Raw genomic sequence first — 115,343 nt, 5'->3', positions numbered from 1 at the left:
GCAACAGCACGGCGTGCCACCCCGTCTGGCCTCGTGCCACACGGCAATCATCAATGGCAAGTTCGTCGAAGGCCACGTCCCGGCCGAACAGGTACTGGCCTTGAGCAAGCGCGACGACCTGCTTGGCGTGGCCGCACCGGGCATGCCGATGGGCTCGCCGGGCATGGAAATGGACGGCATGAGCGACGCCTGGCAAGTGATCGGCCTGAAAAAGAACGGCGCTGATGTCGTCGTGGCGGATTACCCGGCGCATTGATCGGGGCTGCTTACGCCGGACTGTTCCTGGCGGCGTTCGGTGCCGCGACCTTGCTGCCACTGCAGTCGGAAGCGCTGCTGGTCGGTCTTATCGTCAGCGAGCGTTACTGGTTGTGGGGGTTGTTGGCCGTGGCGACGCTGGGCAACGTCCTTGGTTCGCTGGTCAACTGGTGGCTGGGCCGCGGGCTTGAACGTTTTCAGGACCGGCGCTGGTTTCCGGTCAGTCCGCAGCACATGGCCAAAGCTCAACAGCACTACCAGCGCTTCGGTCACTGGTCTCTGCTGTTCAGTTGGCTACCGGTCATTGGGGATCCGTTGACGCTTATCGCCGGGGTCATGCGAGAACCGCTCGGGCGCTTTCTGCTGATCGTAACCCTGGCCAAAGGCGCCCGTTACGGCGTGCTGGCCATGCTGACTCTGGGCTGGCTTGGTTGAACCATCGGCCACGATCATTGCCTGTTTTTAACGTCGCCATAATCCGGCCGTTCGAGCATCGGCCCATTTCAAACGGAGTTTGACCCTATGCCTGTCTCGTTTCCTCGCTGGCTTCCCGGCCTGCTTCTGTGCACTGCTCTGCCCATGTCCGTGCAGGCTGCCACGCCAGCCGCCGCCGAAGGCCCGGCTTACGGCCCCGAGCTGCAAGGCTTCGATTACCCTTACACACTTAAACACTTCGCCTTTGAATCCCAGGGCAAATCGCTGCAGATGGGCTACATGGACGTCGCCGCCAACGGCAAGGCCAATGGCCGCACCGTGGTGCTGATGCATGGCAAGAATTTCTGTGCGGCGACCTGGGACAGTTCGATCAAGGCGTTGAGCGAAGCCGGTTACCGAGTGATTGCGCCGGATCAGATCGGCTTCTGCACCTCCAGCAAACCCGATAACTACCAATACACCTTCCAGCAACTGGCGACCAACACGCAGCAGTTGCTCAAAGCGCTGGGTATCCAGAAAGCCACGCTGCTGGGCCACTCCACCGGCGGCATGCTCGCCACCCGTTATGCCTTGCAGTATCCCGAGCAGGTTGAACAACTGGCCATGGTCAACCCGATCGGCCTGGAAGACTGGAAAGCCCTCGGTGTGCCGTATCGCACTGTCGATCAGTGGTATCAGCGCGAACTGAAAGTCAGCGCCCAGGGCATTCGCGAATATGAACGCACCACCTATTACGACGGCCGCTGGAAGCCGGAATTCGACCGTTGGGTCGACATGCTCGCCGGGTTGAGCAAAGGCCCGGGCAAGACTCAGGTCGCGTGGAACTCGGCGCTGATCTACGACATGATCTTCACCCAGCCGGTGTATTACGAGTTCAAGGACCTGAAGATGCCGACGCTGTTGCTGATCGGCACCTCCGACACCACCGCGATCGGCAAGGACATCGCCCCGCCGGAAGTCAAAGCGAAGATCGGCCACTACGACGTGCTCGGCAAGCAAGTCGCCAAACTGATCCCGCAATCGACGCTGGTCGAATTTCCCGGCATGGGCCATGCCCCGCAAATGGAAGAACCGGCGCAGTTCCACAAGGCCCTGCTCAGCTGGCTGAATACATCCAATCCCGTTCGTTGATGAGGTAAGGCTGATGGCGGTGCAGATTGCAGTGATTGATGACTGGCAGGACGTGGCCCGCGACGTGGTCGACTGGTCAGTCCTCGAGAACATCGGTGAATTGACCTTCGTGCATGACTACCCGGCAGACAACGCCACCCTGGCCGAACGTCTGGGCCGCTATCAGGTGATCTGCGTGATGCGCGAGCGCACGCGTTTCGACGAGGACCTGCTCAAGCGCTTGCCGGCGCTCAAGCTGCTGGTCACCGGCGGCATGCGCAATGCGGCGCTGGACATGCAGGCGGCGGCGAAACTCGGAATCAAGGTGTGCGGCACCGACAGTTACAAGCACGCCGCGCCCGAGTTGACCTGGGCGCTGATCATGGCTGCCACGCGCAATCTGCTCAACGAAGCCAACGCCTTGCGCAACGGCCAGTGGCAGCAAGGGCTGGGCGGCGATCTGCATGGCAAGACTTTGGCCATTCTCGGTCTGGGCAGCATCGGCCAGCGCGTGGCGCAGTTCGGCCAGGTGTTCGGCATGCGCGTGATTGCCTGGAGCGAAAACCTCACTGCCGAACGCGCCCAACAGGTCGGCGTGACCTACGTCAGCAAGCAGGAGCTGTTCGAGCAGGCCGATGTGCTGTCGGTGCACCTGGTGCTCAGCGAACGCAGCCGCGGGCTGGTCGACGCGCAGGCGTTGGGCTGGATGAAGCCGACTGCGTTGCTGGTCAACACCGCGCGCGGACCGATCGTCGACGAAGGCGCTTTGATCAAGGCTCTGCAGAAACAGCACATTGCCGGGGCAGCGCTGGATGTCTTCGACGCGGAACCACTACCGGCCCTGCACCCGTTTCGCACACTCGACAATGTGCTGGCGACGCCGCATGTGGGGTATGTCAGTCGGCAGAACTATGCGCAGTTCTTTGCGCAGATGATCGAGGATATTCAGGCATGGGCTGCGGGGGAGCCGATTCGCCTGCTCAATTGAAGGCATCGCAAATCAAGCGGTGTAGCGCAAATCGCTATCGCGAGCAGGCTCACTCCTACATTTTGGAATGCGTCCCCCTGTAGGAATGAGCCTGCTCGCGATAGCGCCCGGATAGCCACCACCACCCCTTGCACCACAACAGTGCAACCGCCCTCCCCGCTAGCACAAAATCGTGACCGCCCAGTCACCGTTTTGGCCCTCCGTCGCAAAAAAAACCTGCCCTTCGTCGGTGCGTTTGCTCCGATTCAGCAAAAATTTCTTACGAACAAACCGATTGTCGAACAATTTACCCATTTGCTCTGGCCCGCTCTAGGATCTGGCCTAGACTGATTTTCACCGGGTGAAACCGCCCGGTCACATCGTCGAAAAAAACTCGAAACTTTTGCATCGCGCGTCGGGTCATCAAGAAGACAGAGCCAAAACGACTGGTGCAATCCTTGCAATGGCTTCACCACCCATTCTGCTTGCGCGTGTTGGGTAGCGTTTGCTCACCGATGCGTGGCGCGTTTGCGCCCGGTCACAGGACGTGGCTCTGAACTTCGTTTGTACGAGACAAGAACAGATCAACACAACGGGAGATACATATGATCAGTGCGGCATTGGATATTCAGGGAGAGCGTGCTCACCAGGTGATTGGCGACTCGAGCACTGTCAGCGTTCCCGGCAGCCGATCGATCAACGTTCCCGGCACCCGGACGCTGGCTCCGGTCGCGAGCCAGAATCCCAACAAGAAAAAGGTTTTGTTTGTCACGTCGGAGATCGCCGATCTGGTGAAAACCGGCGGCCTGGGCGACGTATCCGCCGCTCTGCCCCGCGCCATGGCGCATCTGCATGATGTGCGCGTGCTGATTCCTGGTTACCCGCAAGTGATGCACAGCGAAAACCCGATTCACATCATCGGCGAACTCGGTGGCCACGCCGCGCTGCCACCATGCAAGATCGGGCGCATGGACATGCCCGACGGTCTGGTGATCTACGTGTTGATCTGCCCCGAACTCTACGAGCGTGAAGGTGGCCCTTACGGCGCCAACAACGGCCGCGACTGGCCGGACAACCATATTCGTTTCGCCCGCCTCGGCCTGGCCGCTGCCGATATCGCCGCCAACCTTGCGCAGATTCACTGGTGCCCGGACCTCGTCCACGCCCACGACTGGCCAGCGGGTCTCGCCCCGGCCTACATGCACTGGCGCGGTCAGCGCACGCCGACGCTGTTCACCATTCACAACCTCGCGTACCAGGGCGTGACCAGCCTCGGTTCCTGCCCGGAACTGGGTATTCCCGCCCACGCCCTGCAGCAGGAAGGCATGGAATTCTACGGCAAGATGTCGTTCCTCAAGGCCGGCATGGCCTATTCCAGCCACATCACCACGGTCAGCGCCACCTACGCGCAGGAAATCACCACCCCGGATTTCGGCTGCGGCCTCGACGGTTTCCTCGCCGCCAAGACCCAGCAAGGCTTGCTCAGCGGCATCCCCAACGGCATTGACGAGAGCTGGGATTCGGCCACCGATCCGCACCTCTTCGCGCCTTTCGCCATTGGCGACTGGGAAGGCAAAGCGGTCAACGCCGCCCATGTTCGCGAGCTGTTCGGCCTCAACGACTCGACCGGCCCGCTGTTCGCCGTGGTCTCGCGCCTGGTCTATCAGAAAGGTCTGGACCTGACTGAAGCGGTGTCCGAGTTCATCGTGCAGAACGGTGGCCAGATCGCAATCATCGGCCGTGGCGAGCCGGAGGAAGAACAGGCCATGCGTGAGCTGGCACTGCGCTTCCCTGGGCAGATCGGCGTACGCATCGGCTTCAACGAGACTGACGCGCGGCGCATGTTCGCTGGCAGCGATTTCCTCTTGATGCCGTCGCGTTACGAGCCTTGCGGCCTGAGCCAGATGTACGCCCAACGTTTCGGCTCATTGCCGGTGGCACGTAATACCGGCGGCCTGGCCGACACCATTGAAAACGGCGTGACCGGTTTCCTCTTCGATGAATCCACCGTCGACAGCTACAAGGAGGCCCTGAGCCGCGCATTCAAGGTGTTTGCCTTCCCCGAGCTGCTCAACGCCATGCGGTGCCGGGCAATGGCGGCGCCATTCAACTGGAGCAAAGCGGTGGAACCGTACGCTGAACTGTACGAACAACTGGTGGCCAAGGCATTGGGTAAAGCCAGCCACAAATAATCAGGGAGGTTTCAAAGATGCCGTCAAGGACCCAAGAAACCTGGCCCCACGGCGCAATCGTGCTGGACGCCGAACACACGCAATTTGCTCTGTGGGCTCCCGATGCGTTTTACGTCAGTGTTGAACTGGCCGATGGTCAATCGTTGCCCATGCTGCCGCAGGGTGACGGATGGTTTGTGATCAAGGCCCGCTGTCCGGCGGGCAGTCGCTACCGCTACTGTATCGATGGCGAACTGGAGGTGCCGGACCCGGCCTCCAGAGCGCAGGACGGCGACCTCGACCGCCACAGCGTGGTGGTTGACCCGCACGCTTACACCTGGCGACACAGCACCTGGACCGGGCGGCCGTGGAACGAAGCGGTGATCTACGAGCTGCATGTCGGTGCGCTCGGTGGCTTCGCCGAAGTCGAGCAACATCTGGCCCGGCTCACCGCACTGGGCATCACCGCCATTGAACTGATGCCGCTGGCGCAATTCCCCGGCGACCGCAACTGGGGTTACGACGGCGTCCTGCCCTACGCCCCGCAAGCCTCATATGGCACCCCCGAACAACTCAAGCATCTGATCGACACCGCCCATGGTCATGGTCTGGCGGTGATCCTCGACGTGGTCTACAACCACTTCGGCCCGGACGGCAACTACCTGCACCGCTACGCCAAAAGCTTCTTCCGTGAGGACCAGCACACGCCATGGGGCGCGGCGATCGATTTCCGCCGCCCGGAAGTGCGCGAATTTTTCATCGAGAACGCACTGATGTGGGTGCTCGAATATCGCTTCGACGGCCTGCGTCTGGATGCCGTGCACGCCATTGGCGACTCTGACTTCCTGCGCGAAATGGCCCAACGCGTGCGTCAACAGGTCGATCCGGCCCGTCACGTCTGGCTGACCGTTGAAAACGAGCTGAATCAGGCCAGCTTGCTGGAGCACGATTACGACGCGCAATGGAACGATGACGGGCATAACGCGCTGCACGTGCTGCTGACCGGCGAAACCGACGCCTATTACGCTGATTATGCCGAGCAACCGACTGAGCAACTGGTGCGCTGCCTGAGTCAGGGTTTTGTTTTCCAGGGTCACGTTAACCGTCATGGCGAACGGCGCGGCGAACCGAGCGAGCATTTGCCGTCCACGGCATTTGTGCTGTTTCTGCAGAATCATGACCAGATCGGCAACCGCGCGTTTGGCGAGCGCTTGCATCAACTCGCCGACCCGCGCGCATTGCAGGCAGCCACGGTATTGCTGTTGCTCTCGCCGATGGTTCCACTGATGTTCATGGGGGACGAGTTCGCCGCCGAGCAGCCGTTTCTGTTTTTCACCAGTCATCACGGTGAACTGGCCGAACTGGTGCGTGAAGGCAGGCGCAACGAATTCGCCGCATTCAGCGCCTTCGCCGATCCGCACAAACGCGAGACGATCCCCGACCCGAATGCCGAAGCAACCTTCCACGCTTCCCAACCACGGCAAGAAAACGGCAATCAACGCCAGCAGCAAACCCTCGAGCTTTACCGCGAACTGTTGCACCTGCGTCATCAGCACATCACGCCCCACCTGCCCGGCACGCAAACGCTGGGCGCGCAGAAACTCGGTCACGCCGCCGTGAGCGCACGCTGGCGGCTGGGCGATGGCAGTGAGCTGCGAATTGACCTGAACCTCAGCGACACGCCAGTGGTCAACCCTCCACACACCGATGCCGTGTGGCTGTTTCAGCAGCCGGGCGGCGTCCCCCGGATTCGGGCGAACTGCCCGCGTATTGCGCGCTTGTCAGCCTCACGGCCGCAACCCCTTTGCTACCTCTGGATGGAGAGCGCCTATGAGCGATGCGCAACTGGAAATACTCGCCAGCCGAGCCGGCCTCGCCGTCGACTGGATCGACGCCAATGGGCGTCAGCAGAAAGTCGCTCCTGCGGTATTACGCAATGTCTTGATCGGCCTCGGCCACCCCGCCAGCACGGCACAGGAAATCGACGCCAGCCTGCTGGAATTGCAAGCGGCGCAACAGGATCATCACTTACCGCCCCTGCTCACGTGCGATGTCGGCGCACCGTTGGACTTGACGCGCTATTTCGCCCCGGAAACCCCTTGCGAGATTCACCTTGAAGACGGCTCGCGCCTGGACCTGAAGCTTGATTCGCAGGCGATGTTGCCCGGCATTGTTCCCGTCGGTTATCAGCAAGTGCATATCGGCGATCAATATTTCACCCTGGCAGTGGCGCCGGAACGCTGCTTCAGCGTCGCCGACGCCGTGGACAATCCGATCCCGCGCGCCTGGGGCCTGAGCGCGCAGTTGTATGCCTTGCGCCGCCCCGGCGATGGCGGTTTCGGCGACACCCTTGCCTTGGAAGAACTGGTGCGCGTGGCCGGTGAGCGCGGCGCCGACGCCGTGGCGATCAGCCCGATGCACGCGATGTTCAGCGCGGACACCAGCCGCTACAGCCCGTATTCGCCATCGAGTCGTCTGTTTTTGAATTCCCTGTATGCCGCGCCCGGCACGATTCTCGGCGAACGAGCATTACGCGACGCCATCGAGGCGTCCGGCCTGGGCAACCAGTTCGCGCAGCTTGAAGACCTGACGCTGATCGACTGGCCGGCCGCGGCCGAGGCCAAGCAGAAACTGCTGCAAGCCTTGTACGACGGCTTTGTCGCTGGCGATCACCCGTTGCACCCGGACTTCGCCAGTTTCCGCCACAGCGGCGGCGAAGCGCTGGAGAACCATTGCCGTTTCGAAGCGATTCAGGAAATGCGCGCCGCCCGTGGCGAAAGCCTCGACTGGCGCGAATGGCCGGAGCACTGGCGTGATCCGCGTGGCGCCGCGCTGGCGGCCTTCGCCGAGGAATACGCCGAGCGCATTGGCTACTTCGCCTTTTGCCAATGGCTGATCCAGCGCTGCCTGGAACGCGCACAGACTGCCGCGCGCAGTGCCGGCATGAGCATTGGCCTGATCGCCGATCTGGCAGTGGGTGCCGATGGCGCCGGCAGCCAGGCCTGGAGCTTTCAGGATGAGTTACTGGCCTCGCTGACCGTGGGCGCACCGCCGGACATCCTCAATCGTTCCGGTCAGGGCTGGGGCATCTCCGCGTTCTCGCCCGAAGGTCTGGTGCGCAACGGCTTTCGCGCCTTCATCGACATGCTGCGGGCCAATTTCGCCCACGCCGGTGGCCTGCGCATCGACCACGTCATGGGCCTGCAACGGCTGTGGGTGATCCCCAATGGGGCCGATCCCGCTGACGGCGCGTACCTGTATTACCCGTTCGACGACATGCTGCGTTTGCTCACGCTGGAATCCCATCGTCACCAAGCCATCGTGCTTGGCGAGGACTTGGGCACGGTGCCCGAAGGCTTGCGTGAAAAACTCGCCGCGCGCTCGATGCTGGGCATGCGCGTGCTGCTGTTCGAGCAGGACAACACGCATTTCAAGCCTATTCTCGACTGGCCGGATAACGCCCTGGCGACCACCAGCACCCACGACCTGCCGACGCTCAATGGCTGGTGGCACGGTCGTGATATCGACTGGAACGCGCGCCTCGGGCTGGTCGACGCCAACGGCGAGATCGACTGGCGCCATCACCGCCAGCGCGAACGCGAAGGCCTGCGCAATGCGTTGAGCCAGGACCCGCAAAACTTCCGCGAGGAATCCCACGAGGCCGACCAAGTGGTCGATGCCAGCGTGCGGTTCCTCGGCCACACCCGTGCGCCACTGGTCCTTTTGCCGCTGGAGGATGCCCTCGGCATCAACGAGCAGGCGAATCTGCCGGGGACCACCGACACCCACCCGAACTGGTCGCGGCGCTTGCCGGGCACCAGCGAAACGCTGCTCGACACCGACGATGCCGCGCGACGCCTGGAACTGCTCGCCTGCGCCCGACTCCAGGCTGCCGAGCGTGACCAATGAACCAAACGCTTATCCAGCCGCTGCGCGCGACCCTGCGGCTGCAATTTCATAAAGGCTTTACCCTCGAACAAGCGGTGCCACTGGTGCCGTACTTCGCCCGCCTCGGCATCAGCCATGTCTACGCCTCGCCACTGCTGGCGGCGCGCGCCGGCTCCATGCACGGTTACGACGTGGTCGACCCGACCCAGGTCAACCCGGAACTGGGCGGCGAACCGGCGCTGCGGCGTCTGGTCAGTACCCTGCGCGAACACAACATGGGGCTGATTCTCGACATCGTCTCCAACCACATGGCGGTGGGCGGCAGCGACAACCCATGGTGGCTCGACCTGCTCGAATGGGGCCGACTGAGCCCTTACGGCGAATTCTTTGATATTCAGTGGCATTCCCCGGACCCGTTGATGGAAGGCCAGTTGTTGCTGCCGTTCCTTGGCAGCGATTACGGTGTGGCGTTGCAGGAAGGCACGCTGAGGATGCAATTCAACGCGCAGACCGGCGGCTTCTACGTCGAGCATTACGACCATCACTTCCCGATCTGCCCGAACGATTACGGCGAATTGCTCAAGGGCGATGAAGCGCTGAAATCCCTGGCCGATCGTTTCAGTGCGCTGAGTTATCAGACCGATGCGCATTCGCTGTCGATTCCGTTGAAACAGGAACTGCAGCAACTGGCCAGCGACCCGCAGATCCTCGAAGCGATCCAGCGCAATCTGCAGCACTACGATTCGACCACGACGGAAGGCTTCGACAAGCTGCATCAGTTACTAGAACGTCAGAGCTATCGCCTCGCCAGTTGGCGCACCGCCGCAGATGACATCAACTGGCGGCGCTTTTTCGACATCAACGAACTCGGCGGTTTGCGCGTCGAACGTCCGGCAGTGTTCGAAGCCACCCACGGCAAGATTTTCCAGTTGATCGAAGAAGGTCTGGTCGACGGTCTGCGCATCGACCATATCGATGGCCTCGCCGATCCGCGGGGATACTGCCGCAAACTGCGTCGGCGTCTCGACAGCCTCGCGCCGGGGCGGCACTTGCCGATCTACGTCGAGAAAATTCTCGGCGCTGGCGAAACCCTGCGCCGCGACTGGGCGGTGGACGGCACCACCGGTTATGAATTCATGAATCAGCTGTCGCTGTTGCAGCACGATCCGGACGGTGAACATGTCCTCGGTGAACTGTGGCAGCGGCGCACCGAACGCCCCGCCGCGTTTATCGAAGAAGCGCAATTGGCACGTCAGCAGATTCTCAACGGCTCGCTGGCCAGCGACTGCGAAAGTGTCGCCCAGGCTTTGCTGCAAGTGGCCCGCGATGACCTGATGACCCGCGACCTGACGCTCGGCGCGATCCGCCGGGTGTTGCAGGCGTTAATCGTGCATTTCCCGGTGTACCGCACCTATGTCAGCGCCATGGGCCGCTCGGAACAGGACGAAGTGTTCTTCCAGAAAGCCATGGACGGTGCCCGGCAAACCCTCAGCGAAGCCGACTGGCCGGTGCTCGATTGCGTCGCTGGCTGGCTCGGTGGCACGCCGTGGCGACGCAAGCCGCGCGGGCGGTCGCGCAAGATTCTCAAGCACGCCTGCGTACGTTTCCAGCAACTGACCTCACCCGCCGCCGCCAAAGCCGTCGAAGACACCGCGTTGTATCGCTCGGCAGTCCTGCTGTCGCGCAACGATGTCGGCTACGACACCGAGCAGTTCAGCGCACCGCTGAGTGACTTCCATGCCGTCAACCAACAGCGTCTGAGCGAATTTCCGGACAACTTGCTCGCCACTGCAACCCACGACCACAAACGTGGCGAGGACACCCGCGCGCGGCTGGCCGTGCTCAGTGAGCGCAGCCATTGGTATGCCGAACAGGTCGAATTGTGGCGCGCCCTCGCCCGCCCGGTGCGCAGTGACGAGCAGATGCCGTCGAATGGCGATGAACTGATCCTCTATCAGGCCTTGCTCGGCAGTTGGCCGCTGGACCTGCGCGATGACGATCAGGCCGGTTTCGCCGACTACGCCAAGCGCATCTGGCAGTGGCAACAAAAGGCCCTGCGCGAAGCCAAGCTGCAAAGCAGCTGGAGCGCGCCGAACGAAGCCTATGAAAACGCTGCGCAGGCCTTCACCGAAAAACTCCTGACCAGCGCTGAAGGCGAACTGTTGCGTGCGGCGCTGAGCAAGACCGTCAACAGCATCGCCGCCGCCGGCGCCCTCAATGGCCTGGCGCAAACCTTGCTGCGCATGACCGTGCCGGGGGTGCCGGATGTGTATCAGGGCAACGAGTTCTGGGACTTCAGCCTGGTCGATCCGGACAATCGCCGGCCGGTGGATTACACCGCACGCGCGCAGGCCTTGGAAGCGGAATCGGCACCCGCCGAACTGCTGGCGAACTGGCGCGACGGGCGCATCAAGCAAGCGTTGATCGCCGAGGTGCTGAACCGGCGCGCCGAGCATGCGGAACTGTTCCGCCGTGGCAGCTATCAGCCCCTCGAGGTGCTGGGCAGTCAGGCGCACAACGTGCTCGCCTTCGCCCGCGAACACGAAGGCAAACGGGCCGTTGTGATCGTGCCGGTGCGGTGCGCGACCCTGCTGGAAAACAGTGCCCTGCCACAGGTGGATGCGCTGCGCTGGGGCGATACGCGGGTGGTTTTACCGTTCGCCGCCTCCGAGACAAACCTGAAGGGACTTTTTGCCAGCGCCGCAGTCACAAAAAACAGGGAGCTGAATGTCAGCGAAGCGCTGGGGGATGTCCCGGTCAATCTCTTTATCCAACACTTAACGTAAGCATGAGTTCAGTTCAGGAGTATTGCGATGAGCACCGACGATAAACGCATTCGCGAATTCGCTTATCAGATATGGGAATCGGAAGGTAAACCCGAAGGCCATGAGGAGCGCCACTGGGAGATGGCGCGCAAGCTGGCCGAGGCCGAAGCACTGGCGCCGAAGAAGCCGCCAAAGGCCACGGGCAGCAAAACCGCCGGCAAGACCGCGACCAGCAAGGCGACTGAGGGTAAAGCGGTAAACGGCAAGACCACGCCGGCGGCGAAAGCCAAACCGGCAGCGAAGGCCAAGCCGGCCAGCACCCCGAAAGTGGTGCCGCCAGGCGAAAAAGCCGTCGAGAAAAAACCGCGCGCGCCGAGAAAGCCTCCGGCGATCTGACGCTACTCGAGTATTGAACTGAACGAACGTGTGGCGGGCTTGCTCGCCATCGAGGGCCAACTCGCCCTCAAGAAACACACATCCCTTTGTAGGAGTGAGCCTGCTCGCGATAGCGGTGTACCCATTGACACTTTGGTTGGCTGACACACCGCTATCGCGAGCAGGCTCACTCCTACAGGGTTTTGCATCAGCCCAGAATTTGTTTTTTGCAGGAGCAATCATGACCCGTCCAAAAAAGCCGAGCCCGCCGCGCATGCCGAGCCGTCCAGAATCCGTGAAGGCCTGCCCTTCCCGCTCGGTGCGACCTGGGATGGTCTGGGGGTAAACTTTGCTCTGTTTTCCGCCAATGCCACCAAAGTCGAACTGTGCATCTTCGACGATGCCGGTGAAGTCGAACTCGAGCGCATCGAACTGCCCGAGTACACCGACGAGATCTACCACGGCTATTTGCCCGATGCGCATCCCGGCCTGATCTACGGCTACCGCGTTTACGGCCCTTATGATCCGGCCAACGGCCATCGCTTCAACCACAACAAATTGCTCATCGACCCGTATGCCAAGCAACTGGTCGGCGAATTGAAGTGGTCGGAAGCGCTGTTCGGCTACACCATCGGCCATCCGGACGCCGACCTCAGTTTCGATGAACGCGACAGCGCGCCGTTCGTGCCCAAGTGCAAGGTCATCGACCCGGCGCACACCTGGGGCAACGACCACCGCGTCAGCGTGCCATGGGACAAGACGATCATTTATGAAACCCACGTGCGCGGCATCAGCATGCGTCACCCTTCCGTGCCGGAAAACGTACGCGGGACCTTTGCCGGGCTGATGGTCGACGACGTGCTTGAACACGTCCGCAAGCTCGGCGTGTCGACCGTCGAATTGCTGCCGATCCATGCCTTCGTCAATGACCAGCATCTGCTGCAAAAAGGCATGACCAACTACTGGGGCTACAACAGCATCGCCTTCTTCGCCCCGGACCCGCGCTACCTGGCCAGCGGCAAGATCGCCGAGTTCAAGGAGATGGTCGCGCACCTGCACGATGCCAATCTCGAAGTGATCCTCGATGTGGTCTACAACCACACGGCCGAGGGCAACGAGCAAGGCCCGACCCTGTCGATGCGCGGGATCGACAACGCCTCGTACTACCGCTTGATGCCCGACGACAAGCGCTACTACATCAACGATTCCGGGACCGGCAACACCCTCGACCTGAGCCATCCATGCGTGCTGCAAATGGTCACCGACTCGCTGCGCTACTGGGCCAGCGAGATGCACGTTGACGGTTTCCGCTTCGATCTGGCGACCATTCTTGGGCGTTATCACGACGGTTTCGACGAGCGTCACAGCTTCCTCGTCGCCTGCCGTCAGGACCCGGTGCTGCGTCAGGTGAAAATGATCGCCGAGCCGTGGGACTGCGGTCCCGGCGGTTATCAGGTGGGCAATTTCCCGCCGGGCTGGGTCGAGTGGAACGACAAGTTCCGCGACACCGTGCGCGCGTTCTGGAAAGGTGATGACGGCCAGCTCGCCGACTTCGCCAGCCGCATGACCGCTTCGGGCGAGATGTTCAATCAACGCGGGCGCCGGCCGTATGCCTCGGTGAACTTCGTCACCGCGCACGACGGTTTCACCCTCAACGATCTGGTCTCGTACAACGACAAACACAACGAGGCCAACGACGAAAACAATCAGGACGGCAGCAACAACAACCTGTCGTGGAACCACGGCGTCGAAGGCCCGACCGACAATGCGGAAATCAACGCCCTGCGCCACCGGCAGATGCGCAACTTCTTCGCCACGTTGCTGCTGGCCCAAGGCACGCCAATGATCGTCGCCGGCGATGAGTTCGCCCGCACCCAGGACGGCAATAACAATGCCTATTGCCAGGACAGCGAAATCGGCTGGGTCAACTGGGACCTGAGCGAAGACGGCAAGGCCCTGCTGAAGTTCGTCAAGCGCCTGATCAAGCTGCGTCTGGCCTACCCGATCCTGCGTCGTGGGCGTTTCCTGGTCGGCGAGTACAACGAGGACATCGGCGTCAAGGACGTCACCTGGCTGGCGCCGGACGCCACCGAGATGACCACCGAGCACTGGCACGATGCGCACAACCGCTGCCTGGGCATGCTGCTCGACGGTCGCGCGCAGGAAACCGGGATCCGCCGCAAGGGGGCCGACGCGACGCTGTTGCTGGTGGTCAACGCGCACCACGACATTGTCAATTTCGTCCTGCCGGAAGTGCCCGACGGCGGCTTCTGGACGTGCATGGTCGATACCAATCAACCGGCGATTCGCGGCCAGGAACGCTTCGAATTCGGCCACGAATACTCGGTGACCGGGCGCTCGTTGCTGTTGTTCGAACTGCAACGCGACGAAGAAGAGTGATATGGACCTGCAAAGTTATCTGGCCCGACGCGCGCCGGATTACCCCGCCACTGCCGCCCTCGGCCAATGCCTGCGGGCCATGGTCGAGGCCGGACTGGATCGCTTGCCACTGCCCGGCAGCGGTCACACCCTGGAACGTTTTCAGCGTCTGGCGGCGGTCGGCGGGCATGATCTGGGTCTGTGCAAACTCTACGAGGGGCACACCGACGCGCTGGCCATCATCGAACAATTGGGCGGCACCCCGACGCCGGGCAGCACCTGGGGCATGTGGGCGGCAGAACCGCCGCAGGCGCGGGTAAAGGTCAGCCCGGCCGGGCACATGGTCAATCTCAACGGGCGCAAGGCCTGGTGTTCCGGCGCCGCGGTGCTCAGCCATGCCCTGCTCACGGCGTGGGACGCTGACGATCAGCAGCAACTGGTTGCGGTGGCCCTCGACCAACCCGGCGTAACCATCACCGAGCACGGCTGGCAAGCCGTGGGCATGAGCGCCACCGGCAGCGTCGAGGTCGTATTCGAGAATGCCGAAGCTCAAGCCATCGGCGATCCCGGCGACTACCTGCGACGGCCGGGCTTCTGGCAAGGCGGGATCGGCATTGCCGCGTGCTGGTACGGTGCGGCGCGGCAGATCGGCGAACGTTTACGCCAACACTGTGCCGAACGCGATGAGCCGCACGCGCTGGCGCACCTCGGTGCGGTCGACGCTGCCTTGCAGGCGGCCGCCGACGTGCTGCGCTTCAGCGCTTTGCAAATCGACGCCCAGCCCGAAGCCGACGCCGAACTGCTGGCGCGGCGTGCGCGGGCGGTGGTCGAGCAATCCGCAGAACAGGTTTTGCGTGACACCGGCCGCGCACTGGGCGCGGGGCCGTTTTGTCAGGACCGGCGCTTCGCGCATCTGGTGGCGGACCTGCCGGTGTTCCTGCGCCAGAGTCATGCCGAGCGTGATCTCGCCGCCCTCGGGCAAAGGGTCGCGCAGCAACCCGGCGAGGTCTGGGCGCTATGAAAGCCAACCCGATTGTCGGCCAGGGCACCTCGCTGCATCAGTGGCAGAACTCGCGGCGCCTGGCGGAACTACCGGTAATCGATGTACTCAGCCTGGTACCGCCCGGCGCGCGGGCCGTGATCGTCGCGCCGCACCCGGATGACGAAGTGCTCGGTTGCGGCGGGCTGATGCAACTGCTCGCCGCGGCCGGACGGCCGATGCAACTGATCTCGGTCACCGACGGCAGCGCCAGCCATCCCGGCTCGACCCGCTGGCCGGTCGAACGCCTGAGCATCGTGCGCCCGCAGGAATCTGCCGAAGCCTTGCGCCGTCTCGGTTTGCCGATGCACAGCCTGAAATGGCTGCGCGGTGGCTTCACCGACACACAGGTGGCGGTGCAGGAACAGGCGCTGAGCGAGTTCATTCAAAGCTATTTGCATCCGCATGACGTGCTGTTTACCACGTGGCGTGAGGACGGCCACAGCGATCATGAAGCGGTCGGTCGCGCCAGTGTTGAAGCAGCGCGTCGGGCCGGCGCGGTGTGCCACGAATTACCCGTCTGGACCTGGCACTGGGCAACGCCGGAAGACGCGGCGGTGCCGTGGCAGCGCGCGCGCAAGATTTTGTTGTCGCCAACGCACGTCGCACGCAAACGCCACGCCGCCCATGCGTTCGCCAGCCAACTGGAAGGCGATCGCGATGCCGGACTTGCGCCGGTATTGGCACCGTATGTCCTTGAACGCCTGTTGCAGCCGTTCGAAGTGGTGTTCCTGTGAGTGTCGAGGATCGTTACTTCGACGGTTTGTTTGCCGGTAACGACGACCCGTGGGCGTTCCGTCAACGCTGGTACGAACAGCGTAAACGCGCGATCACCCTCGCCACACTGCCGCGTCCGCACTATCGGGCGATCTTCGAACCGGGATGCGCCAACGGTGAATTGAGCGCCGAGCTGGCCAACCGTTGCAGTCGTCTGCTGTGCTGCGACACTGCCGCCGCGGCGGTGAAGCTGGCGCAAACGCGCTTGAGCCTGTTCGACCATGTCGAAGTGCGGCAGAACCGCCTCCCCGGTCACTGGCCCGAGGAAAAATTCGACCTGATTGTATTTAGCGAAATCGGCTACTACCTCGACCGTCAGGATCTGACGGAAGTGATCCGCCACATCAGCAACTCCCTGACCGCCGACGGCCAATTACTGGCCTGCCACTGGCGCCCGCCGATCGAGGGCTGCCCGTTGAATGCACGCCAGGTCCACGATCAGATCCATGAACAGCTGGCATTGCCGCGTCTGGCGCTGCATCAGGAAGCGGATTTTATTCTTGAGGTGTGGAGTCGCGAGCCACGTTCGGTGGCGGCGCTGGAGGGCTTGCGTTGATTGGGATCGTGATTCCGGCACACAACGAAGAGGCCTTGCTCGATGAGTGCCTGCGCGCCGCATTGCGCGCCAGTGAACATGCGCAACTGGGCGGCGAGGAAGTGCAAGTGCTGGTGGTGCTCGACAGCTGCACCGATCGCTCGGCGCAGATCGTCAGTCGCTACCCGGTGCTCAGCTTGCCGATTGACGCGAGCAATGTCGGCGAAGCGCGCGCAGTCGGCGCCTGGTGGCTACTCGAGCGCGGCGCACGCTGGATCGCCTGCACCGACGCCGACAGCCGCGTCGCCGACGATTGGCTGGTCGCCCAGCTCGGCCTGCAGGCGGACGCGGTGTGCGGCACGGTGACCGTCGAGCACTGGCCCGACTCGGTCGATGAAGCCGCGCAAATCCGCTACCACCGCCACTATCAAGCGCGTGAGGGGCATCGACATATCCACGGCGCCAATCTGGGCTTCAGCGCCGCAGCCTACATAAGCGCCGGCGGCTTCAAACCGTTGGCCTGCGATGAGGACGTGCACCTGGTGCGCGCCCTGGAACGCGCGGGTGCGCACATCGCCTGGAGCCATCGTCCACGGGTGCACACCAGCGCCCGCCTCGACAGCCGCGCCCGTGGCGGATTCGGCGACTTTTTGCGCAACCTGGCACAGTCAGGCGAAAAAAATGCGGATCAGATCGATCTGTGACGCGACGAATCCCGCGTCTTGAGCAATACTCTGCATCGCGGTAACCCAAGGGTCGGAGCACCGCAGCATTGCAATCCATTTTGCCATCAGCGTTCGCGGCCAGCGTTTGTGACCGATGACGCCGGGCATGCCACACAAGGACGTCGCACTCATGAAACCGCTCATCCTCAATGACAGCAACCTGCCGGCGCAAATCTGGAACTCGGCCGCGCAGCTCGACAGCATTCCCGTCATCAACACCCTCAGCCTGGTGCCCGCCGGCGCCCGCGCCGTATTGATCGCTCCGCATCCCGGCGATGAGGTGGTGACCTGCGGCGGCCTCCTGCAGTTGCTTTCCAACCTTGGCCACCCGCTGCAATTGCTGTCGATCACCGATGGCAGCGCCAGCCACCCCGGCTCGCGGCAATGGTCGGAAAAACGCCTCAGCGTGTTCCGCCCACAGGAAAGCGTCGAAGCGTTGCGCCGCCTCGGCCTGCCGATGCACAGCCTGAAATGGGTGCGCGGCGGTTTCACCGACAACGCGTTGCGCGAGCAGGAAGCGCAGATCTGCGAGTTCATCGGCCGTTACCTGCGCCCCGGCGACGTGGTATTCAGCACCTGGTGCAACGACGGCAATGATGACCATGAAGCGGTCGGTCGAGCCAGCGCCAAAGCCGCCGAGCAGGCAGGCGCCCGCTACCATGACGTGCCGGTCTGGGCCTGGCACTGGCCGGAGCGCGAGCAGTCATCGATCCCTTGGGAACGGGCGCGCAAACTGCGCCTCGACACCTGGACCGTCGCGCGCAAAAGCCACGCCACCCACGCCTACGCCAGCCAGCTCAACGGTGAGCCGGCCATCGGCATCGCGCCGTTGCTGCCGCCGGCAATTCTGGAGCGGATGCGCCTGCCGTATGAAATTGTCTTCGTCTGACAATGATCGCCCCCCTGTAGGAGTGAGCCCTGTGGGAGCGAGCCTGCTCGCGAATCGGCCGTCACATTCAACATTTCATTCGGCTGACCCAGCGCTTTCGCGAGCAGGCTCGCTCCCACACGGGGTCGGTGGTATTCAATGACCATAAGACGGAACTGCCACCCCTCCCCATCAGTCGCATGAACAAGCGTGCGCAATTTCGAGGAGTGAACGTGTCCAGCGAACCCGAGCGTCAGCGTGTCGACGCACCCGTCATTCATCGCCTGCGCGTGTTGACGGTCAACACCCACAAGGGCTTCACCGCACTCAATCGCCGATTCATCCTGCCCGAGCTGCGCGAAGCGGTGCGCAGTACGGCGGCCGATCTGGTGTTTTTGCAGGAAGTGGTGGGTGAACATGAACGGCATTCGAGCCGCTACAACGAATGGCCGCAAACCTCGCAGTACGAATTTCTCGCCGACAGCATGTGGAGCGATTTTGCCTACGGGCGCAACGCCGTGTATCCCGACGGCCATCACGGCAATGCCCTGCTGTCGAAGTACCCGATCCGCGAATACCGCAACCTCGACGTGTCGATCACCGGCCCGGAACGGCGGGGCTTGTTGCATTGCATACTCGATGTGCCGGGGCACGCCGAGGTGCATGCCATCTGCGTGCACTTGAGCTTGTTGGAAAGTCACCGGCAATTGCAGCTGAAGCTGCTGTGCCAGCTACTGGAATCACTGCCCGACGATGCCCCGGTGATCATTGCCGGCGACTTCAACGACTGGCAGTTGCAAGGCAACGCCGCGCTCGCGCGGCGCGACTATCTGCATGAGGCATTCGAGCGCCATCACGGGCGTCCGGCCAAGACGTATCCGGCGCGCTTCCCATTGCTGCGCCTGGACCGGATCTACCTGCGCAATGCCAGCAGCCATGACCCGCAGATCCTCGGCAACAAACCGTGGACGCATCTTTCCGATCATTTGCCGCTGGCGGTGGAAGTGCATCTGTAGACGCAATTTTGACAGTGCTTCGATTGACGCACCCGTTAAACGCAGCGCTGCCCACCCGCGTCGGCGACCTTCTGTCGGCGATCCGATGCCTCTGCCTCGCGGCTTGCAAGCCGATTCCCTACACAAACAAACGCTTAGCTATGCACGGCAAATCAATTAGTTGACGACGCTGCTTTTCAATTACCACTCATCGTTCAATTTCTTGACGGACGTCCGCTGCTCTTCTTATCTCTACCTTACTACCCCGGAATTACTACCGGGACGAACCTCCGGCCACTCGCAAAAGCGAGCGGTCACGGCTCGCCCCGCTCCATTCGGTCGCCCCTCGTTCGGGGTAGGAGAGGCGCCACATCGAGATGCCGCATGCGCCCGCAAGGTAGACCGCCATGAAAACTTCACTCACCCCCCAAGAGATCAAAATCACTTTCTGCACCCTGTCGAGCTCGATCCTGTTGTGCTCGTCCATGGAGGCCCGGGCAGGGTCCGCCGAGGATGACAGCAGCAACTGGTATCGTGCGGACGTACCGGTGATGACGCTTCCCGCCACGGTGATTACCCCTGACCCGCAGCACCAGGGCCCACGGCAGGATCTGCACGGCTCACGACTGATCAGCGAAAATCTCGCACCATCGGCTTGGGACGAGTTGTACGGGCGCAATGCGCGGCAGGCGCAAACCGATGTCTTGTCGTCCGGCTACGCAATGCCCGGCAGCGGCGAGAGCAAAGGGCCGGCGTTGCTGACCCTGCAAAGCAACAACGGTTTTACCCAAACCGTCGGTGTGATCGGTGGCGACAATCAGATCCACGCCAATCGCAACGGCCCGCTGACCAGCCGCGCCCTCGCCGACCCCGGCACTGACATACTGAATCTGCAGGGCCAAAGCCTCGGCGCCTATTACAGCCTGACCAGCGCTCAGGGCTGGCACGTCGACCTGTCCGCCAGCGCCGGCCGGGTCAGTGGTTTCAGCCGCAATGCGCAAGGCGTTCGCCAGGCCAGTGAAGGCAGCGCGATGACCTTCTCGGTCGAGGGTGGTTTCCCCATCGGGCTGAGCGAAAACTGGGTAGTGGAACCGCAGGCGCAGCTGATCAATCAACGCATCAGCCTCGACACGCCTTACGCCGGTTCCGGCAATGCCTCGTCGAGTGACCTGACAGCGTGGAGCGGTCGCGTCGGTGCGCGCTTGAAAGGCAGCTACGATTTGAACGGCCTGCCGGTCGAACCGTACGTGCGCACCAACCTCTGGCACACGGTCTATACCGGCAGCACGGTAACCCTGGATCAGGTCGACAAGATCAGCAGCAGCCGCAAGTCATCGACCGTGGATTTAGGCCTCGGACTGGTGGCACGCATGAGTCCCACGGTGAGCCTGTATGTCAGCGCCGATTACAGCAGCGACGTCGATGACAATGATTTGAACGGGTTGATTGGTAGCCTGGGAGTGCGGATGCGTTGGTGATTTCAGCTTCACCCATAGCCCCCTGTGGGAGCTGGCTTGCCAGCGATGGCGGCGTGTCAGTCACTGTCAATGCTGAAAGTGCCCGCGTCATCGCGGGCAAGCCCGCTCCCACAGGATCTGGGTGGTTTACTGACGCTCCGGCTTGAGAATCAACACCGCCAGCGGCGGCAGGTTCAATTCCAGCGACAACGCCTGCCCATGGCTTGGCACCTCTTCAGTCTGCGCCCCGCCGCCGTTGCCATAATTGGAACCGGCGTAGGTCTCGGCATCGCTGTTGAGCAGTTCCTTCCAGCGCCCGGCGAACGGCACGCCAACCCGATAGGCTTGACGTGGTACCGGCGTAAAGTTGGCCACCACCAGCACCGGCTCGCCCTCCTTGCTCCAGCGCAACCATGCGTAAACACTGTTGATCGCATCGTCACCGATCAACCACTGGAAGCCCTGCGGCGCGTCGTCCTGATCGTGCAGCGCCGGTTCCTCGCGATACAGTCGATTGAGATCGCCGACCAGCTTCTGCACGCCCTTGTGCTCGGAATATTGCAGCAGATACCAGTCCAGTTGCTGATCGTGGTTCCACTCGCGCCACTGGCCGAATTCGCAGCCCATGAACAGCAGCTTTTTGCCCGGGTGAGTCCACATGAAGCTCAGATAGGCGCGCAGGTTGGCGAATTTCTGCCAGCGATCGCCGGGCATTTTGTCGATCAGCGAGTGCTTGCCGTGCACCACTTCGTCGTGGGAGATCGGCAGGATGAAACGTTCGGACCAGGCGTAAACCAGACCGAAACTCAGCTCGTTGTGATGGTGCGCGCGGTACACCGGGTCCTGCTGGATGTAATGCAGCGAATCGTGCATCCAGCCCATGTTCCATTTGTAGGAAAAGCCGAGGCCGCCCTGCTGGGTGCTCTGGCTGACACCGGGCCATGCAGTGGATTCTTCAGCGATCACCAGCGCGCCCGGCGCTTCCAGTTCGACCACGTCGTTCAAGTGGCGCAGAAAGTCGATCGCCTCAAGGTTCTCGCGGCCACCATGACGGTTCGGCACCCATTCGCCGGCCTTGCGCGAATAGTCGCGATAGAGCATCGAAGCCACCGCGTCGACGCGCAAACCGTCGATATGGAAATGCTTCAACCAGTGCAACGCCGAAGCGAGCATGTAGCCGTGCACTTCGGTGCGGCCAAGGTTGTAGATCAGCGTGTCCCAGTCCTGATGGAAGCCTTCCAGCGGGTTGGCATATTCGTACAGCGCGGTGCCGTCGAATTGCGCCAGGCCGTGGGTATCGGTCGGGAAATGCGCCGGCACCCAGTCGAGGATCACGCCGATGTCGGCCTGATGGCAGGCGTTGACGAAGGCAGCAAACTGGTCTGGCGTGCCATAGCGCGCGCTCGGCGCGAACTGCGAGAGCAACTGATAACCCCATGAACCACCGAACGGGTGTTCCATGATCGGCATCAGTTCGATATGGGTGAAACCCAGCTCTTTCACGTACGGAATCAGTCGATCAGCCAGCTCCGGCCAGGTGTACTGACGCGCCACTTCGCCAAGGTCGTCCAGTTCGCACTGCCACGAACCGGCGTGCAATTCATAGATCGACAGCGGCTTGGCGCGTTGCTGACGCTCGCGGCGGCCGCTCATCCAGTCTTGATCCTGCCAGTCGATCTGCAACGGCGAGGCGACTTTCGAGGCGGTGTCCGGCGGCAGGCTGGTGGCCAGCGCCATCGGGTCGGCCTTGAGCGGCAGAATGCCGTGCGAGCCAAGAATTTCGTATTTGTACAACTCACCCGCTTGCATACGCGGAATGAACAGCTCCCACACCCCTGATGGATGACGCAGGCGCATCGGATGGCGGCGCCCGTCCCAGACGTTGAAATCACCAACCACCGAGACCCGGCGGGCATTCGGCGCCCACACGGCGAAGCGTACGCCATCGACGCCATCGACGGTTTTCAGCTGCGCACCGAGGCAAGCACTGAGGTCACGGTGATTGCCTTCGGCGAACAGGTACAAGTCCATCTCGCCGAGCAACTGGCCGAAGCTGTAAGGATCCTCCGCCACTTGCTCGCCACCCGCCCAGCGGGTGCGCAGCAAGTACGAACGCGCCTGGGCAAAGTGGCCGACGAACAGGCCCGGCGTTTCGGTCATTTCCAGCGGACCGAGTTCTTCGCCGCTGTCCTTGTCCAGCACTGCCACGCTCAGTGCGCCGGGCAGATAGGCGCGAATGAATTGCCCGCCAGCGCCATCGCCGTGCGGACCGAGAATGGAAAAAGGATCGTGATGTTCAGCACGCACCAGGGCATCGATATCTTTTGCCGAGGGCAGCAAGGCCTCTTTGACCTGACCCTGTTCCTTGTTCGAGAAACTCATGACTACTCTCCACCAAGATCGGAAAAGGGTTTAAGCCCCGTCAATAACCCATACAAACCGTGCAATGGCACGGGCAACCACGTGGGGCGATTCAAGGCTTCATAGGCCACTTCATAGGCCGCCTTCTCCAGGCCGAACAGCGCCAGCGCGGCGTCGGCACCTGCAGGATCCTGCCAGGCATGATCAAGGTTAGCCGCTGCCTGGCGATAGGCCTGAACAAAAGCCTCGCGGGCTTCACGCAGATAGCGTTCGGCGACGCGTTTACGCGCAGCTTCGGCTTCGGCGCTGTTATCGACGTTGTGCACGTTGATGGTCATCGCCGCTGCGTAATCAAACGAGCGCAGCACCCCGCTGACGTCCTTGTACGGACTGTGTTTGCCACGGCGCTCACTCAATGGCCGGGCCGGTTCGCCCTCGAAGTCGATCAGGTAAGCATCGCCCTTGATCACCAACACCTGCCCCAGATGCAAGTCGCCGTGGACGCGAATGCGCAGCCCGCCGGTGGCTTTTTTCGCCAGATCCTGCACATGGGCGAGGATGGTTTTCTTGTCGTCGATCAAGCGCTTGACCAGTTTCTGGTCGGCGGCATTGAGTTCGCCCTGATGCTGCTTGAGCAGGGTCAGCGCGCGCTCGACTTGCGCGGCCACGTCCTTGCCGGTCGCCTGCATGTCCTTGGCCGACGCCACTTGCGGTGCAAAATCGGCATTGTCAGTGGGCGCGGCGAGCACCTGATGCATCTCGCCCAGACGCTGGCCGAGCATGCCGGCAAAATCCTTCAGCTCGCCGAGGGCGTTGTAGTGTTGCTCCTGCTCGGAGACGGCATCGGCCAACTCGTCGCGCAGCGCCCGTTCCAGATTGTTCTGTGTCCATTCCCACGCATCGCCCTGATTACTCAGATAGCCCTGGGCGATCATCAGCAGGTTGTCTTCGCCTGCGCCATCGCGGCGAATCACCGAACCCAGCAGTGGAGAGATATTGGCAAATCCGGCCTCGGTCAGGTAAGCGCTCATCTCCAGTTCCGGGTGTACGCCAGAAGCGACTTTACGTATCAGCTTAAGCACCAGGCTGTTGCCGAGCACCACCGAGCTGTTCGACTGTTCGGCCGACAGATAACGCACTTCCGACTCCGCGCCGAGGCCGAGTTTTTCCAGATGCGGTGTAGAGGCAAAGCGAATTTCCCCCTCGGCCGACTCCAGCACCGTGTCGTTCTGCATGCCTTGCAGCACTGCGCGCACAAAGGCTTCGAGGCTGAACGCATCGGTGATCAGGCCAACCTGTCGCACACGTCTTACACGCGACAGCGCCAATTGCTGCGGCAACGCCGGGCCGACCTGATCCTCTGCGATGAAGCCGAACGGCAATTGATAGCGATGGGTCTGGCCGCCAGCAGTGACTTCGATTTCGCTGAGCAGCACCGGATGCTGGGCATCGCCGAAACGCACGCCGTAAGCCATGTGGACCTTCTCGATCGCCGCGTCCTTGCCGGCGAACCAGCGTCGATTCTGTAACCAGTTCGGCAGAATGCTTTGTTCCAGCGTTGTACGCGACGGCGCTTCGAGCAGTTCTTCCATGCGTTTTTTCAGCACCAGCGTGGTGAAATCCGGCAGGCTCTGCGCCGGCTCGACGTGCCAGCTCGGCATCTGGTTTTCTGCGGCCAGACCGAACCAGTAGAAGCCATACGGCGCCAGGGTCAGGAGGAAATTCAACTGGCCGATCGGTGGAAAGGCGTTACCGCCGAGCATTTCCACCGGGACCATGCCGGCATAGGCCGAGAGGTCCAGCTCCACCGCTTGCGCACTGCGCGACACGTTGGCCACGCAGAGAATGATCTCGTGCTTGCCGTCGACATCGGTGTATTCGCGGATATACGCCAGCACCCGCCGGTTGTTCGGCGAGAGCATCTTCAACGTGCCACGACCGAACGCCTTGGACTGCTTGCGCACGGCGAGCAGGCGACGCGTCCAGTTCAGCAACGAATGCGGGTCGCCGGACTGGGTTTCGACGTTGACCGACTGATACCCATAGAGCGGGTCCATGATCGGTGGCAGCACCAGACTCGCCGGGTCGGCGCGGGAGAAACCGCCGTTGCGGTCGATCGACCACTGCATCGGTGTGCGCACGCCGTCGCGGTCGCCCAGATAGATGTTGTCGCCCATGCCGATCTCATCGCCGTAATACAGGGTCGGCGTGCCAGGCATCGACAACAACAGGCTATTGAGCAATTCGATGCGGCGGCGATCGCGCTCCATCAACGGCGCCAGACGGCGGCGGATGCCGAGGTTGATCCGCGCGCGACGGTCAGCGGCGTAGTAATTCCACAGGTAATCGCGCTCCTTGTCGGTGACCATTTCCAGGGTCAGCTCATCGTGGTTGCGCAGGAAAATCGCCCACTGGCAGTTGGCGGGAATTTCCGGGGTCTGACGCAGAATATCGGTGATCGGGAAGCGATCCTCCTGCGCCAACGCCATGTACATGCGTGGCATCAACGGGAAGTGAAAGGCCATGTGGCATTCATCGCCGTTGACGCCGGCGGCATCGGTATCACCGAAGTACAACTGCGTGTCTTCCGGCCATTGATTGGCCTCGGCGAGCAGCATGCGGTCGGGGTAGTTGGCGTCGATCTCAGCGCGGATCTGCTTGAGGACGTCGTGGGTCTCCGGCAGGTTTTCGTTGTTGGTGCCGTCGCGCTCGATCAGGTACGGGATGGCATCCAGACGCAGGCCGTCGATACCCATGTCCAGCCAGTAACGCATCACCGACAGCACGGCTTTCATGACTTGTGGATTGTCGAAGTTCAGGTCCGGCTGGTGCGAGTAGAAGCGGTGCCAGAAGTATTGACCGGCGACCGGGTCCCAGGTCCAGTTGGACTTCTCAGTGTCGAGGAAGATGATCCGCGTGCCGTCGTATTTCTGATCGTCATCCGACCAGACGTAGAAATCCCGCGCCGCCGAGCCGGGCTTGGCCTTGCGCGCGCGTTGAAACCACGGGTGCTGGTCCGAGGTGTGGTTGATGACCAGCTCGGTAATCACTCGCAAGCCGCGCTTGTGCGCCTCGGCAATAAAACGCCGCGCATCGGCCATGGTCCCGTAATCGCTATGCACGCCGCGGTATTCGGCGATGTCGTAGCCATCATCGCGACGTGGCGATGGATAGAACGGCAAAAGCCAGATGGTGTTGACGCCGAGGTCGGCGATGTAATCGAGTTTGGCGATCAAGCCGGGAAAGTCGCCGATTCCGTCATTGTTGGAGTCGTAAAACGATTTGACGTGAACCTGATAGATCACCGCGTCCTTGTACCAGAGCGGGTCTTTGATGAAGGCGGCTGCCTTGGGTTTCTTCGCCATGTGAAACTCCTGTTGAATACTTGAAGACAACCTGCTTTACAAAGCAATGAGGTCATTGTGGGAGCTGGCTTGCCAGCGATTGCGGTGGAACAGCACCGAAAATGCTGGCTGACCCAACGTCATCGCTGGCAAGCCAGCTCCCACAGGAAAATCGCCAGCCTTACGTAGCGCTGATCCGCCAGATCCCGAACGGCTGATACGCCGGGTCGATGCGCATGAACTGGTATTTGCCATGCCAGTCCCAGCGGTGGCCGTTCATCAAGTCCTCGCCGTGGGTGGTCGCATCGTCTGGCAGACCCATTTCCCACAATGGCAGTTCAAAATTCGCTTCCTGGACGTTATGCGGATCAAGGCTGACCGCCACCAGAATGAAATTGCTGCCATCCGCGCTGCGCTTGCCGAAGTACAGAATGTTGTCGTTCCAGGCGTTGTAGATCTTCAGGCCCAGGTGCGTGTGCAGCGCCGGGTTCTGTCGACGGATGCGGTTGAGCTGGGCGATCTCGGCAATGATGTTGCCCGGCGCGGTGAAGTCGCGGACGCGGATCTCGTATTTCTCCGAATCCAGGTATTCCTCCTTGCCCGGCACCGGCGCCGACTCACACAGTTCAAAACCCGAATACATGCCCCACAGACCAGAGCCCATGGTTGCCAGCGCCGCGCGGATGAGGAACCCGGGGCGCCCGGAGTCATGCAGGAACGCCGGGTTGATGTCCGGCGTGTTGACGAAGAAATTCGGCCGGTAGCATTCACGCCACGGCGACTGGTTCAGCTCAGTGAAGTACTCAGCCAGCTCGGCCTTGGTGTTGCGCCAGGTGAAATAGGTGTAGCTCTGCGTGTAACCGACCTTGCCCAGACGCGCCATCATCGCCGGGGTGGTGAAGGCTTCAGCGAGGAAGATCACTTCAGGGTACAGCGCGCGCACGTCGGCGATCAGCCATTGCCAGAACGGCAGCGGTTTGGTGTGCGGGTTGTCGACGCGGAAGATCTTCACACCCTCCTTCACCCAACCGATGACGATGTCACGCAACTCGACCCACAAGCTCGGAATCGCATCCGGCGCATAAAAGTCGACGTTGACGATGTCCTGATATTTCTTCGGCGGGTTCTCGGCGTATTTGATCGTGCCGTCCGGGCGCCAGTTGAACCAGCCCGGATGCTCTTTGAGCCACGGGTGATCCTGCGAGCACTGGATGGCGAAATCGAGGGCGATCTCCAGCCCATGATCGGCGGCCGCTGCGACCAGCCGGCGAAAATCTTCGCGCGTGCCGAGTTGCGAGTGGATCGCTTCGTGGCCACCCTCCTCGCTGCCGATCGCATACGGACTGCCGGGATCATCCGGGCCGGCGGTCAGCGAATTGTTACGACCCTTGCGATGGGCGCGACCAATCGGGTGGATCGGCGTGAAGTACAGCACGTCGAAGCCCATGTCCTGAATCATCGGCAAACGTGAATGCACATCGTTGAACGTGCCGTGGCGCTTGGGATCGTCGGTGATCGAGCGCGGAAACAGTTCATACCAACTGGCGAACTCAGCCAGTTCACGTTCAACGTCTACGGCGAATTCAGGGCTGATGCTCAAATAGGCGCGGTGATCGGCCTGGGCCATCAACTCTGCACTGCGCGAGTGCAGGAACAATGCAACCTGCTCGGTTTCGAGCAGACCGGACAATTCGTGGTGCAGCGCTGCGAGGTCTTCGCTGAGCTGACCTTCGCTGCGTTCGGCGGCCTGCTGCACCATGCTGCGGCCTTCCTGCAGTTCCAGCGACACCGGCACGGCGGCGCTGTGCTTTTTCTCCAGTTCATACTGGAAGCTGGCGAAGTGATCGATCCATGCCTCAATGCAGTAAACGTAGCGGCCCTGCTCCTCTGGGCGGAACTGGCCTCGCCAGCCGTTATTGCCCTGATCGGCCATCACTTCGGTCTGCCATACCTCGGCGCCGGCTTCGCGCCAACGGATGCGCACCGCCAGTTTGTCGTGGCCATCGGCGAAGACTTTGCTGGTCACGACCACATCGCGCCCGGCGATCGATTTGACCGCGAACTGCCCGCCGTCGAGAGTCGGCATGGTGTTTTCGATGACGATACGCGGCAGCAGCAAGGCCTGCGACAGCGGCATGTGCGGGTTGTAGCTGTGCTCGGAAGGTTTATCAGCAGTCATTGAGCATCTCTCCTTCTACGCCCCAAGGACGCTCTTGTGCCTGATCACTGTTCGCGACAAGGCAGCCGCCCCGTGTTGAACTCACTTAGGTTCCGAGCGACCAGCGCGGAAAAAGTTCAGATGAAATTGCTGTGTCACGACCGCGGATCGAAATCACCGCAAGGTGGTCAACCCACTTAAGCACGTCCCACGCCATGTGCCACACGGAGGTTACCAATGACTATCCCGATCCCGGCGGAAACGCCGGACCCGAACATCGACAAACCGACCTTGCCGGAAACCGAACCGCCGCCGGTGCCCGAGCAGGAACCGCCCGGCACCACACCACCGCCGAAAGAAGAACCACCGAGCACGATGCCCCCGGTTATCGTCTGATTTCTGTACCCGATCGTTCCCACGCTCCGCGTGGGAATGCAGCCCACTCTTGCACCTGATCGTTCCCCGCTCTGCGTGGGAATGCAGCCCGGGACGCTCTGCGTCCCTTCTGAAGCTGGAACGCGGAGCGTCCCTTGAGGCATTCCCACGCAGAGCGTGGGAACGATCACCGTGGCAGCGAATCACCGTGGCGGTGCTCGATCAGAGGTGGTCATTCTTGTCGACGTCCTTTTCGAATACTCGTACCACGTAAGGCATCACGCTGAAGATCGCCAGGGCCAGAATCGTACTCAGCAGTGCCGTCGCCTCCTTGCCCAACCCCACCGCCACGCCGATTGCCGCCGTCATCCATAACCCGGCCGCGGTGGTCAGGCCTTTGACGTGAGCCTCGTCACCCTGCTGATTCTTCAGAATGGTCCCGGCGCCAAGAAAGCCGATCCCGGCGATCACGCCTTGCAACACTCGACTCATGGCATCGGATTCCGCGCCCGACGTTTGCGGCACCAGCACGAACAACGCGGCGCCCAGCGCCACCAGCATGTGCGTGCGCACGCCCGCGGCCTTGCCCTTGTGTTCGCGCTCGAAGCCGAGAATGCCGCCGAGCACCGCCGCCATCACCAGGCGTACGGTGATGCGGGTGATTTGCGATGCATCGGCGACGTCGGCAAATTCCGCTTGCAGGGTTTGCCACACTTCTTCCCTCCAGTCTCCCATCGTGCAGTCTCTTGTTATTGGCTTGATAAACGATGGACAACGGCGACCATTAATCGGTTGCGCAGAACCAACCGCAACGCTTGCGCCCTAATCCACAAGACCCTCATGGAAAAAGGACAGCGCTCATGCCCGTTCGAATCGAGAAACAGACGTGCTTCTTCACCACCGAAAACGGCGAGGAAATCCGCCTATGCAGCGACCTTACGGTGATCACCGACACCGATAAAGCCATGTCGGCGGTCGATATCGATGGTCAACGTATCTACCTGACCGAGGCCGAAGTCGACGCACTGACCGTGGCCGGCGCCACGGACGGTCGCGAACACGTAAAAGCAGATACAGGTGATTCGGTGATTTGACTGACCTTGATCAACACCTGGCGCGAACACCTGCGATAGGTGTTTGCGCCTTTATCGGCACGCTGCTTCAAGTTGCCGCAGGCTCTTCACCAAACCTCATCTGATCCGCTTTTTATTCAAATACCTGAGTCTGTTCTGCAAACAGATCGACGCTCATAGTGCTCCGGCCTGATGGAGGCTGATGAGCGAACGACCATGAGCGAACAAATCCCCGTCCGAACCGTTGAAGCTTCGCCGACCCAAGCACCTCATATAAAGAAGGTGCCCGCACGCCCGCTGAAGGCAACGTTCAAGTCCAGCGACAACCAGATTCACACCCGCAGTTTCACCGGTCTGTTCCGTACCCTGCGCCTGAGTGGCGCTGGGGTTCTCTTCGCGTTGTTCTTCGGCACCGTGTGGCTGAACTGGGGCGATCGCCAGGCAGTGCTGTGGGACTTGGCCGAGAGCAAATTCCACATCTTCGGCGCAACCTTCTGGCCACAGGATTTCATTCTGCTGTCGGCGCTGCTGATCATTGCCGCGTTCGGCCTGTTCGCCATCACCGTGTTCGCCGGTCGCGTCTGGTGCGGCTACACCTGTCCGCAAAGTTCGTGGACGTGGATTTTCATGTGGTGCGAGAAAATCACCGAAGGCGAACGCAACCAGCGGATCAAACTGCAAGCCGCGCCGTGGACCTTGAACAAACTGGCACGCCGCGCAGCCAAGCACACCTTGTGGCTGGCGATCAGTGTGCTGACCGGGCTGACCTTCGTTGGTTACTTCACGCCGATCCGCCCACTTGCCGAGGAGCTGCTGACCTTGCAGATCGGCGGGGTCAGCCTGTTCTGGGTGTTGTTCTTCACCGCCGCCACCTACATCAACGCCGGTTGGCTGCGCGAGGCGGTGTGCATGCACATGTGTCCGTATGCGCGGTTCCAGAGCGTGATGTTCGACAAGGACACCCTGACCATCGCCTACGACGCCGCCCGTGGCGAAAACCGTGGCCCGCGCAAACGCGAAATCAAACCTGTAGAAGCCGGACTTGGCGATTGCATCGATTGCCAACTGTGCGTGCAGGTCTGCCCGACCGGTATCGACATCCGCGACGGCTTGCAGATGGAGTGCATCGGTTGCGCCGCGTGCATCGACGCCTGCGACTCGATCATGGACAAGATGAACTACCCGCGCGGCCTGATCCGCTACAGTTCCGAGCGCCAATTGCAGGGTGGCAAGACGCATTTGCTGCGTCCTCGTCTGATCGGATACACGCTGGTGCTGTTGGTGATGATCGGCGCGTTGGCGTGGGCGTTGGTGCAGCGGCCGATGGTCTCGCTGGACGTGACCAAGGACCGCGGACTGTTTCGCGAGAATGCGTCGGGGCAGATCGAGAACATCTACAGCCTCAAAGTCATCAACAAGACCCAACAACGGCAGAGCTACAACCTGAGCCTGGTCGACGCGGATGGCTTCCAGTTGCAAGGCCGGACCGAGCTGAGCCTGGCGCCCGGCGAGATTGTCGATGTGCCGGTGTCCGTAGCGATGACCAGCGAACGCCCGAGCAGCAGCTCGCAGACGTTGAGTTTCAAGATTGCCGACAGCGACGAGCCACAGGTATACAGCGTGGCGACGAGCAGGTTTGTCGCGCCGATGAATCGTTGAGCCGTTAGAATCGGGCCCCTCACCCCAGCCCTCTCCCGAGGGAGAGGGAGCCGACCGAGGTGTATGACTTTCTGCATCAACCTGCAAAACCGAGTCGATTATGGATTCAACACAGCCAGCTCAGGTCGGCATGTTTCTTGAGCATCCCCAATCAGTCCCCCTCTCCCTCTGGGAGAGGGCCAGGGTGAGGGGCCTTTCCCTGACACACCACAACAATCAAGAGCACCAAGGCCCCCAATGAAACGCTACGAAAAATTCGCCGACGACATCGCTGAACTGATCCGCTCCGGCGTCCTCGGCCCCGGCCAGCGCGTGCCGTCGGTGCGTTACGCCAGTCAGACCTACGGCGTCAGCCCGTCGACGGTGTTTCAGGCCTACTACCTGCTAGAGCGTCGCGGCCTGATCCGCGCACGCCCGCGTTCCGGCTATTTCGTCAACACCCATGCGCCGAGCCCGTTTTCCGAGCCGGTGATCAGCCATCAGGTCAGCGAGTCCACCGAAGTCGACGTCAGCGAACTGGTGTTCTCGGTGCTGGATTCGATCAAGGACCCGAACACCGTACCCTTCGGCTCGGCATTTCCCAGCCCGACTTTGTTCCCGCTGCAGCGGCTGTCGCGCTCGCTGGCCAGCGCCGCGCGCGAGATGGACCCGCGCATGGTGGTCACCGACATGTCGCCGGGCAACCCGCAATTGCGCCGGCAAATCGCCCTGCGCTACATGGTCGGCGGGCTGATGCTGCCGATGGAAGAATTGCTGATCACCAACGGCGCCCTCGAAGCGCTGAACCTGTGTCTGCAAGCGGTGACCGAACCCGGCGATCTGGTGGCCATCGAGGCCCCAGCGTTCTATGCCAGCCTGCAAGTGCTCGAACGGCTCAAGCTCAAAGCCGTGGAAATCCCGGTGCATCCGCGCGACGGCATCGACCTCGGCGTCCTCGCGCAGACGCTGGACCGCCATCCGATCAAGGCCTGCTGGTGCATGACCAGTTTTCAGAACCCGATGGGCGCGACCATGCCCGAGGCGAAGAAACAGGAACTGGTCCAATTGCTCCGCGAGCACCAGGTCCCGCTGATCGAAGACGATGTCTACGCCGAACTGTATTACGGCCAGCACGCACCGAAGCCGGCCAAGGCGTTCGATACCGAGGGGCTGGTCATGCATTGCGGCTCGTTCGCCAAAAGCCTCGCCCCCGGCTACCGCATCGGCTGGGTCGCTGCCGGGCGCTATGCGCAGAAAATCGAACGACTGAAACTGATGACCTCGCTGTGCGCCTCGATGCCGGCGCAAGCGGCGATTGCCGATTACCTGCAACACGGCGGCTACGACCGCCACCTGCGCAAATTGCGCTATGCGCTGGAGGAACAGCAAAGCGCCATGCTCGCGGCCATTGCCCGCTACTTCCCGGCACAGACGCGAGTCAGCCAGCCGGCAGGCGGGTACTTCTTGTGGCTGGAATTGCCACCGCAGATGGATTCGCTGAAGTTGTTTCAAATGGCGCTGGCCCAGGGCATCAGCATCGCGCCGGGGCCGATTTTCTCACCGACGCAGCGGTTTCGAAATTGCATACGCCTGAACTATGGCAGCCCGTGGACCGAGGATTCGGAAAAGGCCATGGAGACGTTGGGGCGGATTGTGCGGTCGTTCTGAAGATTGATGGCGCGTTCGATATAGCTATCGCGAACAGGCTCACTCCTACAGGGGAACGCATTTCAAATGTAGGAGTGAGCCTGCTCGCGCCAGGGCCGAACCAGAAGACGCAGAACTAGCGCCCGCCTCCCAGATCCACAAACGTCCCCGTCGCATACGACGCCTTGTCCGACAACAACCAGACAATCGCCTCTGCCACTTCATCCGGCCGGCCACCACGGGCCATCGGGATCGCCGATTCCAGTTTGCTGACCCGGTCGGGGTCGCCGCTCAACGCGTGGAAATCGGTATAGATGTAACCCGGACGCACCGCATTGACCCGGATGCCCTCGCCCGCCACTTCCTTGGAAAGCCCGATAGTGAAGGTATCGAGCGCGCCTTTGGAGGCGGCGTAATCGACGTATTCGTTGGGCGAGCCGAGGCGCGCAGCCACTGACGAGACGTTGACGATGCTGCCACCCTGACCGCCATGCTTGGGCGACATGCGCAGGATCGCGTGCTTGGCGCAGAGGATCGGCGCCAGCACGTTGGTTTTCATGATTTTCAGAATACGGAATTCGGACATCTCATCGACCCGCGACTTTTGCCCGACGGTGCCAGCGTTGTTCACCAGTGCGGTGACCCGGCCCAGCTCGATGTCGACGCGATGGAACAGCGCAATCACTTCGTCTTCGATACTGACGTCGGCGCGCACTGCAATGGCTTGGGCGCCGAGCGCACGGACTTGCTCCAGCACGCTTTGCGCGGCCTGTTCATCCGACTGATAGTTGATGCAGATCCGATAGCCCTGCGCGGCAGCCAACAGCGCCGTAGCGGCGCCGATGCCGCGCCCGCCGCCGGTGATCACGATGACTTTATCCATGCTGGCCTTTCCCCCAAATGCACACGTGACAGTCGGGGCCAAGAATAACCGTCATTGCCGGGTTTTGCATGCGCTCCCCTGTGGCAGCGAGCCTGCTCGCGAAGAACGATGACGCGGTCGATCAGGCCAGCGCCAACGCCAACGCCTCGCCACGCACTATGTCCTGCATGAATCGCTCGGCTGGCATCGGATGCCCGAGCAGATAGCCCTGCAAGGAATCACAGCCCAACTGCGTCAGAAACTTCTGCTGCACCCCGGTTTCGACCCCTTCGGCAACAATCCGCAGACCCAACGCCTGCCCCAGCGCCACGATCGCCGAGACAATCGCCGCGTCATCACTGTCGTGTTCCAGATCGCGGACAAAACCGCGATCGATCTTCAGCTCGTTGGCTGGCAGGCGCTTGAGGTACATCAGGCTGGAATAACCGGTGCCGAAATCGTCGATCGACAGGTCGACGCCCATGTCCGACAGCTCCTGCAATACGGTCATGCTCGCATCGGCATCGCTCATCGCCGTGGTTTCGGTGATTTCCAGCGTCAGGCTGTTCGCTGGCAAATGATGGGTGGCCAAGGCTTTGGCGACGCTGCGCACCAGTCCGGTGTGGCAGAACTGCAAGGCCGAGAGGTTCACGGCGATACGCCAGTCGGTGTAACCGAGCACGAACCATTCGCGCATCTGCCGGCAGGCCTCGTTGAGCACCCATTCGCCAATCGGAATGATCAGGCCGCTTTTCTCCGCCAGTTCGATGAATTTGTCCGGCATCAGCATGCCGTGCACCGGATGCTGCCAGCGCAACAACGCCTCCGCCCCGACCGCGCGGCCATTGCCGGCGTCGAACTTGGGCTGGTAATGCAGGCTGAACTGGCTGTGCTCCAGCGCCGCGCGCAGGTCTTGGAGCAACTGCAACTGCTTGCGCGCGTTGTTGTTCATCGAAGCATCGAAAAAGCTGTAGCCGTTCTTCCCGCCGCCCTTGGCGTGGTACATCGCCGCGTCTGCGTTCATTAGCAGTTCCTGGGCGTTCTGGCCGTTGCCCGGATACAGGGCGATGCCGACGCTGGCGGAGATTTGCAGGTCATGGTCGGCGACGCGGAACGCCTGGGCAATCAAGCCAACCTGACGCGCGGCCAGGCCCAGCGCATCATTGGGTTCGCTCAGACGCACCAGCAGGACGAATTCATCGCCGCCGATCCGCGCCAGCGTGTCCTGGCCGCGCAAGTCTTCACGCAGGCGCACACCGACTTCGCGCAGCAACTGATCACCCATGTGATGGCCGAACGCATCGTTGACCGGTTTGAAGCCGTCCAGATCGATGAACATCAAGGCGAAGCAGCCGCCGTGCTCGTCGACCTTTTTCATCGCCTGATTGATGCGGTCGTCGAGCAGCATGCGATTCGGCAGGCCGGTCAGCGGGTCGTGCAGCGCCAGCTGGGTGAGTTCGCGGTTGGCCACGGTCAACGAGTGTGCGAGGTCGGCGGTACGCGCTTCAAGGCGCGCATCGAGGATTGAGGTGAGCAAGGCAATCGACAGCACCGCCAGCGTGGTGATCAAGACCAGCCCGTCGAGGCCGTTGCCTTTCAGACCGTCAAGGGTGGCGCCGCAGAAACTGCCCGCCGGAAATTGCGCAGCGGCCATGCCGGTGTAATGCATGCCGACGATGGCGACCCCCATGATCACCGCCGCACCCGCGCGAATCAGCCGCACGTACGGCGAATGCTGGCGCAGTCGGAAAGCGATCCACAGCGCTGCGGCCGAAGCGCCGACGGCGATCAGCAACGAGGCGCCGAATAGCGCTGGATCGTAATCGATGCCGGGCATCATGCGCATCGCCGCCATGCCGGTGTAATGCATGGCACTGATGCCGGCCCCCATGATCAGCGCGCCGAAGCCCAGCTGCAGGATCGGCAGCTTCGGCTGGCTGACCAGCCACAGGGCAAAGCCGCAGGACAGCACGGCGATCAGCAGCGACAGCGCGGTGAGGACAATGTCGTAACCCAGATCGATCGGCAGCTTGAAGGCGAGCATGCCGATGAAGTGCATCGACCAGACCCCAATGCCCATGGCGAACGCGCCGCCGGCCGTCCAGAAATGCACAGCGCGGCCCTTGGCGGTGGCGATGCGGCCGGTGAGATCAAGTGCGGTATAGGAAGCGAGGATCGCCACGCACAACGAAATGAAAACCAGAGTGGAGGAATAACTACCGATGAGCATGGGGATTCTCGTGGACACCCAACGCACAATCGCGTCCATTCTCGGTCGGGTAAATGCGGCGATTGTACTGATTGCGCGGAAGAACGCACTGACAAAGTTATCAAATGGCCATCAAGCCGATGAAGCGGTGTCAGATCGTCTTACAATCGGCCGGTTCGCAGATTTCTGAAGCGCTGATCGTTCCCACGCTCCGCGTGGGAATGCAGCCCGGGACGCTCCGCGTCCCATCCAAAGCCGAACGCAGAGCGTCCGTAGAGGCATTCCCACGCAGGAGCGTAGGAACGATCCATCCGGGCAGTGACTGTGCGGACGCTTTCGCGACCAGGCTCGCTTGATCGTTCCCACGCTCCGCGTGGGAATGCATCCCGGACGCTCCGCGTCCCATCCAAAGCCGAACGCAGAGCGTCCGTAGAGGCATTCCCACGCAGGAGCGTAGGAACGATCCATCCGGGCAGTGACTGTGCGGACGCTTTCGCGACCAGGCTCGCTTGATCGTTCCCACGCTCCGCGTGGGAATGCAGCCCGGGACGCTCCGCGTCCCATCCAAAGCCGAACGCAGAGCGTCCGTTGAGGCATTCCCACGCAGGAGCGTGGGAACGATCCATACAGGCGGCGACCGCGCGGACGCTTTCGCGAGCGGGCTCGCTCCCACAAGTGTTCGGCCAGTTATTGCGTGTCGCTGACTTCCAGCTGGCCATCCCAACCACCGCCCAGTGCCGCGATCAACTGCACGCTGGCGATCAAACGGCTTTGCAGGATATTCAGCACGCTGCGCTCGTTGCTCAGCGCCGTGGCTTGCACCACGACCACGTCGATATAAGCGATCAGTCCCGCCTTGTACTGGTTCTCCGTCAGGCGCAAGGAATCGCGCGCCGCGTCGAGCGCTTCCTGACGCACCGCGGCTTCTTCTTCATACACCTTGAGCTGCACCAGATAGTTTTCCACTTCGCGGAAACCGTCGAGCACGGTCTGCCGGTACTGGGCCACGGTCTGGTCGTATACCGCCTCGGTGCGGTCGACTTCCGCCGAGCGCTGGCCGCCGTCGAACAACGGCAGCGCCAGTTTCGGCCCCACCGACCAGAAACGGTTCGGCAGGCTGATCAGGTTCTGCGAGGTACTGCTGCTGTAGCCGCCACTCAAACTCAGGGTCAGATCCGGGTAATACGCGGCTTTCGCCACGCCGATATTGGCGTTGGCAGCAATGACCGAGCGCTCGGCCGAAGCAATGTCCGGACGGCGTTCCAGCAATTGCGACGGCAGACTCACCGGCACCTGCGGCAGTTTCGGGATGGTCTGCACTTCGGCAATGCTGAAGTCGGCCGGCGCTTGCCCGGTGAGCACGGCGATGGCGTTCTCGAATTGCGCGCGTTGCCAGATCAGGTCGACCAGATCGGCTTGGGTACTTTTCAGCTGGGTCTGCGCCTGCGCGACCGCGTCACGCCCGGAAACCCCGGCGCGGTACTGGTTCTGGGTCATCTGCAACGACCGCTGATAAGCCGCAACGGTCGCTTCGAGCAAACGTTTCTGCTGATCGATCACGCGCAATTGCAGGTAGTTCTGCACCAGTTCCGACTGCTGGCTCAGGCGCATCGCCGCCAGATCGGCAAAACTGGCCTGGGCGCTGGCCTCGTCGGCTTCGAGGCCTCGGCGCAGTTTGCCCCAGACGTCGGCTTCCCAACTGACACCCAGCTCGGCGTTGTAGGTATCGCGGATACCACTGGAAGAACTGCTCAGGCTCGAACTGCTGCTGCCGGTGCCCTGGCTGGAGCGAGTCTTGCCCACGCTCAGGTCGACGCTGGGGTAAAACGCCCCGCGCGCGCTGCGCACCAAGGCCTGGGCCTGGCGATACTGGGCTTCCGACTGGGCGACGGTCTGGTTGGAGCTGTTGAGTTTCTCGATCAGCCCGTTGAGCTGTTGATCGCCATACAACTCCCACCAGGCGCCGCGGGCCAGCGCATCGCTCGGGTTAGCCTGGGTCCAGCCTGCGGCTTCCTTGTACTGAGCGATTTCAGCCGTCTGCGGGCGTTGATAATCCGGGCCGACAGCGCAGGCACTGAGCATCGCCACGCACAGCGACAGACTCAGCAAACGCGAGCCCCGTGCAGTGGCCAGATTGAAGAGCGAACGGTCAGTCATAGCGGAGTTTCCAGAGCGGCGTCAGTACGCACGCCACGCCATTTGTTGAAACGATGGCGCAGCTTGTCGAGATAGAGGTAAACCACCGGGGTGGTGTAAAGCGTGAGGATCTGGCTGAAGACCAGCCCGCCAATGATGGTCAGACCCAGCGGCTGGCGCATTTCCGCACCTTCGGCACGGCCAAGCAGCAGCGGCAAGGCACCGAGAATCGCCGCCAGCGTGGTCATCAGAATCGGTCGCAGCCGTTGCAGGCAGGCGCTGCGGATCGATTCCAGCGGCGACAGGCCCTGATGGCGTTCAAGTTGCAACGCAAGGTCGATCATCAGAATGGCGTTTTTCTTCACCACGCCGATCAGCAGGAACAGGCCAAGCAGGGAAATCAGGCTGAACTCGCTACCCAGCAAGTAGATTGACAGCAACGCCCCGACACCCGCCGACGGCAGCGTGGAAAGAATGGTCAGCGGATGAATATAGCTTTCATACAACACGCCGAGGACCAGATACACCGCCAGCAGTGCGCCGAGAATCATGAACGGCTGGCTCTTTTGCGTCGCGGCAAAGGCGTCGGCGGTGCCGGCCATTTTCGCGATCACGTCTTCCGGCAAGCCGACTTTGGCGATCGCCCGCTCGATGGCCGCGCTGCCCTGCTCCACCGTCACGCCTTCAGCCATGTCGAACGCGATGCTCTCGGAGGCGAACTGGCCTTCATGGCTGACGCGGTCGTCCTCCAGGCTGTTTTCGTAATGAGCGAAAGTCGAAAGTGGCACGCGCGCGCCATCGGCAGTGATCACCTGCACTTGCTTGAGGGTCACCGGGTCCTGGGCGTATTTCGGATTGACCTCCATCACCACCTGATACTGGTTGAGGCTGTCGTAGATCGTCGAAATCTGCCGCTGGCTGTAGGCGTTGTTGAGCACGGCGGTGACCATGTCCATGTCGACGCCCAGGCGCTTGGCCTGATCGCGATCAACGATCAGCGTGACTTGCTGAGCCCCCGCGCCTTCTCGGGCATCAATCGCGGTCAGCTCGGGCAAGGCACGCAACGCGGTGACCACTTTCGGGTACCACTTGCGCAGCTCGCCCAGATCACCGCTTTGCAGAATGTAGCTGTACTGCGAAGTGGTCTGCTCGCGGCCGCCGCCAAATTGCAGGTCCTGGTCGGCCATCAGCATCAGTTGTGCACCGGGCACCTTGGGCATTTCCTTGCGCAGGCGTTCGATGACTTTCTGTGCGTTGAGCTGGCGGTCCTTGATCGGCTTCAGGCGCACCAGCATGAACGCATTATTGGTGCCGTTGCCGCCACCGATGAACCCGGCGACACTTTCCACCGCTGCGTCCTTGAGCACGGCACGGCGGAAAATTTCCATTTTCGGCTGCATCACGCTGAACGACAGGCCGTCGTCGCCGCGTACAAAACCGATCAACTGGCCGGTGTCCTGCTGGGGCATGAAGGTTTTCGGCACCACCACGTACAGGGCGACGTTGACCGCGACGGTGATCAACAGGCTGAGCAGCGTCAGACGGCGGTGGCGCAGCACCCAGTCGAGACTGCTGGCGTACTTGTCGACCATCCAGTCGTTGCTTCGCTGGCTCCAGCGTTGCAGGCGATTTTCCTGACCCGGCGTGTGCGGCTTGAGCCAGCGCGCGCAGAGCATCGGCGTCAAAGTCAGCGATACCACCAGCGACACGATGATCGCCGCCGCGAGGGTGATGGAAAACTCGCGGAACAGGCTTTCGACAATCCCGCCCATGAACAGAATCGACAGGAACACCGCCACCAGCGAGACGTTCATCGACAGCAAGGTGAAACCGACTTCCTTGGCGCCGAGGTACGCGGCCTGCATCGGTTTGACGCCTTCGTCGATGTGCCGGGAAATGTTTTCCAGCACCACGATCGCATCGTCCACCACCAGACCGGTGGCGAGAATCAGCGCCATCAGCGACAGATTGTTCAGTGAGAAGCCGTACAGGTACATCACCGCAAAAGTGCCGACCAGCGACACCGGCACCGCCAGGGTCGGGATCAGCGAAGCTCGGAAATTCCCGAGAAACAGGAATACCACCAGAATCACAAGGGCGATGGCTATCAACAGGGTCATTTCCGCTTCGTGCAGGGTGGCCTTGATCACCGGCGAGCGGTCCATCGCCAGGTTCAGCTTGACGCTGGCCGGCAATACCGCTTGCAAGGCCGGCAGCTGCGCCTTGATCTCGTTGACGGTCTCGATGATGTTGGCGCCGGCCTGGCGGTTGATCACCAACAGCACCGCCGCGTCATTGTTAAAGAAACCACTGTTGTAACGGTCTTCGACGCCGTCGCTGACCTTGGCCACGTCCTTGAGACGCAGCGCCGCGCCGTCTGCGTAGTGGATGATCAGCGACTCGTAATCCTTGGCCTTCTCCAACTGGTCATTGGCCTGGATCTGCCACAGGCGCTGACCGTCCTCGACCGAACCTTTCGGCCGGCGCACGTTGGCTTCGGCGATGGTCTTGCGGACATCGTCAAGCGCCACGCCGTACTGGTTCAGCGCCTGCGGCTCAAGCTCAATGCGCACCGCCGGCAGCGAACTGCCGCCGATCTGCACTTCGCCGACACCCTGCACCTGCGAAAGACTTTGCGAAAGGATGGTCGACGCGAGGTCGTAGAGCTGGCCTTTTTCCAGCACGTCCGAGGTCAGCGAAAGCACCATGATCGGCGCCTGCGACGGGTTGACCTTTTTATAGGTCGGCATGCTGCGCATCCCGCTCGGCAGCAGATTGCGCGAAGCGTTGATCGCTGCCTGCACTTCCCGCGCCGCGCCATTGATGTCGCGGTCGAGGTCAAACTGCAGAATGACCCGGGTCGAGCCTTGGCTGGAGCGACTGCTCATGGTGTTGACGCCAGCGATTGCACCGAACGAACGTTCCAGCGGCGTCGCCACGGTCGACGCCATCACCTCCGGGCTGGCACCAGGCAGGCTGGCCTGCACGACGATCACCGGGAAATCCATCTGCGGCAGCGGCGAAACCGGCAACAGACCGAAACTCACGCCACCGAGCAGCATGATGGCCAATGAAAGCAGCATGGTCGCCACGGGGCGTTTGATGAACGGACCGGAGAGATTCATAAGTGGTAACCACCAGCTGCAAGCGGCAAGCCACAAGCCACAAGCTTGCAGTGAACCCGCTTCTCTCTTGCAGCTTGAAGCTTGGAGCCTGTAGCTGTTTTCATACCGAGACCTCTTCAGCGTCAGCCTTGCGCTTGCCAAAGCGTCGGCCGAGGCGGTCGAAGTACAGGTAGATCACCGGTGTGGTGAACAGCGTCAGCACCTGGCTCACCAGCAAGCCGCCGACCATGACCAGACCCAGCGGCTGACGCAGCTCGGCGCCAGAACCGGTCGCGAGCATCAACGGCACTGCGCCAAACAATGCCGCCAGCGTAGTCATCAGAATCGGCCGGAAGCGCAGCAGCGCCGCCTGATAGATCGCCTGTTCCGGGGCCATGCCCTGAGTGCGTTCTGCATCAAGGGCGAAGTCGATCATCATGATCGCGTTCTTTTTCACGATGCCGATCAGCAAAATGATGCCGATGATCGCGATCATGCCCAGATCGTTGCCGCTGAGCAGCAATGCCAGCAACGCACCGACCGCCGCCGAAGGCAGCGTCGAGAGAATCGTGATCGGGTGGATATAGCTCTCGTACAGCACGCCTAAAACGATGTACATGGTCACCACCGCCGCCAGAATCAGCAGCAAGGTGCTCGACAGCGACGCCTGGAAGGCTTCGGCCGCGCCCTGGAACTGGGTCTGCACGCCGACCGGCATGCCAATGTCCTGCTGCACCTGTTCGATCACGTCCACCGCATGCCCCAGCGCCACGCCGGGGGCCAGGTTGAAGGACATCATCACCGCCGGGAACTGGCCGATATGGGTGATCGCCAGTTGTGCCTGTCGCTCTTCGACGTGGGCCAGGCTCGACAGGCGCACCTGCGCATCGTCGGTGGTCTTGACGTGGATCTGGTCCAGCGCCTGCGGGCCGATGCGTTCGCCGGCCTGCGCCTGCAGCACCACGCGGTACTGGCTGGCCTGGGTGTAAATGGTCGAGATCTGCCGCTGGCCAAAGGCGTCGTACAGCGCATCGGTGATGTTCGACACCGAAACGCCCAGGCGTGAAGCGGCATCGCGGTCGATCACCAGATAGACCTGCAAACCCTTGTCCTGCAGGTCACTGGCAACGTCGGTCAGTTCCGGACGCTGGGCCAGTGCTTCGACCAGTCGCCCGCTCCATTGGCTCAGCAGTTCGGCGTCCGGCGAGGACATGCTGAACTGGTACTGAGTGCGGCTGACGCGGTCTTCGATGGTCAGGTCCTGCACCGGCTGCATGAACAGGCGGATACCCACCAGTTTGTCGAGCTTGGGTTGCAGACGCGCGATCACTTCACTGGCGCTCAGATCGCGCTCGCTGTGGGGCTTGAGATTGATCAGCAAGCGGCCACTGTTGAGGGTGGCGTTATCGCCATCGACACCGATATACGACGACAGGCTTTGCACCGCCGGGTCTTCGAGGATGACCCGGGCCAGCTCCTGCTGGCGCTCGCCCATGGCGGCAAAGGAGATCGACTGCGGCGCTTCGGAAATCCCCTGGATCACGCCGGTGTCCTGTACCGGGAAGAAGCCCTTCGGCACCACCATGTAGAGGAACACCGTCAGCGCCAGCGTGCCGATGGCCACCAGCAAGGTCAGCGGCTGATGCTTGAGCACCCACTGCAACATGCGCCCGTAGCCGGCGATCATCCAGTCGATGAAAGCGCCACTGGCCCGATAAAAACGGCCTTGCTCGTGTTCTTGCGGTTCACGTTTAAGCAAGCGTGCGCACATCATTGGCGTCAGGGTCAGCGACACCACCAGCGAAATCAGGATCGCCACCGCCAGGGTAATTGCGAATTCGCGGAACAAGCGCCCGACCACATCGGCCATGAACAGCAGCGGAATCAATACGGCGATCAGCGACAGGGTCAGGGAAATCAGGGTGAAGCCGATCTGTCTGGCGCCCTTGAGCGCGGCCTGCATCGGGCTGTCACCCTCCTCGATGAAGCGCGAAATGTTTTCGAGCATGACGATCGCGTCGTCGACCACGAAACCGGTGGCGATGGTCAACGCCATCAGGGTCAGGTTGTTGACCGAGAAACCGGCCAGGTACATCACGCCGAACGTGCCGATCAGCGACAGCGGTACGGCCACCGAAGGAATGATCGTCGCGCTGAAACGGCGCAGGAACAGGAACGTCACCATCACCACCAGAGCAATGGCGATGAGCAGTTCATGCTGCACATCGGTGACCGAAGCACGGATGGTCTGGGTGCGGTCGGTAAGCACCGTCACGTCGAGGCCGGCCGGCAGGTTGTCGGTGATGCTCGGCAGCAATGCCTTGATGCGGTCGACCACCTCGATCACGTTGGCACCGGGCTGGCGTTGAATGTTCAGCAACACCGCCTGATTCTGGTTGGCCCATGCCGCCAGACGCTCGTTCTCGGCACCATCGACAATCTCGGCGACGTCCTTGAGCCGCAGCGGCGCGCCATTCTTGTAGGCGAGGATCAGGTTGGCGTAGTCCTCGGGCGAAGTCAGCTGGTCATTGGCATCGAGCATCGACACCCGCGTCGGGCCGTCGAAGTTGCCCTTCGGCTGGTTGACGTTGGAGGCGCTGATCAACGTGCGCACGTCCGACAGGTTCAGGCTGTTCGCCGCCAGAGCCTCCGGGTTGACCTTGATCCGCACCGCCTGACGCTGACCGCCGGCAATGCTGACCATGCCGACCCCGCTGATCTGGGCGATCTTCTGCGCCATGCGCGTATCGACCAGATCGTTGAGCTTGGGCAGCAGCATGGTTTTCGAAGTGATCGCCAGTGTCAGCACCGGGGTGTCCGCCGGGTTGACCTTGTTGTACACCGGTGGTGCCGGCAAGTCGGTCGGCAGCAGATTGGTCGCCGCGTTGATCGCCGCCTGCACCTGCTGCTCGGCGACATCCATATTGATGTCGAGGCTGAAGCGCAGGGTCAGCACCGAAGCGCCGCCGGAACTGGTCGAAGCCATTTGCGTCAGGCCGGGCATCTGCCCGAACTGGCGCTCGAGCGGCGCCGTGACTGCGCTGGTCATTACATCCGGGCTGGCGCCGGGATACAGGGTCATGACGCGGATGGTCGGGTAATCGACCTGGGGCAGCGCCGACACCGGCAACAGGCGATAAGCGATCAGACCGGCGAGAACAATGGCCAGCATGCTCAGGGTGGTGGCTACCGGTCGGAGGATGAACAGCCGCGAAATGTTCATGCGCCCTTCTTGGCCTTGTCAGTCACGGCGGCGTCCGGCGCGTTGGCGGCGGATTTGCCTTGCAGGTGTTCGGTCGGCGTGGTCGGCACCTGATTGCTGTCGTTGACCACTTCCACTTCACTGCCCTCTTTCAGGCGGTCGGTGCCTTCCAGCACCACGCGGTCGCCTGCCGCCAACCCTTCGGTGACGACGGTGTTCTCGCCATCACTGGCGCCGATCTTCAGCTGGCGAATGGTGACTTTCTTGTCGCCGTCCAGCGCATAGACGAAGGTGCCGTTGGTGCCGAACTGAATCGCCGCCGACGGTGCCAGCACCACGCCCTTCAGCGTGTCCGCAAGCAAGTGGACGTTGACGAACTGATTGGGGAACAGCGCCTGATCGCGGTTATCGTAACGGGCCTTGAATTTCAGGGTGCCGGTGGCGACGTCGATCTGGTTGTCGAGGCTTTGCAGTACACCGGTGGCCTGCAGTTTGCTGTCGCCGCGATCCCACGCTTCGGCCTGCAGTTTGGCGCCGCTGCGATAGCGTGCGAGTACGGTGTCGAGGCTGTTTTCCGGCAAGGTGAAGGCCACGCTGATCGGCTGCGTCTGGGTAATCACTGCCAGCGCGGTGGTGTCGTTGGCGGTAACGAGGTTACCGACGTCGACCTGACGCAAGCCGACGCGCCCGGCAATCGGTGCGCGGATCCTGGTGAATTCGAGGTTGAGCCTGGCGTCGTTAACCGCCGCCTGATTGGTCTTGACCGTGCCCAGATACTGGCCGACCAGTGCTTCGGCGGTGTCCAGAGTCTGCTTGGCGATGCTGTCTTCTTTATACAGGCCGCGATAACGCTCGACGTCGACCTGAGCATTCTTCAGCTGCGCCTGATTCTGCAGCAAGGTGCCTTCGGCCTGCAGCAAGGCGTTCTGGTAGGGACGCGGATCGATCTCGGCCAAAACATCGCCGGCCTTGACCATTTGCCCTTCTTCGAAATTGATCTTCATCAGCTCGCCGCCGACCCGGCTGCGTACGTTGATGGTATTGAGCGCCGTCACGGTGCCCAGCGCCTTGTAATACAGCGGGAAGTCCCCGGTCACCGCTGGGGCCACGCGTACCGGAATCGGCCCGGTGCCGCCACCGAAGCCCGGCCGCATCATCCCCGAACGCCCGGTGTGCCCGGCCGCGGCCTTGTCACCGCCCTCCTTGTGGGCGGAACCGGCGGGCCAGAATTTCCAGCACAGGACGGCGATCACCAACAGGACAAGCAGGCTGATCAGCCAGCGACGGGATTTGCGGGAAGACGATTGCATGGAGTTATTGACCATTGGGCGCGTGGGCTTCTATTACGGGAGGCTGAACGATAAGCACTGACTGGATTTAAGCAAAGCAGCTTTACCGGCAATTTACCTTGCACTTACGTTTCAAGGTGTGAGGCAAAACCCTGATACACAAATGAAAACGGCCTGGACAGGGCCAGGCCGTTAACAATTGTAAAAGCCTTACTTGAGAACGGACAGTGCCGCTTCGTAGTTTGGCTCTTCAGCGATTTCCTTGACCAGTTCGCTGTGCAGGACGTTGTCGTTTTCGTCCAGCACGACTACTGCGCGGGCGGTCAGGCCTTTCAGCGGGCCGTCAGCGATGGCGACGCCGTAGTTTTCGATGAACTCGGCACCGCGCAGGGTCGACAGGTTCTTGACGTTTTCCAGACCTTCGGCACCGCAGAAACGCGCCTGGGCAAACGGCAGGTCAGCGGAAATGCACAGCACCACGGTGTTGCCGATGTCATTGGCCTGAGCGTTGAACTTGCGCACAGAGGTGGCACAGGTCGGGGTGTCGACGCTCGGGAAGATGTTCAGCACTTTGCGCTTGCCGGCGAAGTCTTTCAGGGTGACGTCAGACAGATCGCCGGCAACCAGAGAAAAGGCTGGCGCCTTGGAACCGGCTTGTGGCAACTGGCCGTTGACTTGAACCGGGTTGCCTTTGAGGGTGACTTGAGCCATGACTTGAGTCCTTCTGGTGTTTTTGATTGGAAAGCATGCAAGAGGCGGAAGTTAACCATGAAATGGCCTGGCGAGCTAAACCCTTCGGTGAATTGTTGGGGGCGAGCACGAGGAATTGTATACAACCCTGTAGGAGTAAGCCTGCTCGCGATAGCGGTGTGTCAGAGATTCATACGTTGGCTGACACACCGCTATCGCGAGCAGGCTCACTCCTACATTTTTTTGCGGTGTTGCGTGTAAGGGTGTCGATTCAGCGCTGCGCCATTCGACCAGCTAGCGAAACCTCCCTTTTTTTCAGGAGCACCCGTCATGCGTTTCATGATTCTTGTCAAAGCCAGCGCCGATTCGGAAACCGGTGTCATGCCCAGCGAAGAACTGCTCACCGCCATGGGCAATTTCAACGAAGCACTGGCCCAGGCCGGGATTCTGGTCAGCGCCGATGGCCTGCATCCGAGCAGCAAAGGCGCACGGGTCCGATTCTCCGGTGACCAGCGCAGCGTGATCGATGGCCCGTTCATCGAAACCAAAGAGCTGATCGCCGGCTATTGGGTCTGGGAAGTCAAATCGAAGGAAGAAGCCATCGAATGGGTCAAGCGTTGCCCCAACCCGATGCCCGGTACCGAGGCTGAGATCGAGATCAGGCAGATTTTCTCTGCTGACGACTTCGGCGAACAGCTGTCGCCGTCATTGTGTGAGCAAGAACAGCGTATTCGCGAACAGTTGAAAAAGACCTGACAAGCTCGCTACGTGCGTTGTCCCCCCTACTCCAGGGAATTGACTCCTTCGACTGGCTAACCCCCGATTTGCTGCTAGTTTCAGAAGGACCTGTCCTACAGGCTTGATAAAGAACGGGAATACGCAGGGGCGGTGAAACAGCACCCTGTTGTCCTGAAACACACCATGGAATCGGGAAATGATCTGCAGTCGAGCCGGGATTACTGATTTTCAGCGCGGGCGGGACGGCGCAGCGTGGCCGATGTTCAATCCGTTGGTGATGCGCCCGTTGCTGGCGCTGTGCATGTGCAGCAGTCCTACGCTGTACGCCGCCGAAGGTGGCGTCGGTCGGCCGATCACTGGCCAGCAGGTGTTCACCAACGCCGGCATCGTGCCGCCGAAGCCCGGTTGGGTCATGTCGTTGACCAGCATCTGGTACGACGGTTCGCTCAAGGGCAGCGATGGCGCGCCGATTTCCGGCGCGGTCAGTGGCGGTATCGACATGAAAGTGTCCTACACCATCGCCAACCTGACCCATGTCTGGAACACCGGCACCGGGCGCTGGAACTTCGCTTCGGCGTTGGGCCTGCCGGTGCAGTACACCGACATCCAGGCAAGCATCACCGGCCCGCGCGGCCGCACGCTGGGAGACAGCGACTCCGGCACGCAGATCGCCGATGCACTGATCACACCGCTCGCCGCCGGTTATCACTTCGACGAACTCAATCACCTCGCGCTGTCATTGCCGATCTACGTACCGACCGGCGCCTATAACAAGGACCGTCTGGCCAACCCCGGTCAGAACAATTACACCTTCATGCCAACCGTGGCCTTTACCCACCTCGATGGCAAGGGCGGCGAGTTCACCCTGTCCAGCGGACTGGAGTTCTACACCGAGAACGACGCCACCGACTATCGCAACGGCAACCTCTTTACCCTTGATGCGCTGTGGACCCATGGTCTAGGCAACGGCTGGAACGCGGGAGTCGCCGCCGGTTATATCCAGCAACTGACCGACGACAAAGGCCAGACCGCCAATACGTTCAACGGCTATCGCGGCCGCTCGGTCGGCGCCGGCCCGGTAGTCGGCTGGTCCGGCAAATTCGCCGATGCCCAGGCCAACATCAGCGCGCGCTGGGTGCCTGAGTTCGACACCAAAAACCGCCCCGAAGGCAACGGCTTCAGCGTCAACCTGACCTTGGCATTTTTCTAGACCCGGCCACAAAGGACTGTCTCATGACCGCGCTCAGCGACCTCAACGCCCTGCAAGCCAGCATCGCCGAAGCGGTGCTCGGTCAGGATCAAGTCATCCGGCAGATCCTGCTCGGCCTCCTGGCCAACGGCCATTTGCTGCTGGAAAGCCTGCCGGGGCTGGCCAAGACCCGCACCGTCAAAGCGCTGGCCAGACACCTTGATGCGAAGATGAGCCGCATCCAGTTCACCCCGGATTTGCTGCCTTCGGACATCACCGGTGCCGAAGTGCTGCATCAGGTCGAGGGCAAAAACGAAATCCGTTTTCAGCCCGGCCCGCTGTTCGGCAACCTGATTCTCGCCGACGAAATCAACCGTGCCCCGGCCAAGGTCCAGGCGGCCTTGCTCGAAGCCATGGAGGAACGCCAGATCACCGTGGCCGGCAACAGCCATGCGCTGCCGGAACTGTTCATCGTCGTGGCGACGCAAAACCCGATCGAGCAGGAAGGCACCTACCCGCTGCCGGAAGCGCAGATGGACCGTTTCCTGATGAAGGTGCTGCTCGATTATCCGAGCGCCGAAAACGAAAGTCAGGTGCTGCGATTGCTGCGTAACGAAGAGTTCGCCCAAGGCGCGAACACCGCGCCAGCCAGGGGTTTCAATCTCGCTCAGGAAGTGATTTTCGCGGCGCGCAAGGAAGTCAGCGCCGTGCACGTCTCACCGGCCATCGACAGCTACCTGATCGACCTGATCAACGCGACCCGCTACCCCGCCGATTACGACGAAGACCTCGCGCGCTGGATCGCCATCGGCGCCAGCCCGCGCGGCGGGATCGGTCTGGACCGTTGCGCACGCGCCGATGCGTGGTTGCAGGGGCAGGACTTCGTTTCACCGGACAACGTGCGCGCCGTGGTGCATCCGGTGCTGCGCCATCGCCTGCAACTGAGTTACGACGCAGTCGCCGACGGCGTCAGTGCCGACCAGGTGCTGGACCGCATTCTCGATAAAGTCGCGATTCCGGCATGAACACTGACGGGCTGGTCTATGTCTCTCTGGCGCAACTGATGGCGCTGGAGTTCAAGGCCCGTGACCTGAGTTTTCTCGCCCGTCAGCCACGCGGCAGCATTCTTTCCGGGAACCATGCTTCGCGATTGCGCGGGCGTGGCTTGAATTTTGATGAGTTGCGCCGCTATCAGCCCGGCGATGACTTGCGCCACCTCGACTGGCGCGCCTCCTTGCGCACCGGCAAACCGGTGGTGCGTACCTTCACCGAGGAGCGCGACCGCCCGGCGCTGATCGTGGTCGACCAGCGCATGTCGATGTTCTTCGGCTCGCAGCGCAGCTTCAAATCTACCCTTGCCGCCGAGCTTGCAGCGTTGGCGGCGTGGATGGTGTTCAACGCCGGGGATCGCGTTGGCGGGCTGGTATTCAACGACCAGCGCATCGACAGCATCGCGCCGTTGCGCAGCCGCAAACGCGTGGAGGCGTTGCTCAGCCGCGTCGCCGAGCATAATCAGGTGCTGAGCGCGAGCAACCCTGACGCCGAAGATGAAGCGCAACTGGACACCGCCCTGCAACGCTGCCTGGCGCTGGCCGGGCACGATCATCTGATCTGCATCGTCAGCGACTTCGCCGGGGCTGGCCCGCGCACCCTGCAACTGCTGCGGCAACTGGCGGCGCACAACGATGTGATCGCCTTGCAGGTCTACGATCCGCTGGCGCTGAAACTGCCGAGCAATGGCCGATTGCTGGTGACTCAGGGTGAGTTGCAGGTCGAACTGGCGGTCGACAGGCGCAACGTTCGCCAGCCGTTGGGGGATTTTCTCAGCGGTCGCCTGCAAGACGTCGCCAGCCTGCTGCGCCGTAGTCAGGTGCCGCTGATGATGTTCAGCAGCGCCGAAACCGCCCACGAACAGTTGCGTGCGGAACTGGGCAAAAGCGCCGGAGCACGGCGGTGAACCCGAACATCCCCAGTATCGACCAGCTCAAGGAACTGGGCTTGCCAGCGCCGGTCAGCTACGCGCCGCAGACGTGGGGCTGGTGGGTGCTGCTCGGGATGTTGCTGCTCGCCGCATTGCTGCTCGGTTTGCGCCGATATTGGCAATGGCGCAGAGACGCTTATCGACGCGAAGGCCTGGCGCGACTGGCGCAACTGCGTGAGCGCAGTGATGACTTGAATGCCTTGCGCGAACTGCCGGAACTGCTCAAACGCGTGGCGCTGTCGATGCCCACACAATCGCAAAAGTGGAACCCGATCCCTGTGGGAGCTGGCTTGCCAGCGATGAGGCCATCAAATTCAGCATCGGCGTTGACTGACAGCACGCCATCGCTGGCAAGCCAGCTCCCACAGGGTGTGGCGGCGCTCACACAGAAAGATTGGCAAGCCTTCCTGCAACGTCACAGCAAAAAACCGCTCCCCGGCGACTTCAGCACTCAACTCGCGCAACTCGCCTACGCCCCCGACGACACCCTGCGCGCTCTGCCCGCACCGCAACGTCAGGCGCTGTTCGACACCTGCCAATACTGGGTGGAGCATCACCATGTGGCAGCTTGATTACCCTTGGCTGTTGCTGCTGATGCCGCTGCCCTGGCTGGCTTACCGCTATCTGCCCGCCTACAACGAAGCGCGCAGCGCCGTGCGCGTGCCGTTCTTTGCCGCGATGAGCCGCGCGGCCGGCGAAGCGCCGGGCGTTGTCGGCAGCCGCCGCAATCACTGGCAACTGCTGCTCAACCTGCTGGTCTGGGCGCTGATCCTGCTCGCCGCCGCGCGCCCGGTATTTGTCGAAAAGCCCCTCGAACGGCAACAACCGGTGCGCGACCTGATGCTCGCCATCGACCTCTCGCAGTCGATGGAAACCGAAGATTTCACCAATGCCAACGGCGAGAAAATCAATCGCCTCGCAGCGGTCAAAGACGTCGTGCAAGGTTTCATCGACAAGCGCAAGGATGATCGCCTCGGCCTGATCGTGTTCGGCAGCGGCGCCTATCCGCAGGCGCCGCTGACCCTCGACCACGCCAGCCTGTCGCTGCTGCTCGCTGACACTGGCATCGGCATGGCCGGCCCCAATACGGCAATAGGCGATGCCATCGGCTTGAGTCTCAAGTTGCTGGATCAGGCCCACGAGCAGGAAAAGGTGCTGATCCTGCTCACCGACGGCAATGACACCAGCAGCGCGATCACCCCGGACCACGCGGCGCAAATGGCCGCCAGCAAAGGCGTGATCATCCATACCATCGGCATCGGCGACCCGAGCGCGTCGGGCGAGGCCAAGGTCAATCTGCCAGCGCTGGAGCAAATCGCCCAGAGCACCGGTGGTCAGTTCTTTCGCGCCGAAGACCGCAACGCGCTGAATCAGGTCTACGACACCCTCGATCGCCTCACGCCGCATCAGGTGAAAACCCTCAGCCATCAGCCGCAGCGCGAACTGTTTTACTGGCCGTTGGCGGCCGCGCTGCTAATCCTGGCGATGTATCACCTCGGCGCCCTGCTACGCGTGCGGCTGGCCTTCGCTCGTCAGCGCGAGGAGGCCTGAAATGGAGATCAACCTCAGCGACCTGCACTTTCTACGCCCGGCATGGCTGATCCTCGCGCTGTTCGCGGCGTTTTTGCCGCTGCTCTGGCGCCGCGGTCGCGACTTGCAACGACGCCTGCGCGGGCAGATCGCCGAACATCTGCTGCCGCATTTGTTGGTCACGCCTGAAGATCACCAGCGCCTGCGCCCGGTGCATGGGCTCTGCGCCTTGTTGATCCTCGGCGCGGTCGCCGCCGCCGGTCCGACCTGGGAACAGGACCGCCCCGACTTTCTGGAAAACCGCGCACCACTGATCCTCGCGGTGGATCTGTCGTCGTCAATGGATGCCAGCGATGTGCAGCCAACCCGGCTGGATGCCGTTAAGCACAAGCTGCACGATCTGATCCAGCGCCGCGCCGGTGCGCGTACCGCACTGATTGCCTATGCCGGCAGTGCGCATCTGGTGTTGCCAGCGACTGATGATCCGGCGTTGCTCGACACGTTTATCCAGGCCTTGAACACAGGGCTGATCGATAAACCCGGCAAGAACGTTGGCGCCGTAATCGATCAGGCGAAACGCTTGCTCGACGCGGAAAAAACACCCGGCACCCTCCTGCTGCTCACTGATGGCGCCGACACCGCGCAACTCGACGCGCTCGATCAGCGTTCGTACGGTAGCGCCTTGCAGGTGCTGGTGCTGGCGGTGGGCAACGTCGACGGCGGCGTCATTCAGGGCGCCAACGGCCAACCACGCAGCGATGCCAACGGGCGCCCGGTGCTGGGCAGCTTCGATCAGGCCGCGCTCAAGCAACTGGCGTCTGCGGTTGATGCACCGCTGGGCAGCCTGACCCTCAACAGCGACGATCTGGACTGGATCGAGTTGCACGCGCAACGGCACTTTCAGACCAGCAGCGCCGAACAGCGTGAATTGCACTGGAAGGACGCTGGCTACTGGTTGTGCTGGCCGCTGTTGCTGCTCGCACTGTTCAACGTGCGCAGAGGCTGGAGCGTCAACTGGTTGCCCGGGCTTGTGGTAGCCGTGGGCCTGGGCTGGCCAGCGGCGCCAGCGCAGGCCAACGCACTGACCGACGCCTTTTTCACCCGCGACCAGCAGGGCCGCTGGGCCTTCGAACACGATCACTTGCCGCAGGCGGCGGCGCTGTTCGTCGACCCGTACTGGAAAGGCGTTGCGGCCTACCACGCAGCCGATTATGACCTTGCCTTGGCGACCTTCGCCCGACTGGACACACCGCAGGCTTATTTCTATCTGGGCAATATCTACGTGCGCCGCTTCAAGTTCGATCAGGCCATCGCCGCGTACACCCAGGCGTTGAAACTGCAACCGCAGTTCCCCGAAGCCACGGCCAATCTGGCCCTGGCACAAGCGCTGCTGAAAGACACCGAAAGCGCCGAGCAGAACGCGCCGCAAACCAAACCCGACGAGGTGAAGTTCGACAAGGCGCCGGGCAAGGGCCAGAGCAAAGCGATCAAGACGGAACAAGCGGCTTCCGACGCGCTGTGGCTGCAGAACCTGACCACCTCGCCGGCGAAGTTCTTGCGGCAGAAGTTCAGGTTGCAGGATCAGCAGGAGGCAGCCAGTCGATGAATTTTTTCAGACCTGCTGCCGCCATCGCTGGCAAGCCAGCGCCCACAGGGTATTGCAGAGTAGACACATCTCGCCTTAACACAGCGAGCCCCTGTGGGAGCTGGCTTGCCAGCGATGGGGCCCGATCATTCATCACAAAAATCAGCTTGCTCATGAGTTGCCTGTTCATCCTCCAGGCCTTCGCCGCCGAGCCCCAGCTCAAAGTCCAGGCCCATCTGCAACCCGCCGAAGGCGCGATGGTCGGTGGTCTGGTCGAGCTGCAACTCGACGTTCTCACCGACACCTGGTTCACCAGCGCCGCCACCCTGCCCGATCTCAAGCTCGACGGTGCCTTGGTCACGCCGCCGGACGGTCAGGCGCAACACCTCAATCAGACCTTTGACGGCGTGGCCTTCAGTGGCTTGCGCTACCGCTACCTGATCACCCCGAACGTCGCGCAAACCTTCGAAATTCCGGCGCTGACGGTGCGCGCCACACCCGGCCAGGCCAATGCAGAACTCAGCGCACAAAGCCAACCGTTGCAGTTCGACGCGGCGCGACCGCCCGGTTTTGCCGAGGGTGAAACGCCGCTGGTGGCGACGGCGCTGCGCTTTACGCAAACAGTCGTCAACTCGGCCACACCGCTGAAAGTCGGCGACAGCGTCAGCCGGCAGTTGACCCTGCAAGCGGACGGCGCGTTGGCGATGAGCCTGCCGATTGCTCAATTTGCCAATGTCGGAGGCCTGAGTCGCTATGTGCAAACCCCGCAAGTCAGCACCCTGGACGACGGTCGCGGCAATATCCTCGGGGGTCAACGCATCGACAGCGTCAGCTACCGTGTCGATCAGGCCGGTTCGTACACATTGCCGGCGATCGAGATGAAATGGTGGGACGCACCGGCGAAACAACTGCGTAGCGCACAAGTCCCGGCGGTGTCCTTCGAGGCAGTGGCGAACAGCGCTTATCAGCCGGTGTTTTCGATCACTGAAGACCTCAAGCAACTGGGTCGCGATCAACTGCGTTTTTCCACCCGCTGGTTGCTTTGGCTGACCGTGTTTGTTGCCGTAATCAGTGCCGTTTATCTGCTGCGCCCTGCGTTCATCCGGTTCCGGCAACGCTGGCAGGCACGGCGTGAGGCCAAACGCGCGGCATGGCTGCAATCCGCCGAGTTCGCCAGGCAACAAATCGACGCCCAATTGCAAGCGCGCCCGGCGCAATTGAGCGCCCTGTATCTGTGGCTGCGGCGCAGCCGACAGGGGCTGACACTGGTGGACGCCGGGCCGCGTTTGCAAGGACTGTTACGCGGGCTTTACGGGCGTCAACCGACCACTGAGCAAACACTTGTTCAACTGCGCCAATCCTTGACTACGCTTCAAAGTCAGGCCGAACAGCAGCAGGTAAAAACGGCCCCGGCGCTGCGTCCGCTCAACCCCGTTCACGAGAAGGATTTCCCATGACGAACCCGATGCTGTACCGCCAACGTTTCGGACTCGCCTTGCTGTTTACTCTGGCCCTGCCGTTGCTCGCCCAGGCCAGCGAGCCGCTACCGTCGTGGCAGGAAGGCCCGGCGAAAAAAAGCATCATCGAATTTGTCCAGGCCGTGACCGACCAGAGCAGCAAGGACTTCGTCAAACCAGCCGACCGGATCGCCGTGTTCGACAACGACGGCACGTTGTGGAGTGAGCAACCCGCCTACTTCGAATTGCTCTTCGCCTTTGACGAGATCAAGCGCACCGCGGCGCAGCATCCGGAATGGAAAACCACCCAACCGTTCAAAGCGGTCCTCGAGAGCGACCACAAAGCCCTGGCCGCAACCGGCATGGAAGGCGTGCTGAAGATCGTCGGCGCCACCCACACCGGCATGACCACCGAAGCCTTCGATGACTACGCGAAAACCTGGCTGAGCCAGGCGCGCCATCCTAAAACCGGCAAGCCGTACACCGAAATGATCTTCCAGCCGATGCTGGAAATGCTCGATTACCTGCGCAAGCAGGACTTCAAGACCTACATCGTTTCCGGTGGCGATACCGGCTTCATGCGCGCCTTTGCCGAGAAGGTCTATGGCATCCCGCCCGAGCAAGTGATCGGCACCACGTTCATTACTTCGTTCCAGTACAAGGACGGCAAGGCCTCGATCCTGCGCACGCCGAAACTGGCGCACAACGACGACGGCCCCGGTAAACCGGAGAGCATCGACGCGGTCATCGGCAAACGCCCGATCCTCGCCTTTGGCAATTCCGACGGCGACCTGCAGATGTTGCAGTGGACGGCCGCCGGGCCGGGCAAACGATTCATGGGGCTGGTGCATCACACCGACGCCAAACGCGAATGGGCCTATGACCGCCAATCCAGCATTGGCCGGCTCGACCTGGCTCTCGACGAAGCGAAATCCCGCGGCTGGACCGTGGTCGACATGGCTGCCGAATGGCGGCGTGTCTACCCGTTCGAACCGCTGGCCACCGAGCAGGTGCAATAAAAGAAAGCGTGCTGCAGGACTGCAATAAACGTTTGTCGCAAAAACAACCACCCCCGCGAAAGGAGCAAGTCATATGACTCGCATACGCAAGTGGCTACCGAAGCTCGCCCTGGTGGCGACTTCGGTGATGGCGTTGTCGGCAACCGCCACAGCGGCTGAAAAACCCAACATTCTGGTGATCTTCGGCGATGACATCGGCCAGACCAACATCAGCGCCTATTCCATGGGCGTGGTCGGCTACAAGACCCCCAACATCGATCGTATCGCCAAAGAAGGCATGATCTTCACCGACTACTATGCGGAAAACAGCTGTACGGCCGGACGATCCTCGTTCATTACCGGCCAGACGCCGCTGCGCACCGGCCTGTCGAAAGTCGGCATGCCCGGCGTGCCGGTCGGCTTGCAGGCCCGCGATGTCACCATCGCCCAAGCGCTCAAAGCCCAAGGCTATGCCACCGGCCAGTTCGGCAAGAACCACTTGGGCGACAAAGACGAATACCTGCCCACCAATCACGGTTTCGACGAGTTCTTCGGCAACCTGTATCACCTCAACGCCGAAGAGGAACCGGAGCGCCCGTACTGGCCCAAGGACGACGCGGAGTTCATCAAGGCAGCGTCGCCACGCGGTGTGATCCACAGTTTTGCCGACGGCAAGATCGAAGACACCGGCGCGCTGAACAAAAAACGCATGGAGACCATCGACGACGAAACCACCGCAGCCGCGCAGGCGTTCATCGAGAAACAGGCGAAGGCGGACAAGCCGTTCTTTGTCTGGATGAACACTACACGGATGCACGCGTTCACCCACGTACGCGAATCCATGCAGGGGCAAAGCGGCATGGTCGGCAACGAATACGCCGACGGCATGCTTGAGCATGACGGCGACGTCGGCAAGTTGCTCAAGACCCTTGATGATTTGAAGCTCACCGACAATACAATCGTGGTCTACACCACCGACAACGGCCCTAACCAGTGGTCGTGGCCGGATGCGGCAACGACGCCGTTCCGCAACGAGAAAAACTCCAACTGGGAAGGCGCCTACCGGGTTCCGGCGATGATTCGCTGGCCGGGTAAAGTCAAAGCGGGCGAAGTCTCCACGCAGATGTTCTCCGGTCTCGACTGGTTCCCGACACTGCTGGCAGCCGTGGGCGACACCGACATCAAGGACCGCTTGCTCAAGGGGGCCGACGTGGGGGGCAAGAACTTCAAGGTGCATCTGGACGGCTACAACCAGTTGGACTATCTGACTGGCAAAACCGACAAGAGCGCGCGTAAGGAGTTTTACTATTTCAACGATGACGGCGCGCTGGTCAGCATGCGCTTTAACGATTGGAAGCTGGTGTTCTGTGAGCAGCGCGCCCCAGGTGGCCTGCAAGTCTGGAGCGAGCCGTTCACCTGCCTGCGGGTGCCAAAAATGTTCAACCTGCGCATGGACCCGTACGAACGCGCCGATGTCGTGTCTGACCAGTACTATGATTGGCTGACGAAAAACGACTATCTGATTTTCGACGGTACCCGCCGCGCTGCGAAGTTCCTGCAGACCTTCGTCGACTATCCACCGAGCCAACGTCCGGCGAGCTTCAGCATCGACCAGATCCGCGAAGACGTGGACCGGCGTATCGAGGAGAAAATGAAAAAAGCTCAGTAAACCCGCTGTATCGCCGCCCGCCCGCATCGGTGGGCGGCCCTTTTGACGTCAAACCGTGTCGCCTCCATCGCGGGCAAGCCCGCTCCCACAGGTATCTCTGTGGTTCACAAAACCGGTCATCACCGGAGTTCCTTGTGGGAGCGGGCTTGCCCGCGATGAGGCCGGCATTGTCATGATGATTTTCGAATCGAACCAAGGCCTCGCAATGTCCACACGTATCGCCAGCAAGCCCTCGGCCCTATCCGCCTCGCCCAGCGCCTCTGTGACCTTGCTCATCCCTGCTCTTTTGCTATGCATCTCCGGCGCCGCCGCGCTGGTCTATCAGGTGCTGTGGATCAAGCAACTGTCGCTGGTGGTCGGGGTCGAGGTGTATGCGATCACCACCGGTATCAGCGCTTTTTTCGCCGGGCTGGCCATCGGCGGCTGGCTGTTCGGACGCTGGGCCGACCGTGTGGCGCAACCGCTGTTGCTGTATGCCGCGCTGGAAGTGCTGGTGGCGATCCTGGCAGTGGGCACGACTGTCGCCATGAGTGTTGCAGCGAGTGCGTTTGCCTGGCTGCAAACGCATGTCGGGCTGTTCGCCTGGCTGCTGCCGTTCACCCTGGTCGGCATTCCCGCCGTGTTGATGGGCGGCACCCTGCCAGTGCTGGTGCGCGCATTGGCCAACGATCCGGGCAAGGCTGGCGGGCAATTGTATGCAGCCAATACGCTGGGGGCGATTGTCGGTACCCTGCTCGCCGCGTTCGTGCTGATCGCCAGTCTCGGCGTGCGCGGCAGTGCCTTGTTCGCAGCGATGCTCAACCTGCTCGCGGCAGCCGGCGCATTGTGGTTCGCCTCCGTCAGCATTCAGCGCCTGTAGCAGTCGCTGTCAGCCATCACGCGGAAAAAGCCCCGGATCGCACCGCGCTGTGGCTGTACGCCGTCGCCGGTGGCGTGGCGCTTGGTTATGAAGTGGTGTGGTCGCAATCGATCGTGCAGTTCATGAGCACCCGTACCTATGCTTTCGCCGTGGTGCTGGCGACCTATCTGGCCGGCTTGTTCATCGGCAGCGCCCTGCTCGCCCGCCGCGTCGAGCGCATCCGCGATCCGTGGGGCGTGTTCGGTCTGCTGATTGCTGGCGCCGGCTTGATCGCACTACTGGAAATCGCCCTGCTCGGACGCTGGCTGGTGCTTGCACAAAGTCATGCGGAAACCTGGCTGCTGAGCCTGAGTGCCAGTGAGCTGGCCGGTATGAGTGCGCGCTTTGCGGTGGCGGCGCTGAGCATCGTGTTTGTGCCCACCCTGTTGCTGGGTGCAGCGTTTCCACTGGCGTTGCGTTTGAGCGTCGGCCAGCAACGCGTCGGCCGGGATGTCGGCGCGGTGGTCGCGTTCAACACAGTGGGCGGGATCGTCGGGGTGATGCTGTGTGGCTTTGTGCTGATCCCCTTGCTCGGGTTGGTGCGCACCCTTGGACTGCTGGCGGTTATCGCTGCGGGCATCGGTTACTTTGCCGTACGCAAAGGTCACCACGTCAAAAAGGACGGCGTCAGGCCGTGGTGGCGCTGGGACTGGTCTCGGTAGCCGTGGCGCTGCTGACACCGGTCGACAAAATCGCCGGTCTGCTGCCCGGTGCGCGTAACGGCACCCTGGCGTTCTACGAAGAAGGCCGCGGCGGCACCGTGGCGGTCGTCGCTCAGGGCCGCGGCGCGAATACCTTTCATCGTTTGTACATTCAAGGCGTATCCAACACCGGCGATGCCATGCCGTCGCTGCGCTACATGCGCATTCAGGCGTTGCTGCCGCTACTGATCCACAACGGCGAACCGCGCTCGACCCTGGTGATCGGTTTCGGCACCGGCATTACCGCTGGCGCCCTGCTGCGCTATCCCGGACTGCAGCAGCGTGTGGTTGCCGAACTGCTGCCGTCAGTGGTCAAAGCCGCGCCACTGTTCAAAGGCAATTTCAACGCCGCCAGCGATCCGGGGGTGGATGTGCGCCTGCGCGATGGTCGCCAGGAACTGCTGCGCAGCGCGCAGACCTACGACCTGATCACCCTCGAACCCCCACCGCCGTCGGCAGCCGGCGTGGTCAATCTGTATTCGCGCGACTTCTACCAATTGGCCGCCAGCCGTCTGCAAAACCAGGGCATCGTCGCGCAATGGCTGCCCCTGCCGACACAGAACATCGAAGACTCGCGCTCGCTGGTGCGCAGCTTCCTCGACGTCTTCCCCTACGCCTCGCTATGGACCAGCGAATTCCATGAGATGTTGCTGGTCGGCTCGCTGCAACCCATGACCCTGGACGCGACGAAAATCACCGAACGTTTCCAGCAGGACAGCGTGCGCAGCACCCTGCAGGATGTTGGCATCGGCTCAGCCGCCGCGCTGCTGGCGACCTGGGTCACCGATCGCGCCGGCCTGGAACGCTTTGCCGCCGACGCCCCGGCCGTGACGGACGATCAACCACGCATCGAATACGCGCCCTGGGTGCGCAGTCAGGAGATTACCCGGGTGCTCCCGGCGTTGCTCGATCTGTACCAGCCGCCGCCACTGGTGAATGCCGACGCCGGATTCACTGAACGCATGCAAACGCACCGCCAGCGCCTGATGCAATTTTATCGGGCGAGCCTGCATGCCTATGACGGCGATCGGGATGCGTGGGCGTGGGACATTCGCGAGGTGATGCAAGGGGATGGTGGGAATCCTTATTTTCGCTGGTTTGTCGGGCAGTGATGCGGCGCCTGTAGAATCGCAATCGCCAGCAGGCTGGCCCACGGGTGCAACAAGTACATCAGTGAGAGGATGGTCGGCTGAATGGCCGTCATCGCTGGCAAGCCAGCTCCCACAGGGACCGAGTGCAACCACCCAGGCCGAGTGTCAGCTCGCCTGCTTTGGATCTTGATCACCGGCGAGGTTGAACTCAGAAAAATCAAAAGCCCCTCACCCTAGCCCTCTCCCAAAGGGAGAGGGGACTGACCGCGGTGGATGCGAAAGCTACGCTGACTCGAAATACCGGGTCGTACGCAAACTTCGAAGCCACCCCAAATCGGCTCCCTCTCCCTCGGGAGAGGGCTGGGCGGGCGGCGTTCCGATGAGGGGCGAATCCACCACAAATCCAAAGCCGAACAACCGCTTCTCACCACTCAACAATGAGCTTTAGCTCGCGTGCTCTTGATCTTGATCTTGCCTGACCAGCGACATCGGAAGGCTGAGTGGAGGGATTGATCCGGGCGTGGGAGCGCAGCGACCGTACGACGAAGTCGTACACAGCGGAAGGATGTGCAGCGCAGCAAACCGTAGCCGCTGCGCCCGGATCAGTCCCGGAGCGAAGGGACCCGAGCTTGCGAGGGCCGTACGTAGGAGCAAGCGTTTTTTTGCTTACTTTTTTTAGGCGTTTGTAAAAAAGTGAGTCGCCGTCAGGCGAAACCATACGCAGCCGTTACCGCAGCAACGGATATGTACCCAAAAAAACTCATCGATCAATCGGACGCCATCGCCGGCAGGCTGGCTCCCACACTCAAATCCTGAGTGTTCACAAAACGGGAACCAGCCTGCCGGCAATAACACCTCAAACCTCAGAGCATCACTTGGCCTCAGCCTTGAGCTTCAGATAAGTCTGATGCATATCCACCGCCCAACCATCGATAACCTTCTTGACGTCATCAGCCTTCATCACCTGCGAAGAATTCTCCAACGGCGTCCCGGTACCCTTGCGCACTACCTGCGCGACCACCTTGTTGCTACTGCCATCAAGAAAAACCGCTTCGGTGGCCAACGTCGTTTCCTGGTCACGAATACCACTGGCAGTGCTGACAGCAGCAGCAACCAGTGCAATCGGAATCACTTCATAAGCATGCAAACCTTCGGTCTTGCTGCTCACCGCGGTGATCGCCGGACGCACCACAATCACCCCAGGGCCAGGCCCGGTCGCCAATGGCAACGACTTGCCGATCTCACGCTTGAGCGCCTGATCGTAATAACTGGTGATGCCATTGAGGGTCTGCTGCGGAATCTTCGCGGTCGGCTGCGGCTTGGGATAGAGCTGGCTCGGTTCGATGTAGACGCTGGTGAACTTGTTGATATCGAGTTTCGGGTCCATCCAGCGCATCACTTCGGCACCGGATGGCGATTTGGCCTCCTTGAGCTGGCTGTAGTCCTTGAGAAACCCGGAATACTCATCGGGAGCGACGGTCTTGCTGGAACAACCCACCACACCGAGGGTGGCAATGCACAGCGTGCCCATCATCACTGCTAGCTTCATGCTGTAACTCCTGTCAGAAGGCCAAAAACTTCGCCTGGGGAGTTACAGGTATAGCTAAATCCTCGGTGATTGCGCTGGCAAAGCACAAAATTCACACAAGGCTGCGCATCGGCTCACACCCCTTATTTGACAGACGTCGATCATCCGGCAAAGCTGCAACGAGCTGGAACGCGCGCCCGACGGCAAATGCCCCTGGACTACGGAAGTCGCAATGCCCAAGCATAAAAACAACGCCGCACGACCTGACCCTGATTCGTCCCGTTCTTCGACCTCACGCTATCTGTTTCCCATCGCCATCGGCGTACTGCTGACTGCCGTGGCGGGAATCGGCTGGTTTCTGTTCAAACCCGCTCCCGCGCCGGTGAAACCCATGCCGGTGAGCACGCCTATTGCCGCGCCCGCCAAGCCACAACCGGTCGTGGCGAGCAGCCCGGCGACGATTGTCGATGAACAACAATGCCAGGGCTGCCACAGCGAACAGGTCAAGGACTGGCAGGGTTCGCATCACCAGTTGGCCATGCAGGTGGCAAATGGCGAGACCGTGCTCGGCGACTTCAACAACGTCACGTTCAAGGCGGACAAAGAGACCACGCGCTTCTCCCGCAACGCCAGCGGATTCTGGGTCAACACGCCCGGCATCGACGGCAAGAACGCGGACTTCAAAGTCGCCTACACCTTTGGCATTGCGCCTTTGCAGCAGTACCTGATCGAGGTAGGCGATGGGCGCTTGCAGGCACTTGGCGTGGCTTGGGATAGCGAAAAGCATCGCTGGTTTCATCTGTATCCCGGCCAGGGCGTCAACTTCAAGAACCCGCTGCACTGGAGCAAGCCCAGCCAGAACGCCAACTTCATGTGCGTGGAGTGCCACACCACCGGTTTCAAGCGCAACTTCGAGGCGGCCAGCAACACCTTCAACAGTCAGTGGAACAGCCTCGGCGTCGGTTGTCAGGCGTGCCATGGTCCGGCGTCGAATCATGTGCAATGGGCCGGGCAAAAAAACGATCTGATTCATCACGGCTTTGACGTCGACCTGAAAGACAAGAACGCCACCGTCGAAATCGAAACCTGCGCGCGCTGCCATGCCCGTCGGGCGCCGCTGGGCGATGGTTTTACGGTCGGCAAGCGCTTGATGGACGATTATCTGCCCAGCGTCCTCACCCGCGAACTGTACGAGCTGGACGGCAAGATCAAGGATGAAGTGTTCGAACACGGCTCGTTCCTGCAAAGCAAGATGTTCGACAAGGGTGTGCGTTGCAGCAATTGCCACAACCCGCACAGCACCGAACTCAAGGCACCGGGCAACGCGGTGTGCCTGCAATGCCACAACAGCGCCGGCAAGACCTCGGTCGAAGGCGTCGACGGCAAAGGCCTGCAAGCAAAGAACTACGACTCCAGCGAACACACCCGCCACACCATGGGCCAGCCCGGTTCGCAGTGCGTGGATTGTCACATGCCCGGCAAATTCTACATGGGCAACGACTTGCGTCATGACCACAGTTTCAGCATTCCCGACCCGGAACGCGCGCAGAAGCTCGGTACGCCGGACGCTTGCCTGACCTGCCACCAGGGCAAGGCCGGCGACAAGGTCACTGCGCAGTTCAAACTGTGGAGCGCCACCAGCGCAGCGCAAGCGCCGCGTTATGACGAGAGTCTGTGGCTGATCCGCAACGGCCAGCCCGGTGCCGCAGATGCGCTGTACACGCAGTTGCAGCGCAGCAACCTGCCGGCGATCCAGCGCGCGACGTTGCTGGCGGAACTGCCGCTGTATCCGAGTGAACAGGCGTTGAAACTGGCGACTCAGGATCTGCGCCATGCCGACCCGCAAGTGCGTGAAAGCGCGGTACGCGCGATCAGCGCTTTCCTGCCGCCGGCAGAGCGCGCGCCCTTGCTTGCACCGTTGCTCGGCGATCCGGTGAAAGCTGTGCGCATCGTCGCGGCGCGGGACCTGCTCGGCGTGTCGCGCAACAACGCTCTGGGCGCAGCGCAAGCCAACTGGAACGCGGCGATTGCCGAATATGAAGCGGTGCAGAAGAGCCTGCTGGAACGTGCCGAAGCCAATCTGAATCTGGCGATGCTGTACCAGGCCAGTGGCCGCACCGCCGAAGTCGAAGGCTTGTTGCGCTCGGCGCTGCAACGCGACCCGGACTTCTATCCGGCACTGGTCACGCTGGTGCAATGGCTGGAGGCCAATGGTCGGGCCAGCGAGGCGCAGAAACTGCTCGGCGACAGCCTCAAGCAACACCCGGATGCTGCGTTGCTGCAACACACCCAGGGCTTGTCACTGATCCGCGCCGGCAAGACGGCCGAAGCCATGGCACCGCTGAAAAAAGCCGCGCAACTGGAGCCGCAGAACGCGCAATACGGCTATGTGCTGGCGGTGGCGCTGCATGAAAGCGGCAAAGTCGACGAGGCGTGTGCGCTGCTGGAGGGGTTGCTCAAGGTGCAGCCGGCGAATCGCAATGCGCGGTTGTCGCTGATTCAGTGGTACCTCGACAGCGGACAGGAGCCGAAGGCGCAGGTACTGTTGCAGGGGTGGAAGAAGATGAATATGGGGGATCCGGCGCTTAAGTGATCGGCTCGGGACTGTCCAGCCCTCACCCCAGCCCTCTCCCAAAGGGAGAGGGGGCCGACTCGAGGTGTCTGGCGATCTCGCCGACCTGCAACAACCAGTCGATTATGGATTCACAGTCATCCGCTCAAGTCGGTGAAGCTCTGAAATATTCCCCAACCAGTCCCCTCTCCCTCCGGGAGAGGGCTAGGGTGAGGGTGCTTTTGATCTTCAACCCGATTATCACCAGGACGTCTCTCCACTGCGCATCGCAATCTCCCGCCGGCTATTGATCCGCATCGCCTTGATCAGCGACACCGTCCCCACCAGCAGAATCACCGCACCAAACAGAAAGTCAATGTTGTACAGGCGGAAGTCCTGCACCGGCCCGAGCAGCAGCCCGCGTACCAGCGCCACGCCCACCAGCGTCGCGAGAAAGTCGATCCCCGGCAGGTCGCGATAAAACACCAGCATCAGTGGCAGACACAGCACCAGCAACAGCATCAGTACCACGACCTTGAACGAATCCTTGCGCTCGACACTGAAGGCGCACTCGTGTGGTCCGTACGGTTTGTAATCCTCGTCGCGAATCATCGAGGTGCTCTCGTTGATGTAGTCGACGCGGTTGTATTTCTGGATCGGTGTGAAGGTGTTGGACATCTCCATCAGCGTGGTGATGTTCTTGAACCGCAGGTCGATGCGCTCGCTGCCCTTGAGGTAATACAGCACCGGTTTGTAGCCGTAGCGATAGGTGTCGAAAGGGAACGCGGTGGCCTGGCCCTGCACGCCGATCGGGCGCGGTTCGAGTTCGGCGTAGGCGCTTTTGTTGCTCGCCGACAGGTTGCGGCTCAGCGGCTGCACCTTGACCTGCTCGAGGAAAATCGGCGTGGCGCCGTAGGTCCACTGCAACGGCTCGAGGCGCAAGCGCAGTTCATTGCGGCTGAGGTCATAGCGATTGAAAGTGCGCTCGGAGACCACCAGCGCACCGCTGAGCATGAACTCGCCGCGCAGGTTGTTGGTGATGCGCAGGGTCAGTTGATCCTTGCCCAGCGCCGCCGCTTCGGTGGACGGTGGCGCGCCGCACCACGCGGTGCTTTCGCCGACACCGCCGAGCTGGCCGTCGCGGTTTTCGTTAAACAGATAAACGTAACTGGCCCACAGCGTCAGCAGCAAAAGCAACGCTGTGAGACCGAGGATTTTTTTGCCCGGACTCACTGATCAGACTCCCTTCTTCGGTTCCATCGTCCAGCCGAAAACCCGCTGGCGAGCGCGACTCTACCAAAAGGCCATCAGTGACCCAAGGGAAAATGCCCAATCGCTGAGGATACTAAGGGTTTCCCCGGTCCCGGCGTTTCGATTTGTAGGAGTGAGCCTGCTCGCGATAGCGGTGTGTCAGCCTCCTCATTTGAACCTGACACACCGCTATCGCGAGCAGGCTCACTCCTGCAATGGACCGTGGCAAGGAATAGAAACCACACAAAAACCATATCAGCCCGCGTCAAACCGCCACAGCCAAGACCCGAATCTGATCCGCACAAACCAGTCATTCCTGAGCCTGTTTTGTTTTCAGCGCAGTTCCTACAGTGCAGCCCATGCCAGACCAGGAGGCCTGGCAAGACTTGGCAACCGTGGATGAACTGACCATGAGCACAGCAACAATCGGGCCGGCCTATAACTACAAGGTCGTGCGCCAATTCGTCATCGCGACGGTTTTCTGGGGTGTGGTGGGCATGGCGATGGGCGTGTGGATCGCCTCGCAACTGGTCTGGCCCGAGATGAATCTGGACGTGCCGTGGACCACTTTCGGCCGCTTGCGCCCGCTGCACACCAGCCTGGTGATTTTCGGTTTCGCCGGCAGCGCGCAGTTTGCCGCCAGTTATTACGCAGTGCAGCGCACCTGCCAAGTGAGGCTTTACTCGGACGCTCTTGCCGCTTTCACTTTCTGGGGCTGGCAATCGGTGATCGTGATCATGCTGGTCACCCTGCCGCTGGGCTACACCACCACCAAGGAATACGCCGAAATCGAATTCTCCGGCGCGGTGTGGATGGCCGTGGTCTGGGTGGCGTACGCCGTGGTGTTTTTCACCACTGTGGTGCAGCGCAAGACCCGACATATCTATGTCGGCAACTGGTTTTTCGGTGCGTTCATTCTGGTGATCGCCATGCTGCATGTGGTCAATCACCTGTCGATTCCGGTGGACTGGTTCAAGTCCTATCCAGTGTATTCCGGCGCCACCGATGCCATGGTGCAGTGGTGGTACGGGCACAACGCCGTGGGCTTTTTTCTCACCACGGGCTTCCTCGGCATGATGTATTACTTTGTGCCGAAACAGGTCAACCGGCCGGTGTATTCGTATCGTTTGTCGATCGTGCATTTCTGGGCGCTGATTACCCTGTACATCTGGGCCGGCCCGCACCATTTGCACTACACCGCGCTGCCGGACTGGGCGCAGTCGCTGGGCATGGCCATGTCGCTGATCCTGCTGGCGCCAAGCTGGGGCGGGATGATCAACGGCATGATGACCCTGTCCGGCGCCTGGCATAAATTGCGCACCGATCCGATTTTGCGCTTTCTGGTGCTGTCGCTGGCGTTCTACGGCATGTCGACGTTTGAAGGACCGATGATGGCGATCAAAACCGTCAACGCCCTCTCCCACTACACCGACTGGACCATCGGCCATGTCCACGCCGGCGCGCTCGGCTGGGTGGCGATGATCACCTTCGGCGCGACCTATCACATGGTGCCGAAAGTGTTTGGCCGCGAGCAGATGCACAGCACCGCGCTGATCAACCTGCACTTCTGGCTGGCCACGATCGGCACGGTGTTGTACATCGCCTCGATGTGGGTCAACGGCATCACCCAGGGTCTGATGTGGCGAGCGATCAACGAGGATGGCACGCTGACCTATTCGTTCGTCGAAGCGCTGCAGGCCAGTCATCCGGGGTTCATCGTGCGCTTCGCCGGTGGAGTATTTTTCCTGACCGGGATGTTGCTGATGGCTTACAACGTCTGGCGCACCGTGCGGGTCGCGGATGTCGCACTGGCGCAGCGTGACGCGCAGATCGCCTGAGGTGCCAGTGATGGAAATGTTCTTCGATGGGTTGGGCGTAGTGTTCCTGTGGCTGGCGGTGGAGTACTGCTTGCGCCGTGAGACGGCGGACACTCTGGATGAGGCGAGCATGGTGCCGTTTGCTGACGATCCGGAAGTGGCGCGGCGGGTGGAGCTGGCGACTGGTAAAACCGTGAACGCGGTGGCGCCTGAAGAGGTCAAGCCGGGGTGGGTCAACCTCGAAGTGTGAGGTGTGCCAATGGAGCTGCCCTCTGGTGGTTGATTGATCGTTCCCACGCTCTGCGTGGGAATGCAGCCCGGGACGCTCTGCGTCCCATGGAACGCGGAGCGTCCCTTGAGGCATTCCCACGCGGAGCGTGGGAATGATCAACGGTGAATACAATCTCGGAAACCATGAAGATTGGCTCCCTTTCCCCTCGCCCCCTTGGGGAGAGGGTTAGGGTGAGGGGGTAAGCTCTTGATCTTACCCACGATCCCGAGGAATCAAACTCTGCAACTGCTGCGCAAGAAAATTCGCATCAAACACAAACGTATCCGGATCCTTCAGCCCATTGGTCTTGCGCCACTGCCATTCGCCATTGGGCAACCCCACCAGCGAAATACTCCCATACCGCGCCGCTGTCAGCCCCATCACCGCCAATGAAATCTGCCCACCGCTGCCCATCACATCCGGCACGAATTCCACCGGTTTGCCGGCAATCACAATGCTCAACTTTTCCGTCTTGAACGTCGACGTCTCCACCGGCACGCTCGGCCCGGACGCGACGTAAGCCTCGCGATTCACCTCCAGCAGACTCGGCGCCTGCACCGGTTCCAGCCATTGCTGAATATCACCGAACAGCGCGGTAATCCGTGTGGCCCATGCCGCCGATTGCGTCTCGAACAGTTGTTTCTTGTGCGCTTCACTCTCGGCGTAGTGACGAAGCATTTCGCCCAGTTGCTGTATGTCGTTCATGAGCAAGCTCCTCGATTGGCCTATGAGAACGGATAGTGGCAGATCGACCGGCCTACGTACGTTTAAGTAATCACCCCGTCCTCCTTTATCGAGCCCTTTAACCGACAGACGGTTAAAATAAGCGAAAATACCTGTCAGTTCTGACAGTGCGCCAGCCTGCAAAGTTAGCGTTTAATTCATCAGCGAGGTGAAGTGCAGCTGAATAAACCAGCGACGGACGTACTTTATTGTCAACACGGAGATATTTGAAGTGAACAAGACCTGCACGTTATTGCTAATGCTGTTGCTGTCCTTCGCGGGGTGCCGCAGTTATGAGCAGGTATCACCAATACCACCGGAACAGGCAGCGGGTTCCGTCAGCAGCGTATCAAGCGCTGCACTGAGCGGTGCCGAAGTTGCGAACAACCTGACCGCTCATTACAACGATGTCAGAACCAACTGCGGTTCAGCTTCCATGCCGGCATTTCTGTGTCGCGGCATTGTATTGCGCTCGACTGTTCCGTCAACGGCGTACAAGGCCTGGAATCCAAGCCCGCACTCGCAAAAAAGCGGTGGTGTATCTTTTTCGTACTTGAGCAAGGACGCCAAATTTACCGGCCTCGTGTTTGGCCAGAAGAATGGCTACATCTTCTACCCGGTACTGTCACGGCCGATCGGTACCCGTCAAATCGAAGTGCTCTGCTCTTATCCCCTCGACGGCGCTACACAGCTCAGAGACGCCCCCGGTTGCGGCGCCCATCCGTATTCGCCTGACCGCAGTCGACGTTGCCAGACGATCGGCATCACCACTGCCGAGGGCTGGATAGAGAATCGCCGAAGCAACCAATGGAATCTCTGTAGCTTCGATGTACGCGATGCAATGAACAATCAAGGCGCAGATTCTTTCTACCAGACCATCCGCGCGCACCAGTTGGGCGGATTCTTTGCCGGCCAACATGACTATATCGAGCTGATCCTGGCGACATGGCCGCAGAACATTCCGAAAGAGTTGCCCATCCAGGCATTCTTTTATCTTCAAGGAGGCTTGGCCGGCGCCCAGTTCGATCAGAAGGACTTCTTCGATTCAACGGGCGGCAAGGTGGTGCCGATCATAAAGATCGTCCTGCCAACCAGCGCAACCGCCGACGCGCAGTTCATCTACAACGCGGCCGACCAGGTCAAATAACTCAGGCAGCAGGTTTTAGATAGAAACGTCTGTTGCAAGCCATGGGACGTACATAATGCACACTCGAACCGATATTGCTCACACGCAGGGTATTGACCCGGTACAGATTCCGGGCTGGGTTTCCCCCGTGGACCACGCAGGAAGTCCCCACGGTGGAATACCACTCTCCCTGGTCAGCAATGGACACATCCAGTTGCTCATAGACCCATGGTTGAATCAGAGTCCCTTTGACGCTGCCCATGTATTGCTTAACGACTCGGAAACCTCGGTCGTTCACAAGATCATTCAGCCAGGCGAGGAGAACGAACGGTTCACACTGGATTTGCCCGCAGCATATCTTGCCAACGACATCAACTTGCTGCGCCTAAAAGTAATCCGGATCAGTCAACCCCTTCCCGTAACATCGCTGCCGCTGAAAGTCCTCTACAACACTCCACGCCCCGGTGGAGAGGTCGTGGGCAATGGGGACAATCCAAATCTGATGATGACGCTGCCGGCCGACGTCATTGCCGACGGCGTAAATGCCACACGTGCAGCCGAAGGTGTATTGGTCACGCTGAACTACGTTTTCATGCGGGAAAAGACGTCGTCACACTCTCTTGTGACGGACGGGATAAACCACATACGGTAACCGCCGCACAAGCATCTGCGGGCCGTGTGGTGATGACATTGTTCGCCAGCGATTTCTGGCAAGACAACCCGAGATTTGCCCTGCGTTTCAGAGTTACCGACCAACTTGGCAACGCAGCAGGTCCACAGGCCTTCTGGTCAACAGCCATCCCGGTTGATGTGCATATACGCGAAGAACCGGAGCCGGAACTGGATCTGCTCAAACCCAAAGTACTGGAGGCCAAGGAAGCCGGCGGCACAGTGATTAACTTCGTCAAGGATTTTTATAATGCGGAGTTTGCCACGGTTGAAGTCAACTACATCGGTTCACAACCGCGTCAGACGGTCAGAGTTAAATGGTTGGGCCGTAACTTCACTTATTTCCCTGACACCCAGACCGTCACAACAGCCGGGCAAACATTGCGCTTCCGGGTTCCCCGCCTGGAGGTCATCGACATTATCGGCGGCAGTCGTGCCGAGGTGACCTATACAGTCAGAAAACCCGACACAACTGTAGACATTCCCTCTCGTGATCTGGATCTGACGGTCACTCCGCAAAAATACTTGCTAGGCGAGCCCACCATCAATTCGGACAGGACCAATCTGAGGGTTTACTACCCGGACCAGGTACTTGGTGAGGGCTACACGGTACGCATGGCGTTGCATGGCGTCGTTGTTCGCTATGGCGACGAGATCAATATCGTCGAACCGTCATATACCAATATCCCCATCCCATCCGCCTGGATCACCGAAAACCGCGGACGCTCCGTAATCTTCAATTACACGTTGAACCGCACCGGAGCCGATGAGCCACTGATCTTTTCATGGTGTTTGAGGCTGCCGCTGTAAGCGATCTCGAAGTCAACGCAAGCCTCACTTTCAAAAGCAGCTCCACCAAGTTGTCCTTAACAAAGACACGGAGAAAGTCATGCATAAAATAATCGGATTACTGCTTATTGCACTTTTGTTCGGCTGTTCACACATCCCGTCGCCACCGCCCGATGCCATAAACATCAACGGCACTCTGGCGTTAGACGGTCCCACAACGGCTTCTTATCTCACTGAGCTTTACGCTCGCAAGTTTCCTAATTGCAACAAAGTGGAGTCCCAACCCTCATTTCTGTGTTCGGGAGTGATGATCCGAGTCACGGTCAAAGACCCGAACAATACTTACAAAGTCTGGGAACCCAGTCCCATTTCCGTAACAAGTGGCGGTATTTCGTTTTCCTATCTCCGGGCCGATACCAACTTCGGCCGACTGGCTTGGGGTTACGGTAATGGCTACATCCTTTACCCCGTCCTGGAACGACCCGCCAATACCGATCAACTGCAAATATTGTGCTCCTACCCAATGGACTCATGGGGCTGGCATCGCGGTAAAGATGGCGTGTGCATTCCGACCCCTGCACACCCTGAAAGCGGCTACTGCCACAACGCGAATGTACTTACTGCGGAGCAATTCAAAGCAGCCTGGGACAGGGCAACCGTGAACAAAAACCTCCAGCAATGCGGCTTTGACGTACGAGACGAACGCAATACCCTGGCCGCGCCCGCGTTCTATCAGTCGTTGCGCGCCAAAGCGATGTTGGGAACTACAGGTTTCAGCGAACACAACGAAGTCATCATCAAAACCTGGCCTGCAGGCAAGGCCAACACTTTTCCGATTCTGGCGTTTTTCTACGTTTCCGGAGGAACTGACCCCAAGCCACTGGCCGATGCAAGGTACAACCAGCGAGACTTTTACAATTCGACCAACCCGAAAAGAGTGGTGCCAATCATTAGAATGGTGCCGGCCAACAGTGCGACAGGAACGGCGACGTTCACCTACGTGGCCGCTGACCAGGAGGTTACTCGATGAAACTGCTAAGGACCGCCTCTCTGTTACAGGCATTGGCGCTGACCGGGTGGGGACTCGCAACGCCTGTCGTTCAGGCTGTCGATGCACCCACTGCGGTTGACGGTGAAAGCGTCATCGTGATTGTCGAACGCTGTAACAAATACATAGAAAGCGCGTACTGGTTCTATCGGGACTATCAATGGGTACTCGCCATTACCCCGACGACGTGTGCGAGAAGAACTCAGGAGTCAGGCACACCGTTCATCTGGGATGAACTTTCGCGCGACTACTCCAACAGTCGCTACTGGGGAAACACCCACGGCATGCGCCATCAGTTGATTTGCCATATGGCAATTGCACGGGACAAACCGCAGTGGAACCTCGAACCCTGGCGTCCGGACGTGGGGTATGCCAAGACACTGGAAGCTGGCTGCAATCACGTCGTACCGTTGCCTGAAAAGGCACCGTGACACTTGCGTGAAAGATGAGCGATACAGTTCATCGGGCGCTGGCATCTGGCCGAGAACCACAGGAAACTTCGGGCATGTCAGGATCTGTTGATCCGTCCCCTGCCCGAGGAACTTCAATGCGCACCATCGGCCTGATCGGCGGCATGAGCTGGGAATCCAGCGCCGAATACTATCGACTCATCAATCAACAAGTCCGTGATCGTCTCGGCCCATTGCGCTCGGCGCAATTGCTGATATTCAGCGTCGACTTCGGCCCTGTCGAACAGGCCCAGCACGCCGGGCGCTGGGACGATGCGGCAGCGATTCTGGTGGATGCCGCGCGCAGGCTCGAAGCCGGTGGCGCGGAATGCGTGGTGTTGTGTACCAACACCATGCACAAGGTTGCGGAGCAGATTCAGGCGGCAATCAGCATTCCGTTTTTGCACATTGCCGAACCGGCCGCACAGGCGGCTCTGGATATTGATGCACGCACGGTCGGTTTGCTCGGCACGGCATTCACGATGGAACAGGACTTTCTCAAGCAACGCCTGGTCGCCAAGGGTATGACCGTGTTGGTGCCGGACGAAGCCCAGCGCAAGGACGTACACCGGATCATCTACGACGAACTCTGCGTCGGCGTGATCAGCGTTCAGTCTCGGCAAATCTACCAACGAGTGATCGAATCCCTCACCGCACGCGGCGCGCAGGCAATCATCCTCGGCTGCACGGAAATCGGCCTGCTGATCAAACCCGAACACAGCGCCCTGCCCCTGCTCGACACCACCGAACTGCATGCACAGTCGGCGGTGGCGTTCGCGCTGGGCGATTGAGTCAGGTTTTCGGCCGATTGCGCAGGCGGGCCATGCTCAGGGTGTCGACCCACTGCCCGTCGCGCACCGCATAATCGCGAAACAGGCCTTCGTCCTCAAAACCGAATTTGCGGTAGAGGCCGATGGCCGCTTCGTTATCGGCATAGACCGTGAGTTCGATACGGTGCAGATTCATCCAGTTGTCGGCGACGTCCAGCGCCGCCGCCAACAGTTGCGAACCCACCCCTTTGCCCTGCCACGCAACCGCAACGCCCATGCCGAAACTGCCGGCGTGTGCCCGACGCATTCGCGAATACGCCTCCAGCCCGAGGTTGCCGATCACCACGCCCTGATGCAGTGCCACCAGTTTTACCGCGCGTTCGTTGTCCGCCAGCAGGCGTTGGCGCCAGACTTCTACGGACTGGAACGGCATCTGCAACACCTGCCGCGCCACGGCCGGGTCGTTGTACAGCGCGGTAATGCCTTCGAGGTGGGATTCGTTGGAACGTATGAGGTGGATGGCGGGGTTTGGGGCTGACATGGGATCGGTCCGTGATCGAGGAGTGATCGCTCACTGTAAACCGCTCGGAATCTGTCTGGCGAGCGCTCCCACAGGAACTTTGCTCTGACGGCGGGCCAGAAGATCAAAAGCAAGGTCAAAAGCCCCTCACCTAGCCCTCTCCCGGAGGGAGAGGGGACTGACCGTGGTGAATGCGGGAGTTACGCCGACCTGAAATACCGAGTCGTACGCAAACTTCGAAGCCAACCAAAATCGGCTCCCTCTCCCTCGGGAGAGGGCTGGGGTGAGGGGCAAATTCACCACAAATCCAAAGCCACCCGCGCCGCTCTTCACCACTCAACAATGAGCGTTAGCTCGAGTGCCCTTGATCTTGATCTTGCGTCACCGGCGACGTCGGAAGGCTGAGTGGAGGGATTGATCCGGGCGTGGGAGCGCAGCGACCGTACGACGAAGTCGTACACAGCGGAAGGAGGTGCAGCGAAGCAAACCGTAGCCGCTGCGCCCGGATCGATCCCGGAGCGAAGGGACCCGAGCTTGCGAGGGCCGAACGCAGGAGCAAGCGTTTTGGGTTACCTTTTTGGCGTTTGAAAAAGGTGACCCGCTGTAAGAGCGGAACCGTAAGTAGCCGTTACCGCAGCAACGGATATGTACCCAAAAAAACCAGCGCCTGAAAGAAAGCCTTCGCGAGCAGGCTCGCTCCCACAATGGAACTGAGAACATCAGCCAGAAATGGGTCGGCTCAGAGGCCGCCATCGCTGGCAAGCCAGCTCCCACAGGGTTCGCGGGGTGTCCCCCCCTCAGCGAGATAGCCATCACCAGCAGACTGGCTCCCACAAGAAAACCGCGCTCAAGGCTGAAACCATTCGCGCCGCTCAGCAAACGTATGTTGAATAAGATCGGTAAGCGCCTGCACCTCAGGCAACTCCTCAGACTCAGCATTGACCCCGAGCCAAGCCTGCAACTGCATGGGCTCAACAAACAACCGAGGCAACGCAATCAACCCCCGATCAAACCGGCTCATATACGCCGGCAACAACCCGATGCACGCGCTGCAGCGAATCATCTCCAGCATCAATTCATACGACTGCATCTGCACCACCCCGGCCAGGCGCTGCTCAACCAGCTCATTCCACGGACGAAAGCTGTCGATCTGCCGATCGTGCTGCCATTGCACCAGCATGAAATCAACAAGATCGTCCGGCGTTTCCGGGCGCGCGGTCACGCGGGAATAGCGCTTGGCGATGTGCGGCAGGTAATCCAGACAGGCCAGCCGCTGCGGTTCGCTGATGGCAAAGGCCGGGCCCGGGTGCGGGGTTTCGCCGGGGGCAAGCCAGAGGACAATGTCGGCACTGACCGCGCGCAACGACAGTTCGCTGTCCAGCGCAATGATCTCCAGACGCACACTGGCGTTGCGCCGCAGCAGTGCGATCAGGTCGCGGCCGAGGATGTCGTGGAGGATCGATTCGGCCACCGCGAGGCGAATCAGCGGCTGTTCGATCACCGGCAGTTTGCGCTCATGGGCCAGGGTGATCAGTCGTGCCTGAAGTTGCTGGCCCTCGCGGGTCAGGCTGAGGGCGCTGCCCTGAAAGCTAAACAGGCTGTACTGCAATTGCTGTTCGAGTTGCGCCAGTTGTTTGCGCAGCAGTGTCGAGCGCACATTCAGGCTGCGCGCCGCTTGCATGAAGCAACCGCAACGGGCGCTGACGAGGAAGTATTGCGCGACGTCGCTGTCGATGGCGGCGGCCTGGCTGAGCCAGGTTTCGGGTTTGTTGTCGGGCGAGCGGTAATCGCTGGTGCCGGCGCGTCCTGCGGGTTCGGTGAATGACATTGATGACTCCCTGTCGATCTTTGTATTTTGGTGGCTTCCAGCACTTATAACTATTTCTGAACCCAGTGGAGATCCTGTGGGAGCTGGCTTGCCAGCGATGAGGCCAGCAGATCCAACATCATGGGTGACTGATAAGCCGCCATCGCTGGCAAGCCAGCTCCCACAGGTTACTCAGTGAAGGTGAGATTAGTGTTTTTCCTCCAGGACTTTGTTGAGTTCGGCGCCGTCGATGCTCAGCGTGGCGGTGTTGAGCATGCCGTCCAGGTAGGCTTGGGCGATCTGCTCCTGGCGCTGCGCACGCAGGGCCTGGGTCAGTTGATCGCGCAATTCGTCCAGCGTCGCGGTGCGGGCCGGTTGTTGTTCGGTGAGCTTGATCACATGGAAACCGGCGGCGCTTTGCACGGGATCGGAAACGGCGCCGACTTTCAGCCGGGCGACGGCGCCACGCACCTCCGGCACCAGTTGCTGCAACGGTTGCAATCCGCTATCACCGCCCCGCTGCGCCGTGACGCGATCCTGCGAATACTGCGTCGCCAGGGCGGCAAAATCACCCGGCGCGGACTGCGCTTTCTTGCTCAGTTCAAATGCTTGTTTGCGCACCGTCTCCAGCGTCGCAGCATCACTGACGCCAAGGAAAATCTGACTGACCCGATACAGCGCCGGCGTCTGCCAATTGGCCTTGCCCGCCTCGTACGCCTGCTGGATTTCAGCCGCACTCGGATAGTCCGCCGGCACCTGACTCACCGAGCGCAGGTAATCGCGAAAGACAATCTGCTCGGTCGCCGCACGGGTCTGGCGCACGATCTCCGGGCGCTGCGCCCAGCCTTGGGCGTCGGCCTGTTCCAGTACCGCTTTTTCGGCCAGCCGCGCACGAATCCAGCGCTCCAGCGCCTCGCGATTGCCGCGCAGCTGTTCCCGAGCTTCAGGCGCAACAGTCGCCAGCAACGCCTGAAGCTCCTCTGGGGTGACCTGCTGATTACCCAACCGGGCCACCGCAGGCCCCGCAGCAATCGCGGTGACAGGCGACGGTTGCTGGGCGGCAACCGGGTCAGAACCCGGCCGCACAACCAGCGCCACGGCCACCACCAACAGCGCCACCGCGGCGGCGCTGACCACCATGGCAGGCTTTTTCACAGCGCGACTTCCTCTTGCTCGGCGACTGCCGCTTTGGCGGTCGAGGTTTGTGCGGCCTGACTGAAGTCACGCAGGTAGACGATGAATTCCTGCAACAGCCGATCCCACAATTCGAGGTTGCCGCGCAGGTGATCGTTGCTCACGCCGGCGGCCAGCACCACGTCCATTTCCATCACCAGAAACTCGCCCTGCAACGACAACCGCGCAAAGCGCCGGGTGGCGTTCCACTGCTCGGCCACACCCGGCGGCAACTCGCCTTGCACGCGCAGCGCACAGCTGAAGGTGAAGTCGACGTAGCTGCCCTGCTCCGCCGCCGGGTTGCCGAACCGCACGGCGTAGCCGATGCCCTGGCTTGCGCTGAGCAACTGCACGATGTCGTTCTGCTCGGTCTGGTTGACGCGGTAACCGGCGGCTTGCAGCACCTCGGTCAGGGACTTTGGCGATACGTGGCTGATCAATTGAGTCATGGTTTCTTCCTTGTTCATCAGTGAGCGATCGCGGCTTGCGGCGCGTCGAATTGAGTCTTGTAGAGCTCGTCGCCAAAGCCTTGGGCCAATTCATCGAACTTGACCCGCGCGCTGCCGGCGAAGGGCTGGCGGATTTTCATCACCTCGGCCACGTCGATGTTTTCGTAGGCGGTGAGGATCTGCTTGGCGACGCCGTACATCTGCTGATTCTTGGCTGAACATTGCTGCACTTGTGTGTCACGTTCAGTCAGTTGCGCCTCGAGCTTCGCGCGTTCCGCCTCTTTGCCACGGGCCATGACCAACAAATCGTCGTAGGCCTTCTTGAACTTGCCGGTCTGCTCGACGCTGGCGGCCACTTGCGCCTGGGCCTGGCTGTGCAGGCTCTGTTGCTGACCGGCGAGCTGTTCGGCAAGGCCCTGGGCCTTGGCCAGTTCCGCCGTTAGCTGCTTGATCTGCGCCTGGGCAGCCTTGGCTTCGTTCTGCGCCGCCAGTTGCGCGGCGCTGGCCTGGGCCTGCTGACTTTGCAGGGCCTGAAGCTGCTGAGTGGTGCTGCGCAATTGCGTGCGCAGGCGTTCCTCCATGCCTTCGGCATTCGCGCCAGTGGCGATCAACAGGCCGAGCCCGAGCAACACGAATCGCGATTTCATAAGCCTCTCCCGGCGCCTTAGAAGCGCGTATTGATCTCAAGCTGCAAGACGTCGATGTCGTACGGCGCGCCGTACACCGCCTCGGTGCTCATCCAGCGACCGGTGGCGTAAACGTTCTTCGCCAGACCGTAGTTGCCGCCGAGGAAATAGCCCTTGGCGTTGGTCCCGCCGAGGTGGAACGACGAGTCGTTGAAGCCGTCCGGCAAGGCGTCCGGCTGGATGTATTTGTAGCCAGCGAACATGTTCCAGTCGCCCTGCTTTTTCAGATCCAGCGCGCTGCCGAGGGTGAACTGCACCATCCATGCATTGGCGCCGCTGTCGATGTCGCCGTTGCTGTCGAGGTTGTTGACGATCTGCCCCGCCGAGCGCCTGCGCATGTCGCCTTCGTTGTAGGCGAGGTTGTGAATGTAGTTGCCCTGGCTGCGCAGTTTGAAATCTTCCGGCAGGTCGGCATCCCAGACCACGTTGAGGTCGAGCAGATTGAATTCCGAGGCGAGGCCGACGAATTGCGGCTGCGGCGTGGTCGTCGGATTAAGCGGGTTGGGCGTAATGTCGCGCAGCAGGAACACGCTGTTGCCCTTCTGCATGAACGCCGCACGGCTGCCATCGCTATCACAGCCGGGCGCGCCGGCCCACGGTTCGCAAGGCGCCGAGCGCTGGCCTTCGATATCGTCGAAGCGGTAATAGGCCAATGCGCCCTTCAAGCGGTTGTTGCTGTTGATCGCCCATTTGGCGCCGATCTGCGCACCGTACAGCCACTTGTTGTCGCTCTCTTCCTTGTCGAAACCGTTGCTGCTGGCCGTGTCGTTGGTGTAGTCGACCGGGAACGCGCCGACGGTGCCGAACACGCCCCAGTCGCGATTGAGCTTGTGATCGAACAGCGCTGCGACGCCGTCGAAATTCAAGTCGTTGGAATAGAGCATGTCGGTGGACATGAACGGGTTGGCGAAGCGCCCGCCGGTCAGGGTCAGCTCATCGCTCGGTTTCCAGTTCAGGTAACCCTGATCGAGCCAGATGTCTTTCTTGGCGAACCCGCCGCCGAGATTTTGTGTGGTCGAGACCGGGTTGTTGTCGGAGCCGGTGCCGATGCGAATGCCGGCGGTCCATTGCGGCGAGATCTCGGCTTTCATGCCCAGCCGTGCGCGAATGCGGAACTGGTTGGTGCGGTCTTCGCGGGTATTGAGCAGCGGCGGCAGGCTGGTGCTGCTGTTGGGATTGACGTCGTACGGGCCGTTGTTGTTGAGCTTGGCGAAGTCGACGATCTCGTTGCTGTTGCTGTCCGAGTAGTAGCGCGATTCGTTGCGCAGGCGAATATCACCGTCAAAGCTGATGCGCGCAGCCCATTCCGGGAAGCTGTTGGGCGCGGCCCAGTTTTCCTGTTTGGCGGTGGCCATGACCTCGGCTTTGACCTGATCGCGGATCTGATCACGCACCGCCGCCGGCACGTATTGCACACGGACATCGCCCGGTGCGGCGACTGGTCCGGCAGCCACTGCCGTGGTCGCGGCGGCTTGCTTGGCCTGGGCGGCTTCGTTCTGCGCCTGAGCGATCAAAGCATCAGCCTTGTCCTGTTTGAGAATGCCCTGCTCGACCAGCAAGCGGATCAGATTGATCGTGGCGTTCTCCGAGGGTGCCGGCGCGGCCACGGCCTGACCGACCAGGGTCGCGACGACCATGCCGACCGCCAGGGACAATCGATTCACATTGGAAATCATCTGCACACAACTCCTTTTGGCCAAGCTCGATGGCTTGGCAATAAACAGGCTGGGTTAACCCGGACGCCGTCCTTGCAGGGACAGGCGTACGGGCAAAGTGATCGAGGCCGGAGGCCGTTCGCTAAGGGCCGGCGCGCCACGCAGCGCGGCCAGTACCTGGGTATCGATTTGCGGGTTGCCGCTGGACTTGATCAGCTCGACGCGGGTGATCTCACCGACGCTGCTCAGCCACACATCCGCCTGCAGCGAGAACGCGAGGTTGCGCAGCTCGGGGTTCTCTCGCAGCAAGCGCTGGAAGGTGAACGCGAGGAACTGGCTGTACGTGCCGGTGCCCAAACGCCCGCCGCCGGCCCCGGCCATGCCGCCGCCCTTGCCCGCACCGATGTTGAAGGCGTCATTGCCAGACTGCGCATCGCCGTCCATTTGCATCGGATTGGCCAGATCGTCCGCCGGGGATGGCGGTGCCTCTTCTTCAGGCTTGACCTCTTCGGGTTCCGGCGTCGGTTCCGGCTCGACGACTTTTTCTTCCACCGGGGTCTCCGGCTCCGGCGGTTTTTCCGGCGGCGGTGGTGGCGGTGGCGGTGGCGGCAATGGAATGATCGTCGGCACCTTCGGCGCTTCGCGGCGCACACCGGCCATGTCGTTGGCCCACTGCCAGAGGAACCACGCCGCCAGTGCAGCGATGAGCAGACCAGCGCCCCACTTGGCATAACGCAGCGGCGACTTCTTCACCGGCAAGGGCTCGATCGGAAGTTGTGCAGTCATGACTCAGCCCTGACTCGGTTTGCCGGTGACGAGACCGACCTGGGACAGTTCGAGCCGGCGCAACAGATCCAGCACCTCGATGACTTTCTGGTACTGCACCGTCGCATCGCCGCGCACGATCACCGGGAAATCCGGGCTCTGCGCTTTCTCGATACGCAGGCGCTCTTCCAGCTCGGCGAGGGTCACCGGGTAGGCATCGAGGAACACCTGACCGCCGTCATTCACCGAAATCGCCTTGGTCTTGGCCTCCGACAGCGACACCGAGGCGCTGGCCTTGGGCAGGTTGATCTGGATCCCGGAGACCTGCGCGGTGGCGGTGAGGATGAACATCACCAGCACCACCATCAGCACGTCGACCAGCGGCGTGATGTTGATGCTGTCCACTGCGGCATCTTCGTCATCGTCGTGGGAGGCATTTACGGACGCCATGTCAGTGCTCCTCAGGCCGGTACGGAATGGTTGGCGTGATGGCCGCGCTGATGCGTGGATTCACTGAACTGGCTCTCGCCGTGCATCTCCGCCAGACGGGTGATGAACTCGTCGACGAACACGCGCATGTCGGCGCTGACTTCCTTGTTGCGGGTGATCAGGCGGTTGTAGCCAAACAGCGCCGGGATCGCGACGAACAGGCCCATCGCCGTCGCCAGCAAGGCTGCGGCCATACCCGGCGCAATGGCGTTGATGTTGACGTCACCGGCCATCGCGGTGCCGAGGAACACCACCATGATCCCCAACACCGTGCCGAGCAGGCCGATGTACGGGCCGCCGGCGATGGCGTTGGACAGGGTCGAGAGTTTCGAACTCAGTTGCTGGTTTTCGCGGGTGCGCACGCCGTCCATCGAGCAGCGGATGGCTTCGATGGTCGCGGCAGACACCGACGAGGTATCGGCGCCCTGCTCACGGCGGGTGCGGATTTCTTTGACCGCCACCAGGTACAGGCGCCACAGCGACGAATGCTGCAGACGCTGAGCCAGTTGCGCGTCGTCGGCGAACATTTCCAGACGCGTGCCGACCTTGGCGAACTGCGTGCGGAAGTCTTCGTTGGCGGCGGTAACGCGGCTGAGGGTGCGGTTCTTGCGCAGCATGATGATCCACGACTGGAACATCATCAGCACCAGCACGGCGATGATCACCCAGGCGTCCACCGGCACCGCGTTGAGCAGGAAACCGAGGCTGCCGAAACCGAACCCGGACTGTTCTTCATCGACACCGTACGCCACCAGTTTCGACTCGGCGCCCTGCGAAGTGGCATCGGCCAACAGCAGCGCGGCCGGACGGGCGACTTTCGACAGGCGCAGCTCATCGATAGCGCCCACGAACGGCTGGAACGGACCTTCGTGCAGATCAGCACCGATGGCCATGACCGAATTGAACGCCGGCATCGCCTGGGCCAACACGGCGCTTTCGCGACCGTTGATGTACAGGGTGACTTTCGAACCTTCGGCAGTCAGCGCGACGTGTTGCCATTGCGCCGGCGTCAGCGCCTGGGTGGCAGCGGCGCGCTGGCCATCGATTTCCACGAACGGCAAACCTTGGCTCACACCGATCAGCAAACTTTGCGTGCCTTCGCGGCGAGCCAGAATCAGTTGCTCGCCACTGGCCTGATCCAGACGCAGCCAGGCGCTGAAAGTGAACGCACTGCCAGCGTTGTGTTGCAGCGACGGACTGGCCGGCAGCAGCAACGGCTGGCCGCTGAACTGCAAGGCACGCCCGACTACGCCGTCAATCGCCGCGCCGGTCGCGCTTTGTGCGGTGTTGCCGTAAGCGGTGGTGTCCTTGGCCGGGGTGCCGGTGGCGCCGTCGAAATGGTAAAGCGCGGTGTAATTCGGGTCGAAGGTCAGTTGGCCGTTGCCGGTCGCCGGGGCCTTCTGATTGCCGTAATACATCCAGATGTCCTGACGTTGCCCGCCCTCGACATTCGGCACGTCGACCCAGATCAGCGCCATGCCCATCAGCGCGTCGAAGCTTTCGATCTGATGGTTGAGCACGGTTTTGTCATCGGCGGCGACGAAGCGCAGGTCCGAGCCGTCCTCCTTCACGCCGTCGAAGGTGAAGTTTCCGGTGTGCAAACGCACCAGCAGCGCCGTGCGACCGAGCGCCTGATTGATCGCCGCGCCCTGCGGCGTGGTGTCGACGGCGATCTGTTTGCGGTAATGCCAGTCGTCCTGCCACCAGGCCTGAGCCGTGGCCGGGAGCACGAAGCCCAGGCAGATCAACAGGGAAAGAATGAGGCGCTGCATGAAAAGTGCTCCTGGTTAGAAAGTGGCCTGAAGGTTGAAGTGCAGGCGCGATTCCTGTTTCGAGGTGTTCGGCCCTTCGAGTAGCGGGTAGCCCCAGTCGAGGCTGCCGGACAGCCATTTACTCAGGCTGGCGCGGGTGCCGAGGCCGACACTGGCCAGGGCGTAATTGGCGTCCTGATCCGGCAGTTCGTCGCGCAGATAGAGTTGGGCGCCTTCGGCAAAGGCGTAGAAGCGCCAGTCCTGCATCCAGGTGCCGGCGAACTTCGCCAGCGACGGCGTGCGCAGTTCCTGACTGAGCAGGTAACCGTCATCAGCAGTGCGTTCGGCAGCCAGATAGCCGCGCACCGAAGTCGCGCCGCCGGCGGAGAATTGTTCGTTGGAAACCAGTGGGCCTGAGGCCAGTTGGAACGCTGCTTTGGTCGCGCTCTGCCAATCGCTGTCGAAGGTCCAGGTGTAACTGGTGTCGCCCTTGAGCACGGCGAAGCTCGGTTTGGCGCGGTAGCGTTTGTAGTCGAAATCCTCGTCGGAACTGCCGTAACCGAAAATGCTGCGCGTGGCCGCGACCAGACTCAAACCGAGGCCGAGCTGGCTTTTTTCGCTGTAGCGATAGCCGTTGTAGGCGAAGGTAAATGGCGCGTATTGCAGCGGGACTTTGTCGCTCTCGCCGGACAAGGTCAGGCGCTCGTCGAAGTCCTTGAAGTCGATACCGGCCGACAGCGAGTTCGACCAGTTGCCACTCGACGGCAGCGTATAGATCGCCGCGACGCCATAGCTATGGCCCTTGCCGAGCACGTTGCTGCCACCGATGGTGGCGACGTTGCTGTCGGACTGATAACCGGAGAACTGCACACTCCAGCGCTCGGTCAGCGGCGCGGTGTAAGAGCCCGACCAGACCTTGGCGTTGTCGGTTTCCTGCGGCGCGGTGAAGAAGGTCAGGTTGACGCTGTGGCCGAGTTGCCAGAGGTTGTTGTAGCCGAGGCTGGTGACGGTGCGCAGCTTTTCGGTGTCGGCGCTGTAATCGTTGTTGAGGCCGACGCTGGCGGTCCACGGGTTCTGGTCCTCGACCTGCAGATCGACGTCCATGGTGCCGGGGCGCTGACCTTCGCGCACCAGCGGCATGACCTGCCGGCCCGGTGTTTTGTTGAGCTGCGCCAGTTCGCCCTGAACCTTGGCGAAGTCCGGCACCTCGCCTTCCTTCAATGCCGGTACGTTGTCGCGAATGTCCAGCGGCGAATAGTGCTTGGCGCCGACCACGCGTACCCGGCCGACTTTGGTTTCGCTGACTTGCAGATAGACGATGCCGTCAGCCACGGCTTGCTCCGGCAGCTCGACGAACACCGACTGATAACCGCGCTCCTGATAAGCCTTCTGCAACGCGTCGCGGGCGCCTTCAATATCGCTGAGGGCCTTTTGCGGGCCGAGAAACGGATACACCGCTTCCTCGATCGCCCGCGCATCGAGCACGGTATTGCCCCGTACGAAGTATTCGTTGACGTCGACCAGACGCGGCGCTGCGGCGTTTGCTGCGCCCTCTTCGGCCAGCGCCGGATGCACGCCCGCCGTCACCAGCAGCCAGCCGCACAGCGCCAGCCGTGACTTGAAAATCGGTTCCACACTACCCCCTGAATTCGCGATGACCCGTTGGCGCTTCAGCGCCCGGTGTGTTGCCGCTGTTAGTTGCCGACGTGCGGGGCGCAGGCGTGTTTGCCCAGCCAGGTGTGCAACAGCGCGAAGTTCAAGGAGAACTCGGGCATTTGCAGCAAGGCACCGCAGAACACTTCGCCGATGATTTTCTGAATGAGCAGCACCGCACGCGGCTCGTTGAGCAGCGTGGCGATGTCGCGACTGAGGGCGTTGAAGCTCCAGACCTTCTGGTTCAAGCCAAGGCCCACGAACCAGCGGAACAGCAGGTTGTAATTGAGCTGTTCGTAGAGCTGCTGTTCGCTGGGCACCGAATACAGCAGTTGCAGAAGCAGGATGTGCATCACCGTTTGCGCCGGAATCAACATGCCCGGCTCGGCATTCAGGTCGTGCAGGAGCTCGCGATGGGCATCGAGCAAATCGTCGATCTGCGGACGCAGCAAGACCAGCGAATGCCCCGGTGGAATGTAACTCGACACTTCTTTCAAAGCGCCCTGCCAGTCATCCTGCGAAACGATCCAGACCCACGGCGCGCCGTAGCGATACACCGACACCGGCTTCTTGCGCGCCGCCTCGACGATCTTCGACAAGCGCTGATCGAGTTCCTGCATGCCCACTTTCGAGTAGCGTTCCATAGTCCCCATTGCCTCACTCCCGGCGTCCCGCCTCGGCTTGCAAAGTGCACCCAAAAGGGCCCCTCAAGCGCGTTACATAGGCATGACCGGACTGGCGATGTGCTACCGAACTTTTGTCATGAAAGCTTCATTAAGGGGGATAGGTTGGCGGGGGATTACAGTTGGATATAAAACGAATGCGGGAGCCAGCCTGCTGGCGATAGGGAGGTGTCAGTCTGAAAAACTCGGCTGACACACCGCCACGGGAGGCTCCCACAGCTTCAATGTTTTAAGTGTGATCGGCTTTGCTCTGGCTCGGATTGGGTAGATCAAACCAACCATGCACTACGATTTCTGGACGCCCCCACCGGGATCGTCTCCTGTTAATTCCATTTTCATATTGAACGCCCCACGCACTTTTATCCCCTCATTATCTATCATGGTATCAGCGCCGCCCGAGATAGGCTTATATTCATACTTATAATGATTCCAACGATCATCATCAATATAAGATGCGTTAAACTGCTGATAATTCAGATGAGCGCTTCTGTCTGGAAAAACGAAGTAAAATGTTCGAACCAGTCGAGGTGGTCCATCAAGCTCGATTGATAATGCAACGCTAGTTCCTTCAAAATGAGCATTTACCTTGCTGGCCAAAAATATTCCTTGTCCATCAATCTGCACAACGGCTGTGCCGACAATCTGCTCCTGAATATTCATCCTGAGTTTCTCCATGAAAAAATATAAACAGAAGGATCAAGTGATCCCTTCCATCGCGTTTAAACAGAGCCATGGAACACCGACCCTGTACATAGTTGAATAGACTAAAACAATGAAGACATCCACTGTCATTCCTTACAGTAGACAACGCACTTTTTATATGCTTAAGCATATACAGGCGATTGCGACGGTTTAATTTGTTTTTGAAGTCATATGGCGCTCAAAGAAAACAACGGAATTGGAATAACGGAGAAGCGCTGGAGAATGCTTACACAGCCATCAGGCCGAGTGTCAGCTTGTCTGCTTTTGGTCTTGATCCACCGGCGACCTCAGAAAACAGGCTGGAGGGGATCAATCCGGATCTGGGATAGCAGCAGATATCTGGCGCAGTTAGGCACAGCGAGAACAGGCGCCGTCTGGATTGCTGGGTGAGGCTTGAAATCAGCTTAAAATCAAAAGCCCCTCACCCTAGCCCTCTCCCGGAGGGAGAGGGAACTGACCGAGGTGGATGCGAAAGTTACGCCGACGCGCAACACCGAATCGAATGCATATATCAAAGCCAACCAAAATCAGCTCCCTCTCCTTGGGGAGAGGGCTGGGGTGAGGGACGAATCTAAAACAAATCCCAAGCCAAGCACCGCTTCTCACCACTCAACAATGAGCGTTAGCTCGCGTGCCCTTGATCTTGATCTTGCGTCACCGGCGACATCGGAAGGCTGAGCGCAGGGATTGATCCGGGCGTGGGAGCGCAGCGACCGTACGACGAAGTCGTACACAGCGGAAGCAGGTGCAGCGCAGCAAACCGTAGCCGCTGCGCCCGGATCAGTCCCGGAGCGAAGGGACCCGAGCCTGCGAGGGCCGAACGTAGGAGCAAGCGTTTTGGGTTACCTTTTTGGCGTTTGAAAAAGGTGACCCGCTGTAAGAGCGGAACCCTAAGTAGCCGTTGCCGCAGCAACGGATATGTCCTCGATCAACAAACCAATCGCCTGAAAGAAAGCCTTGGCCCTCTCGTGACATTCGCGTGACATTCGCGGGTTTAAATCCCGGCGCATTCAGGCGTATAACCAGTACAGACTTTTCGGATCTGCATGCAGACATCAACACGGGGTAGCGACATGACCACAGCAAACATCCTCGGCAACCTGTTCCCTTCTGTCAGCGACATCCCGGAAAAATACCGTCTCGACGCTCAGGTCGAGCAACGCGAATACCTCGTCGACGGTGAACTGCGCCGCTGGGACGGCCCGCTCGCGCAAGTGCGCAGCCCGGTCTATCTGCAGGGTGCCAACGGCGATGAACAAGTGATTCTCGGCAGCACACCGCTGCTCGACGCTGAAACCGCCCTCACCGCCCTCGATGCTGCCGTCCGCGCCTACGACCGCGGTCAGGGCCTGTGGCCAACCATGCGCGTGGCCGAGCGCATCCAGCATGTCGAAGCATTCCTGCGGCGCATGCGTGAGCAACGCGAAGCCGTGGTGAAACTGCTGATGTGGGAAATCGGCAAGAACCTCAAGGACTCGGAAAAAGAGTTCGACCGCACCTGCGATTACATCGTCGACACCATCAATGCGCTCAAGGAACTCGATCGCCGCTCCAGCCGTTTCGAACTGGAGCAGGACACCCTCGGTCAGATCCGCCGCGTACCGCTCGGTGTTGCGCTGTGCATGGGCCCTTACAACTATCCGCTGAACGAGACGTTCACCACGTTGATACCGGCGCTGATCATGGGCAACACCGTGGTGTTCAAACCGGCCAAGCTCGGCGTGCTGCTGATCCGCCCGTTGCTCGAAGCCTTCCGCGACAGTTTCCCCACTGGCGTGATCAACGTGATCTACGGCAGCGGCCGCGAAACCGTCAGTGCGCTGATGGCCAGCGGCAAGATCGACATCTTCGCCTTCATCGGTACCAACAAAGCCGCCAGCGACCTGAAAAAACTCCACCCAAAACCGCACCGCTTGCGTGCCGCGCTGGGCCTGGACGCGAAGAACCCGGGCATCGTCCTGCCGGAAGTCGATCTGGATAATGCGGTCAGCGAAGCACTCACCGGCTCGCTGTCGTTCAACGGCCAACGCTGCACCGCGCTGAAAATCCTCTTCGTCCACGAAGACGTGGTCGACAGCTTCATCGAAAAATTCAACGCCAAATTGGCCACGCTGAAACCGGGCATGCCCTGGGACAGCGGCGTGGCGCTGACGCCGCTGCCGGAGTCGGGCAAGGTCGATTATCTGCATGGGCTGGTCGCCGATGCGCGCAGCAAGGGTGCCGAAGTGGTCAACCCCAATGGTGGCGAGGCCCGCGCGTCATTCTTCTACCCGGCGGTGCTGTACCCGGTGAACCCGCAGATGCGCGTCTACCAGGAAGAACAGTTCGGCGCGGTGGTGCCGATCGTGCCGTATCGTCACCTCGATACCGTGATCGACTATGTACTGGAGTCGGATTTCGGCCAGCAGTTGAGTATCTTCGGCACCAACCCGGTGGCGGTCGGTCGGCTGGTCGACACGTTTGCCAACCAGGTCGGGCGGATCAACCTCAACGCCCAGTGTCAGCGCGGCCCGGATACCTACCCGTTCAACGGCCGCAAGAATTCCGCCGAAGGCACGCTGTCGGTCCACGATGCGTTGCGGGTGTTTTCGATCCGTACGCTGGTGGCGACCAAGTTCCAGGAGAGCAACAAGGATCTGATCAGCGAGATCATTCGCGGGCGTGATTCGAGCTTCCTGACCACCGACTACATCTTCTGAGCCGCGTCATCGGCGCCTGATTCAAAGTCGTCAAGCGCCCGGCTCATCAGTGTCTACACTGATGCCAGCACTGTGCTGGATGCCGGGAGCTCGACCATGCTCGATTACTTCGCGTTAGGCGTGTTGGTGTTCGTTGGGCTCGTGCTGTTCTACGGGATCATCGTGCTGCACGACATTCCCTATGAAATTGCCGTGCACCGCAACCACCCGCATCAGGATGCGATCCATGCCACGGGCTGGGTCAGTCTGTTCACCCTGCATGCGCTCTGGCCGTTTTTGTGGATCTGGGCAATGGCCTATCGCGAAGATCGCGGCTGGGGTTTTGGTGACGGCCAATCCGTGCAAAACCATGTGGTTCGCCTGGAACAACAGGTGATCGAACTGCAAAGTCGCCTTGAACGACTCGAAGCGCTGACGGCCACTGCCCCGCCCGCCCCGCATAACCGGGAGGGCTGAGCCTCATGGACCTGTTGCTGATCCTCACGTACGCCGCATTCTGCGTCGCCCTGTTCAAGATCTTTCGTATCCCGTTGAACAAATGGACGGTGCCCACCGCCGTGCTGGGCGGCATCCTGCTGATCGGCGCATTGATCTTCACCATGAACTACAACCACCCGTACTCTGAGGTAGCGCGCACTTACTTCGTGTCCGTGCCGGTAATCCCCGTCGTTAGCGGCCAGGTGATCGATGTACCGGTGAAGGGTAACGAGCCGCTGGAAAAAGGCGATGTGTTGTTTCGCATCGACCCCACGCCGTTTGCAAACCGGGTGAAATCGCTGAAAGCACAGTTGGTCGCGGCCAAAGGTGATCGCTACCGCATCACCGAACTGATCCGGCGCAACTTCGGCACCCAGCGTGAACTGGATGCCGCCATTGCTCGCACCGATGACTTGCAGGCGCAACTGGATAACGCGCAGTTCGAACTGGACAACACCACCGTCCGCGCGCCGAGCAAAGGTTTTGTCACCCATGTTTCGTTACGCCCGGGGATGATGGCGAGCAAGTTGCCGTTGCGTCCGTCGATGGTGTTCATACCCGAGGAGGGCCAATATTTTGCCGCTTGGATGCGCCAGAACAGTCTGCTGCGCCTGACCGTCGGCGACGAAGCGGAAGTGGCGTTCGACGGCATTCCCGGCAAGGTTTTCGCAGGGCGAGTGAAAAATGTCATCGGCGTGATTGCCGAGGGTCAGGTGCAACCGTCCGGCACGTTGATCGGCTATACCGGTTCACCGCCGGCCGGACGGGTGCCGGTGATTATTGAAATCACCGATCCGGCCTTCGCTCAGTACAGCAAACAGATGCCAGGCGGTGCTTACGGGCAAGCCGCGTTGTACAGTCAGCACTTCCACCATATCGGTGCGATGCGCAAAATCCTCCTGCGTATGGCAGCATGGATGAATTACATTTTCCCGTTCCACTGATCTGAACCGAGATGACGAGAGGCTTGCACTGAGTACTTACAGCACCCATCGACTTCCGCCCCTGCTGCGCCGGATCTTGCGCCCTTTATTGGCCCCGTATCGCCGTTACCGCCACGCCCGACTGATCCACGCAGTGCGCGTGGCCCTTGGATTGCTGGCGACGATCCTGCTGACCACCGGCATCAACCTGCCCCACGGCGAATGGGCCTCGGTGACCATGCTGGTGGTAATCGGCGGCCTGCAACACCACGGCAATATCGGCAAAAAAGCCGCCGAGCGCGCCACCGGCACGCTGATCGGCGCCGCAGTCGGCTTGGCCCTGGTGGCGCAACACGCGTGGCTGGGCATGCCGTGGCTGACCTATTTTGCGATGGCCGTGGTCTGCGGATTTTTCTCCTATCACGCCATCGGCAAGGGGGTTACACCGCCCTGCTCTCGGCGATCACCGTGTTCATCGTCGCCGGGCATGGCGACAACCCGATCACCGATGGTTTGTGGCGCGGCGTCGATATCCTCATCGGCATTGCCCTCGCCCTGGCCTTCTCATTCGCCCTGCCGCTGTACGCGGTGTATTCGTGGCGCTACAACCTCGCTGATGCGCTGCGCGACTGCGCCACGGTGTATGGACGCATCATCAGCGGCCAGCCCGTCAGCGCCGACGAGCATTTGCGTTTGATGAGCCGTCTCGGCGCGGTGATGGTGCAGTTACGCTCGCTGATGCCTTCGGTGTCCAAGGAAGTGAAGATTTCCATGACCGAACTCGACGCGATCCAGCGCAACCTGCGCATGTGCATCAGCACGCTGGAAATCCTCGGCAATACCCGACCGGATGCCAGCGATCCAGAGGCCATGGCACATTTGCAATCAGCGCTCAAGGCCGAGCACCGGCAGATTCGCGTGCAACTGATCGGCATGGCCCGCGCCTTGAAAAGCGGCGCCACCAGTCGCCTCGACAGGCCACTGGACTTGCCGGAAGCCAACCTCGAGGCGCCGGTCTACAGCGCTCTGGACGGTTATCGCTTGTTGACCCGGCAACTGGCGGCCAACATCGCTGAGATGCGCCAGCGCCTGGCCAAATCCGCCCCGCGCTGGAACATCTGAGTTTTACTGCGCGGCCAGTCGCCGCGCTTTGAACCCCCAGCCTTGCTGCATGCCGGCGGCGGCCAGCAGAATCGCCGCCATGCCGACCCATTGCAGGATTTCCAGGCGATGGCCGAAGGCGAACCAGTCAACGAAGATCGCCGCAATCGGGTAGATAAACGACAGTGCGCCAGTCAATGCGGTCGGCAACTTCTGAATAGCGCCGTACAGCAGCACATACATCAAACCGGTATGAACAATGCCCAACGTCACCAGACTGGCCCAGGCACTGGGTGCTTGCGGCAACGCACTGAAATGCGCGAACGGCGCCAGCAGCAGAACGCCGGTGCAGACCTGAATCAACGCAATCAGGTGCGGCGGTGTGCCGGTCAGGCGCTTGATGATCAGCGCAGCAATCGCATACAGCAACGCCGCGCCCAAGGCCAACGCGATGCCCAGCAGGTAATCGTTGCCGCTCTCGCCTTGCGTGCCGTGGGCACTGACGATGGCCAACATGCCCATGAACGAAACCGCCAGCCAGAACAGCTTTTGCACGGTGATCCTTTCGCCCAGAAACAACGCCGCCAAGCCCACCAGCATGAACGGCTGCACGTTATAAACCGCAGTGCCGATGGCAATCGACGCACGAGAATACGAGGCGAACAACAGCACCCAGTTGCCGACGATCGCCATGCCACTGAGTACCGCGAGCAAAAACGTAGCGCGGGTCAGAATACCCGGACGCAGAAAACCGAACGCTGCGCAGATCAACAGCAAAGTGCCGGCGCCGAACACGCAACGCCAGAACACCACGTCGAGCACCGGTTGCCCGGAGACCAATACAAACCAGCCGATGGTCCCGGATATCAGCATGGCGGCGGTCATTTCCAGCGAGCCGCGACGCAAGGTTTTGTCCATGTTCAATCTCCCGAAGGGTTAGCGAAAGCATGGCAAAAGTATGCCAAGCACGCCGGGCGCTGCTCCAGCGCAAAAGACAGGCTAAACTGCGAATCTGCCTTTTTTATCGAGGGTCATTCATTGAAATGGCCTAATAGCGGAGTTAGCCCATGACTGACGATATCGATCAGATGCTTATCAGCGCCTTGATGGAAGACTCGCGCCGCTCGCTCAAGGCGTTGGCGCAGATCAGCGGATTGTCCTCGCCCAGCGTCGCCGAGCGCTTGCGCCGTCTGGAAGAACGCGGCGTGCTCAAGGGCTACACCGTCGAGATTGACCCGAAGCACTTTGGCTACCAGTTGCAGGCGATCGTCCGGGTGCGGCCTCTGCCTGGGCAATTGCAGGAGGTGGAGCGACAAATTCTGTCGATCCCTGAATTCACCGAGTGCGACAAGGTGACCGGCGAAGACTGCTTCATCGCGCGCCTGCACGTGCGCTCGATGGAACAGCTGGACACCCTGCTCGACCGGCTCAATACCCTGGCGGAAACCAACACGGCGATCGTCAAGAAAACCCCGGTCAAGCGCCGGTTGCCGCCGATGGCCTAGATGTTTTTTGTGATCATTCGGCGTAGATTCTGATTTTTCGCGGCTAAGGACTGGCGCTATGAAAATTCAGGCAATGCTGCTGGCAGCCATGCTGCTCGGCGGTTGTGGCACGATCCAGACGGTGGCACGTAACGATCAGGCCGCCGTAGACGGGCTGAAGGAACAAAAAAGCTATTGCGGCGCGGTGCCGAGAATCTACAGCGGCCTCGCCTACGACTTCTGCACGCTGAACGCTCCCTTGGCTTCAGGCATTGACCCTGATGACCATCGCAACGCGGCCATTCCGGTGGTACTGGTAGACGCCGTCGTCTCCGGCGCGCTCGATACCCTGCTGCTGCCCTACACGATTTACCGCCAGCAAGTGGATGGCAGCATCGTCATCAACTGAGCCGGCACTTTCCTGCAGACAATAAAAAACCCGCCGAAGCGGGTTTTTTATTGCAGCCATTACGATCAGTCGTCGCGGCTCATGATGCCGAAGATCTGCAGCAGGCTGACGAACAGGTTGTAGATCGATACATACAGGCTGATGGTCGCCATGATGTAGTTGCGCTCGCCGCCGTGGATGATCGCGCTGGTCTGGAACAGGATGCACACCGACGAGAACAGCACGAAACCTGCGCTGATCGCCAGTTGCAGGCCGCTGATCTGGAAGAAGAGGCTCGCCAGCGTGGCACCCAGCAACACGAAGAAACCGGCAGTGATGAAGCCACCGAGAAAGCTCATGTCCTTGCGGGTGATCAGCACATACGCCGACAGACCACCGAACACCAGCGCGGTCATCGCGAACGCCGAGCTGACCACTTCAGCGCCGCCTTGCATGCCCAGGTAACGGTTGAGGATCGGGCCGAGCAGGAAACCCATGAAACCGGTCAACGCGAAGGCCGATACCAGGCCCCACGCGGAGTCACGGAGTTTGTTGGTGAGGAAGAACAGCCCGTAGAAGCCGATCAGCACCACGAAGATATTCGGGTAGCCGACCCGCATCTGCTGCGCGACGAAAGCCATCACGCCGCTGAATGCGAGGGTGAGCGCCAGTAGGCCGTAAGTGTTGCGCAGGACGCGGCTAACCTCTAGCTGCTCAGCCTGCACGCTGTTATTAACTGCGTAATCCTGTTCGCGCATGGCGACACTCCTGTTGGTTTGAAACGTTCAGTCGCAAAGATCATAACAGACGCTCTGTAACAAGCCATGCAGAGAGTTTGACAGTGTGTTTCATTCAGGTATTATGGCGCCCGCAACGCAACGGAGGTGTGGCCGAGTGGTTTAAGGCAACGGTCTTGAAAACCGTCGACTGTAACAGGTCCATGAGTTCGAATCCCATCGCCTCCGCCATCTTATGTACGACAAAGCCCTGATTATTCAGGGCTTTGTCGTTTCTGGGATCTGAGATTTGTGCGGCTTTTTCCGAAGCGTTACAAAACTTTTTGCAACGCGTTACAAAACTCGCCATCTCCGGCGTCCTGCCGATCGTTAAAAAACTCTTCATGTAACACGTTGCTACGCTGGTTCTTTGGCTACCAAGGAAACCAAAATGCCCAACTCAGACCTGCTCCCTTCCCTGCTCTTCAAGATCAACGAAAACCAACTCGCCCTCGAAGCCGCCATCATGGAGCTATCGAATTGGGTTGAGCAGCGAGGGTCGGCCGATGTCGCCGAGAACGTCCGGGGCGCCCTCTGGGCAATAGACAAGAACGAGGAATTCATCAAGATGACGCTTGCGGTTTTGATGACACCCGAGTGACCGTTATCAGCCATCAGCAGCCATTCAAACGTGTCTACGAAACCCGCTGTGCTCAATGTTCCCGTCGCCCTCGCAGCCTGTCTGCTGCTATTGGCAAATGCTGAACGGCCGATGCACCAGCCCGCAGTTTTGACGTGGTGGCGGGTATAGCTCTTGCTTCCGATGACAACTGACAGCTACCAAAATCCCTTTGGAAGCTTGACTCATTGTTTTCCGCAAATCGGATACCAGGACAGCGAATTTTTTTCATAAAGTACAAGAGCGTCTGTCCCGGTAATCCGTGAAGAACCAATTTAAAGCGACTGGAAATTCCGGAATATGCTAGGTCTGATCGGACTTGGCCGGAGGATGAAGATTCTGGAAAGCCTCACTCACTTGCGCGAGCTCTTTCATAGCTTCCCCACTGGTCGGCCATGGCCCCCGCATTTCCGGGCCCAAGCATTCTTTACCGCCAGGAATTGAGTGATAACACTGTAACCCTGCCAGTTGGCCAAGCTCCCTCGGTTTGGTCCACCTCCAACTAACATCGATCTCATCCCGCGTCATTGCGCAAGGGCAATCTTGTAGTGGCTCCATCTTTCACCTTTCGCATTTGAGACAATTTTCTCTGCCGAGCATATATAGCGCATAGGCGCTCTTGGAGCGAGCCTCGCGAACAGGGGATCCAGTACCATCGGTAGTCGGCAAGACTGTCGGAATCAGTGGCTTCCGGCATTGCTCCAGACGTGCTGGGTTTCAGTACTGATCTCTACGTCGCGAATCTCCCCGTGTCGGAATGTGCGTCTTTACGTAGGGGTTGACCGGCTACATTGGGTCGAAAAGGGCCGCTCGCTAGTGGCCGCTATTGGCCGAAAGCGGCCGATAATGTAAAGCAGATAGCAATGGAGCGAGCTGGGCGTTCACTTGGAGGTGGGCTACAGGCCCTTAAAGGTAGCGAGTTCGAGTCTCTCCTTGACCGCCAAATTCTAAAAACGCAATCCCCTTATTTTTCTAGAGAAAGTCGGGGGTTTGTGGTTTTTGACGTTTGTAGAATGGCAACATGGGACAGATGCGGCATTTTAGGGCGGAAATAGCCCTCAATAAATGATTGCTTGGGCTAATCTGTCCTGGCGGGACGAATGAGGCTTTACGAACCTTTCGCTCAAGGATGATCCACATGCCAAGTAATTCAGACGGCAACATCGCCACTGCTGATGCGTTGACGTTGCTCTTGCACAACCAGCATGCTCTCGGTGCGGCGATTGAAGAGATTACCAACTGGATTTCAGGGGCTGGTGCAGACAATATTGCTGATAACGCAATTGCAGCTCTGGAAACCCTGGACACGAATGCAAAAGCGATTACGGATGCGATTATGCGGTTACGGAGTTGTTAGCGAGTCGCGTCAAGGCACCAACCGTGCCGACTTTAATTGTCCGACAATAATCTAGATTTAAAAACGAACACGGGAAACTAAGAAGAGCCGCGACCTGCGCGACTCTTCTCTTCGTCTGCTATAGATTATAGGGATTGTAATGAAATGCTGGCGCTCGTTGAGTCTTGCTGGCTATCTGCATCCATCCAGACCCATTGAGTACCGTCGCCCTGCAAGTTATTACTGATGTTTTGAATCTGAGTGGCAACAATGGTCACTGCCCCTTTTTCCGAAGCAGTAGGTCCAATGTTAGTGACTTGCCCGACCAGTAAGCCATTTGACGTTTCATTCACAACAAATACGGTTGCAGCGGCTTCGCGGAACTGGCACGAAATGAACTGTGTGATTTTGCTAACAATTGTCAGATTCATCCATTTCGAAGGCGGCACGGAATAGTAGCGATTATATTTGTTAAACGGGTACTGCTCCCCGTTAGCCTGCAACGAGTTGTTGTTTAGTCCGCTCGTATTCGTTGGCATGCTGGTACTGCCCAACCACACCTCAACCTGTGCAATGCCGCTGTTACTAGGCAACGAAACTGAGATTGTCTGAGTGTCAGTGCCGGAAACGAATCCCAGCGATGCCAAGCCGGCATTGGCGGTGGTGCCGGGGACAGTGATGGTTGCAGGAGGCTGGCTATTGCTCCATACAACATTTACGGCTGCATTGTTATCGCTGCCGGCGGAATTATAAATGAAAATTCCGTAAATCTGCCCCGGACGCAACGTCGTGCAAGTGGCCGTATCACCTGCATTTAAAGTGATCCGTTGACCGCCGTTCCAGTTAATTTGTGATGCCGCAATAGCGAAGCTTTCCATGGAATAGTCCTTTAATAGTTTATGGCATGAGTTGGTGCGCAAGATATCCATACTTCCATTGCGCGTTACGAGAATAGATCCGATATAGGAAAGTGCTTCCAATTTTTTAGAGTTATTGGCTATTAAAGGGTGATGGCTAAAAGCCATTTTCTTTTTCGGCCGTAAGTTATTGGTCTTCCGTTATTTAGCGCCCGAGAATGCGGCTTGTTTCGCTCTTAATCGTCAAGCGCTTAGAAATAAGCTAACTATGGTCACAGCAGGATGGGTGTAGACATAAAAAGCAAGATTTTTACTGTGCGGATAAACAGGTTCTAGGCTCGCCTCGCTTTGTGCACGGAGCAAGAGCCTTGGCTTGACTTGCAGGGACTATCTGCAGGGAACGCGGTCGATCCGGAAGTTGACGCATCTGGACCGGCCACTCTTTTTTTACTTCGGTGTTGAGACTTCTTTCGCGTATGCCTGACAGGCGGCGAGTGCAATCAGTCCTCGGTCGCCGTAATCGGTGATGCCGACAATTCGTTGAGCATGCGCTGGGTCAAGTTCGGCTCTTGTGGAGCCATGAACCACGCTGCTGGTGGCGGTGGTGGCTGACACCGATCCGTGGCCGGCGCCGGTGGTGGCGTCGAGTAGGACTGACAGGCGCAGATCAGCAGTGGCAAGGCGGTCGCGCAGGCGACCTTGATCACGTTGGGCATCACTCAAGGCTCGGTAATGGGTTTGTTCGCTGGTAGCCAGGCGCTGCTCGAGCGCGAGGCGTTTATCCTGTTCGGCACGCTGCTGCGCAACCGTGGCCAGGGCCAACTGGTTGAAGGTTTCGTTGTGGAGTCGGGCCTGCTCTGCGAGCTGTTTGCCGTAGCGCCAACCCTGGACTTGCCAAGTAATGGCCGCGGAACCACCGACTAAGACGACCAGCAGCACGCCTTTTGCCAGCAGCCGATACGGCGCCGGTATCAGTTCGCCGAGACGCATAGCACCGCCCTCGCCCGGCCCCACAATTCCAGCCGATCCTGCAGGCCATTGAGGCCGCCGTTGATCCTGCGGGTGATCGTGTTGAATTCGTTTTGATCGGCCAGCGCGTTCAGCCCATTCACTGACCAGAACCATGCGGCCGACTCGGCGGCCCACTGCGGCAGCTCCAGCAGTTCAGGCGTGCGCAGCAATCGCTCGTCACCGAACAGCGCCAAGCTGCAGCGCAGGTAGTTGTCGTGGCCAGTGACCTGGATCAAGCCGCGACCGCGATAGCGCTGGCCATCACCATCCGCTGCCGGCGTATTGCCCAGTTTTTCAGCCAGGTTGCCAGTGTCGTATTTGCTCAGGTACTGGTCGCCGCCCAGTTCCCGGACGTACTGCAACTGTCCCGACTCGTGACCGACTTGCGCCAGAAAAGCGGCTTGGCGTTTCGGCGTGTTGATCTGCCTATGGGCCATGGCTGTGTTGAGGGCGGATACAAAAACGCCCGCTTGGCGGCGGGCGTTGGGCATGATGCTTTGCAGCTGTTGTTCAGTGATAGACATACAGACTCCAGACATAAAAAAACCGCACTCAGGCGGCGATGGGATGCGGTTACTGTTTCTCGATGTTCACCACCTTGAGTGGTGGTTTCGGCCCTTTCTTTTTCTTGCCCTTGGATTTACCTGCTTTGCCGGCATTGCATTCGACCGTGGTCGACCAGCCGGACTGGGTGAACACCTGCTCAACCGAATCCGCCAGGTATTCGCCATCAAGCCCGACCTTGAAACCCTGCGCGATGATGGGACGCTCGGCGAAGATGTCCGTCCGGCCGGGCATTTCAAGCCGCACATCGGCGGTCGAACGGTTGAACGCTGATAGACGGGCCTTGGCGGCCGCTTCAGCAGCCGTCTTGTTTGGGTAGATATGGCGGTCGGTATGCACTGCCGGCAGCCCGTCCGGAGCATCATCGTTGTCAACGGTGACCACCGCCAGCTTTCCGTCCTTCTTGTTCTGGTGCTTGGTGGCGACTGCCTTGTGTGAGTGGCGATCACCGAGACTGAATTGCCATCGGCTGAGGTCGCGTCGAGTCAGGGTGATGGCACCAAACGTTTTGCCGCTTGCTGTCTGGCCACCCTGGCGCGGCATCACCAACAGCTTGCCGTCGGCGACTTTGGCTGTGCAGTCGTATTGCTTGGCCAGACGCGTGATGAAATTAAAATCGGACTCGTTGAGCTGGTCGACCCGGGCGACCTTGGTCGACACCGGACACACCGGCGTCCAGCCATTGCGCGCGGCGACGTCAGCTACGATCTTCGACAGCGGCACGCCTTCCCAGCTTCCGCTACGGATGGTTTTGCCACTGCCACGCACGTCGCTGGCCTTGCCCTTGATCACGATCGTGTCCGGCGGGCCTGACACCTCGACCGTGTCGACGGTGTAACTGCCCATACGCGTCAAGGTCGTTTCGGCATAGCCCAAGTAGATCTCAATTGAGCTGCCACGCCGTGGCAATTGCACTTGCCCATCACGGTCGTCGATACGCAACTCAAACTCGTCGGACTCCATGCCCGGCTTGTCAGAGGTGCGCAGCAGCAACAGGCAATCATTGATCTTGGCCGTGACGTCGGCCCCATCGGCGACAATTCGAAACATCGGGGTCATGGTTTTTTCCAATAAAAAACCCGCACAAGGCGGGCCAGAAAAACAAGGTGTCGTTACGCATAACGCGACGCGGTGCCGGCGAAGGTATCGCCCCGGCTCAATCCCACAAACTGACGCCCTCACTGGTCGGACTCGGCAGATCCGGCAGGACGATAATCACGCCCGACCGGAACGGCTGAGGCTCATCGGCCAGCCCTTGATTGGCATCGAGCACAGCCTCGACGCTGCCATTCAGATGGCCGTACACATTGTTGCAAATGACATCGAGCATGTCGCCGTCAGACGTCCTGCATGTCGTCGCCATAGCGCTCAAACTCCAAAGTGAAGCCCTGTTTGCGAGCAATCCCGCCGTGCAGCAGTGCGGACTGTTCCTCGTTGATGTTTTTCAGGCACCACGTCCCGATCACCTCGCCATAGCCCGTGGTCAGCGTCAGCGGCTGCAGCCTGGCCCCGATGGAACGCAGGGTGTCGAGCTGCTTTAAACCGCCTTTGAAGCCCGGATAGATCGTGCCCTTGAGCGTCAACTTTTCATCGCCCATACCGATGGCCTGCTTCGCCGGCCGGCGCGTCAGCCGCTCCTGCGAAGCCCAGCGGAATTCGGTCGAACGACTCAGCTCGTCGAACGCTGCTGTGTCCAGGTTGAAGTAATACGGCTCAATCTTCGGATCGCGCGGTTGAATGATCATCAGATGCGGGAACGGCTTCACCGCCTCCGGCGCCGGCGTGGCCTCCACGGCAAAGGAACTGGTGGGCACGATGTTGGCCAGCGACGGACTGACCTTGCCGGCGACGTTGTTGATTGCCGTGGCCGCTTTGCCCGCCTGTTCCTTCAACGTGCCCAGCCGATCCTGCACTTCGGCCGCCGCCCGGGTGGCGCGGCCGTACACCGCCACCACCTGACCGACCTTGGCCTGAGCCGCGTCGACGCCGCGCATCACCCGCTGAAGTTTGGCGCCGATGGCCGGACCAACGAACGGGATGTTCTCCAGCTCGGACGCGGCGCCGGTCAGTTCGCGGATCGCGCCATTGACCGGGGACAGCATGCCATCCGCGCTACGCCGCCCGGTTTCCGCCGCATCCATCAGATACTTCAGACTTGATTGCATCTGCTCCATGTAAGCCATGAAACCTCCTTAAACATGGGGTTCGTCGTACAGCTTGGCGGCATTACTCCTCGCCGCGTCCGCCATCATTCGCTGCATGTGCGGCATCAGATCCTGCGCCAAGGTTTGCGGGTCTTTGACATCGCCCTGCACGGTCACCGGCATACTCAGCGAATACTCAAACTTTTGATCCACCTTGGCCGGCTCCGCCTTCGCCGCCTCCTTGGGCTGAATGGCCAGCGCCGCCGACTTGAGCGGCGCCGTCACTGCCATCGAGCGCGCGACATCCCCCAGCACCGGGCCTTTCTGCGCCGCTGACGCCATCATGAGCGGCGTGGTCGGCACGGGCGTCTTTGGTTTTTCCTCAGGTTTGTCATCCTCGCCACCGAACAGCGATTTACCCAAGGATCCGCCCAGCGCCGCACCGCCCTGACTGCCCAGATAAGCACCGATCATGCCGCCGATCGCGGTGCCGATGATCGGCACAACCGAACCGATAGCGGCGCCTGCTGCTGCGCCGGCCATGGTGCCGGCCAGATTGCCCGCGGCCGAACCGTAACCTTCGGCTTTTTCGTCCTTGGTCTTGGCGTTTTGAAAGGTTTCAAGCGCCATCGCGCCGGACTCCAGCAGCGTGCCGCCAGGAATGACCTTGGCCGCCTTGCTGACCTTACCGACGGTTTCTGCGACGACGCCAAGCTTGGACAATGCCCCACTTGGAACGGAAGGGACTGATGGCGACGGGATCGCAACAGGTGGCCGCGAAGGCGGAACGGGTGGCCGTGAAACCGGAACAGATGGACGTGAAACCGGTACAGGCGGACGAGGCACAGACGGGCGAGGACCTCTCGAACTCGGCAACGTCCGGCGACGAGCGCTACGGCTTGATCCACGTCCGCGCCGGCGCGATTCGCCCGGCGCATCCACGCCGCCACCCATAGCGCCGGCATTAACGACGAAAACCTTTTGGACGCCGTCGTTACCTGCATCATTTGCAGCACCAAGACCACCGCCTGTAGCCGCTTCCTTCACCCGCGAAACAACATCCAGGCCAGTCGCTACCAGATCAAGCTCCCCGGAATTTTTATTGCGTGTTTCGCCCCCACCCCGGCCACCGCGCGCCCCACGCGCAAGGTTTAACACCCCCTTGCCGATCTTGACCGTGCTGATGATACCTTTTAAGGCGATCAGCCCTGCTCCGACCGTGGCGATACCGGCAACTACCCCGGGCGCACTATCCGTAAGCGACGTAATGCCTTTAGTAACCTTGGTCAACGACTCGGCCACGGTGTCCGTCACCGGGCGCAGCGCATCGCCGATGCTGCGCATGGCGTCATCCATCGACTGGGCCATTTCCGCCCATTTTTGCGATGACGACTCGCGCCGCTCGGCGAGGTTCTTGTCGAGGATCCCGGTCGCGTCACGCGAATCGTTTTTGAGCTGGCTGTACAGCGCCTTGTTCTGCATGTAGGCCGACAGCGCGGCCTTGACCTGCATGTCGGCGAACAGGTCGCCGGTGCGCAGGGATTCTTCCAGCGAGGCCATCATGGCCTTGGCCTTTTCAGGATCGGCTTGCTCGCTGATTTTTGCCGTGGCCTCGGCCATTTTCGCCGCACGCGCCGGATCGGTCGCCTGAATGTATTTCTGAGCCAGCGCCATGCTGGTCTCAAGCGTGGACATACCGTTTTGCAAACCGGTCTGCATCGACCCCTTGTAATCGATACCGGCTTTTTCGTAGGCCTTGACCGTGTCGGTCGAGCCGATTTTGCCCATCCAGTTTTTCAGGTTGTTGGCCGCTTCGTCCGAACTGCCGGCCTGCTTCATTTGCACCTGCAGCATGGCACCCAGTTGCGTCACCGCATCCAAGCCGGTGATACCGTTGCTGGCCATGTTGGCCAGCAGTTCCGGGAACCACTTGGCCATGTCGGCCGCTTCAAAGCTGCCCGCCTGACCTTGGTAGGCGATCGCTTCCAGCGCTTGCTGCATCTGCTTGGGATCGGTGATCTTGGCGTTCTGCCCCAGGGCGTTGATCATCTTCGCCGTATCGACGCCGCTGGATCCCTGCCCCACGACAAACTTGGCCGCGACAGGCGCGTATTCCAGCGCCTTGCTCAGGTCCATACCGGCGCCGACCAACTGATTGACCACGTCGGCCACATCGTTGCGCGCCATGCCGGTGTCGCGTGAGGTGTCGATGATCTTGCGCGACATCTCCTGCTCTTGCGGCTTGTTGGCAATGCCGGCCTTGATCGCGATGTCACGCACAATCGCGCCAAAATCAGCGCTGACCTTGGTCGGTACCGCCATGGCACCGACACCGACCACCGCTGCACCCACGGCGCCCTTCATGCCCTTTACGCCAGAATCGATCTGCTCATGACCCTTGGCTTTCAGCTCGGCTTTGTTGGCCGTCTGCCCCATCGAGCGATAGGCTTTTTCCAGCTTGCCGACCTCGATCCCCTGCTTTTTCAAACTGTCCAGGTTCGAGTTCAAACGGTTGAGTAATTTGGACGCACCGGCCGCGCCGGTGTCGTGAGCCTTTTTCCATTCTTCGCGCAGGCGGATGGTGTCGCCAATCGTGCGCTGCAGCACGCGCGCTTTGTTGCCTTCAGCCTCAAGGCGCTTGATGCGCCCGGTCACATCCTTGAACGCAGAGCCGACCGTGGAACTGACGGCGCCGCCGATCACCAGCCCGAGGGCGATTTTGTTTGCCATGTGATGGCCCCCATGTGCCCAGCACTACCCAAGGCGGCTCAATCCGTGAGCCACCACACCATTTCCGCAAACGGCATCGAATGGATCTCGGCGGCGGAAAATCCGGTTTCCGCCGCCAGACGTTTCGCCGCCGCCTTGATCACGCTGGGGTTAAAGCCCGTCGTCGTTGTCCATGCGAAAATAGCCGGCCTGCAAGCGGTTAAAATCCACCAGCTTCAGCCCCTCCAGATCCGCGACAGGCGCACCGGACAATGCAGCAAACAACACCAGCTCGCGCTGCTCATCATCACCACCGACTTCACGGTTGGCCGCCCGCACGTCGCCCACGGTCGGCGAACGCAAGGCCAGCTTGTCGACGGTCACGCCGTTGATTTCACTCGGACACGACAGCGTTACCAGCACCTGATCGGTGGTCAGCGACAACCACGCCGGCATGGAGTCCGAATAATCGGTTTTCGGTACCAGGTGCGAATACGCCGTTTGCACGCGGCGATAATCCGTCAGCTTGAGGCCTTCCAGATCCTTCAGTCCGACTTCGGCGAGACCGGCGAACAGCATCAGTTCGCGCTGTTCATCATCGCCGTTGGCAGCACGATCAGCCGCACGCACTTCACGCACGGTCGGGTTACGCAGGTTCAAGGTCTCGACGTCGACACTGTTGGCCTTGCTTGGACGGGTCAGCGTTACAACGGCACCGATTGCACTGAGCGACAGCCAGGCCGGCAGGTTTTTAGCGATTGCTTGAGTCATCTGGATCTATTCCTTACAGGCCGAGTGCGTTGCGCACTTCGAGCAGTTGGTCTTTGCCGTCGATCACCTGAATGCCGGCGACCATGTCGATTTCGTACATCAGGCGCCCGTCGATTTCGAGCTTGTAGTAGGTGACCGCTACGGCGTGTTTGATCTCGGCCGCATCACCGGCTTTCCAGTCACCCAGATCGACCTCTTTGAGCCGACCGCGCAGAGTGGCAACGACCGCTGTCACCGCGCCCTTTTGGCCCTTGAAGGCACCACGGAACGTGGCGTTGAACGCCGTGCCGTCCGCAAGGCCGAAGTACTTCAGCGACTCGCGACGCACGCCCTTGGTGACAAACGAGGCTTCCATTTTTTCCAGCCCCTGATCCATCTCGATGGGGCCGGCCATGCCGCCCCCACGATATTCGTCAGTCTTGGTGGTCAGCTTGGGCAGCGTCAGGCTGGGCACGTCGCCGGAGAAGTTCACGCCGTCGACGAACAGGTTGGTGTTGTACAAAGTCTGAGGAATCATTGGTTACGCCCCCTTAGGCTGCTTCAAGCACTTCGGTCATCCATTGATCGGTGACTTCGAAAAGGAAATTCGGGTTTTCTGCCGGCGGCACGTCGGTGAAACGGATGCGCCAATACACCTTGCCCTGGGCGATCTGGCTGGCCGTGTTCAGTTCGGTGTCGGGGAACACTTCAAAGTTGATGATCGCGCCTTGGGCTTTCAGGTCGGCCATGAACGCGTTGAGACCGTTGGTGACATCGGTCACGTAGGTCTTGGTGATCGAGCGGTCAACCGCCCACTTGTGCCCGGCCTGCACCGCGTCCATGAGGATGAACAGCGTGCGAACGCGGGTAACGAATGCCCACTTTGGATCGCTCGACAGCGTGCGGTTACCCCACAGGCGGTAACCGTCATCGCGAATGATCGTGGTGATATTGGAGTTGTTGAGCAGGTTGGCCCGGCAGGTCTCGTCGCCGTCCAGGTACTCGACCGCGCGACCGGTTCCGGTGATGCCGGTCAACTCCTTGTTCGAAGGCGAGGCCCAGAAACCGTATTCAGCATCCGTCCAGGCAAACAGGCCCGCCGCCCAAGCCGAACCGGGCGCGTCGACGGTCTTGCTGGTAATGGTGTCCCAGTACTTGACGCCCGGGTCGACCATAAACAGGTTGCGACTGCCGAAGTTCTCGGCGTAGGCAATAGCAGCCTCGTCGGTCGTACCCGGGCCGTCGATGATGCCGATCGCGCGCAGCTTCTGCGCCACGCTGTCGAGCGCCGTGGCCACCGCCTGAGTCGCCGTATGGCCCGGTGCGATCAACAGCCGCGGCTGGGCGTTGAACAGGCTTTTGCCATCGAGCAGCGCCTGTAAGCCAGTACGCTGCCCCGACTCCAGCACGCCGCCGATGATTGCCGAGGTTTGCAGCGCAGGGTCTTCCAGCTTGGCCACGCCGATGGCGACGATCACCGCCTTGGCTTTGACGTAGATCGCCTGACAGGCCTTGGTGATTGCCGAATCGGCGCCGAAGGCGGCAATGGCTTCGCGCTCGGTGGTGATCAATTTCAGTTCGCCGGCCTTGGCCGTGCCGCCGCCGAGAACGCCCGGGGTGAAGGTGGCACACAGACCGATGATCGACGACGACGGCAGCGAGATGGTGCGCGCGCCAGTGTCGACCGACGTGGTCGTGACGCCGTGGAAAAAACTCATAAGGGTCAGTCTCCAGAAACGAAAAAGCCCCGCATAAGCGAGGCTGTAAGGGGTGTTCGTGTTACGAGTAACGGAAAATAAAAACGCCCCGTCAGTGCGGGGCGTTTATTGGGTTTGATTGGCGATCCACTCCGGCAGAAGTGGCCGGCCAGCCACATCGGGAAAAACATCAGATTGCGGCCAGTCCCGCAACGCCTGCAAGTACACCAGCAATTCGGCGAACTGCTCAGCACTGAGGGTAGTGGCCGCCCCCACTTCGACCTGATCCCGATGCCGATCGCGCAGCCAAGAAACCCGCATTACTTCAGCATCACGCCAAGCGCGCTCTGCCGCCGCCAGATCCTGAGAACTCGGCGGCAACATATCGACCAGAATCGGCAGCCCGCCTTCATCGTGACCTCGTCGCTTGCCCAAGGGCGGATTCGCCAAGACTTCTAGAAAACGCGCCTCGCTGATCGCCACCGCATCGCTGGGAATCTCACTATGAAAGCCCTTGAAATAAGTGCAGCCCGTTGACTGCGCATAAAGCCTTTGCATACCCATGTTTAACTCCCTACTGATATCCAGAAGACGTTGCCACCGATAGCGCCAAGCGAGGAACGCAGCATAAATCCAGTTTTCAACAGCGTGTCAGGCGCAGCGCCATATGGGACGACGTCCGAGGCCGCCGCAGTGGCAACCGTCCCGTCCGTGGCCAGCACGACAAAACAAGCATTTGCGTATGCAAGCGTGAAACTTATCGGCGTTTTATCGACGTAGCTCCCAAGCCCCCACTGAATGGTAAAACCGCCAAGCCAGCTAGGGAAAACCACATAGCCGTTTGGCGTAAGGCTCGACAAAAAACCTAGCCTGAGTTTTTTCGGGGTCACAATCGTGGCGTCATCGGTGCCGGCAACGGTCTGCGCCTGCGTGGCGATCTTGGCCGTACCCAGTTTGATTTCCGTGGCTTGCGTCGCCAAAGCCGCGAGCGCAGCAATGTCGATATTCCCCTGATTAATCGGCGCGTTCCACGCCTTAATGCACCATACGACCGCGATGTTTCGAGGCCGGGAACGCATGAAGTCGACGCCGCCATAAGCCGTTCCAGGCGTTTGCACGCCTTCCATGCTTAGCGAGACTGTAGCCGTTGCTGTTGCCAACACTGTGACCGGTTCGGAAACAGCCGGAGCGGTGTCATATTCCAACCCGAGAACTCGCACATGCGCCGCGTTGTTCATGTTCGGCACAGGCAGGTTTTGCCCATCACCATCACCATACGTCGCCGTACCTACTTGCCAGCTACCGACCGCACGGCCCGCATCCACTTCGCGCCCATGGTCCCAACCACGCAGGAACTCGCCGCGCGAGTCCGGCAAGCGGAAATTGCCGGCACCCTCATCGCCCTTGTTGAAGGCCGTGCCGAGGAAAGCGGCCAGATCGGGATAAACCGCGATGCTCTTAACACTGCCGTCCAGCTCCAGAAACCCGGGCGCCACCTTGTCGAGCGGAAACGCCACCGTCGCACCAACTGGCAGCGCCGAGGCCTGCGCGATCATCGCCTCAATTTCCGGCTTCGTGTAGGTGTCCTTAATGCCCATCCCAGCCAGCGTTTCCGGGTTATCACCCGACACGAACACGCCGCGATCATTGACCTTGACGCGGGTGTATTGGCCTGCCGCCTTGTTCTTCGGCAGCACTTCCAGAATGGCCGCGTCGACGTAGGCCCGCGAGGCCAGCACAATCGCCGGATCGATCTTGAGCTGAATGTTGCCCGTGCTGCTGACAATGAAGTTCATGCGCACGATTTGCGTGCGGCCCGAGCCTTGCGACAGCAGCGGTTTGAAGCTTGGCGCGCAGTTGGCCACCGCCACCAGATCGCCGTCCGCGTCGTAAAGGCCGATTTCGCGAATCCACTTACCGCCCTCGTCGGCCGGAATGATTTGCTCGGCGATGATTACTGCCGGGTTGATCGGGTCGATCTTCAGTTGGTTCAGCGGCTTGCAGCGCCACTCGTTGAGCAGCTTGGTTTGACTGGCCGACGGCACCGGGTTGGGCGGGTCCGCCAGTCCGTTCGGATTGGCATCCCCGACGCCCATTTGCGTGATCAGCCAGGGAATGCCGAGCGCGTCGGCATTCGCCTGCTTGGCCATCCCCACGTCTGTGAGGATCGCGAAAAACTGCGAATTCGCATCAATCATAATAAACGTCCAGGGTGTCTATGGTGTGTTCGCGACCGACTACGCCAAAGCGGCCAGTGACCTCAATGTCACGCATGACGGGCGGGTACACGTCGATTTCGTCGCCTTCGTAGAGGGACACGGCGATATTCAAATTGCCTTGAGTTTCAAGGCTGATCGCCAGCCCGGTCAGTTGACGGGTGACGGGCTTGGCATCGTCAATCAGGCGATCAAGCTCCTGATACATTTCTTCGGTGATGCCGGTATCGAGAACCCCGACCTTCAGCGCGAAGGTGCCCGGCACGCCTTCCGGCACGGTCTGGAACCACTCGACGATCTCGATCAGATAGCCCAGCGGCTCGACCACACGGCGCAAAGCGCCGATGGTGCCCTTGTGTTTGTGGATGTAGTAAGACGCCTTGATGGCCGCGCGCTTGGTTGCCTCAGACCATCGGTAGTCCCAGCGATCGACAGACCACGCCCACGCCAGATGCGGCAGAAAATGCGCCGGACAGGTGTCGGGGTTGTAGAGGTCGCGCAGTGGGACAATCGTCTTTTCAAAAAAGGCGGCCTCCATGGCCCGTTCCAGTTGCGTGCTGTTGAGCGGCAGTAAACTTTTCATATCAGCCCGCCAGCCTCACGTTGTACTGCGTACAGAACGCCGCTTGCGCCTTGGTCGGGGCCAGATCCTGCCACCCGACCAACTCGACTCGGGCAACGCCGGCAACGTGCAACTGGGCGTCGACAGCGGAGCGGGCGACCTCGACGCCCAGCCGCTTGCGTGGGTTGATCCAGGCTGCCAAGCGGCTTTTCGCCTCGGCCAAACTGGCATCCGCTTCAGGGCCAGCGCTGGCCATGTGCAAGATGGCGTCAATTTCGTAACGGATCACCTGCGCACTCTGCACGGTCACCCGATCACCGACCGGTCGAACGTCATCGTCATTCAACGCAGCAGCCACCGTCGCCAGCAGCTCCGGCGGCGCTTCGCCCTCCCCTCTAACCCCAGCACCGTTACCGTAACGTAACAAGGCTTCGGGCTTTCAGCCGTGGCATCCGCCACCAACCCCGAGGCGTTACGCGCGTGCAGGATGTAGCTGTTACGCGGGCCGGCCGTGGTCAAACCCTCATAGGCCAACTGGATGCGCTCGCGAAACGGTTCGTCGTCTTCCATGACCTTGGGCACTGGTGGCACCGCCAGCAGATCTTCGGCCTGAATGACCAGGCGCTGCAGATTGACGTTTGCACCCAAGTGATCGAGGTCGCCGCGAATGGCATGGGCCAGCAGCAGCGCTTTGCCGGCGTCATTGACTCGGGCGCGGTTGCCGACCTTGTTGTAAGCCCCGACCTCAAGCACTTTGACCACTGGATCGCTTTCCAGCGCAGCCGTCCAGTTACCACCCATGTACCCGCGAAACACGCTCAGCCCGTCCTGATAAACCTCCTCGAAGTCCAGAGGCTCCAGCACGGTCGGCGCCGGCAGCGACGACAGATCAACGGTACTCATGCAGCCACCTCCAACGTGACGCCGTCGCCCAGGTATTTCCCGACGATTTGCAGATTGATTCGCCCGCCAATGACGGAAATGACGCGAACCTGGTCGAGTTTCAAGCTCGGCTCCCAGCGCCCAAGGGCGCGGGCAACCTCGGCCTGTACGGCGCTTTTCCAGCCCTCATTAACGGGCAAATCGACAAACCGCCGCAGCTTGCTGCCGTACTCCATGCGGTGCCGGCGACTGCCCAGCGGCGTGCTCAAAATGTCGCCAATGGCTTGCCGCAGACGCTCGATGCCGGATATGGGTTGGCCGGTGTGGCGATCCACTCCGATCATTTGATTACTCCAGCAGTTGTTCCAGATCTGGATGCGCCTTCAAAAACGCATATTGATCATCACCACATGCGGTAACACGACCAGCAACAACAGCAAGCGCGCCGCCGCTGGGCATAATCAAGGTGCGCGAGGTGAAAACCTTGTCGCGGAAAACGCGTGGCGGCCCGATTGGTTCCACCGCGTTAGCAGTCGCAGGAAAACCCAGCGGCGCCGGTTTCAATCCCGGAACAGCAATGGCTTCGGATACGCCGTCGGAATCGCCATCAGTTCTAGACTTACTCATAAGGCACACTCCAGATGTTAAAAAGCCCGCGCTAGGCGGGCTGTGGTGAGTTGAAAATTAATGCGTGTGGTGATTGCTGTTGCCGGTGGCATCAATGATCGCGCCGGCGCTGGTGATGCCCTTGGTAACGTGCAGCGCGCCGTGGATCATCACCGCCGCTTTCAGATTGATGTTGCCGGTGGTCACGTTCACCGCGCTATCAGTCACCACCGCTTCCGTGCTGGCCACTTTGATGGTGACCGTGCCGCTGGGCAGGGTGATGCTGTAGTTCTTGGCCTGCCAGTCGTAGATCAGCGAGCCGCCATCATCGAAGCGCCAGACCTCAACATGGTCGCGGTTGTCTGGCGGCGGTCCGGCATTGCCATACAAGCCCGGGACAAACGTGCCTTGTGACACGTCACCGCTGGGACTGATCAAACTGCCCTGCTCGCCCAAAGACGGCGCCCGCCAATGCCTGGCCTTGCCGGCGGCGATGCTGTGCCAGCGCACCCAAGCGCTGACCCATTCACTACCGTCTGACACGCGACACACCGGCGGCGATGCGGACAGATCCACCGCGACCACGTAGCAAGCCTTTACCGCCCCCGCGATCATGCGGTCATGCTGGGCGCTTGCGTAGCTCACGGCAGATCCTCGGGCTGGAATGGCCCATCACCCGGATCAATGTCCAAGACCAAGGTCCCTGGCGGTTCGTCCAACCACGGCCATTCCTCAACGCCGAGATAAACCTGCTGAGTCCACTCCACCAGCCACACTGTGTAACCATCCAGGTGCGGCTGGGTAAAGTCCTGCAGCGATTGCACAAACTCGGCGGGTTCAACTGCCAATCCCCACGTCTGCGCACGCAGCAGCACCGCCAACTGCGTCGCCAATTGCACGACCTGTTGATGATGGTGCGGCTTGATCGGGTCAACAATGATCCGAGCCTCGAACTTGCAGACCAGCGAGGTTTCGCCGGTACCGATATCGGTACCCGGCTCGATCTCGGCCACCTCCAGAAATACCGCTGGCAGCAACACGCGATCCTTAATGTCTGGCCAGGCTGTGACGGCCTGCACGCCAGGCAAGTGGGTACGCAGATGTTGTTCTACCGCCCGATAAAGCTGGTCCAGGCTGAACGGTTCTTCAGACATTGCCGATCCTCTTGAGGTATTTCTGCAGCTCAAAGTTGAGTTCTTGTTTGAGAATCGCCAACAGGATCTCATCTGCCTTTTTGACCCAGCTGTCGAAATGCGGCCGGGCTTGCTCCAGCGACACCTTGGCCTTGGCCAGCGGGAAACGACTACCGTTTTCGGCGACCCAGCCCGAACTCGGCCCGCGACTGGGGGAGACCGTGCTGTCCGGGTAGTCGTCCGCGTTAAAATGCTTGCTGGCCGTACGGATCCAGATGTCGGGCTTGTTGCCGTAGACCTTCTTGAGAAAGGCACCTTGGTAACGCCGCCCCGCCACCGACACACCGCTACCGGTCTGCCGCGCCCGGCCGATCCGGCTGGATTCGATGGTGTTCAACCCAAACCATAATTTGCCGCTCGCGGCCGCGCCGGAAACTGAATAGCTGCGCAACCGCTGACGCACCGCTGCTACGGCAATGCGCTCTGACCGGCTGACGGCTCGGGCAATGTGCGTGCGCAACCTTCCCAACGTTTTGTTGATCGCGCGCCGATGCGCCGCAGCAGCCGCTTTCGGCACCACCTTGGCAAAGTCCTGGAACGCTTGAGAATGTGCGGCCGAGGACTGGATGGAGATCATCCCGCCCCCGGCCGAGGGTTTGAAATAGCTGCCGACGCTCATGGCCGTAACCTCAGAATCAGGGCGACCAGCCCGTCACCGCTCGGTTCGAGCTGGATCAGGTCGTAGTCACCGCCGCCATCCAAGGCAGGCAGGTCAACGCTGACCAACATGCCCTGTTCTAGACCTTGCGAATCGCTGACGCGGATCTCGAAGCGAGGCTCGCGCAACCCGGTGTTGAGCTTGCCGAACTTAGGTTGCAGCCAGGGCGCGGCAAACATGCCGAACACTGGCTCGTCGCGACCTTCGATCCGTGCAGTGTCGCCCAGCGTTTCGAACACCACCGCGTCGACCTCGGCGACCAGATCGCGAAAGCCCACGGTCAGAGTTCCAGCAGGATCTGGGCGCGCGGTCGAGTGCACAGGTGCAACGGGTTCGACTGCGCCTCACCGGCCATGCCTTTGTTGAAGGGCAGCGGCTCGATCATGCTGTAGTACGGAATACCTTGGGTGTTGACCGTTTCCATGTAATCAGCCGGCGCGAACACCGAGATGTACAGATCCGGCACGCCTTCAGGCACCAGCAGTGCCTTGTCGTCGTGGACGAAAGACACGCCGGCGACCTTGCCACGATAGCGCTCCCAAATGATGCCGCCGAACTCGAAGCTTTCGCGCGCATCACCACGTAAGGCAGCCGCTTGCTGACTGTTAAGGTAGGTTTCCTTGACCGACTTATGAACGATCAACTTGTTCCAGAAGTTCTTGCCGCAGAAGGCGCGCGAGCCGGTGCTGGTCACGCTGCCCAGCGCATCCTCCTGGATGTCCAGCGCCTCACCGCACTTGACCCGCAGCTCGGTACCGGCTTCAGTCAGCCCCATGGACAACTTCTGACGCTGAACACCGAAGCGTTCATACAAGTCCAGCAGCACCGTCGAACCATCAGCGTCGAGGATCTGGCCGTTGAGTGCGCCCATGCGCTGGAACTCATGCGTCGCATCCAACTGACGACGCGCCTTTGCCAGACGTGCATTGACCACGTCCTGCACCGCCTGCAGCTCGGTGCGAGTGCCGAAGGCGCGAATGCCTTGGATCTCATCCGCCTTGATGGTGAAGCGCTCAGGCAGGTGTACGGTGTTGAACGGGATCAGGTTGCGCTTGCTCGCAGCAACCACCAGGCCAGAACCACCGCGCTCACCGGCCGGCACCAGTGCCAGGGTGTCACCGTCCTTTTCAATCTGCACGGTCAGGGTGGTAATGCCTTCCTCGCGGAACAGACCCAAGGCGCTGATGCGGCCCGGCAGGTAGGGCTGATCATTGAGTGCAGCGGTCAGCGAGGTAACGGTAAACGCTTCGTCTTCAAAAATGGCGATATCGGCCATGGGTACTCTCCAGAAACGAAAAATCCCGCACGCGGCGGGATGCATACAAAAAAAGGATCGACTTAGCGGACGATCACGAAATGCGCGGCGAGTGCTTTCTCGGCGGCCAGATCGAGGCCGGTCAAATGCGCTTCACTGACCTCGGCCAACCGCACCACGGCGCGACCGCGACGCACCACATCGGATTCACCCAGCGGGCCGTAAAGAATGGCGACAGCGTTTTCGGTGCCGTCCTCAGCCGTTGGGTTGTACGGTGCGAATTCGCCGGAAGCGGTCACAAGTCCGAGGATTTGTCCCGGCCACAACGCTGGACCGGCCGCGATTTTGATCGCTTCACGCGAAATGGTGCCGGCGCCTTCGGACAGCAGGAATTCACCTGCGTGCATCGGTTCCTGTTTGATGGTCATGCTCATGCTCCTTTCGCGCCGCGCGCGGTTCCAGTTTGGGCCGCTTGGCGAGCAGCCCAAATCGAGTTGGGGTCAGGTTGTTTGGCCAGCACCTTGGGCGCCAGGTCGTCCGCCAGTGGCAGACTGTTGTCGATTTCAAAGCCCTTGCCGCTGGTGACAATTTTGTCGAACAGACGCGCCCGCACCGCCGGCGCATCCAGACCGGCCGCGACATACTCGGCGCTGAATTCAGGCAGCCGCGCAGCCACGCAAAGGTCGTTAATCGCCTTGGCGCGTGCCAGCCCCGCCAAAACGATGTCTTCACTTTCAAGCTGGGTGGACTTGAGCAGCGGCTCGATCAGGTTGCTGATTCCCGCCGCCATGCAGCGCTGAGTGACCATCAATGCCAACTTGGCCGAGTCTACGACGGGCGGCACCGGCGGCGGATCGACAGGCTCAAGATCCGGATCCGGTTCGGGTGCCTCGTCGAGCTGGGCCAGCAAATCAGCCGGTGCGTGCTGGAACCGTTGCAGCACCGCGCCTTGACCCAGACAGGCTTTGACTTTGATGCCGTCGCCCACTTCATCGGCCAGCCCCAATGCCACTGCTTCGTTGGCAGTCAGCCAGGTTTCGGCATCAACCATTCGTCGCAGCTCGGCCTCATCGATGTCGGGCGCCTTGGCCTTATAGGCCGCGATGATCGCCTCCAAGGTTTGATCCAATACGTCAGCGACCCGGCGGAAGTCCTCGGCGCCCCCGCCTGCATAGGTGTATGGGTTGTGAATCATCAACATGGCGTTCGCCGCGATGACTAGGCGGTGGGCACCGCACACAGCCACACTGGCGGCACTCGCCGCCAGTGCATCGATCCGGCCGGTGCAGCGCTCGCCCAGCCGCGACAGCGCGTTGTGCATGGCCAGCCCGTCGAACAGGTCACCGCCGATACTGTTGAACGCGGCGACCACCGGCGACACACCGTCGTCCATGGCGCGCAGATCCTGCACGAACTGATTGGCAGTGATGCCCCACGCGCCGATCTCGCCATAGACAAAGACTTCGATCACTCGCTCGGTGGACTCGCCGCTGGCATGAACGGCGTACCAAGTCTTGTCCTTGACCTCGACGCGTTTGCCGGCGCGGTTGTAAATACGCGGTTTCGCGCGCTTGCTCATGGTTGCTCCTTGTCGTCGGTGTCTTCGACGGCATCAAGGGTGTTGTAGTTGAGGCCCAATAAGGTGGCGCGTGCCAGATCGGCAGCGTTTTCCAGATCGACCGTTTCGGCGTCGTAGCCAGTGCGCAAAACCATCTCGCTGCGCGACGAAAAACCGGCTCTCACCTCCATCGCTCGCGCCTGCACGTCCTGCACCGGCTGGATGTAAGCCCAGCCTTGCGGTACCCAGCGAGTGCGAAGGTACTGGCGGCGCTTCAGTGCGTAATCGTCCAGCACCAGAACACCCGACAGCACCGCCATGTCCATCCACGCGGCCCGGACCGGGCGGCAGAGCTGATGCACGTACACGCTGAATTGCAGTTGTTCCAGGCGGCGCCGAAACTCGTTGAGCACCACCCGTAATGCTCGGTCGTTGATTCCGCGCATGTCGCCGGTGAGGATCTCGTAAGGCGTACCACTACCCGCCGCTGCAGCCATCAACTGCTGACGCATGAAGTCCGGGTAGTTGTTGCCCGCGTCCGGCGGTTTGGAAAATTCCACCTCCTCACCCGGACCGAGTTCCTGCATGGTGCCGGGTTCAAGCGCGACCATGGGGGTGAACCCGTCGCGATCAAGATCCAGCGGAGCGCCGGTGACCGGATCGCGTGGAACCGGTCCCGCGTCCGGCGCCGGGCGTGTGATGAAACCGGCGAACAGGTTGGCCACCTCCTGACGGAACAGCACCGCGTCGTCGTAGTTGTCCAGACTGCGCAGCCGTTTGAGTACCGGCGACAATCGCGGCACACCGCGCAACTGGCCAGGTTCGACCGGTTCGAAAATGTGCAGCACCTGCGCGGCCGGGACGCGCACTAGCTGGTTATAGCCGGC

The 115,343-nt window shown here is 60.7% G+C and carries 97 protein-coding genes, 1 tRNA gene and 4 pseudogenes (2 of these 102 only partly in view); 50 read left to right on the top strand and 52 right to left on the bottom strand.

Annotated elements, in window-relative coordinates; translation table 11 throughout:
- The 17 genes and pseudogenes from M0746_RS11140 to M0746_RS11060 form a co-directional block, all read left to right on the top strand.
- Positions 1 to 256, top strand: the 3' portion of a protein-coding gene (locus tag M0746_RS11140) for a DUF411 domain-containing protein (protein ID WP_258449207.1). The gene continues 191 nt to the left of window position 1, outside the view; only the last 256 of its 447 coding nucleotides appear in the window; its start codon lies off the left edge, out of view; its stop codon occupies positions 254 to 256.
- The gene (locus M0746_RS11135) at positions 256 to 690 is read left to right on the top strand and encodes a YqaA family protein (protein WP_258451470.1); all 435 of its coding nucleotides are present in this window, start codon (positions 256 to 258) and stop codon (positions 688 to 690) included. The genes M0746_RS11140 and M0746_RS11135 overlap by 1 nt, the downstream gene beginning before the upstream one ends.
- Before the next feature lie 87 nt (positions 691 to 777).
- Positions 778 to 1,821, top strand: coding sequence for an alpha/beta fold hydrolase (locus M0746_RS11130; protein ID WP_258449206.1), 1,044 nt, complete (start codon positions 778 to 780; stop codon positions 1,819 to 1,821).
- Positions 1,822 to 1,834: 13 nt separating this feature from the next.
- Positions 1,835 to 2,788, top strand: a complete 954-nt coding sequence (locus tag M0746_RS11125; protein WP_258449205.1) for a D-2-hydroxyacid dehydrogenase family protein — start codon at positions 1,835 to 1,837, stop codon at positions 2,786 to 2,788.
- Positions 2,789 to 3,372: 584 nt separating this feature from the next.
- A complete protein-coding gene (gene glgA, locus M0746_RS11120; protein WP_208937384.1) occupies positions 3,373 to 4,959 on the top strand; it encodes a glycogen synthase GlgA in 1,587 nt (528 codons plus the stop codon).
- Positions 4,960 to 4,976: 17 nt separating this feature from the next.
- Positions 4,977 to 6,772 (top strand): annotated as a pseudogene (gene treZ, locus M0746_RS11115) (malto-oligosyltrehalose trehalohydrolase).
- Positions 6,769 to 8,847, top strand: a complete 2,079-nt coding sequence (malQ, locus tag M0746_RS11110) for a 4-alpha-glucanotransferase (protein ID WP_258449204.1) — start codon at positions 6,769 to 6,771, stop codon at positions 8,845 to 8,847. Before treZ ends, malQ begins: the two are co-directional and overlap by 4 nt.
- Positions 8,844 to 11,612, top strand: a complete 2,769-nt coding sequence (locus tag M0746_RS11105) for a malto-oligosyltrehalose synthase (RefSeq protein ID WP_258449203.1) — start codon at positions 8,844 to 8,846, stop codon at positions 11,610 to 11,612. The genes malQ and M0746_RS11105 overlap by 4 nt, the downstream gene beginning before the upstream one ends.
- A 27-nt stretch (positions 11,613 to 11,639) precedes the next feature.
- Positions 11,640 to 11,987, top strand: a complete 348-nt coding sequence (locus M0746_RS11100) for a DUF2934 domain-containing protein (RefSeq protein WP_258449202.1) — start codon at positions 11,640 to 11,642, stop codon at positions 11,985 to 11,987.
- Positions 11,988 to 12,173: 186 nt separating this feature from the next.
- Positions 12,174 to 14,366: a glycogen debranching protein GlgX gene (glgX, locus tag M0746_RS11095; RefSeq protein ID WP_446731339.1), complete on the top strand. Its 2,193-nt coding sequence runs from the start codon at positions 12,174 to 12,176 to the stop codon at positions 14,364 to 14,366.
- Between the two features lies 1 nt (position 14,367).
- A complete protein-coding gene (locus tag M0746_RS11090; RefSeq protein WP_258449201.1) occupies positions 14,368 to 15,366 on the top strand; it encodes an acyl-CoA dehydrogenase in 999 nt (332 codons plus the stop codon).
- Positions 15,363 to 16,121, top strand: a complete 759-nt coding sequence (locus tag M0746_RS11085; protein WP_258449200.1) for a PIG-L deacetylase family protein — start codon at positions 15,363 to 15,365, stop codon at positions 16,119 to 16,121. The genes M0746_RS11090 and M0746_RS11085 overlap by 4 nt, the downstream gene beginning before the upstream one ends.
- Positions 16,118 to 16,717 carry a nodulation S family protein gene (locus M0746_RS11080; RefSeq protein ID WP_258449199.1) on the top strand — a complete coding sequence of 200 codons (600 nt, stop codon included), beginning with the start codon at positions 16,118 to 16,120 and terminating at the stop codon, positions 16,715 to 16,717. The genes M0746_RS11085 and M0746_RS11080 overlap by 4 nt, the downstream gene beginning before the upstream one ends.
- Positions 16,714 to 17,400, top strand: a complete 687-nt coding sequence (locus M0746_RS11075; RefSeq protein WP_258449198.1) for a glycosyltransferase — start codon at positions 16,714 to 16,716, stop codon at positions 17,398 to 17,400. Before M0746_RS11080 ends, M0746_RS11075 begins: the two co-directional genes overlap by 4 nt.
- Before the next feature lie 151 nt (positions 17,401 to 17,551).
- Positions 17,552 to 18,310, top strand: coding sequence for a PIG-L deacetylase family protein (locus M0746_RS11070; RefSeq protein ID WP_258449197.1), 759 nt, complete (start codon positions 17,552 to 17,554; stop codon positions 18,308 to 18,310).
- Between the two features lie 212 nt (positions 18,311 to 18,522).
- Complete coding sequence (locus tag M0746_RS11065; RefSeq protein ID WP_258449196.1) at positions 18,523 to 19,305, top strand: endonuclease/exonuclease/phosphatase family protein; 783 nt, start codon at positions 18,523 to 18,525, stop codon at positions 19,303 to 19,305.
- A 386-nt stretch (positions 19,306 to 19,691) separates the two neighbouring features.
- Positions 19,692 to 20,762, top strand: coding sequence for an autotransporter domain-containing protein (locus M0746_RS11060; protein ID WP_258449195.1), 1,071 nt, complete (start codon positions 19,692 to 19,694; stop codon positions 20,760 to 20,762).
- 126 nt (positions 20,763 to 20,888) lie between these two features.
- On the opposite strand, the gene glgB is transcribed toward M0746_RS11060, so the two are convergent.
- The 3 genes from glgB to M0746_RS11045 form a co-directional block, all read right to left on the bottom strand.
- Positions 20,889 to 23,123: a 1,4-alpha-glucan branching protein GlgB gene (gene glgB, locus M0746_RS11055; protein WP_258449194.1), complete on the bottom strand. Its 2,235-nt coding sequence runs from the start codon at positions 23,121 to 23,123 to the stop codon at positions 20,889 to 20,891.
- Positions 23,124 to 23,125: 2 nt separating this feature from the next.
- Positions 23,126 to 26,467: a maltose alpha-D-glucosyltransferase gene (gene treS / locus M0746_RS11050; RefSeq protein WP_258449193.1), complete on the bottom strand. Its 3,342-nt coding sequence runs from the start codon at positions 26,465 to 26,467 to the stop codon at positions 23,126 to 23,128.
- A 160-nt stretch (positions 26,468 to 26,627) separates the two neighbouring features.
- On the bottom strand, positions 26,628 to 28,625 hold the full coding sequence (locus M0746_RS11045; protein WP_258449192.1) for an alpha-1,4-glucan--maltose-1-phosphate maltosyltransferase: 1,998 nt from the start codon (positions 28,623 to 28,625) through the stop codon (positions 26,628 to 26,630).
- A 216-nt stretch (positions 28,626 to 28,841) separates the two neighbouring features.
- Here M0746_RS11045 and M0746_RS11040 point away from each other — a divergent pair, with 216 nt between their 5' ends.
- A complete protein-coding gene (locus M0746_RS11040; RefSeq protein ID WP_258449191.1) occupies positions 28,842 to 29,000 on the top strand; it encodes a hypothetical protein in 159 nt (52 codons plus the stop codon).
- 201 nt (positions 29,001 to 29,201) lie between these two features.
- Here M0746_RS11040 and M0746_RS11035 read toward each other — a convergent pair whose 3' ends face one another.
- Entirely contained in the window at positions 29,202 to 29,714 is a 513-nt protein-coding gene (locus M0746_RS11035; RefSeq protein ID WP_208941017.1) for an MgtC/SapB family protein, read from the bottom strand.
- Positions 29,715 to 29,839: 125 nt separating this feature from the next.
- Here M0746_RS11035 and M0746_RS11030 point away from each other — a divergent pair, with 125 nt between their 5' ends.
- The 3 genes from M0746_RS11030 to mapR all read left to right on the top strand — a co-directional run bounded on the left by M0746_RS11030 (position 29,840) and on the right by mapR (position 33,358).
- Positions 29,840 to 30,073: a DUF3203 family protein gene (locus M0746_RS11030; protein WP_258449190.1), complete on the top strand. Its 234-nt coding sequence runs from the start codon at positions 29,840 to 29,842 to the stop codon at positions 30,071 to 30,073.
- A gap of 195 nt (positions 30,074 to 30,268) precedes the next feature.
- Positions 30,269 to 31,711: a cytochrome c oxidase accessory protein CcoG gene (gene ccoG / locus M0746_RS11025; protein ID WP_258449189.1), complete on the top strand. Its 1,443-nt coding sequence runs from the start codon at positions 30,269 to 30,271 to the stop codon at positions 31,709 to 31,711.
- A gap of 237 nt (positions 31,712 to 31,948) precedes the next feature.
- A complete protein-coding gene (mapR, locus tag M0746_RS11020; protein ID WP_258449188.1) occupies positions 31,949 to 33,358 on the top strand; it encodes a GntR family transcriptional regulator MpaR in 1,410 nt (469 codons plus the stop codon).
- 115 nt (positions 33,359 to 33,473) lie between these two features.
- Here mapR and M0746_RS11015 read toward each other — a convergent pair whose 3' ends face one another.
- From M0746_RS11015 to tpx, 7 genes are all read right to left on the bottom strand, one after another.
- Positions 33,474 to 34,220, bottom strand: a complete 747-nt coding sequence (locus M0746_RS11015) for an SDR family oxidoreductase (RefSeq protein ID WP_258449187.1) — start codon at positions 34,218 to 34,220, stop codon at positions 33,474 to 33,476.
- A 121-nt stretch (positions 34,221 to 34,341) separates the two neighbouring features.
- Positions 34,342 to 36,429 (bottom strand): putative bifunctional diguanylate cyclase/phosphodiesterase, encoded by a 2,088-nt coding sequence (locus M0746_RS11010; protein ID WP_258449186.1) that lies wholly within the window; start codon positions 36,427 to 36,429, stop codon positions 34,342 to 34,344.
- A 666-nt stretch (positions 36,430 to 37,095) separates the two neighbouring features.
- Positions 37,096 to 38,565 (bottom strand): efflux transporter outer membrane subunit, encoded by a 1,470-nt coding sequence (locus tag M0746_RS11005; RefSeq protein ID WP_258449185.1) that lies wholly within the window; start codon positions 38,563 to 38,565, stop codon positions 37,096 to 37,098.
- Positions 38,562 to 41,669, bottom strand: coding sequence for an efflux RND transporter permease subunit (locus tag M0746_RS11000; RefSeq protein ID WP_258449184.1), 3,108 nt, complete (start codon positions 41,667 to 41,669; stop codon positions 38,562 to 38,564). Before M0746_RS11000 ends, M0746_RS11005 begins: the two co-directional genes overlap by 4 nt.
- Positions 41,670 to 41,769: 100 nt before the next feature.
- On the bottom strand, positions 41,770 to 44,871 hold the full coding sequence (locus tag M0746_RS10995) for an MdtB/MuxB family multidrug efflux RND transporter permease subunit (protein WP_258449183.1): 3,102 nt from the start codon (positions 44,869 to 44,871) through the stop codon (positions 41,770 to 41,772).
- Positions 44,868 to 46,175: an MdtA/MuxA family multidrug efflux RND transporter periplasmic adaptor subunit gene (locus M0746_RS10990; RefSeq protein WP_258449182.1), complete on the bottom strand. Its 1,308-nt coding sequence runs from the start codon at positions 46,173 to 46,175 to the stop codon at positions 44,868 to 44,870. Before M0746_RS10990 ends, M0746_RS10995 begins: the two co-directional genes overlap by 4 nt.
- Positions 46,176 to 46,349: 174 nt before the next feature.
- On the bottom strand, positions 46,350 to 46,850 hold the full coding sequence (gene tpx, locus M0746_RS10985; protein WP_258449181.1) for a thiol peroxidase: 501 nt from the start codon (positions 46,848 to 46,850) through the stop codon (positions 46,350 to 46,352).
- A gap of 309 nt (positions 46,851 to 47,159) precedes the next feature.
- Between tpx and M0746_RS10980 the strand changes: the two genes are divergently transcribed.
- The 11 genes and pseudogenes from M0746_RS10980 (at position 47,160) to M0746_RS10930 (ending at position 60,687) form a co-directional block, all read left to right on the top strand.
- A complete protein-coding gene (locus tag M0746_RS10980; RefSeq protein WP_258449180.1) occupies positions 47,160 to 47,585 on the top strand; it encodes a YciI family protein in 426 nt (141 codons plus the stop codon).
- Between the two features lie 241 nt (positions 47,586 to 47,826).
- Complete coding sequence (locus M0746_RS10975) at positions 47,827 to 48,777, top strand: SphA family protein (protein WP_258451468.1); 951 nt, start codon at positions 47,827 to 47,829, stop codon at positions 48,775 to 48,777.
- Positions 48,778 to 48,800: 23 nt separating this feature from the next.
- The gene (locus M0746_RS10970) at positions 48,801 to 49,781 is read left to right on the top strand and encodes an AAA family ATPase (RefSeq protein ID WP_258449179.1); all 981 of its coding nucleotides are present in this window, start codon (positions 48,801 to 48,803) and stop codon (positions 49,779 to 49,781) included.
- A complete protein-coding gene (locus tag M0746_RS10965) occupies positions 49,778 to 50,713 on the top strand; it encodes a DUF58 domain-containing protein (RefSeq protein ID WP_258449178.1) in 936 nt (311 codons plus the stop codon). The genes M0746_RS10970 and M0746_RS10965 overlap by 4 nt, the downstream gene beginning before the upstream one ends.
- Positions 50,710 to 51,309 (top strand): DUF4381 domain-containing protein, encoded by a 600-nt coding sequence (locus M0746_RS10960; RefSeq protein WP_258449177.1) that lies wholly within the window; start codon positions 50,710 to 50,712, stop codon positions 51,307 to 51,309. Before M0746_RS10965 ends, M0746_RS10960 begins: the two co-directional genes overlap by 4 nt.
- The gene (locus M0746_RS10955; protein ID WP_258449176.1) at positions 51,296 to 52,288 is read left to right on the top strand and encodes a vWA domain-containing protein; all 993 of its coding nucleotides are present in this window, start codon (positions 51,296 to 51,298) and stop codon (positions 52,286 to 52,288) included. The genes M0746_RS10960 and M0746_RS10955 overlap by 14 nt, the downstream gene beginning before the upstream one ends.
- A gap of 1 nt (position 52,289) precedes the next feature.
- Positions 52,290 to 53,873 (top strand): VWA domain-containing protein, encoded by a 1,584-nt coding sequence (locus M0746_RS10950; protein ID WP_258449175.1) that lies wholly within the window; start codon positions 52,290 to 52,292, stop codon positions 53,871 to 53,873.
- Positions 53,870 to 55,309, top strand: coding sequence for a BatD family protein (locus M0746_RS10945; RefSeq protein ID WP_258449174.1), 1,440 nt, complete (start codon positions 53,870 to 53,872; stop codon positions 55,307 to 55,309). The genes M0746_RS10950 and M0746_RS10945 overlap by 4 nt, the downstream gene beginning before the upstream one ends.
- Positions 55,306 to 56,328, top strand: a complete 1,023-nt coding sequence (locus M0746_RS10940; RefSeq protein WP_208940999.1) for an HAD family hydrolase — start codon at positions 55,306 to 55,308, stop codon at positions 56,326 to 56,328. Before M0746_RS10945 ends, M0746_RS10940 begins: the two co-directional genes overlap by 4 nt.
- A gap of 73 nt (positions 56,329 to 56,401) precedes the next feature.
- Entirely contained in the window at positions 56,402 to 57,976 is a 1,575-nt protein-coding gene (locus M0746_RS10935) for an arylsulfatase (protein WP_258449173.1), read from the top strand.
- Positions 57,977 to 58,181: 205 nt separating this feature from the next.
- Positions 58,182 to 60,687, top strand: a pseudogene (locus M0746_RS10930) (fused MFS/spermidine synthase).
- Positions 60,688 to 61,537: 850 nt separating this feature from the next.
- Here M0746_RS10930 and M0746_RS10925 read toward each other — a convergent pair.
- A complete protein-coding gene (locus tag M0746_RS10925) occupies positions 61,538 to 62,215 on the bottom strand; it encodes a DUF3313 domain-containing protein (protein ID WP_208940996.1) in 678 nt (225 codons plus the stop codon).
- Between the two features lie 211 nt (positions 62,216 to 62,426).
- On the opposite strand from M0746_RS10925, the gene M0746_RS10920 reads away from it, so the two are divergent.
- Positions 62,427 to 64,787 (top strand): tetratricopeptide repeat protein, encoded by a 2,361-nt coding sequence (locus M0746_RS10920; RefSeq protein WP_258449172.1) that lies wholly within the window; start codon positions 62,427 to 62,429, stop codon positions 64,785 to 64,787.
- Between the two features lie 219 nt (positions 64,788 to 65,006).
- Here the strand turns inward: M0746_RS10920 and M0746_RS10915 are convergent, their stop codons facing one another.
- Complete coding sequence (locus M0746_RS10915; RefSeq protein WP_258449171.1) at positions 65,007 to 65,978, bottom strand: hypothetical protein; 972 nt, start codon at positions 65,976 to 65,978, stop codon at positions 65,007 to 65,009.
- 428 nt (positions 65,979 to 66,406) lie between these two features.
- Between M0746_RS10915 and ccoN the strand changes: the two genes are divergently transcribed.
- Positions 66,407 to 67,834, top strand: a complete 1,428-nt coding sequence (gene ccoN / locus M0746_RS10910) for a cytochrome-c oxidase, cbb3-type subunit I (RefSeq protein WP_258449170.1) — start codon at positions 66,407 to 66,409, stop codon at positions 67,832 to 67,834.
- 10 nt (positions 67,835 to 67,844) lie between these two features.
- On the top strand, positions 67,845 to 68,063 hold the full coding sequence (locus M0746_RS10905; protein ID WP_258449169.1) for a cbb3-type cytochrome c oxidase subunit 3: 219 nt from the start codon (positions 67,845 to 67,847) through the stop codon (positions 68,061 to 68,063).
- Between the two features lie 234 nt (positions 68,064 to 68,297).
- Here the strand turns inward: M0746_RS10905 and M0746_RS10900 are convergent, their stop codons facing one another.
- Positions 68,298 to 68,789, bottom strand: a complete 492-nt coding sequence (locus M0746_RS10900; protein ID WP_258449168.1) for a hypothetical protein — start codon at positions 68,787 to 68,789, stop codon at positions 68,298 to 68,300.
- A 250-nt stretch (positions 68,790 to 69,039) separates the two neighbouring features.
- Between M0746_RS10900 and M0746_RS10895 the strand changes: the two genes are divergently transcribed.
- From M0746_RS10895 to M0746_RS10870, 6 genes are all read left to right on the top strand, one after another.
- Positions 69,040 to 69,954 (top strand): halovibrin HvnA, encoded by a 915-nt coding sequence (locus M0746_RS10895; RefSeq protein WP_258449167.1) that lies wholly within the window; start codon positions 69,040 to 69,042, stop codon positions 69,952 to 69,954.
- A gap of 55 nt (positions 69,955 to 70,009) precedes the next feature.
- The gene (locus M0746_RS10890; RefSeq protein ID WP_258449166.1) at positions 70,010 to 70,585 is read left to right on the top strand and encodes a hypothetical protein; all 576 of its coding nucleotides are present in this window, start codon (positions 70,010 to 70,012) and stop codon (positions 70,583 to 70,585) included.
- Between the two features lie 32 nt (positions 70,586 to 70,617).
- Positions 70,618 to 71,412, top strand: coding sequence for a hypothetical protein (locus M0746_RS10885; protein ID WP_258449165.1), 795 nt, complete (start codon positions 70,618 to 70,620; stop codon positions 71,410 to 71,412).
- Positions 71,413 to 71,491: 79 nt separating this feature from the next.
- Positions 71,492 to 72,421, top strand: a complete 930-nt coding sequence (locus M0746_RS10880) for a halovibrin HvnC (protein ID WP_258449164.1) — start codon at positions 71,492 to 71,494, stop codon at positions 72,419 to 72,421.
- Positions 72,418 to 72,870: a DUF2599 domain-containing protein gene (locus M0746_RS10875; protein ID WP_258449163.1), complete on the top strand. Its 453-nt coding sequence runs from the start codon at positions 72,418 to 72,420 to the stop codon at positions 72,868 to 72,870. Before M0746_RS10880 ends, M0746_RS10875 begins: the two co-directional genes overlap by 4 nt.
- A 116-nt stretch (positions 72,871 to 72,986) precedes the next feature.
- Positions 72,987 to 73,679, top strand: a complete 693-nt coding sequence (locus tag M0746_RS10870) for an aspartate/glutamate racemase family protein (RefSeq protein ID WP_258449162.1) — start codon at positions 72,987 to 72,989, stop codon at positions 73,677 to 73,679.
- Position 73,680: 1 nt separating this feature from the next.
- Here M0746_RS10870 and M0746_RS10865 read toward each other — a convergent pair whose 3' ends face one another.
- The 12 genes from M0746_RS10865 to M0746_RS10810 all read right to left on the bottom strand — a co-directional run bounded on the left by M0746_RS10865 (position 73,681) and on the right by M0746_RS10810 (position 85,949).
- Positions 73,681 to 74,199, bottom strand: a complete 519-nt coding sequence (locus M0746_RS10865) for a GNAT family N-acetyltransferase (RefSeq protein WP_258449161.1) — start codon at positions 74,197 to 74,199, stop codon at positions 73,681 to 73,683.
- 826 nt (positions 74,200 to 75,025) lie between these two features.
- Complete coding sequence (locus M0746_RS10860) at positions 75,026 to 76,006, bottom strand: LysR family transcriptional regulator (RefSeq protein WP_258449160.1); 981 nt, start codon at positions 76,004 to 76,006, stop codon at positions 75,026 to 75,028.
- 186 nt (positions 76,007 to 76,192) lie between these two features.
- Entirely contained in the window at positions 76,193 to 77,140 is a 948-nt protein-coding gene (locus M0746_RS10855; RefSeq protein ID WP_258449159.1) for a peptidylprolyl isomerase, read from the bottom strand.
- On the bottom strand, positions 77,137 to 77,607 hold the full coding sequence (locus M0746_RS10850; RefSeq protein ID WP_258449158.1) for a YbjN domain-containing protein: 471 nt from the start codon (positions 77,605 to 77,607) through the stop codon (positions 77,137 to 77,139). The genes M0746_RS10855 and M0746_RS10850 overlap by 4 nt, the downstream gene beginning before the upstream one ends.
- 17 nt (positions 77,608 to 77,624) lie before the next feature.
- Positions 77,625 to 78,254 (bottom strand): DNA repair protein, encoded by a 630-nt coding sequence (locus M0746_RS10845; protein ID WP_208940985.1) that lies wholly within the window; start codon positions 78,252 to 78,254, stop codon positions 77,625 to 77,627.
- Positions 78,255 to 78,271: 17 nt separating this feature from the next.
- Positions 78,272 to 79,969 (bottom strand): putative porin, encoded by a 1,698-nt coding sequence (locus M0746_RS10840; RefSeq protein WP_208940984.1) that lies wholly within the window; start codon positions 79,967 to 79,969, stop codon positions 78,272 to 78,274.
- 54 nt (positions 79,970 to 80,023) lie between these two features.
- Positions 80,024 to 80,734 carry an energy transducer TonB family protein gene (locus tag M0746_RS10835; RefSeq protein WP_258449157.1) on the bottom strand — a complete coding sequence of 237 codons (711 nt, stop codon included), beginning with the start codon at positions 80,732 to 80,734 and terminating at the stop codon, positions 80,024 to 80,026.
- A 3-nt stretch (positions 80,735 to 80,737) separates the two neighbouring features.
- Entirely contained in the window at positions 80,738 to 81,163 is a 426-nt protein-coding gene (locus M0746_RS10830; protein WP_007915482.1) for an ExbD/TolR family protein, read from the bottom strand.
- Between the two features lie 11 nt (positions 81,164 to 81,174).
- Positions 81,175 to 82,974, bottom strand: a complete 1,800-nt coding sequence (locus M0746_RS10825) for a DUF2341 domain-containing protein (RefSeq protein ID WP_258449156.1) — start codon at positions 82,972 to 82,974, stop codon at positions 81,175 to 81,177.
- A 15-nt stretch (positions 82,975 to 82,989) separates the two neighbouring features.
- Entirely contained in the window at positions 82,990 to 84,588 is a 1,599-nt protein-coding gene (locus tag M0746_RS10820; RefSeq protein ID WP_258449155.1) for a ShlB/FhaC/HecB family hemolysin secretion/activation protein, read from the bottom strand.
- A 59-nt stretch (positions 84,589 to 84,647) separates the two neighbouring features.
- Positions 84,648 to 85,259, bottom strand: a complete 612-nt coding sequence (locus tag M0746_RS29435) for a transposase (protein ID WP_394501957.1) — start codon at positions 85,257 to 85,259, stop codon at positions 84,648 to 84,650.
- Between the two features lie 315 nt (positions 85,260 to 85,574).
- The gene (locus M0746_RS10810) at positions 85,575 to 85,949 is read right to left on the bottom strand and encodes a hypothetical protein (protein WP_258449154.1); all 375 of its coding nucleotides are present in this window, start codon (positions 85,947 to 85,949) and stop codon (positions 85,575 to 85,577) included.
- 1,115 nt (positions 85,950 to 87,064) lie between these two features.
- On the opposite strand from M0746_RS10810, the gene M0746_RS10805 reads away from it, so the two are divergent.
- The 4 genes and pseudogenes from M0746_RS10805 to M0746_RS10790 all read left to right on the top strand — a co-directional run bounded on the left by M0746_RS10805 (position 87,065) and on the right by M0746_RS10790 (position 91,212).
- Positions 87,065 to 88,690: an NADP-dependent glyceraldehyde-3-phosphate dehydrogenase gene (locus tag M0746_RS10805; protein WP_258449153.1), complete on the top strand. Its 1,626-nt coding sequence runs from the start codon at positions 87,065 to 87,067 to the stop codon at positions 88,688 to 88,690.
- Positions 88,691 to 88,786: 96 nt separating this feature from the next.
- Entirely contained in the window at positions 88,787 to 89,146 is a 360-nt protein-coding gene (locus M0746_RS10800) for a DUF3302 domain-containing protein (RefSeq protein WP_258449152.1), read from the top strand.
- Positions 89,147 to 89,151: 5 nt separating this feature from the next.
- Positions 89,152 to 90,111, top strand: coding sequence for an HlyD family secretion protein (locus tag M0746_RS10795; RefSeq protein WP_208940977.1), 960 nt, complete (start codon positions 89,152 to 89,154; stop codon positions 90,109 to 90,111).
- Between the two features lie 61 nt (positions 90,112 to 90,172).
- Positions 90,173 to 91,212: pseudogene (locus tag M0746_RS10790) on the top strand (FUSC family protein).
- Positions 91,213 to 91,215: 3 nt separating this feature from the next.
- On the opposite strand, the gene M0746_RS10785 reads toward M0746_RS10790, so the two are convergent.
- On the bottom strand, positions 91,216 to 92,109 hold the full coding sequence (locus tag M0746_RS10785) for a DMT family transporter (RefSeq protein ID WP_258449151.1): 894 nt from the start codon (positions 92,107 to 92,109) through the stop codon (positions 91,216 to 91,218).
- Positions 92,110 to 92,258: 149 nt separating this feature from the next.
- On the opposite strand from M0746_RS10785, the gene M0746_RS10780 reads away from it, so the two are divergent.
- Both M0746_RS10780 and M0746_RS10775 read left to right on the top strand, forming a co-directional pair.
- Positions 92,259 to 92,696 (top strand): Lrp/AsnC family transcriptional regulator, encoded by a 438-nt coding sequence (locus tag M0746_RS10780; RefSeq protein WP_258449150.1) that lies wholly within the window; start codon positions 92,259 to 92,261, stop codon positions 92,694 to 92,696.
- A gap of 58 nt (positions 92,697 to 92,754) precedes the next feature.
- A complete protein-coding gene (locus tag M0746_RS10775; RefSeq protein WP_208940973.1) occupies positions 92,755 to 93,084 on the top strand; it encodes a YceK/YidQ family lipoprotein in 330 nt (109 codons plus the stop codon).
- Between the two features lie 65 nt (positions 93,085 to 93,149).
- Here M0746_RS10775 and M0746_RS10770 read toward each other — a convergent pair whose 3' ends face one another.
- Positions 93,150 to 93,821 carry a Bax inhibitor-1/YccA family protein gene (locus M0746_RS10770; protein WP_258449149.1) on the bottom strand — a complete coding sequence of 224 codons (672 nt, stop codon included), beginning with the start codon at positions 93,819 to 93,821 and terminating at the stop codon, positions 93,150 to 93,152.
- A gap of 122 nt (positions 93,822 to 93,943) precedes the next feature.
- Between M0746_RS10770 and M0746_RS10765 the strand changes: the two genes are divergently transcribed.
- The 3 genes from M0746_RS10765 to M0746_RS10755 all read left to right on the top strand — a co-directional run bounded on the left by M0746_RS10765 (position 93,944) and on the right by M0746_RS10755 (position 95,815).
- A tRNA-Ser gene (locus tag M0746_RS10765) sits at positions 93,944 to 94,031 on the top strand.
- 199 nt (positions 94,032 to 94,230) lie between these two features.
- Positions 94,231 to 94,440, top strand: a complete 210-nt coding sequence (locus M0746_RS10760) for a hypothetical protein (protein WP_034156506.1) — start codon at positions 94,231 to 94,233, stop codon at positions 94,438 to 94,440.
- A 1,156-nt stretch (positions 94,441 to 95,596) separates the two neighbouring features.
- On the top strand, positions 95,597 to 95,815 hold the full coding sequence (locus tag M0746_RS10755) for a hypothetical protein (protein ID WP_258449148.1): 219 nt from the start codon (positions 95,597 to 95,599) through the stop codon (positions 95,813 to 95,815).
- Between the two features lie 125 nt (positions 95,816 to 95,940).
- Here M0746_RS10755 and M0746_RS10750 read toward each other — a convergent pair whose 3' ends face one another.
- The 24 genes and pseudogenes from M0746_RS10750 to M0746_RS10630 all read right to left on the bottom strand — a co-directional run.
- Entirely contained in the window at positions 95,941 to 96,672 is a 732-nt protein-coding gene (locus tag M0746_RS10750; RefSeq protein ID WP_100847995.1) for a hypothetical protein, read from the bottom strand.
- A gap of 426 nt (positions 96,673 to 97,098) precedes the next feature.
- On the bottom strand, positions 97,099 to 97,641 hold the full coding sequence (locus M0746_RS10745; protein ID WP_258449147.1) for a lysis system i-spanin subunit Rz: 543 nt from the start codon (positions 97,639 to 97,641) through the stop codon (positions 97,099 to 97,101).
- Complete coding sequence (locus tag M0746_RS10740; RefSeq protein ID WP_258449146.1) at positions 97,623 to 98,186, bottom strand: glycoside hydrolase family 19 protein; 564 nt, start codon at positions 98,184 to 98,186, stop codon at positions 97,623 to 97,625. The genes M0746_RS10745 and M0746_RS10740 overlap by 19 nt, the downstream gene beginning before the upstream one ends.
- Positions 98,187 to 98,235: 49 nt before the next feature.
- Positions 98,236 to 99,285: a phage late control D family protein gene (locus M0746_RS10735; RefSeq protein WP_258449145.1), complete on the bottom strand. Its 1,050-nt coding sequence runs from the start codon at positions 99,283 to 99,285 to the stop codon at positions 98,236 to 98,238.
- A 97-nt stretch (positions 99,286 to 99,382) separates the two neighbouring features.
- Positions 99,383 to 99,589, bottom strand: coding sequence for a tail protein X (locus M0746_RS10730; protein WP_064596196.1), 207 nt, complete (start codon positions 99,587 to 99,589; stop codon positions 99,383 to 99,385).
- Positions 99,564 to 100,409 (bottom strand): phage tail protein, encoded by an 846-nt coding sequence (locus tag M0746_RS10725; RefSeq protein WP_258449144.1) that lies wholly within the window; start codon positions 100,407 to 100,409, stop codon positions 99,564 to 99,566. The genes M0746_RS10730 and M0746_RS10725 overlap by 26 nt, the downstream gene beginning before the upstream one ends.
- A 9-nt stretch (positions 100,410 to 100,418) precedes the next feature.
- Positions 100,419 to 103,100, bottom strand: coding sequence for a phage tail tape measure protein (locus M0746_RS10720; RefSeq protein ID WP_258449143.1), 2,682 nt, complete (start codon positions 103,098 to 103,100; stop codon positions 100,419 to 100,421).
- A gap of 150 nt (positions 103,101 to 103,250) precedes the next feature.
- Positions 103,251 to 103,850 carry a phage tail assembly protein gene (locus M0746_RS29430; RefSeq protein WP_446731329.1) on the bottom strand — a complete coding sequence of 200 codons (600 nt, stop codon included), beginning with the start codon at positions 103,848 to 103,850 and terminating at the stop codon, positions 103,251 to 103,253.
- Between the two features lie 13 nt (positions 103,851 to 103,863).
- Positions 103,864 to 104,367 carry a phage major tail tube protein gene (locus tag M0746_RS10705; protein WP_064364595.1) on the bottom strand — a complete coding sequence of 168 codons (504 nt, stop codon included), beginning with the start codon at positions 104,365 to 104,367 and terminating at the stop codon, positions 103,864 to 103,866.
- 13 nt (positions 104,368 to 104,380) lie between these two features.
- A complete protein-coding gene (locus M0746_RS10700; RefSeq protein WP_258449142.1) occupies positions 104,381 to 105,547 on the bottom strand; it encodes a phage tail sheath family protein in 1,167 nt (388 codons plus the stop codon).
- A gap of 105 nt (positions 105,548 to 105,652) precedes the next feature.
- A complete protein-coding gene (locus M0746_RS10695) occupies positions 105,653 to 106,090 on the bottom strand; it encodes a phage tail assembly chaperone (RefSeq protein ID WP_258449141.1) in 438 nt (145 codons plus the stop codon).
- Positions 106,091 to 106,092: 2 nt separating this feature from the next.
- The gene (locus M0746_RS10690; RefSeq protein WP_258449140.1) at positions 106,093 to 107,724 is read right to left on the bottom strand and encodes a phage tail-collar fiber domain-containing protein; all 1,632 of its coding nucleotides are present in this window, start codon (positions 107,722 to 107,724) and stop codon (positions 106,093 to 106,095) included.
- Positions 107,717 to 108,325 (bottom strand): phage tail protein I, encoded by a 609-nt coding sequence (locus tag M0746_RS10685; RefSeq protein ID WP_258449139.1) that lies wholly within the window; start codon positions 108,323 to 108,325, stop codon positions 107,717 to 107,719. The genes M0746_RS10690 and M0746_RS10685 overlap by 8 nt, the downstream gene beginning before the upstream one ends.
- Before the next feature lies 1 nt (position 108,326).
- Positions 108,327 to 109,207, bottom strand: a pseudogene (locus tag M0746_RS10680) (baseplate assembly protein).
- Positions 109,204 to 109,530: a GPW/gp25 family protein gene (locus M0746_RS10675; protein WP_258449138.1), complete on the bottom strand. Its 327-nt coding sequence runs from the start codon at positions 109,528 to 109,530 to the stop codon at positions 109,204 to 109,206. Before M0746_RS10675 ends, M0746_RS10680 begins: the two are co-directional and overlap by 4 nt.
- Positions 109,531 to 109,534: 4 nt before the next feature.
- Positions 109,535 to 109,813, bottom strand: coding sequence for a hypothetical protein (locus M0746_RS10670; RefSeq protein WP_258449137.1), 279 nt, complete (start codon positions 109,811 to 109,813; stop codon positions 109,535 to 109,537).
- A 57-nt stretch (positions 109,814 to 109,870) separates the two neighbouring features.
- Positions 109,871 to 110,437, bottom strand: coding sequence for a phage baseplate assembly protein V (locus M0746_RS10665; RefSeq protein WP_258449136.1), 567 nt, complete (start codon positions 110,435 to 110,437; stop codon positions 109,871 to 109,873).
- Positions 110,434 to 110,946 (bottom strand): hypothetical protein, encoded by a 513-nt coding sequence (locus M0746_RS10660; RefSeq protein ID WP_258449135.1) that lies wholly within the window; start codon positions 110,944 to 110,946, stop codon positions 110,434 to 110,436. The genes M0746_RS10665 and M0746_RS10660 overlap by 4 nt, the downstream gene beginning before the upstream one ends.
- A complete protein-coding gene (locus M0746_RS10655; RefSeq protein ID WP_258449134.1) occupies positions 110,939 to 111,604 on the bottom strand; it encodes a hypothetical protein in 666 nt (221 codons plus the stop codon). Before M0746_RS10655 ends, M0746_RS10660 begins: the two co-directional genes overlap by 8 nt.
- Complete coding sequence (locus M0746_RS10650; protein WP_041481040.1) at positions 111,601 to 111,921, bottom strand: head-tail joining protein; 321 nt, start codon at positions 111,919 to 111,921, stop codon at positions 111,601 to 111,603. The genes M0746_RS10655 and M0746_RS10650 overlap by 4 nt, the downstream gene beginning before the upstream one ends.
- A gap of 2 nt (positions 111,922 to 111,923) precedes the next feature.
- Entirely contained in the window at positions 111,924 to 112,919 is a 996-nt protein-coding gene (locus M0746_RS10645) for a major capsid protein (protein ID WP_258449133.1), read from the bottom strand.
- 62 nt (positions 112,920 to 112,981) lie between these two features.
- Complete coding sequence (locus M0746_RS10640) at positions 112,982 to 113,326, bottom strand: head decoration protein (RefSeq protein ID WP_258449132.1); 345 nt, start codon at positions 113,324 to 113,326, stop codon at positions 112,982 to 112,984.
- A gap of 2 nt (positions 113,327 to 113,328) precedes the next feature.
- Positions 113,329 to 114,477, bottom strand: coding sequence for a head maturation protease, ClpP-related (locus tag M0746_RS10635; protein WP_258449131.1), 1,149 nt, complete (start codon positions 114,475 to 114,477; stop codon positions 113,329 to 113,331).
- Positions 114,474 to 115,343 carry the 3' portion of a phage portal protein gene (locus M0746_RS10630; protein ID WP_258449130.1) on the bottom strand. Its footprint extends 612 nt past the window's final position, so only the last 870 of its 1,482 coding nucleotides appear in the window; its start codon lies off the right edge, out of view; its stop codon occupies positions 114,474 to 114,476. The genes M0746_RS10635 and M0746_RS10630 overlap by 4 nt, the downstream gene beginning before the upstream one ends.

Source organism: Pseudomonas sp. S11P7 (genome assembly GCF_023195435.1).
Classification (GTDB): domain Bacteria; phylum Pseudomonadota; class Gammaproteobacteria; order Pseudomonadales; family Pseudomonadaceae; genus Aquipseudomonas; species Aquipseudomonas fluorescens_G.
The sequence above is the reverse complement of the archived record's forward strand: the minus strand, read 5'-3'. Positions and strand labels throughout refer to the sequence as shown.

Coding starts and splice junctions, on each gene's coding strand:
- M0746_RS11130 (WP_258449206.1), top strand. CDS start 778: ATGCCTGTCTCGTTTCCTCGCTGGCTTCCCGGCCTGCTTCTGTGCACT.
- M0746_RS11125 (WP_258449205.1), top strand. CDS start 1,835: ATGGCGGTGCAGATTGCAGTGATTGATGACTGGCAGGACGTGGCCCGC.
- glgA (WP_208937384.1), top strand. CDS start 3,373: ATGATCAGTGCGGCATTGGATATTCAGGGAGAGCGTGCTCACCAGGTG.
- malQ (WP_258449204.1), top strand. CDS start 6,769: ATGAGCGATGCGCAACTGGAAATACTCGCCAGCCGAGCCGGCCTCGCC.
- M0746_RS11105 (WP_258449203.1), top strand. CDS start 8,844: ATGAACCAAACGCTTATCCAGCCGCTGCGCGCGACCCTGCGGCTGCAA.
- M0746_RS11100 (WP_258449202.1), top strand. CDS start 11,640: ATGAGCACCGACGATAAACGCATTCGCGAATTCGCTTATCAGATATGG.
- M0746_RS11090 (WP_258449201.1), top strand. CDS start 14,368: ATGGACCTGCAAAGTTATCTGGCCCGACGCGCGCCGGATTACCCCGCC.
- M0746_RS11085 (WP_258449200.1), top strand. CDS start 15,363: ATGAAAGCCAACCCGATTGTCGGCCAGGGCACCTCGCTGCATCAGTGG.
- M0746_RS11070 (WP_258449197.1), top strand. CDS start 17,552: ATGAAACCGCTCATCCTCAATGACAGCAACCTGCCGGCGCAAATCTGG.
- M0746_RS11060 (WP_258449195.1), top strand. CDS start 19,692: ATGAAAACTTCACTCACCCCCCAAGAGATCAAAATCACTTTCTGCACC.
- glgB (WP_258449194.1), bottom strand. CDS start 23,123: ATGAGTTTCTCGAACAAGGAACAGGGTCAGGTCAAAGAGGCCTTGCTG.
- treS (WP_258449193.1), bottom strand. CDS start 26,467: ATGGCGAAGAAACCCAAGGCAGCCGCCTTCATCAAAGACCCGCTCTGG.
- M0746_RS11045 (WP_258449192.1), bottom strand. CDS start 28,625: ATGACTGCTGATAAACCTTCCGAGCACAGCTACAACCCGCACATGCCG.
- M0746_RS11040 (WP_258449191.1), top strand. CDS start 28,842: ATGACTATCCCGATCCCGGCGGAAACGCCGGACCCGAACATCGACAAA.
- M0746_RS11035 (WP_208941017.1), bottom strand. CDS start 29,714: ATGGGAGACTGGAGGGAAGAAGTGTGGCAAACCCTGCAAGCGGAATTT.
- M0746_RS11030 (WP_258449190.1), top strand. CDS start 29,840: ATGCCCGTTCGAATCGAGAAACAGACGTGCTTCTTCACCACCGAAAAC.
- ccoG (WP_258449189.1), top strand. CDS start 30,269: ATGAGCGAACAAATCCCCGTCCGAACCGTTGAAGCTTCGCCGACCCAA.
- mapR (WP_258449188.1), top strand. CDS start 31,949: ATGAAACGCTACGAAAAATTCGCCGACGACATCGCTGAACTGATCCGC.
- M0746_RS11015 (WP_258449187.1), bottom strand. CDS start 34,220: ATGGATAAAGTCATCGTGATCACCGGCGGCGGGCGCGGCATCGGCGCC.
- M0746_RS11010 (WP_258449186.1), bottom strand. CDS start 36,429: ATGCTCATCGGTAGTTATTCCTCCACTCTGGTTTTCATTTCGTTGTGC.
- M0746_RS11005 (WP_258449185.1), bottom strand. CDS start 38,565: ATGACTGACCGTTCGCTCTTCAATCTGGCCACTGCACGGGGCTCGCGT.
- M0746_RS11000 (WP_258449184.1), bottom strand. CDS start 41,669: ATGAATCTCTCCGGTCCGTTCATCAAACGCCCCGTGGCGACCATGCTG.
- M0746_RS10995 (WP_258449183.1), bottom strand. CDS start 44,871: ATGAACATTTCGCGGCTGTTCATCCTCCGACCGGTAGCCACCACCCTG.
- M0746_RS10990 (WP_258449182.1), bottom strand. CDS start 46,175: ATGGTCAATAACTCCATGCAATCGTCTTCCCGCAAATCCCGTCGCTGG.
- tpx (WP_258449181.1), bottom strand. CDS start 46,850: ATGGCTCAAGTCACCCTCAAAGGCAACCCGGTTCAAGTCAACGGCCAG.
- M0746_RS10980 (WP_258449180.1), top strand. CDS start 47,160: ATGCGTTTCATGATTCTTGTCAAAGCCAGCGCCGATTCGGAAACCGGT.
- M0746_RS10975 (WP_258451468.1), top strand. CDS start 47,827: ATGTTCAATCCGTTGGTGATGCGCCCGTTGCTGGCGCTGTGCATGTGC.
- M0746_RS10970 (WP_258449179.1), top strand. CDS start 48,801: ATGACCGCGCTCAGCGACCTCAACGCCCTGCAAGCCAGCATCGCCGAA.
- M0746_RS10965 (WP_258449178.1), top strand. CDS start 49,778: ATGAACACTGACGGGCTGGTCTATGTCTCTCTGGCGCAACTGATGGCG.
- M0746_RS10955 (WP_258449176.1), top strand. CDS start 51,296: ATGTGGCAGCTTGATTACCCTTGGCTGTTGCTGCTGATGCCGCTGCCC.
- M0746_RS10950 (WP_258449175.1), top strand. CDS start 52,290: ATGGAGATCAACCTCAGCGACCTGCACTTTCTACGCCCGGCATGGCTG.
- M0746_RS10945 (WP_258449174.1), top strand. CDS start 53,870: ATGAATTTTTTCAGACCTGCTGCCGCCATCGCTGGCAAGCCAGCGCCC.
- M0746_RS10940 (WP_208940999.1), top strand. CDS start 55,306: ATGACGAACCCGATGCTGTACCGCCAACGTTTCGGACTCGCCTTGCTG.
- M0746_RS10935 (WP_258449173.1), top strand. CDS start 56,402: ATGACTCGCATACGCAAGTGGCTACCGAAGCTCGCCCTGGTGGCGACT.
- M0746_RS10925 (WP_208940996.1), bottom strand. CDS start 62,215: ATGAAGCTAGCAGTGATGATGGGCACGCTGTGCATTGCCACCCTCGGT.
- M0746_RS10920 (WP_258449172.1), top strand. CDS start 62,427: ATGCCCAAGCATAAAAACAACGCCGCACGACCTGACCCTGATTCGTCC.
- ccoN (WP_258449170.1), top strand. CDS start 66,407: ATGAGCACAGCAACAATCGGGCCGGCCTATAACTACAAGGTCGTGCGC.
- M0746_RS10905 (WP_258449169.1), top strand. CDS start 67,845: ATGGAAATGTTCTTCGATGGGTTGGGCGTAGTGTTCCTGTGGCTGGCG.
- M0746_RS10900 (WP_258449168.1), bottom strand. CDS start 68,789: ATGAACGACATACAGCAACTGGGCGAAATGCTTCGTCACTACGCCGAG.
- M0746_RS10890 (WP_258449166.1), top strand. CDS start 70,010: ATGCACACTCGAACCGATATTGCTCACACGCAGGGTATTGACCCGGTA.
- M0746_RS10885 (WP_258449165.1), top strand. CDS start 70,618: ATGACATTGTTCGCCAGCGATTTCTGGCAAGACAACCCGAGATTTGCC.
- M0746_RS10880 (WP_258449164.1), top strand. CDS start 71,492: ATGCATAAAATAATCGGATTACTGCTTATTGCACTTTTGTTCGGCTGT.
- M0746_RS10875 (WP_258449163.1), top strand. CDS start 72,418: ATGAAACTGCTAAGGACCGCCTCTCTGTTACAGGCATTGGCGCTGACC.
- M0746_RS10870 (WP_258449162.1), top strand. CDS start 72,987: ATGCGCACCATCGGCCTGATCGGCGGCATGAGCTGGGAATCCAGCGCC.
- M0746_RS10865 (WP_258449161.1), bottom strand. CDS start 74,199: ATGTCAGCCCCAAACCCCGCCATCCACCTCATACGTTCCAACGAATCC.
- M0746_RS10860 (WP_258449160.1), bottom strand. CDS start 76,006: ATGTCATTCACCGAACCCGCAGGACGCGCCGGCACCAGCGATTACCGC.
- M0746_RS10850 (WP_258449158.1), bottom strand. CDS start 77,607: ATGACTCAATTGATCAGCCACGTATCGCCAAAGTCCCTGACCGAGGTG.
- M0746_RS10845 (WP_208940985.1), bottom strand. CDS start 78,254: ATGAAATCGCGATTCGTGTTGCTCGGGCTCGGCCTGTTGATCGCCACT.
- M0746_RS10840 (WP_208940984.1), bottom strand. CDS start 79,969: ATGATTTCCAATGTGAATCGATTGTCCCTGGCGGTCGGCATGGTCGTC.
- M0746_RS10835 (WP_258449157.1), bottom strand. CDS start 80,734: ATGACTGCACAACTTCCGATCGAGCCCTTGCCGGTGAAGAAGTCGCCG.
- M0746_RS10830 (WP_007915482.1), bottom strand. CDS start 81,163: ATGGCGTCCGTAAATGCCTCCCACGACGATGACGAAGATGCCGCAGTG.
- M0746_RS10825 (WP_258449156.1), bottom strand. CDS start 82,974: ATGCAGCGCCTCATTCTTTCCCTGTTGATCTGCCTGGGCTTCGTGCTC.
- M0746_RS29435 (WP_394501957.1), bottom strand. CDS start 85,259: ATGGGGACTATGGAACGCTACTCGAAAGTGGGCATGCAGGAACTCGAT.
- M0746_RS10810 (WP_258449154.1), bottom strand. CDS start 85,949: ATGAATATTCAGGAGCAGATTGTCGGCACAGCCGTTGTGCAGATTGAT.
- M0746_RS10805 (WP_258449153.1), top strand. CDS start 87,065: ATGACCACAGCAAACATCCTCGGCAACCTGTTCCCTTCTGTCAGCGAC.
- M0746_RS10800 (WP_258449152.1), top strand. CDS start 88,787: ATGCTCGATTACTTCGCGTTAGGCGTGTTGGTGTTCGTTGGGCTCGTG.
- M0746_RS10795 (WP_208940977.1), top strand. CDS start 89,152: ATGGACCTGTTGCTGATCCTCACGTACGCCGCATTCTGCGTCGCCCTG.
- M0746_RS10785 (WP_258449151.1), bottom strand. CDS start 92,109: ATGGACAAAACCTTGCGTCGCGGCTCGCTGGAAATGACCGCCGCCATG.
- M0746_RS10780 (WP_258449150.1), top strand. CDS start 92,259: ATGACTGACGATATCGATCAGATGCTTATCAGCGCCTTGATGGAAGAC.
- M0746_RS10775 (WP_208940973.1), top strand. CDS start 92,755: ATGAAAATTCAGGCAATGCTGCTGGCAGCCATGCTGCTCGGCGGTTGT.
- M0746_RS10770 (WP_258449149.1), bottom strand. CDS start 93,821: ATGCGCGAACAGGATTACGCAGTTAATAACAGCGTGCAGGCTGAGCAG.
- M0746_RS10760 (WP_034156506.1), top strand. CDS start 94,231: ATGCCCAACTCAGACCTGCTCCCTTCCCTGCTCTTCAAGATCAACGAA.
- M0746_RS10755 (WP_258449148.1), top strand. CDS start 95,597: ATGCCAAGTAATTCAGACGGCAACATCGCCACTGCTGATGCGTTGACG.
- M0746_RS10750 (WP_100847995.1), bottom strand. CDS start 96,672: ATGGAAAGCTTCGCTATTGCGGCATCACAAATTAACTGGAACGGCGGT.
- M0746_RS10745 (WP_258449147.1), bottom strand. CDS start 97,641: ATGCGTCTCGGCGAACTGATACCGGCGCCGTATCGGCTGCTGGCAAAA.
- M0746_RS10740 (WP_258449146.1), bottom strand. CDS start 98,186: ATGTCTATCACTGAACAACAGCTGCAAAGCATCATGCCCAACGCCCGC.
- M0746_RS10735 (WP_258449145.1), bottom strand. CDS start 99,285: ATGACCCCGATGTTTCGAATTGTCGCCGATGGGGCCGACGTCACGGCC.
- M0746_RS10730 (WP_064596196.1), bottom strand. CDS start 99,589: ATGGCGACGACATGCAGGACGTCTGACGGCGACATGCTCGATGTCATT.
- M0746_RS10725 (WP_258449144.1), bottom strand. CDS start 100,409: ATGGCTTACATGGAGCAGATGCAATCAAGTCTGAAGTATCTGATGGAT.
- M0746_RS10720 (WP_258449143.1), bottom strand. CDS start 103,100: ATGGCAAACAAAATCGCCCTCGGGCTGGTGATCGGCGGCGCCGTCAGT.
- M0746_RS29430 (WP_446731329.1), bottom strand. CDS start 103,850: ATGACTCAAGCAATCGCTAAAAACCTGCCGGCCTGGCTGTCGCTCAGT.
- M0746_RS10705 (WP_064364595.1), bottom strand. CDS start 104,367: ATGATTCCTCAGACTTTGTACAACACCAACCTGTTCGTCGACGGCGTG.
- M0746_RS10700 (WP_258449142.1), bottom strand. CDS start 105,547: ATGAGTTTTTTCCACGGCGTCACGACCACGTCGGTCGACACTGGCGCG.
- M0746_RS10695 (WP_258449141.1), bottom strand. CDS start 106,090: ATGGGTATGCAAAGGCTTTATGCGCAGTCAACGGGCTGCACTTATTTC.
- M0746_RS10690 (WP_258449140.1), bottom strand. CDS start 107,724: ATGATTGATGCGAATTCGCAGTTTTTCGCGATCCTCACAGACGTGGGG.
- M0746_RS10685 (WP_258449139.1), bottom strand. CDS start 108,325: ATGAAAAGTTTACTGCCGCTCAACAGCACGCAACTGGAACGGGCCATG.
- M0746_RS10675 (WP_258449138.1), bottom strand. CDS start 109,530: ATGATCGGAGTGGATCGCCACACCGGCCAACCCATATCCGGCATCGAG.
- M0746_RS10670 (WP_258449137.1), bottom strand. CDS start 109,813: ATGAGTAAGTCTAGAACTGATGGCGATTCCGACGGCGTATCCGAAGCC.
- M0746_RS10660 (WP_258449135.1), bottom strand. CDS start 110,946: ATGTCTGAAGAACCGTTCAGCCTGGACCAGCTTTATCGGGCGGTAGAA.
- M0746_RS10655 (WP_258449134.1), bottom strand. CDS start 111,604: ATGAGCGTCGGCAGCTATTTCAAACCCTCGGCCGGGGGCGGGATGATC.
- M0746_RS10645 (WP_258449133.1), bottom strand. CDS start 112,919: ATGGCCGATATCGCCATTTTTGAAGACGAAGCGTTTACCGTTACCTCG.
- M0746_RS10640 (WP_258449132.1), bottom strand. CDS start 113,326: ATGACCATCAAACAGGAACCGATGCACGCAGGTGAATTCCTGCTGTCC.
- M0746_RS10635 (WP_258449131.1), bottom strand. CDS start 114,477: ATGAGCAAGCGCGCGAAACCGCGTATTTACAACCGCGCCGGCAAACGC.